Source organism: Enterobacter sp. 148H3 (assembly GCF_034107425.1).
GTDB classification, from domain to species: domain Bacteria; phylum Pseudomonadota; class Gammaproteobacteria; order Enterobacterales; family Enterobacteriaceae; genus Enterobacter; species Enterobacter vonholyi.
The window spans coordinates 402,413-484,248 of the sequence record NZ_JAWNEI010000001.1; the positions used below are offsets into that span (position 1 = coordinate 402,413).

At 55.3% G+C, this 81,836-nt stretch carries 67 protein-coding genes, 2 pseudogenes and 1 riboswitch (1 of these 70 cut by a window edge); of the genes and pseudogenes, 46 read left to right on the forward strand and 23 right to left on the reverse strand.

Features of this window, described 5'->3' with window-relative positions; genetic code table 11:
- Positions 1-725: the 5' portion of an HTH-type transcriptional regulator MlrA gene (gene mlrA, locus USH94_RS01815; protein ID WP_111965985.1), read on the reverse strand. The gene continues 16 nt to the left of window position 1, outside the view; only the first 725 of its 741 coding nucleotides appear in the window; the start codon lies at positions 723-725; the stop codon falls past the left edge of the window.
- 217 nt (positions 726-942) lie between these two features.
- On the opposite strand from mlrA, the gene USH94_RS01820 reads away from it, so the two are divergent.
- From USH94_RS01820 to USH94_RS01830, 3 genes are read left to right on the forward strand one after another with little or no spacing between them, the layout of a single operon-like run.
- Entirely contained in the window at positions 943-2,628 is a 1,686-nt protein-coding gene (locus tag USH94_RS01820; RefSeq protein ID WP_111965986.1) for a sensor histidine kinase, read from the forward strand.
- Positions 2,622-3,341 (forward strand): two-component system response regulator BtsR, encoded by a 720-nt coding sequence (btsR, locus tag USH94_RS01825; protein WP_045908659.1) that lies wholly within the window; start codon positions 2,622-2,624, stop codon positions 3,339-3,341. Before USH94_RS01820 ends, btsR begins: the two co-directional genes overlap by 7 nt.
- Positions 3,342-3,387: 46 nt before the next feature.
- Positions 3,388-3,858: a DUF1456 family protein gene (locus USH94_RS01830; RefSeq protein WP_008500891.1), complete on the forward strand. Its 471-nt coding sequence runs from the start codon at positions 3,388-3,390 to the stop codon at positions 3,856-3,858.
- 105 nt (positions 3,859-3,963) lie between these two features.
- Here USH94_RS01830 and metG read toward each other — a convergent pair whose 3' ends face one another.
- Positions 3,964-5,997 carry a methionine--tRNA ligase gene (metG, locus tag USH94_RS01835; protein WP_047652495.1) on the reverse strand — a complete coding sequence of 678 codons (2,034 nt, stop codon included), beginning with the start codon at positions 5,995-5,997 and terminating at the stop codon, positions 3,964-3,966.
- A 137-nt stretch (positions 5,998-6,134) separates the two neighbouring features.
- On the opposite strand from metG, the gene apbC reads away from it, so the two are divergent.
- A complete protein-coding gene (gene apbC / locus USH94_RS01840; protein WP_111965987.1) occupies positions 6,135-7,244 on the forward strand; it encodes an iron-sulfur cluster carrier protein ApbC in 1,110 nt (369 codons plus the stop codon).
- A gap of 92 nt (positions 7,245-7,336) precedes the next feature.
- Here the strand turns inward: apbC and USH94_RS01845 are convergent, their stop codons facing one another.
- Positions 7,337-7,816 (reverse strand): GNAT family N-acetyltransferase, encoded by a 480-nt coding sequence (locus USH94_RS01845; protein ID WP_111965988.1) that lies wholly within the window; start codon positions 7,814-7,816, stop codon positions 7,337-7,339.
- Complete coding sequence (locus USH94_RS01850; RefSeq protein WP_048992494.1) at positions 7,767-8,090, reverse strand: RcnB family protein; 324 nt, start codon at positions 8,088-8,090, stop codon at positions 7,767-7,769. The genes USH94_RS01845 and USH94_RS01850 overlap by 50 nt, the downstream gene beginning before the upstream one ends.
- Positions 8,091-8,340: 250 nt before the next feature.
- Between USH94_RS01850 and USH94_RS01855 the strand changes: the two genes are divergently transcribed.
- A complete protein-coding gene (locus USH94_RS01855; RefSeq protein WP_111965989.1) occupies positions 8,341-8,856 on the forward strand; it encodes a protein disulfide oxidoreductase in 516 nt (171 codons plus the stop codon).
- A 36-nt stretch (positions 8,857-8,892) separates the two neighbouring features.
- On the opposite strand, the gene USH94_RS01860 is transcribed toward USH94_RS01855, so the two are convergent.
- The 3 genes from USH94_RS01860 to USH94_RS01870 all read right to left on the reverse strand — a co-directional run bounded on the left by USH94_RS01860 (position 8,893) and on the right by USH94_RS01870 (position 13,094).
- Positions 8,893-10,359 carry a pyridoxal phosphate-dependent decarboxylase family protein gene (locus USH94_RS01860; RefSeq protein ID WP_069598543.1) on the reverse strand — a complete coding sequence of 489 codons (1,467 nt, stop codon included), beginning with the start codon at positions 10,357-10,359 and terminating at the stop codon, positions 8,893-8,895.
- Between the two features lie 18 nt (positions 10,360-10,377).
- Positions 10,378-11,754, reverse strand: coding sequence for a diaminobutyrate--2-oxoglutarate transaminase (locus USH94_RS01865; RefSeq protein WP_047624397.1), 1,377 nt, complete (start codon positions 11,752-11,754; stop codon positions 10,378-10,380).
- A 332-nt stretch (positions 11,755-12,086) separates the two neighbouring features.
- A complete protein-coding gene (locus tag USH94_RS01870; protein WP_111965990.1) occupies positions 12,087-13,094 on the reverse strand; it encodes a LacI family DNA-binding transcriptional regulator in 1,008 nt (335 codons plus the stop codon).
- A gap of 238 nt (positions 13,095-13,332) precedes the next feature.
- Here USH94_RS01870 and USH94_RS01875 point away from each other — a divergent pair, with 238 nt between their 5' ends.
- Both USH94_RS01875 and USH94_RS01880 read left to right on the forward strand, forming a co-directional pair.
- Complete coding sequence (locus tag USH94_RS01875; RefSeq protein ID WP_111965991.1) at positions 13,333-14,574, forward strand: MFS transporter; 1,242 nt, start codon at positions 13,333-13,335, stop codon at positions 14,572-14,574.
- A gap of 15 nt (positions 14,575-14,589) precedes the next feature.
- A complete protein-coding gene (locus USH94_RS01880) occupies positions 14,590-16,023 on the forward strand; it encodes a glycoside hydrolase family 32 protein (protein WP_111965992.1) in 1,434 nt (477 codons plus the stop codon).
- An 84-nt stretch (positions 16,024-16,107) separates the two neighbouring features.
- On the opposite strand, the gene USH94_RS01885 is transcribed toward USH94_RS01880, so the two are convergent.
- Positions 16,108-16,569 (reverse strand): hypothetical protein, encoded by a 462-nt coding sequence (locus USH94_RS01885; RefSeq protein ID WP_111965993.1) that lies wholly within the window; start codon positions 16,567-16,569, stop codon positions 16,108-16,110.
- Positions 16,570-16,782: 213 nt separating this feature from the next.
- Positions 16,783-17,856, reverse strand: coding sequence for a YadA C-terminal domain-containing protein (locus USH94_RS01890; RefSeq protein ID WP_111965994.1), 1,074 nt, complete (start codon positions 17,854-17,856; stop codon positions 16,783-16,785).
- Positions 17,857-18,471: 615 nt separating this feature from the next.
- Positions 18,472-18,569, forward strand: a riboswitch (TPP riboswitch).
- Positions 18,570-18,604: 35 nt separating this feature from the next.
- On the opposite strand from USH94_RS01890, the gene thiM reads away from it, so the two are divergent.
- Genes thiM through USH94_RS01905 form a run of 3 tightly spaced genes read left to right on the forward strand, consistent with a single transcriptional unit; the run spans position 18,605 to position 20,961 of the window.
- Positions 18,605-19,375: a hydroxyethylthiazole kinase gene (gene thiM, locus USH94_RS01895; RefSeq protein ID WP_111965804.1), complete on the forward strand. Its 771-nt coding sequence runs from the start codon at positions 18,605-18,607 to the stop codon at positions 19,373-19,375.
- Complete coding sequence (gene thiD, locus USH94_RS01900; RefSeq protein ID WP_111965803.1) at positions 19,372-20,172, forward strand: bifunctional hydroxymethylpyrimidine kinase/phosphomethylpyrimidine kinase; 801 nt, start codon at positions 19,372-19,374, stop codon at positions 20,170-20,172. The genes thiM and thiD overlap by 4 nt, the downstream gene beginning before the upstream one ends.
- A 42-nt stretch (positions 20,173-20,214) precedes the next feature.
- Positions 20,215-20,961, forward strand: a complete 747-nt coding sequence (locus USH94_RS01905) for a GntR family transcriptional regulator (RefSeq protein WP_111965802.1) — start codon at positions 20,215-20,217, stop codon at positions 20,959-20,961.
- Here the strand turns inward: USH94_RS01905 and USH94_RS01910 are convergent.
- From USH94_RS01910 to USH94_RS01920, 3 genes are read right to left on the reverse strand one after another with little or no spacing between them, the layout of a single operon-like run.
- Positions 20,935-21,888 (reverse strand): PfkB family carbohydrate kinase, encoded by a 954-nt coding sequence (locus tag USH94_RS01910; protein WP_111965801.1) that lies wholly within the window; start codon positions 21,886-21,888, stop codon positions 20,935-20,937. The genes USH94_RS01905 and USH94_RS01910 overlap by 27 nt on opposite strands.
- The gene (locus USH94_RS01915) at positions 21,885-22,889 is read right to left on the reverse strand and encodes an ADP-ribosylglycohydrolase family protein (RefSeq protein ID WP_111965800.1); all 1,005 of its coding nucleotides are present in this window, start codon (positions 22,887-22,889) and stop codon (positions 21,885-21,887) included. The genes USH94_RS01910 and USH94_RS01915 overlap by 4 nt, the downstream gene beginning before the upstream one ends.
- Positions 22,886-24,163 (reverse strand): nucleoside permease, encoded by a 1,278-nt coding sequence (locus USH94_RS01920; RefSeq protein ID WP_111965799.1) that lies wholly within the window; start codon positions 24,161-24,163, stop codon positions 22,886-22,888. Before USH94_RS01920 ends, USH94_RS01915 begins: the two co-directional genes overlap by 4 nt.
- 250 nt (positions 24,164-24,413) lie before the next feature.
- On the opposite strand from USH94_RS01920, the gene fbaB reads away from it, so the two are divergent.
- Positions 24,414-25,466 (forward strand): class I fructose-bisphosphate aldolase, encoded by a 1,053-nt coding sequence (fbaB, locus tag USH94_RS01925; RefSeq protein ID WP_008500869.1) that lies wholly within the window; start codon positions 24,414-24,416, stop codon positions 25,464-25,466.
- Positions 25,467-25,519: 53 nt separating this feature from the next.
- Here the strand turns inward: fbaB and yegS are convergent, their stop codons facing one another.
- Positions 25,520-26,419, reverse strand: coding sequence for a lipid kinase YegS (gene yegS / locus USH94_RS01930; protein WP_047174536.1), 900 nt, complete (start codon positions 26,417-26,419; stop codon positions 25,520-25,522).
- A gap of 141 nt (positions 26,420-26,560) precedes the next feature.
- Here yegS and USH94_RS01935 point away from each other — a divergent pair, with 141 nt between their 5' ends.
- On the forward strand, positions 26,561-27,061 hold the full coding sequence (locus USH94_RS01935; protein WP_111965798.1) for a DUF523 domain-containing protein: 501 nt from the start codon (positions 26,561-26,563) through the stop codon (positions 27,059-27,061).
- Between the two features lie 161 nt (positions 27,062-27,222).
- Here USH94_RS01935 and yegQ read toward each other — a convergent pair whose 3' ends face one another.
- From yegQ to yegD, 8 genes are all read right to left on the reverse strand, one after another.
- Positions 27,223-28,584 (reverse strand): tRNA 5-hydroxyuridine modification protein YegQ, encoded by a 1,362-nt coding sequence (yegQ, locus tag USH94_RS01940; RefSeq protein ID WP_111965797.1) that lies wholly within the window; start codon positions 28,582-28,584, stop codon positions 27,223-27,225.
- 168 nt (positions 28,585-28,752) lie between these two features.
- Positions 28,753-29,475 carry a two-component system response regulator BaeR gene (gene baeR, locus USH94_RS01945; protein WP_111965796.1) on the reverse strand — a complete coding sequence of 241 codons (723 nt, stop codon included), beginning with the start codon at positions 29,473-29,475 and terminating at the stop codon, positions 28,753-28,755.
- A complete protein-coding gene (baeS, locus tag USH94_RS01950) occupies positions 29,472-30,875 on the reverse strand; it encodes a two-component system sensor histidine kinase BaeS (RefSeq protein WP_111965795.1) in 1,404 nt (467 codons plus the stop codon). The genes baeR and baeS overlap by 4 nt, the downstream gene beginning before the upstream one ends.
- Positions 30,872-32,287, reverse strand: coding sequence for an MFS transporter (locus USH94_RS01955; protein WP_111965794.1), 1,416 nt, complete (start codon positions 32,285-32,287; stop codon positions 30,872-30,874). Before USH94_RS01955 ends, baeS begins: the two co-directional genes overlap by 4 nt.
- Positions 32,288-35,365, reverse strand: a complete 3,078-nt coding sequence (gene mdtC / locus USH94_RS01960) for a multidrug efflux RND transporter permease subunit MdtC (protein WP_111965793.1) — start codon at positions 35,363-35,365, stop codon at positions 32,288-32,290.
- A complete protein-coding gene (locus USH94_RS01965; protein ID WP_111965792.1) occupies positions 35,366-38,488 on the reverse strand; it encodes an MdtB/MuxB family multidrug efflux RND transporter permease subunit in 3,123 nt (1,040 codons plus the stop codon). It abuts the gene before it with no gap.
- Entirely contained in the window at positions 38,488-39,690 is a 1,203-nt protein-coding gene (locus tag USH94_RS01970; RefSeq protein WP_111965791.1) for an MdtA/MuxA family multidrug efflux RND transporter periplasmic adaptor subunit, read from the reverse strand. The genes USH94_RS01965 and USH94_RS01970 overlap by 1 nt, the downstream gene beginning before the upstream one ends.
- A 212-nt stretch (positions 39,691-39,902) precedes the next feature.
- Positions 39,903-41,255: a molecular chaperone gene (yegD, locus tag USH94_RS01975; protein WP_111965790.1), complete on the reverse strand. Its 1,353-nt coding sequence runs from the start codon at positions 41,253-41,255 to the stop codon at positions 39,903-39,905.
- A 130-nt stretch (positions 41,256-41,385) separates the two neighbouring features.
- On the opposite strand from yegD, the gene alkA reads away from it, so the two are divergent.
- Complete coding sequence (gene alkA, locus USH94_RS01980) at positions 41,386-42,252, forward strand: DNA-3-methyladenine glycosylase 2 (protein ID WP_111965789.1); 867 nt, start codon at positions 41,386-41,388, stop codon at positions 42,250-42,252.
- Here alkA and USH94_RS01985 read toward each other — a convergent pair.
- Entirely contained in the window at positions 42,223-45,552 is a 3,330-nt protein-coding gene (locus USH94_RS01985) for a diguanylate cyclase (protein WP_111965788.1), read from the reverse strand. The genes alkA and USH94_RS01985 overlap by 30 nt on opposite strands.
- A gap of 343 nt (positions 45,553-45,895) precedes the next feature.
- Here USH94_RS01985 and udk point away from each other — a divergent pair, with 343 nt between their 5' ends.
- The 3 genes from udk to asmA all read left to right on the forward strand — a co-directional run bounded on the left by udk (position 45,896) and on the right by asmA (position 49,083).
- Entirely contained in the window at positions 45,896-46,537 is a 642-nt protein-coding gene (gene udk / locus USH94_RS01990) for a uridine kinase (protein WP_008500855.1), read from the forward strand.
- A 91-nt stretch (positions 46,538-46,628) separates the two neighbouring features.
- Positions 46,629-47,210 (forward strand): dCTP deaminase, encoded by a 582-nt coding sequence (gene dcd / locus USH94_RS01995; RefSeq protein ID WP_111965787.1) that lies wholly within the window; start codon positions 46,629-46,631, stop codon positions 47,208-47,210.
- A gap of 22 nt (positions 47,211-47,232) precedes the next feature.
- Entirely contained in the window at positions 47,233-49,083 is a 1,851-nt protein-coding gene (gene asmA / locus USH94_RS02000) for an outer membrane assembly protein AsmA (RefSeq protein WP_111965786.1), read from the forward strand.
- 119 nt (positions 49,084-49,202) lie between these two features.
- On the opposite strand, the gene USH94_RS02005 is transcribed toward asmA, so the two are convergent.
- Positions 49,203-50,786, reverse strand: a complete 1,584-nt coding sequence (locus tag USH94_RS02005; RefSeq protein WP_111965785.1) for a TerC family protein — start codon at positions 50,784-50,786, stop codon at positions 49,203-49,205.
- 692 nt (positions 50,787-51,478) lie between these two features.
- Here USH94_RS02005 and USH94_RS02010 point away from each other — a divergent pair.
- From USH94_RS02010 to USH94_RS02150, 30 genes and pseudogenes are all read left to right on the forward strand, one after another.
- A complete protein-coding gene (locus tag USH94_RS02010) occupies positions 51,479-52,618 on the forward strand; it encodes a polysaccharide export protein (RefSeq protein ID WP_014170829.1) in 1,140 nt (379 codons plus the stop codon).
- Between the two features lie 6 nt (positions 52,619-52,624).
- Positions 52,625-53,068, forward strand: coding sequence for a low molecular weight protein-tyrosine-phosphatase Wzb (wzb, locus tag USH94_RS02015; RefSeq protein WP_023312405.1), 444 nt, complete (start codon positions 52,625-52,627; stop codon positions 53,066-53,068).
- Between the two features lie 2 nt (positions 53,069-53,070).
- Positions 53,071-55,233 carry a tyrosine-protein kinase Wzc gene (wzc, locus tag USH94_RS02020; RefSeq protein ID WP_111965784.1) on the forward strand — a complete coding sequence of 721 codons (2,163 nt, stop codon included), beginning with the start codon at positions 53,071-53,073 and terminating at the stop codon, positions 55,231-55,233.
- A 65-nt stretch (positions 55,234-55,298) separates the two neighbouring features.
- Positions 55,299-56,141, forward strand: a complete 843-nt coding sequence (wcaA, locus tag USH94_RS02025) for a colanic acid biosynthesis glycosyltransferase WcaA (protein WP_023312403.1) — start codon at positions 55,299-55,301, stop codon at positions 56,139-56,141.
- Positions 56,141-56,632: a colanic acid biosynthesis acetyltransferase WcaB gene (gene wcaB, locus USH94_RS02030; RefSeq protein ID WP_111965783.1), complete on the forward strand. Its 492-nt coding sequence runs from the start codon at positions 56,141-56,143 to the stop codon at positions 56,630-56,632. Before wcaA ends, wcaB begins: the two co-directional genes overlap by 1 nt.
- Positions 56,629-57,846, forward strand: coding sequence for a colanic acid biosynthesis glycosyltransferase WcaC (gene wcaC, locus USH94_RS02035; protein WP_111965782.1), 1,218 nt, complete (start codon positions 56,629-56,631; stop codon positions 57,844-57,846). The genes wcaB and wcaC overlap by 4 nt, the downstream gene beginning before the upstream one ends.
- The gene (gene wcaD / locus USH94_RS02040; RefSeq protein WP_111965781.1) at positions 57,821-59,041 is read left to right on the forward strand and encodes a colanic acid polymerase WcaD; all 1,221 of its coding nucleotides are present in this window, start codon (positions 57,821-57,823) and stop codon (positions 59,039-59,041) included. The genes wcaC and wcaD overlap by 26 nt, the downstream gene beginning before the upstream one ends.
- A gap of 16 nt (positions 59,042-59,057) precedes the next feature.
- Positions 59,058-59,804, forward strand: coding sequence for a colanic acid biosynthesis glycosyltransferase WcaE (gene wcaE / locus USH94_RS02045; RefSeq protein WP_008499420.1), 747 nt, complete (start codon positions 59,058-59,060; stop codon positions 59,802-59,804).
- 15 nt (positions 59,805-59,819) lie between these two features.
- Positions 59,820-60,368, forward strand: coding sequence for a colanic acid biosynthesis acetyltransferase WcaF (gene wcaF, locus USH94_RS02050; RefSeq protein ID WP_045908623.1), 549 nt, complete (start codon positions 59,820-59,822; stop codon positions 60,366-60,368).
- Between the two features lie 24 nt (positions 60,369-60,392).
- Complete coding sequence (gene gmd / locus USH94_RS02055; protein WP_003863514.1) at positions 60,393-61,514, forward strand: GDP-mannose 4,6-dehydratase; 1,122 nt, start codon at positions 60,393-60,395, stop codon at positions 61,512-61,514.
- Between the two features lie 2 nt (positions 61,515-61,516).
- On the forward strand, positions 61,517-62,482 hold the full coding sequence (fcl, locus tag USH94_RS02060; RefSeq protein ID WP_013097874.1) for a GDP-L-fucose synthase: 966 nt from the start codon (positions 61,517-61,519) through the stop codon (positions 62,480-62,482).
- Positions 62,483-62,484: 2 nt separating this feature from the next.
- Entirely contained in the window at positions 62,485-62,964 is a 480-nt protein-coding gene (locus USH94_RS02065; RefSeq protein WP_111965780.1) for a GDP-mannose mannosyl hydrolase, read from the forward strand.
- Positions 62,961-64,184, forward strand: a complete 1,224-nt coding sequence (wcaI, locus tag USH94_RS02070) for a colanic acid biosynthesis fucosyltransferase WcaI (RefSeq protein WP_111965779.1) — start codon at positions 62,961-62,963, stop codon at positions 64,182-64,184. Before USH94_RS02065 ends, wcaI begins: the two co-directional genes overlap by 4 nt.
- A gap of 3 nt (positions 64,185-64,187) precedes the next feature.
- Positions 64,188-65,624, forward strand: a complete 1,437-nt coding sequence (cpsB, locus tag USH94_RS02075) for a mannose-1-phosphate guanyltransferase (RefSeq protein ID WP_111965778.1) — start codon at positions 64,188-64,190, stop codon at positions 65,622-65,624.
- A gap of 111 nt (positions 65,625-65,735) precedes the next feature.
- Positions 65,736-67,106 (forward strand): colanic acid biosynthesis phosphomannomutase CpsG, encoded by a 1,371-nt coding sequence (gene cpsG / locus USH94_RS02080; RefSeq protein ID WP_047647343.1) that lies wholly within the window; start codon positions 65,736-65,738, stop codon positions 67,104-67,106.
- A gap of 46 nt (positions 67,107-67,152) precedes the next feature.
- Positions 67,153-68,547, forward strand: coding sequence for an undecaprenyl-phosphate glucose phosphotransferase (gene wcaJ, locus USH94_RS02085; protein ID WP_111965777.1), 1,395 nt, complete (start codon positions 67,153-67,155; stop codon positions 68,545-68,547).
- Position 68,548: 1 nt separating this feature from the next.
- Positions 68,549-70,027 (forward strand): colanic acid undecaprenyl disphosphate flippase WzxC, encoded by a 1,479-nt coding sequence (gene wzxC, locus USH94_RS02090; protein ID WP_039262643.1) that lies wholly within the window; start codon positions 68,549-68,551, stop codon positions 70,025-70,027.
- A gap of 17 nt (positions 70,028-70,044) precedes the next feature.
- Positions 70,045-71,325 carry a colanic acid biosynthesis pyruvyl transferase WcaK gene (wcaK, locus tag USH94_RS02095; RefSeq protein ID WP_032658813.1) on the forward strand — a complete coding sequence of 427 codons (1,281 nt, stop codon included), beginning with the start codon at positions 70,045-70,047 and terminating at the stop codon, positions 71,323-71,325.
- Entirely contained in the window at positions 71,322-72,542 is a 1,221-nt protein-coding gene (gene wcaL / locus USH94_RS02100; RefSeq protein WP_111965776.1) for a colanic acid biosynthesis glycosyltransferase WcaL, read from the forward strand. The genes wcaK and wcaL overlap by 4 nt, the downstream gene beginning before the upstream one ends.
- A 12-nt stretch (positions 72,543-72,554) precedes the next feature.
- A complete protein-coding gene (gene wcaM, locus USH94_RS02105; RefSeq protein ID WP_047741609.1) occupies positions 72,555-73,946 on the forward strand; it encodes a colanic acid biosynthesis protein WcaM in 1,392 nt (463 codons plus the stop codon).
- 176 nt (positions 73,947-74,122) lie between these two features.
- Complete coding sequence (gene galF, locus USH94_RS02110) at positions 74,123-75,019, forward strand: GalU regulator GalF (protein ID WP_017383282.1); 897 nt, start codon at positions 74,123-74,125, stop codon at positions 75,017-75,019.
- A 354-nt stretch (positions 75,020-75,373) separates the two neighbouring features.
- On the forward strand, positions 75,374-76,456 hold the full coding sequence (gene rfbB, locus USH94_RS02115; protein ID WP_111965775.1) for a dTDP-glucose 4,6-dehydratase: 1,083 nt from the start codon (positions 75,374-75,376) through the stop codon (positions 76,454-76,456).
- Positions 76,457-76,458: 2 nt separating this feature from the next.
- Positions 76,459-77,358 carry a dTDP-4-dehydrorhamnose reductase gene (gene rfbD, locus USH94_RS02120; RefSeq protein ID WP_111965774.1) on the forward strand — a complete coding sequence of 300 codons (900 nt, stop codon included), beginning with the start codon at positions 76,459-76,461 and terminating at the stop codon, positions 77,356-77,358.
- Between the two features lie 50 nt (positions 77,359-77,408).
- On the forward strand, positions 77,409-78,284 hold the full coding sequence (rfbA, locus tag USH94_RS02125; RefSeq protein WP_111965805.1) for a glucose-1-phosphate thymidylyltransferase RfbA: 876 nt from the start codon (positions 77,409-77,411) through the stop codon (positions 78,282-78,284).
- Positions 78,285-78,301: 17 nt separating this feature from the next.
- Positions 78,302-78,712, forward strand: coding sequence for a sugar 3,4-ketoisomerase (locus tag USH94_RS02130; RefSeq protein ID WP_111965773.1), 411 nt, complete (start codon positions 78,302-78,304; stop codon positions 78,710-78,712).
- Positions 78,699-78,923, forward strand: a pseudogene (locus USH94_RS22520) (DapH/DapD/GlmU-related protein); the annotation flags it as partial. The gene USH94_RS02130 and the pseudogene USH94_RS22520, both read left to right, overlap by 14 nt.
- Before the next feature lie 60 nt (positions 78,924-78,983).
- A pseudogene (locus USH94_RS22525) lies at positions 78,984-79,142 on the forward strand (DapH/DapD/GlmU-related protein); the annotation flags it as partial.
- A 16-nt stretch (positions 79,143-79,158) separates the two neighbouring features.
- Positions 79,159-80,265, forward strand: a complete 1,107-nt coding sequence (locus USH94_RS02140; RefSeq protein WP_111965771.1) for a DegT/DnrJ/EryC1/StrS family aminotransferase — start codon at positions 79,159-79,161, stop codon at positions 80,263-80,265.
- A complete protein-coding gene (locus tag USH94_RS02145) occupies positions 80,265-81,533 on the forward strand; it encodes an O-antigen translocase (RefSeq protein WP_320731314.1) in 1,269 nt (422 codons plus the stop codon). The genes USH94_RS02140 and USH94_RS02145 overlap by 1 nt, the downstream gene beginning before the upstream one ends.
- Before the next feature lie 10 nt (positions 81,534-81,543).
- Positions 81,544-81,836 (forward strand): glycosyltransferase (locus USH94_RS02150; protein WP_146749073.1); only part of this gene is annotated, 293 nt, incomplete at its 3' end.

Sequence of the window (81,836 nt, forward strand, 5' to 3'; positions counted from 1 at the left end):
CCAAGGGAATAAACCGGGTAACCATTTTCTCGCCATTCCATCAGAAGCTGCTGCTGCGTGGCGGACGGCACTTCGCCACACCAGACCAGCAGGGTCTGGCCGTCGAAAAACTCAGGCTTAAGCTGAGCCAGCGAGTGCGCCAGAACATCCACGCGCCAGCCCTTCTGGGTGGCAATCCACGCTTCCAGCCACAGGCGGGTGGTATCGTGCACGTTCCAGCCGACTACCAGCGCATCTTTTCCGGCTTTGTTCTTCGCTGAGGCAAGGCAGACGGCAATATAGTTGATCAGCACCCCGTCGAGCATGCTGAGCAGCGCCTGCAGGGTGGACTGCTGGCACTGCAGGCGTCGACGGAGCGGAATGAAAAGATGGGAGATCAGCGTCTGTGCCGGATAGTCGCGACCCTGCTCTTTTATCCATGCGCGCAGGCGCTGAAGATTGCCTGCCTGCAGGAGCCGCAGCAGGGTTTCCTGTTGTTCGCGCCAGAGGTGCTGCGTGTCCGGGTCGTCATGGCTCAGCAGGGACTTCACTTTGCCGACCTGCACCCCGTTGTCGATCCAGCTCTTAATCTCGCGGATCCGGTCTATATCGGCATCATTAAAAAGTCGATGCCCACCGTCTGTCCTTTGCGGTTTGAGCAATCCATACCGTCGCTGCCACGCCCGTAGGGTAACGGGATTGATATCACAAAGGAGTGCCACTTCACCTATCGTGTAAAACGCCATATTCGCCCCCTGGCTTACGCGTTCCCAGCTTAACTGTAGACCCACTTTTGCGAACCAGGAAGGGTTGATTGATTTTTGAACAAACAATGCGAAGCATGCACGATATTCAGAAAAAGGTGTGATAACGGACACGATTTTGTGCTTTTTTGGAATGCTTCAAAGAAAGTAACCCCGCATCAGTGTATGTTACGCGTTTTTAGCGTGTGCGGTTTTGAGTATGTACGAGTTTAATCTGGTGCTGCTGTTGCTTCAGCAGATGTGCGTGTTTCTTGTCATTGCCTGGCTGATGAGCAAAACGCGCCTGTTTATCCCGCTGATGCAGGTCACCGTTCGTCTGCCGCATAAGTTGCTCTGCTACGTCACCTTCTCTATTTTCTGCATCATGGGGACTTATTTTGGTCTCCATATCGAAGACTCTATTGCCAACACGCGCGCGATTGGCGCGGTGATGGGGGGGCTGCTGGGCGGTCCCGTCGTCGGTGGCCTTGTCGGTTTAACCGGGGGACTGCATCGCTATTCCATGGGCGGGATGACGGCGCTGAGCTGCATGATCTCCACGATCGTGGAAGGGCTGCTCGGCGGCCTGGTGCACAGCTATATGATTAAGCGCGGCCGTCCGGATAAAGTCTTCAGCCCGCTCACCGCCGGAGCCATTACCTTTGTGGCCGAAATGGCGCAGATGGCGATCATTCTGCTCATTGCCCGTCCGTTTGAAGATGCGCTGCACCTGGTCAACAGCATTGCCGCCCCGATGATGGTGACTAACACCGTGGGTGCGGCGCTGTTTATGCGCATTCTGCTCGACAAGCGCGCTATGTTTGAGAAGTACACCTCGGCGTTTTCCGCCACGGCGCTGAAGGTCGCCGCCTCGACCGAAGGGATCCTGCGGCAGGGGTTTAACGAAGAAAACAGCATGAAGGTCGCGCAGGTGCTCTACAAGGAGCTGGATATCGGCGCGGTGGCCATAACCGACCGCGAGCGGCTGCTGGCTTTTACCGGCACCGGGGACGATCACCATCTGCCGGGTAAACCGATCTCCTCAGCCTATACGCTGCGCGCCATCGAAACCGGCGAAGTGGTGTATGCCGACGGTAACGAAGTGCCTTATCGCTGTTCGCTGCATCCGCAGTGCAAGCTGGGCTCCACGCTGGTGATTCCGCTGCGCGGGGAAAATCAGCGGGTGATGGGGACTATCAAGCTGTATGAGGCAAAAAACCGTCTTTTCAGCTCGATCAACCGCACGCTGGGGGAGGGGATCGCCCAGCTGCTGTCCGCACAAATCCTCGCCGGACAGTATGAGCGGCAGAAAGCCCTGCTGACGCAGTCTGAAATTAAGCTGCTGCATGCCCAGGTCAACCCGCATTTCCTGTTTAATGCCCTCAACACGCTCAAAGCGGTGATCCGCCGCGACAGCGATCAGGCCGCGCAGCTGGTGCAGTTTCTGTCGACCTTTTTCCGCAAGAACCTGAAGCGGCCGTCTGAGATCGTGACCCTCACCGACGAGATTGAGCACGTGAACGCCTATCTGCAGATTGAGCAGGCGCGTTTCCAGTCGCGCCTGCAGGTGACGCTCTCCGTGCCGGACGAGCTGGCGTATCAGCACCTCCCGGCTTTTACCCTGCAGCCTATTGTCGAAAACGCCATTAAGCACGGCACGTCACAGCTTCTGGGTACAGGGGAGATAACCATTGCCGCCAGCCGTTTTAACCACCATCTGGTGCTGGATATTGAAGATAATGCCGGGCTTTACCAGCCTTCCGCCTCCGGCGGTTTAGGGATGAGCCTGGTGGATAAACGCCTGCGCGCCCATTTTGGCGATGACTGTGGCATTACCGTCGCCTGCGAGCCCGACCGATTTACCCGTATTACCATACGACTGCCGCTGGAGGAGAACGCATGTTAAGAGTGCTGATTGTGGATGACGAGCCGCTGGCACGGGAAAACCTGCGCGTTCTGCTGCAGGAGCAGCCGGATATTGAGATTGTGGGTGAGTGCGCCAACGCCATTGAGGCCATCGGCGCGGTGCACAAGCTGCGCCCGGACGTGCTGTTCCTTGATATTCAGATGCCCCGCATCAGCGGGCTGGAGATGGTCGGCATGCTCGACCCGGAACATCGTCCCTACATCGTGTTTCTGACGGCGTTCGACGAATATGCCGTTAAGGCCTTTGAGGAGCACGCGTTTGACTATCTGCTCAAGCCGATCGAAGAGAAGCGCCTTGAAAAAACGCTCACCCGTTTACGCCAGGAGAGGACCGCACAGGACGTCACGCTGCTGCCGGAGAACCAGCAGCCGCTGAAGTTTATCCCCTGCACCGGGCACAGCCGGATCTATCTTCTGCAGATGGATGACGTGGCGTTCGTCAGCAGCCGCCTGAGCGGGGTGTTTGTCACCAGCGCGGAAGGGAACGAAGGATTTACCGAGCTGACCCTGCGCACGCTCGAGAGCCGCACGCCGCTGATCCGCTGCCACCGCCAGTATCTGGTGAACATGGCGCACCTGAAGGAGATCCGCCTGGAAGATAACGGCCAGGCCGAACTGGTGCTGCGTGCCGGGCAAACGGTACCCGTCAGCCGCCGCTACCTGAAGAGTTTGAAAGAGGCGATTGGGCTGTAAAGCTGGTACACTGCGCGCCATTGCATCATCGACATTCGAAGGCTCTATGCTAAGTAACGATATTCTTCGTAGCCTGCGCTACACCCTGAAAGCGAACAATAACGACATGGTGCGCATTCTTGCGCTGTCCGACATGGAATCCACGTCTGCGAGTTTTGACACGTGGATGACCAAAGAAGACGAAGAGGGCTTTGTCCGCTGCCCTGATATCATTCTGTCCGGTTTCCTGAACGGCCTGATTTACGATAAGCGTGGCAAAGATCCTGCCGCGCCAGAGCTGGCGCTGGAGCGTCGCGTGAACAATAACACGGTGCTGAAAAAGCTGCGTATCGCGTTCTCGCTGAAAACGGACGATATCGTGGCGATCATGACCGAGCAAAAATTCCGCGTATCCGTGCCGGAAGTCACCGCCATGATGCGCGCGCCGGATCATAAAAACTACCGCGAGTGCGGCGACCAGTTCCTGCGTAATTTCCTGCGCGGGCTGACCCATCGGGTGCATCACCCGAAGGCGTAAAGGCGGTAGGGGCGGCCTGATGACCTCACCCCGACCCTCTCCCTCGGGGAGAGGGAGAAAACAAAATGCCATAAAAAAAGCCGGAGAGAATCTCCGGCTTTTTTGTTATTTCACCTGCTGACCCGGCTTCGCGCCTTCGTCAGGGCTTAACAGGAAGATATCTTTCCCGCCAGGGCCTGCGGCCATCACCATCCCTTCAGAGATGCCGAAGCGCATTTTGCGCGGCGCCAGGTTCGCCACCATCACGGTTTGACGGCCAATCAGCACCTGCGGGTCCGGATACGCAGAACGGATGCCGGAGAAGACGTTACGCTTCTCGCCGCCCAGATCCAGCGTCAGGCGCAGCAGCTTGTCAGAGCCTTCCACGAACTCCGCGTTCTCAATCAGCGCCACGCGCAGGTCGACTTTAGCGAAATCGTCGAAGGTAATGGTTTCCTGAATCGGATCGTCTGCCAGCGGGCCGGTGACCGGTGCCGCAGCCGCTTTAACCTCTTCTTTAGACGCTTCTACCAGGGCTTCAACCTGCTTCATCTCGATGCGGTTGTACAGCGCTTTAAAGGTGTTCACCTTGTGGCCGAGCAGCGGCTGCTGGATGGCATCCCAGGTCAGTTCGGTGTTCAGGAACGCTTCGGCACGGGCCGCCAGCTGTGGCAGAACCGGCTTCAGGTACGTCATCAGCACGCGGAACAGGTTGATGCCCATAGAGCAGATCGCCTGCAGATCGGCATCGCGACCTTCCTGTTTAGCGACAACCCACGGTGCCTGCTCGTCCACATAGCGGTTTGCCAGGTCGGCCAGCGCCATGATTTCGCGCACGGCTTTACCGAACTCACGAGTTTCCCACGCGTCGCCAATGGTAGCTGCCGCGTCGGTAAAGGTTTTGTACAGGGCTGGGTCAGCCAGTTCAGCCGCCATCACGCCGTCAAAGCGTTTGGCGATAAAGCCCGCGTTACGGGAGGCAAGGTTCACCACCTTGTTGACGATGTCCGCGTTCACGCGCTGCACGAAATCTTCCAGGTTCAGGTCGATATCGTCGATGCGGGAAGAGAGCTTCGCGGTGTAGTAGTAGCGCAGGCTGTCCGCATCGAAGTGGTTCAGCCAGGTGCTGGCTTTGATGAACGTACCGCGGGACTTGGACATCTTCGCGCCGTTCACCGTCACGTAGCCGTGTACGAACAGGTTGGTCGGCTTGCGGAAGTTGCTGCCTTCCAGCATCGCCGGCCAGAACAGGCTGTGGAAGTAAACGATGTCTTTACCAATGAAGTGGTACAGCTCGGCAGTGGAATCTTTCTTCCAGTATTCGTCGAAGCTGACGGTGTCGCCACGCTTGTCGCACAGGTTCTTGAAGGAGCCCATGTAGCCGATTGGCGCGTCCAGCCAGACGTAAAAATATTTGCCCGGCGCGTTCGGGATTTCAAAGCCGAAGTACGGCGCATCGCGGGAGATATCCCACTGCTGCAGGCCGGATTCGAACCACTCCTGCATTTTGTTCGCCACCTGCTCCTGCAGCGCGCCGCTGCGGGTCCACGCCTGCAGCATCTCGCTGAAGGATGGCAGGTCGAAGAAGAAATGCTCGGAGTCACGCATGACAGGCGTGGCGCCTGAAACCACGGATTTCGGCTCGATAAGCTCGGTCGGGCTGTAGGTTGCGCCGCACACTTCGCAGTTATCGCCGTACTGGTCCGGGGATTTACATTTCGGACAGGTGCCTTTGACGAAACGGTCCGGCAGGAACATGCCTTTTTCCGGATCGTACAGCTGAGAGATGGTGCGGTTTTTGATAAAACCATTCTCTTTCAGACGGGTGTAGATCAGCTCCGACAGCTCGCGGTTTTCGTCGCTATGCGTGGAGTGATAGTTGTCATAGCTGATGTCAAAGCCAGCAAAATCAGTCTGATGCTCCTGACTCATTTCGGCAATCATCTGCTCCGGGGAGATCCCCAGCTGCTGCGCTTTCAGCATGATCGGCGTGCCGTGGGCATCGTCCGCACAGATGAAATTAACCTCGTGGCCGCGCATTCGCTGGTAACGGACCCAGACATCAGCCTGGATATGCTCCAGCATGTGGCCGAGGTGGATTGAGCCGTTGGCGTACGGCAGTGCGCACGTTACCAGAATTTTCTTCGCGACTTGAGTCATAGTAGGCATTACTTCTTTTAACTGTGAAAAGGGTTTTCGATATTACCAAAAGGGGCATTATTAAGTAAGCACAAACCACGGCCTTTCAGGTAAACTTGTTCATCTAAGGTCTTATTCACAAGAACAAAGGAGTCGGGATGAGTTCTCAATCCCAGGCCAAATCACCGGAAGCCTTACGAGCAATGGTCGCCGGGACGCTGGCTAACTTTCAGCATCCAACCCTGAAGCACAATCTCACTACGCTGAAAGCGTTACACCACGTTGCCTGGCTGGACGATACCCTGCACATTGAACTGCAGATGCCGTTCGTCTGGACCAGCGCCTTTGACGCACTGAAAGAGCAGACCAGCTCTGAGCTGCTGCGCATTACCGGCGCGAAGGCGATTGACTGGAAGCTGAGCCACAGCATTGCCACGCTGAAGCGTGTGAAAAACCAGCCTGGCGTGAACGGCGTGAAAAATATCATTGCCGTCAGCTCGGGTAAGGGTGGGGTAGGGAAATCCTCTACCGCCGTTAACCTGGCGCTCGCGCTGGCGGCGGAAGGGGCAAAGGTCGGCATTCTGGATGCGGATATCTACGGTCCGTCTATTCCGAACATGCTGGGTGCGGAAAACCAGCGTCCAACCTCGCCGGACGGCACCCACATGGCGCCAATCATGGCTCACGGTCTGGCGACCAACTCCATCGGTTATCTGGTGACTGACGATAATGCCATGGTCTGGCGCGGCCCGATGGCCAGCAAAGCGCTGCTGCAGATGCTGCAGGAGACGATGTGGCCGGATCTGGATTATCTGGTACTGGATATGCCGCCGGGCACCGGTGACATTCAGCTGACGCTGGCGCAAAACATTCCGGTCACGGGGGCCGTTGTGGTGACGACGCCGCAGGATATCGCGCTGATCGACGCCAAAAAAGGCATCGTAATGTTCGAGAAGGTGGAAGTGCCGGTGCTCGGTATCGTTGAGAACATGAGCATGCACATCTGCAGCAACTGCGGTCACCACGAACCTATCTTCGGTACCGGTGGCGCAGAAAAACTGGCCGCGAAGTATCACACCCAACTGCTTGGGCAGATGCCGCTGCACATTACCCTGCGTGAAGATTTGGACAGCGGAAAACCGACGGTCGTCAGCCGTCCGGACAGCGAATTTGCAGATATGTATCGCCAGCTGGCGGGACGCGTTGCGGCGCAGCTTTACTGGCAGGGCGAATTGATCCCGGGCGAAATCGCGTTCCGCGCGGTGTAATACCTCTTCGCTTAGTGCCGGGTGGCGGCTTCGCCTTACTCGGCCTACGAAATACGGTTTTGTAGGTCAGGTAAGCGAAGCGCCACCTGACTTTACCCAAGCCGATAATGCATCAGATAGTACTCTCCGTCCGGAGAATCACCCGTCGCCTCAATGTGCCAGCCGTGCCGCTGGTAAAACGCAATAGCCCGCGCATTCTTCACCAGACACTTAAGTGAACCCGTACTGGTAAACGTTTTCTGCACGTGTTCAAGCAACTCATGCCCGACGCCCATGCTCTGATACTGCGGATCTACAAACAGGTTGTGCAGGAAATTATCGTTCGTCCAGACGGAAGCAAAACCCAGGCGATGGCCGTTCTGCGTGGCAACCCAAATCACTTCGTCACGCGTTACCGCGTCAAAGTCTTCAAGCTGCCAGTCTGAACCGTCCAGCCATGGCCAGGCTTCACGCCGGGCGTGGAGGAAAAGCGTGCGCAGGAAAGGGCGATCGCTTTCCTGCCAGGGGCGAATCAGGATGGTATTAGCGGTGATAGAAAATATCTCCATTGTAGGCTTTGTAGATTTTGCCATCCGCATCGCCGATCAGCACATAGTTCTCGCCCATGTAGGTCCAGTGGGTTCCGGCATCCGGAGCCGGCAGGTTACGCAGCTGGTACTGTTTGATGGTGTACTCCGGCGTTTGATACTGCGCCGGCGCCGTGTCGCCAATTTTGAATTTCGTGAAGTCAGCGATGAACTCTTGTTCTTCATAGGCCTTGATGCCGGATGCCGCTTGTGGTGCTGCATTCGCCGCGCTTGCCAGAGACATCACGACACCCAGAAGCAGCCATTTACACTTAGCCATTTTTTCTCCAGTTGAACGGTTTTTAAGTTTGATTTTGCCTGTCAACAATACGGCAACCTGCCTATTTTAAATATCAGACTATGGCTTGTTCGAAAAAAAATGTAACAAAAATGAACCTACCTGATAACCGTTTTCCGTTTGGTAAGCCTCATCGATGAAATGATCTTTACCAGCAAACAGACGCGACACTTCTTTACAGCATAGTGGTGTAATGCCCGCTAAGATGACCTCCGTTAAACACGAGGTCACAATGGACAACCGCAAAATCAATCGACTGCGCCGCTGGGCGCGGGAAGGGATAATACTCGTTCTGCTGACGCTGGCCGTAGTGTGGGGTGTGGATCAATACCGAAAACCGATGCTCCCCGCCAGTTTTAGCGCAACACCGATGCAGAGCATCGAAGGCAACATTCACGATATCGCGGCGCTCAGCCAGGAGCGCCCGCTGCTGATTTACGTCTGGGCGACCTGGTGCAGCATATGCCGTTATACGACGCCCTCGGTTAATCAACTGGCAGAAGAGGGAGGGAACGTGGTGAGTATCGCCATGCGTTCTGGTGACAATGCAAAGCTTGCGCGCTGGGTTGAAAAGAAACAGCTGAAAATGCCGGTGATTAACGATGCAAACGGTGCGCTGTCGCAGGCGTGGCAGGTGAGCGTGACGCCAACGCTGGTGGTTGTGTCGAAGGGGAACGTGGTGAGTACCACAACGGGCTGGACGAGCTACTGGGGATTGAAATTTAGGATGTGGTGGGCAGGGCTGTAAAAATAACCCCTCTCCCGGCGGAAGAGGGGTGTTGTATTACTTAGCCAGAACTTCCTGCGCAGTGCGCTCAACCAGAGACAGCAGGATTTTGATATCTTCCAACGTCACGGTTGGGTTCAGCAGCGTCAGCTTCAGGCAGGTCACGCCGTTATGCTCGGTCACACCGACGTTCGCACGGCCGGATTCCAGCAGCGCGTCACCAATTTTCTGGTTCAGCAGGGCGATGCCCGCGTCATCCGTCTGCACCTGACCGCGGAAGCGGAACAGAACGCTTGCCAGCTGCGGCTGCATAACCAGTTCCAGCGCAGGCTGCGCTTTCACGTAGGCCGCAACCTGCTGCGCCAGGGTCACGCCGTGATCGATGATCGCCGCGTATTGCTCCTGACCCAGCGCTTCCAGGCTCATCCACAGCTTCAGCGCGTCGAAACGACGGGTGGTCTGCAGAGATTTGGACACCAGGTTAGGCACGCCCGCCTCTTCGTCGAACTCGGAGTTCAGGTAAGCCGCCTGATAGCGCATCAGCTCATAGTGACGCGCTTCTTTCAGCAGGAACGCGCCGCAGCTGATGGTCTGGAAGAACTGTTTGTGGAAGTCTAGGGTCACTGAATCCACCAGCTCAATGCCGTCAAGGTAGTGACGATACTGCTCAGACATCAGCAGCGCGCCGCCCCAGGCTGCATCAACGTGTACCCAGATGTTCTGCTTCGCAGCCAGTTCTGCAATCGCGCGCAGCGGGTCGATAGCACCGGCATCGGTGGTACCTGCCGTCGCGACGATCGCCAGAATCTGCTCGCCGTTCGCATTGCACTGTTCAATTTTCGCCGCCAGATCGGTCAGATCCATGCGGGAGAATTCGTCCGTTTTCACCTGCACCACGGACTGGTAGCCCAGGCCCATCAGCGCCATGTTTTTCTGCACGGAGAAGTGCGCGTTCTCGGAGCACAGTACGCGGATCTTACGCAGATCGCCTACCAGGCCGTCCTGCTGAACGGAATGACCCTGACGCGCAAAGAACGCATCGCGCGCCAGCATCAGGCCCATCAGGTTGCTCTGGGTACCGCCGCTGGTGAAGACACCCGCGTCGCCAGCCTGATAACCCACGCGGGTACGCAGCCACTCGATCAGTTTGATCTCAATGATGGTTGCGGACGGGCTTTGATCCCAGGAGTCCATACTCTGGTTAGTGGCGTTGATCAGCACTTCCGCCGCCTGGCTTACGACCAGGCTTGGGCAGTGCAGGTGCGCCACACACTGCGGGTGATGAACGGACAGGCTGTCTTTCAGGAAGAACTCCACGGCGCGTTCAATCGCCGCTTCGTTGCCCAGCCCTTTCGGGTTGAAATCCAGCTTAATACGGTCGCGCAGTTCCGCGACCGTTTTGCCCTGGTACATCTCAGGCTGTTTCAGCCACTGCATCACAGCCTGAGTGCTTTGTTCAATCGCCTGCTGGTAAGCTTCAATGCTCTGCGCAGAGGAGAACAAAATTGGGTTTGAATCAGACATCGTAATCAACAACTCCGGTTACGCCGGGCGAACGCCCGCAGCAAGCAGTGCCTGCTCAAATTTATCCAGGAAGATCTTCAGCTCTTCATCGCTGATCAGCAGAGACGGCAGCAGACGCAGAACGATACCGTTACGACCACCGCGCTCCAGAATCAGACCGGCTTCGAAGCACTTCTTCTGAATCAGTGCAGACAGCTCGCCGTCGCCCGGGAAGCAGCCCATGTGGTCTGCGGCTTCGTGTGGCTTAACGATCTCGATACCGATCATCATGCCCAGACCGCGAACGTGGCCGATAACCGGGTAACGTTTCGCCATCTCTTTCAGCTGGCTTTTCAGCCATTCGCCTTGCGCAGCCACTTTGCCTGCGATGTTCTGGTCTTTCAGGATTTTCAGCGTCGTCAGACCGGTTGCCATCGCCAGCTGGTTGCCGCGGAAGGTACCGGTGTGGTGACCTGGGGCCCATGCGTCGAACTGCTTTTTGATGCCGAGCACGGCCAGCGGCAGACCGCCACCGACTGCTTTAGACATCACGATGATGTCTGGCTCGATGCCCGCGTGTTCGAAGGCGAAGAATTTACCGGTACGGGCAAAGCCAGCCTGAACTTCGTCGAGGATCAGCAGAATTCCGTGTTCCTGAGTCACTTTACGGATGCGCTGCAGCCACTCAGCCGGAGCCGGGTTCACGCCGCCTTCGCCCTGAACCGCTTCCAGGATCACAGCTGCAGGCTTACGCACGCCGCTTTCAACGTCGTTGATCAGGTTATCGAAGTAGTAAGTCAGCGCCTTCACGCCCGCTTCACCACCGATACCCAGCGGGCAACGGTATTCGTGCGGGTAAGGCATGAACTGGACTTCTGGCATCATACCGTCAACCGCTTCTTTCGGAGACAGGTTGCCGGTCACGGACAGTGCGCCGTGAGTCATGCCGTGGTAACCACCAGAGAAGCTGATGATACCGCTACGACCGGTCACTTTTTTCGCCAGCTTCAGCGCCGCTTCAACGGCGTCAGCACCGGATGGACCGGTGAACTGCAGGCAGTACTCTTTGCCCTGACCAGGCAGCAGAGAGAGCAGGTATTCAGAAAACGCGTCTTTCAGAGGCGTAGTCAGATCCAGGGTATGTAACGGCAAGCCGCTGGTAATGACATTTTGGATGCTTTTCAGCACATCAGGATGGTTATGGCCAAGCGCAAGGGTCCCCGCGCCTGCTAAACAGTCAAGGTATTCTTTATTATCTGCATCGGTGATCCACACGCCTTCTGCTTTAGTGATGGCTAAAGGCAGTTTGCGCGGATAACTCCTGACGTTAGATTCAAACTCGGCCTGACGGGCCAGATAGGTTTCGTTGCTTTTGTGGGCATCTACGGTGTCAATACGGACTTTATCCGTCATCATATCACTCCTACAACCGCCGCTTCGTTATGAGCCACGATTGAATAAAAAGTTAAAAAACAGATGGGGGCCTGAAAAAAACGCCGCCAATATAGAGCCTTTTGCCACGGGGCTCAATGGTTAATTTGTTTACTGTTTTGTGACACGCGGCTGTAGCGAGGAAATATCCCCATTTTTAAAAAGAAAATTGCATTTTATGCCAAATAAAAACAGCGGGTTATGGCCCGTTTACCCGGTGTGTAAAGACACGGAAAAGAGTGTGACAAAACGTGCCATCGAACGGCAAAAAAGAGGGGAACGCTCCCTGTTTTTGCGTCATGGGCAAAAAAGCAGGCTTACGTTACATGCGCAACGGAATCACGCAGTAAAAATGGACTTTCTACGCGCGTGGTTTCCAGATGCTCTTCACCGTTAATAATATGCAAGGCGCTCAGGCGACCAATTTCATAGTGCGGCAGTTGAACCGTCGTGAGTGGCGGCAGGAACAATTCTCCAATACCCACCATATTGTCATAGCCGATAACGGCGACATCTTCCGGTATGCGAAGCCCTTGCCCCAGCAGCGTCTGATACACCATAAACGCGATACGATCGTTGCCGCAGATAACCGCGTCAAACCGGGGAATGCCATTCTGGATGTGAGCCAGCAACACTGACGGAATGTCGCGGTAGTGCTCATCGCCGGGTGCCATATAGCTGTGCGCCAGGCCGTCCGGATCGAGCCCCGCTTCACGGCATGCACGCTCCAGCCCCTGACGACGACGGATTGTGGCCAGATGCCCCGCAGGCAAATGCAGGCAGAGAGGGCGTCGATAACCCTGCGCGAGTAACGCCCGCACGGCGGTATATTGCCCCTGTTCATCATCGGGAATATAGCTGGCAACCTTTTCGCCGTCACTTTCGCAGTTGGCCAGCACGCAGGGAAGGGTGAGGAGTTTAGCCGGGAGAGGAACCTGACGTAGCCCCATGGTGGTGTAGATAATTCCGTCAGGCCGATGAGAGAGAAGAAGATCGACAATGGCGTCCGGGTTGTCATCGGTAAACATATTCATCACGAAGCTGTTCCAGCCGTGCATTCTGGCCGTCTCTTCAATTGACAGCGTGATCTCCACCGAAAAAGGCGTCGTCACCGTATCGAGCGCCAGTACGCCTATGGTTTTAGGCGAGGCATGCGCGCCGCGTATTTTCTTGGCGGACAGGTCAGGAACGTAGCTGGTCTGCTCGATAGCCAGCTGAACGCGCGCCAGCGTTTCAGGTTTAAGGCGCTCCGGGCTATTCAGCGCGCGGGAGACCGTCATCAGCGATACGTTAGCCAGCTTTGCGACGTCCTTCAGGGAAGCCATTTTCTTACTCCGTTAATGCTCTGCGGGAAAGGGTATACAACTAAGTCGCTGATGTAAAAGGAAGGCTGATGCACAGGCCAGGCCACATTTAATTCAGTGATGAATATTTGATCGCGATCTCATTCTATCAATGTTAACGTTAACTTTCGTGATTAACATCTTAAATTTCCGCCAAACCGTATGAGAAAGCATAAATGTTAACGTTACCATAATGTCATTACTCCAATATGAGAATGTCATGATGAAAACGCATCACTCTCACAGCTACCCTTTATTAAGCGCATTACTGTTTTTCTTTTTTGTCACATGGTCATCTTCCGGCTCGTTGCTCTCTATCTGGCTCCATCAGGAGGTGGGGTTAAAGGCAGGGGATACGGGAGTCATCTATGCCGTGCTGTCCGTCTCCGCGCTGTGCGCGCAAATCTGCTACGGCTTCATTCAGGACAAACTTGGCCTGCGCAAAAACCTGCTCTGGTTTCTGACCAGCCTGCTCATTCTTTCTGGCCCGGCCTTCCTGCTGTTTGGTTATCTGCTGCAAATTAACGTGTTACTCGGCAGTATTTTCGGTGGGATTTATATCGGGCTGACGTTTAACGGCGGAATAGGGGTACTGGAGTCCTATACCGAGCGCGTGGCCCGCCAGAGTCAGTTTGAGTTTGGCAAGGCGAGGATGTGGGGATCGCTGGGCTGGGCGGCAGCAACCTTTTTTGCCGGGCTCCTGTTTAACATTAACCCGAAGCTGAACTTCGCGGTGGCGAGCTGCGCCGGGCTGGTGTTTTTTGTTTTGCTGGCGCGCCTAAGAGTCTCTTCGGCCCCGCACGCCATGCAGGAGGCGGTATCCGGCGGTAAGGTCACGCTGGAAGATGCCTTGCGCCTGCTGACGCTACCGCGGTTCTGGGCGCTGGTGTTTTTTGTTATCGGCACCTGTATTTATGGCGTTTATGACCAGCAGTTCCCGGTCTATTTCTCCTCCCAGTTCCCGACGCTGCAGGAAGGGAACGCCATGTACGGCTATCTCAACTCCTTCCAGGTTTTCCTGGAGGCGGCGGGTATGTTCTGCGCCCCGTGGCTTGTGAATCGCCTCGGTGCGAAAAACGGCCTGATTTTCGCCGGAATGGTGATGGCGATGCGCATGGTGGCATCGGGTCTGGTTGAGGGGCCGGTATTGATCTCCATTACCAAGCTATTGCACGCGGTTGAGCTGCCCGTTTTGCTGGTCTCCATCTTTAAATACAACAGCCTGCATTTTGATAAGCGGCTCTCTTCCACCCTCTATCTGGTGGGCTTTGCCTGTACAAGCTCGGTGATTGCCTCGGTGCTGTCGCCGCTGGCAGGTTACAGCTATGAGAAATACGGCTTTGCCCAGTCCTATCTCATCATGGGTCTACTGGTCTTCACCACCACGTTTATCTCCATCTTCCTGTTGCGCTCGGGTAAGTCCTCTTCTGACCCGCTCATGCCGCAACCTTCCACCATCTGATCAAAGAGTAGAGAAATGACGTATTCCATTACGAAAGCAGAACAGGAACTTCAGTCCAGACGCGAAGGACTTAACCTGCGCTGGTATCCCCGTTACCACCTCGCTGCGCGAGCTGGCTGGATGAACGACCCTAATGGCTTGGTGTGGTTTGACGGCTGGTATCACGCGTTTTACCAGCATCATCCGTATTCGACCCAGTGGGGGCCGATGCACTGGGGCCATGCGCGCAGCAAGGATTTAGTTCACTGGGAGCACCTCCCTGTTGCGCTGGCACCGGAAGGACCAGACGACAAGGACGGCTGTTTTTCTGGCTCGGCGGTGGTGGATGGCGACACGCTGGCGCTGATCTACACCGGCCACAAATTCCACGGCGATCCTGGCGATGAGGCTAATCTCTACCAGGTTCAGTGCCTGGCCACCAGCCGTGACGGTATTCATTTTGCCCGGCAGGGAACGATCGTTGACACGCCGCCTGGACTGCATCACTTCCGCGACCCGAAAGTGTGGCGTGAAGGGGCGTGGTGGTACATGGTCGTTGGTGCGCGCGAAGGAGATACGGGCCAGGTACGTGTTTATCGATCTGCCGATCTGCGCGAGTGGCAGGACAGGGGCGTGCTCGCGGTGGCTGAAAAAGAGATGGGCTATATGTGGGAATGCCCGGACTTTTTTACCCTCAACGGTAAACGCGTGCTGATGTTTTCGCCTCAGGGGCTGGCGGCAGAGGGATTCAAAAATCGTAATCTTTTCCAGAGCGGCTACCTGTTGGGCGAGTGGCAGCCCGGCCAACCTTTTGTGCGTGAAGGGGAATTTGTGGAGATGGATCGCGGGCATGATTTCTATGCGCCGCAAAGTTTCCTGACTCCTGACGGCCGCCGCATTGTTATCGGCTGGCTGGACATGTGGGAATCGCCCCTGCCGGAACAGCAGGATGGCTGGGCGGGTATGCTTTCTTTACCGCGCGAGCTGACGCTGAGTGCGGATAACCATCTGCAAATGCGGCCAGCCAGAGAAGTTGAAGCCCTGCGCGGGGCGTGGTTCCCCTGGCCGATAAGTACACTTAATAACCAGCAGATGACGCTGGTGGAACACTGCGATGCGATGGAGGTCATTCTGCAATGGGATTGCACGAATAGCAGCGCGGAGCAATACGGCATTCGTCTCGGCGACGGCTTACGCCTCTATGTTGATGCCCAGATGCAGCGCCTGGTGCTGGAGCGACACTATCCACAGTATTGCCTGTGCGGTACCCGAAGCGTCGCGCTTAACCTGAACGACGCGCTCAGCCTGCGCCTGTTTTTTGACTGCTCTTCGGTGGAAGTGTTTGTTAACGAAGGTGAGGCGTGCCTCAGCAGCCGTATTTATCCTGATGCCGAATGCCGCGAGCTGGCGTTATTTGCCTGGACGGGAGGAGCATCGCTTATTCATGGCGGGGCGTGGCAGTTAGAGTAAATGTGTATTTAGTCATGTGCTAAAATAAAGCCCCATACAAATGGGGCTATGTAAATCTTATCAGGAGGGAGCGTAGTGCTAAGATCACATTTTTGATAATTGTGCGTTTACAACTCTCTCTTTCTCGACAACCAGCTGCATAATATAGTTACCCTTGTGCCATAAACCCTTATTTGGCTTCCAGCCTTTCGAAAGCAGATATTCAGCAGCATCAGATATTGGCTTATTCATAACGTGATCCGCTTCACCTGAAAACTGTTTAACATCGCCGCTTGCTTTGGCAGGCCTGCTGTCACAACGACCCGCAGCATCCATAACCTGAGTGCAGCCTTCAGGAAAATGCTTATGTGCTGATTGTGCAAGTTGAGCAGCATTCTCCAAAGCCTGTTTTTCTGCAGCAGCGTTAATGGCTGATGTGCGGTTTTGCTCTGCAATATAACAAGCGTCTTTACTCACCCCCTTGCTTTGACAATCCGCCATCCGTTGCGCTGGTGAGGAACACGCAGCAAGAGATAATACTGCCGCTATCATCATTAACTTTTTCATTATTGCCTCAGTAATTACAATTATAAATATAGGTGCCTAACATCAAGCCGATCCATATCCCTAATAAAATAAAAGTGAGATACAAAACAGCGGAGATAAAAATGTACTTTGTCATTTTCTTTGCGGGCAGCAATGTATTGAGTTATAGCCAGCTGATTAAAACTCATGGGCGATTTTTTTAGCTCACTGGCATTTTGTTTTAATACTGTAACATCACCATCCGTAAGATGCGGACGCCGCAACAATTTCATTGCCGTTAGATGTACCTGATGTAGAGAGGGTAGCAGCTACATTCTCAGCGAACTTATGACGGTAGCCGATTGCATAACCTTGCGCATCTTTGAAGTTGGCAGCACCGACGGCAACCGCGTTATCTGTATCAACGTAATGCAAACCAGCAAGAGAAGCAGCGCCAGCGATACCAGCACGATATTCCTTGCGATCCTCATTCTGCTGATTCTCCAGAGAAGAGAACTTAGCGTTATTTTGACTCTCTAACGCAATAATACGTGATTCATGATTCGCTAATTGTGCGCTGTGATTCTGAATCGTCGCTTCCTGTGTTTGCTGGCGTGACTGAACGGTAGCAACAGCAGCTTTATTCGCTGCGGCTACCGTTTGTGCATCGACAGCTAAAGATTGCGCATAAGCGCCCGTATTAAATGCCTGAGTCGCTTTGCCAGAGGCATCCTGAAGTGCTTGATCTTGTCTATCCTGATCGGCGTTGAAAATGCTTTTATCTACCTTACTTGCTAGCGCTTGAGTGTTGGCGTCTGCTTTGTTGTTCGCATTGGTCGCGGTGATGTCAGTTTTATCTATTCTCGTGTTTGTATCAATGATTGCTTGAGCGTTAGTAATAACGCCTTGTAAAGCCGCGTCTGCTTTATTATTAGTGTTATCAATCAATATATTCTGTTTGTTATCAGTGATTGTCTGATCTGCTTTGTAATCGTCGACTTTCTGGTTAAGGATAGCGTTAGCTTGAGTGTTAGCATTTACGCCATCTTGAGCGGTGTTAGCTGTATCTTGTGCTTTATTAATAGCTGTATTTGCTCTGTCAATATCACCCTGAAGGTTATAGATTTGCCCGTCTTGCTTAATGTTACTCCCCTCGATGTTATCAAGGTTATAGGCGGTTTTATCGGTACCCTGAATTTGAATGTGAGCACCTGGATTGTTGACGTTATCGTCAAGGTTTATGTTTGCTTCCGCAGCATTTGCGGTATTCATTGAACCAGCGAACACAAAACCAAAAACAGCGATAGCTGTTGTATTTAAATAGTTCATTTTAAAGCTCTCATCATCACTACAAGAAAAAATAAAGTAAGGGCGCTATCCTGGCGGGAAGATACAACGTCTTGTTATATCTCTAAAAATTCGATAATAAGGTTGATAATTTTGGTTTGATAACTTATTTCGTAACGTGCAGTAACTATCTATGAATGTGTAATTTTGATTATTGATCTAAATCATAAATAGCAGGAATAGCTAAACGAGTTGTTTCAGAAAAGCTCGGCCTAATAGTCTTATAATACAATAAGATAGCGATTCATAATGGATGAGAGTCAAATTAGATATAAAACACTAATACATTAAATATATTTAAGTGTTTTGATTTAAATGGGTTAATAATACACATAACAGTTTATGTAAATTTATGGTTTTTTGCCGATTATTTATTATCGAACCTTTCGTCAGCTTCGAATGAAAATAAATTCAGCTCATTTTTGTTCCGGGATATACCAGGAGAAAATATTTATGTTGAAGATTCTAGCGAAAAAGTGTTTAGGGAGATTCATAACGCGATCGCTGCCGTGATAAATCAAAACCCCTTGCGCCTGACCTGTGGCCACGGTTACACTGATTGAGAACATTGATTTAAATAAATCATTGTTTTAAAAGTATTTTGACTCGGGGTGCCCTTCTTCGTTGAAGGCTGAGAAATACCCGTATTACCTGATCTGGATAATGCCAGCGTAGGGAAGTCAGATGCCTTCCCGGTCATCGCTTCTTCACGCAAGGCAGGAGCGAACCCATGCAGCCTGACCTGCTCGATTTACACGTTTTACATCACTTCCGCACCCGTTCTCCGCTGACCCACTGTATGACCAACGATGTCGTACAGACCTTTACGGCCAACGTTTTGCTGGCGCTTGGCGCATCCCCGGCGATGGTGATCGAGGCCGAAGAGGCTGAACAGTTTGCCGCGATCGCCGATGCGCTGCTGGTCAACGTTGGCACGCTGACCGCGCCGCGCGCCCAGTCGATGCGCCGGGCGATTGAGAGCGCGGTGGCGGCAGGCAAGCCCTGGACGCTGGACCCGGTTGCCGTGGGCGCCCTGGCGTTCCGCACCCGTTTTTGCCATCAAATTCTTGCCCTGAAACCGGCGGCCATTCGCGGCAATGCCTCTGAAATCCTTGCTCTTGCCGGGATGAGCCCGGGTGGGCGCGGCGTTGATACGACCGATACCGCCGCCAGCGCGGTGCCCGCTGCACAGGCGCTGGCCCGCCAGACCAATGCCGTTGTGGTCGTCACCGGCGAGGTGGATTACGTCACGGACGGGCAACGTACCCGAACGGTTACCGGCGGCGATCCGCTGATGACGCGCGTGGTAGGCACCGGATGCGCGCTTTCTGCCGTTGTGGCGGCGAGCTGCTCGCTGCCGGGCGACCGGATGGATAACGTCGCTGCCGCCTGCGGATGGATGAAACGAGCCGGAACGGTCGCGGTTGCGCAGTCGCGTGGCCCGGGCATTTTTGCCAGCGCGTTCCTGGATGCGCTCTATACGCTGGAGGAGCAGGCATGAAGCGGATTAACGCTCTGACCATTGCCGGCACCGATCCCAGCGGCGGCGCGGGTATCCAGGCTGACCTGAAAACATTCTCTGCCCTTGGCGCGTACGGCTGCTCGGTCATTACCGCGCTGGTGGCGCAAAACACGCGCGGCGTGCAGTCGGTCTACCGTATCGAGCCAGATTTTGTTGCCGCACAGCTGGATTCGGTATTCAGCGACGTGCGCATCGATACTACCAAGATCGGCATGCTGGCCGAGACGGATATTGTGGAAGCGGTGGCCGAGCGGCTTAAACGCTATCAGGTGCAAAACGTGGTGCTGGATACCGTCATGCTGGCAAAAAGCGGCGACCCGCTGCTTTCGGCCTCCGCCGTGGAGACGCTGCGTACAAAACTGCTGCCGCAGGTGGCGCTTATCACGCCCAATCTGCCGGAAGCCGCCGCGCTGTTAGGCACATCGCATGCGCAAACTGAACGCGAGATGAAAGCGCAGGGAAACGCGCTGCTGGCGATGGGCTGCGGCGCGGTGCTGATGAAGGGCGGTCATCTTGACGACACTGAAAGCCCGGACTGGCTCTTTACCCGCGATGGCGAAGTACGTTTTACCGCGCCGCGCGTGCAGACCAAAAACACCCACGGCACGGGCTGCACGCTCTCCGCCGCGCTGGCGGCGCTGCGTCCCCGGCATGAAGGCTGGGCCGATACGGTTAGCGAAGCGAAAGCCTGGCTCTCGGCGGCGCTGGCAAAAGCCGATACTCTGGAAGTCGGTCACGGTATTGGGCCGGTTCATCATTTTCATGCATGGTGGTAACCCAGTATACTGGCAGGAAACACCACGCCTGAGAAAACAGAGATGGAACAAGCGCATACCCGGTTAATCGCTCAACTGAATGAACGGATCGCCGCGCCGGACAACACGCCGCTGTACCTGAAATTTGCCGAAACGGTAAAAAATGCGGTGCGAAGCGGCATGCTGGAGCACGGGAATATTTTGCCCGGCGAGCGCGATCTGAGCCAGTTAACCGGCGTGTCGCGCATCACCGTGCGAAAGGCAATGCAGGCGCTGGAGGAAGAGGGCGTGGTGACGCGTTCCCGTGGATATGGCACGCAAATCAACAACATCTTTGAATATTCGCTGAAAGAGGCGCGCGGGTTCTCGCAGCAGGTGGTGCTGCGCGGCCAAAAGCCCAATACGCTGTGGGTCAACAAGCGGGTGGTGAAATGCCCGGAAGAGGTGGCTAACCACCTGTCGATCTCCCCGGACAGCGAGGTTTTTTTACTTAAGCGCATTCGCTATGTGGATGACGATGCGGTGTCGATTGAAGAGTCCTGGGTGCCGGTCGGGTTAATTCCCGATCCGGATGCAATTGGCATTTCGCTGTACGACTACTTCCGCAGTCAGAATATTTTCCCGCAGCGCACCCGCTCAAGGGTGAGCGCCCGCATGCCGGACAGCGAGTTTCAGGCGCACATTAAGATGGATGAAAAAATACCGGTGCTGGTGATCAAGCAAGTTGCGCTTGACCAGCAGCACCGTCCGATTGAGTACAGCATCAGCTACTGTCGCAGCGATCTATACGTCTTTGTGTGCGAGGAGTAATTCCTCACGAGTCGGGGCGCAATCGCCGCCGCGGTGGCTGACCACCCAGGACGCCACGGCATTCCCCAGCAGAACGGCGTCTGCCAGCGACCATCCCGCTGCCAGCCCTGCCAGCGTGCCGCCCGCGTGGCTGTCGCCAGCACCAATGGTGTCCACAACCGTCGCCGGGAACGCCGGAACAACGCCAGAGGCGTCACCGTCATACCACATAGCACCGTCTTTATCATGGCGCACGATCAGCGCGGCGCCAAAGCGCTGCTGCCATACTTCACCCAGGTTTTCAGCCTCTACGCCCAGTCTTTCAGCTGCAAGTTCCGCTTCCTGACGATTGAGCGACACGATTGGCCTGCAGGCCATAATCCGCTCCATCAGCGCGTCGGGAATATCCGCGATGCGGGGGCCGAAATCGATCAATGCCGTCACGTCCTGTAATCCCTCCAGCCAGCGTGTCAGCAGCTCGCCGCACGGCGATGCCAGCTGGTAGCCGGACAAATAAACCAGACTGTTTTGCGGAACGTAAAGCGCATCCAGCCAGCGCTGCTGCCACTGGTTCTCCACGCCGCTAAAGGACATAAAGGTACGTTCGCCGTCAGGCTCAACCAGCGCCAGGCACCAGCCGTTGTCGCCCGTATCGGCCTCCACGGCGCTGTGCAGATCCTGCTTCGCCATGGCGTTGCGGATAATATCCGCCCAGACGCCGTGACCGACGGGCAGAGCGTTTTGCGCCATAATGCCGAGCCGCTTCAGGGCGATGGCAATGTTTAGCGCGCAGCCGCCGATATTCACGCCCTGCTGCTTAAGTTCGATATCGCACCCGCGCCAGGGCAGGGCGTAGGCGTCGGCGATGACGTCTATCACCGCTGCGCCCAGCACCGTCACCGGGCGCGTGGCGTGCAGGGTGTCGAGACGTTGGGCAAATGCATTCATACGCCCTCCCTTTGCTCCCGATAGTGCAGCAGTTTCTCGCAATAGTGACCGAAATCGAGCCGGTTAACGGCGTCGAGCTCGGCCTTCAGCGCCGGGTCAATTGCCTGGACGCCGTGGAGCGCGCCGCAGATGGCCGTCGCAATGGCGCCAATGGTGTCGGTATCGCCGCCCAGGTTGGCGCATAAAATGGCGCAGCGGTTCGGATCGGTTTCCGCCAGTTCGACCATCGCAATGGCCGCCGGGACGGACTCAATGGTGCTGGTTCCTGCGCCGACAAGCTGATAAATCTGCTCGCTGGCGGAGTCGATGCCGTTGGCTTCCCGTACGGTCTTAAGCGCCAGCTCAATACGCGCCGCCAGCGACGCGCTGAAGGTGGTGGTTTTCGCCTCCTGCGCATAGCGGGCGATACCCGGCAGGGCATCGACGATGTTCTGCCAGCTTTCGCCGTCGACGGCACGGGAAACCGCCCACGCAATCACCACCGCGCCGGCAATGGCGAGGTCGGATTTATGGGTCGGGCTGGAGGCCAGCGCCACCTGCTCAACAAAGTGTTCCAGACGCGTCGCCGGAAGCAGGCAGCCCAGCGGGGAGGCGCGCATCGCCGCCCCGTTGGTCACGCCGTTGTTTTCCAGCTCGCTGACCGGCTTGCCGTCACGAATTGCGTTAAGCGCGATTTTGGAGGTCGGGCCGAGCACGTTCTTATTAAACGCATCGAAATCCAGAGCCCAGCGCAGAATATGCTTGCCGATAACGTCCGCGTTGATCTCCCCGTCGCACTCGACGATCGCATCAGCCAGGCACAGCGCCATTGAGGTATCGTCGGTAAACTCTGCCTGTTTGAAATAGCAGGCCGCATTATTCTCTGCCGGGCCGGGTAAAAAGCGGTCGATCCAGCCGAAGTGCGCCTTGACGCGCTTTCTCGGCCACAGCTCCGACGGCATGCCCATCGCATCCCCTAAAGCCTGCCCGTAAAGGGCACCGAGAACACGTTCTTGTTTCATTTAACTTCCCCTTGTGTCAGCGCGGTATCGCCATCAACCACCGCAATTGCGGCGATCTCTTTGTCCGATTCGCGGAAAAACAGCATAAACAGCACGGCAATCACGGCAATCATGATTGCACCAAACGTCCACATTCCGGCCCAGTTGAAGGTCAGCCCATTCACCGGCTCTTTGTATGCGAACAATTTTTCCATCATCACGCCGCCCAGGCGGTAACCCAGCAGGCTACCAAAGCCCTGGCAGCACAGCGTAATCAGGCCCTGTGCGGCGGTGCGCATGTGCACCGGCGCTTTTTTATCCACGTAGATATACGCGGTGACGTAGTAGAAGTCGTAGCTCACGCCGTGCAGCAGAATCCCGAGGAACAGCAGGGCGTAGGTGAAGTACTGTTCCGCACCGCCGTATACGAAGAACCCGTAGCGGATGGCGGCGGTAATCAGACCCAGCAGTAAGACCTTCTTAATACCAAAGCGTTTGGTAAAGAACGGCAGGGCGAGCATAAAGAAGATTTCGGAGAACTGGCCGAGCGTCATCCAGCCGGTGGCGTTTTTCATCCCCACTTCGGTGAGATAGCCGTTGGCGAAGATGTAGTAGAAGGCCAGCGGCATGGCGAACAGGAACGAGCAGAAGAAGAACACGAGGAAGTTTCTGTCGCGCAGCAGGATCAGCGCGTCCAGCCCGAGCATCACTTTGAAGTCCAGCTTGCCGGTACTTTTCGGCGGGGTGTTCGGCAGGAACAGGGCAAAGACGCCGAGCAGGGCGGAGCTGGCGGCCGTCATCAGCAGCGGAATATTGGTATCGGAAATATCGCTGTAGCCCAGCATCTGCGGCAGGAACCCACACGCCAGACCGGAGGCGATCCAGCCGATAGTGCCCATCACGCGGATACGCGGGAAATCGGCTTCGACGTCATCCACGTTCGCGAAGGCAATACTGTTGGTCAGCGCGATGGTGGGCATGTAGGTCAGGGAGTAAACCAGCAGCAGCGGGAAGAAGGTGCTGAACTGGGTTTGCTGTGCGGCGAAGTACATCAGAATCGCGCCGGCAAACATCAGCACCGCCAGCACTTTCTGCGCGGCGAAGAAGCGGTCCGTCAGCGAGCCGACCAGAATCGGGGAGAGGATAGCGGCAATGGCAGTACAGGCGTAAGACCACCCTATTTCCCCGGCGGTAAAACCGCTTTTGCTCAGCCACAGCCACAGCGGCACAAACCACGCGCCCCAGATAAACCATTCAACAAACATCATGAATGACAGTTGGACTTTCGTTTTCATTTTTTAATCCTGCATGTCAGAGAGGGTACGCCTTTAACATACCATTCAATAATACCTTTTAAATACCTTTGTGGCGATTGTTTGATCAATGTAACAGTTTTGTTGTACACGAATCGAGCCAGCAGATTGTGCTGAAAAAAAATGCAATGGGTGGAAAATCCGTTAAGTCGGTACCAGGCTTAGTCTGCCCATAAATAATGGGACTGGATTAACGCACACCGACATGACGTCGAACTTACGGGAGTATCACATGACTGATATTGCGCAGTTGCTTGGCAAAGACGCCGACAGCCTTTTACAGCATCGTTGTATGACCATTCCAGCCGACCAGCTTTACCTGCCTGGTCATGATTATGTTGACCGCGTGATGGTCGATAACAACCGTCCCCCTGCCGTGCTGCGAAATATGCAGACGCTCTATAACACCGGGCGGCTCGGCGGCACCGGATATCTCTCGATTCTGCCGGTAGACCAGGGCGTTGAGCACTCGGCGGGCGCCTCTTTTGCGGCGAATCCGCTCTACTTCGATCCAAAGAATATTGTTGAGCTGGCGATTGAGGCGGGCTGTAACTGTGTAGCCTCCACCTACGGCGTGCTGGCCTCCGTCTCGCGTCGCTATGCCCACCGCATTCCGTTCCTCGTGAAGCTGAACCACAACGAAACCCTGAGTTACCCTACCGAATATGACCAGACGCTCTACGCCAGCGTCGAGCAGGCGTTCAACATGGGTGCGGTTGCCGTTGGGGCGACCATCTATTTCGGCTCGGAACAGTCCCGTCGTCAGATTGAGGAGATCTCTGCGGCGTTTGAGCGCGCTCATGAGCTCGGTATGGTGACCGTGCTGTGGGCGTACCTGCGTAACTCGGCGTTCAAAAAAGACGGCGTAGATTACCACGTGTCGGCCGACCTGACCGGCCAGGCGAACCATCTGGCGGCGACCATTGGCGCTGACATCGTGAAGCAGAAAATGGCCGAGAATAACGGCGGCTATAAAGCGGTGAACTTTGGCTACACCGATGACCGCGTTTACAGCAAGCTGACCAGCGATAACCCGATCGACCTGGTGCGCTACCAGCTGGCGAACTGTTACATGGGCCGCGCGGGGCTGATCAACTCCGGCGGTGCGGCGGGCGGTGATACCGACCTGTCAGACGCGGTGCGTACGGCGGTTATCAACAAACGTGCGGGCGGCATGGGGCTGATCCTTGGCCGCAAGGCGTTTAAGAAATCGATGGCCGACGGCGTGAAGCTGATCAATGCGGTGCAGGACGTCTATCTGGACAGCAAAGTCACGATTGCCTGACCTGAGGGCGAAGTGTAGGCCGGGTAAGGCGTAGCCGCCACCCGGCAATACCATCAGCGCAAAAGCACACAGTCCGGCGGCAACCGACACTGCAGCGCGCCGGGCAACACCTCAATGCGGAACTGCGTCCCGCTCAGCGGCTCTCCGTCGAGGTTAAACGTCATCCCGTGCGGCGCATTTACCTCAAACCACGCCGATTTCCCGTCAATGATATTTGGACTCTCTTCCGGCTGCGTCAGCGTGGTAAACAGCGCGGGCAGCAGGCCGTCGCCCGTGAAAATCCTCAGCTGTAGCTGACCGTCATTGATCAGCGCCTCCGGGCACAGCTGCTGACCGCCGCCTGCCTGTCGACCATTGCCAATGCCAATTACCAGCGCGTCACCCTGCCACTGAAAATCCTCGCCGCGAATTTCGCAGCGGTCAGGCTTGAGAGTGTCCATGCGCATCAGGCCGTGGATCAGGTACGACACGCCGCCCAGCGCCGCCTTCAGCTTTTCCGGCGTTTCGCTGGTGATGCGCGTGCCAAACCCGCCGGTCGCCATATTGATAAAGCAGGTTTTATCATTCACCTGCGCAATATCTACAGCGGTGGCTTTACCGAGGATCGCCAGCTGGAGCGCCTTCTCTAACTCCTCCGGGATCCCGGCGCTGGTGGCAAAGTCATTGGCGGTGCCGAGCGGTAAAATGCCCATCACCGGGCGGTTTGCCGGGGGCAGGTCGATTAGCGCTGAGGCAATCTCATTGATAGTGCCATCGCCGCCGCCGGAAATGATGGTCTCAACGCCAAGCCCGAGGGCTTCATTGATATAGCGTGCCGCGTCGCCTTTTTCCCACGTAACCCTTACGTGAATGCGCGCGCCGTCGTCGCGCAAGCCGTGAATTGCCTGACGCAACAGATCGTTGCCCGCGCTTTTGCCGTTGAGAATCAATAAACTGTCTGGATAGGTTGCCATCCGCGCTGCTCCCTTTTTTAGCGTTAGTAAGAGTGTATAGCAGAGAGGAAAAAAGCGGGTAAGAACAGGATGAAAGGAACAAAATATGCCCGAAAGCGCGTTACACTCCAGCGATGATATGAACGTAATCACAGGAAAGTGATGATGAATAAAATTTTGGTAAGCGCGTGCCTGATGGGCTTCAGGGTTCGCTATAACGGAAGTGAGAAAGCGCGAATGGGTGAGCAACTTGCTCGCTGGCAGCAGGAACAACGTCTGGTTATCCACTGCCCTGAACTGGCTGCCGGGCTGCCTGTACCTCGTCCTCCGGCAGAGATTATGTCCGCTGATGGCAAAGACGTAATGCGCGGGCAAGCCAGAATTATTGAAAATACCGGGCAGGACGTGACCGCACATTATCAGCTTGCAGCCTGGCTTGCGCTACGCGCTGCTCAGGAGTCGGGGTGTAGCGCTGCATTGTTAACCGATGGCAGCCCAACGTGCGGCAGCGAGTTCATTTATGACGGTTCTTTTCGCGGAAGACATAAAGCGGGGAGGGGGGTTGCGGCATCGCTGCTCGCAGAGCATGGGATCGCCGTGTTCTCAGAGAAGCAAATCGACGAACTCATTGCCTGGATTGAGGAGAGAGAAGGCAAAAAATAAGCCCGCGTAAGGGAGATTACGCAGGCTAAGGAGGTGGTTCCTGGTACAGCTAGCATTTATGGGTTATGTTTTTCAGCGGGGGGATAATACCCGTATTGAACGAAGCGGTATGTGATCCGATTCTAAGAATTATCCCAGCGCGAAAAAATTTCCCTGATTGACTATTTGCCGTGTGGGTTTCGGGTGCTTTCACCGTTGAAGTTACGCATCAGCAGCGCGAACTTCAGCTCCACCTCTTCCGGAACCGGCAGCCAGACGGTATGCCCGTCGCCCGGCGCCACGTCAATCGCTTCGCCTTTGCCGTTTTCCAGATGCTCCAGCGTGAAGTTCATGTTGCCCTGCGGGGTCATCAGCTCCAGGCTGTCGCCTTTGGTGAACTTGTTTTTCACCGCGACGGCCGCCAGCGCGCCTTTACGCTCGCCGGTGAAGTCACCGACAAACTGCTGGCGCTCGGAAACGGAGTAGCCGTGCTCGTAGTTCTGGTAGTCGTCGTGGGTATGACGGCGCAGGAAGCCTTCGGTATAGCCGCGATGCGCCAGGCCTTCCAGAGTTTCCAGCAGGCTGGTATCGAACGGTTTACCGGCGACCGCATCGTCGATGGCTTTACGGTACACCTGCGCGGTACGCGCGCAGTAGTAATAGGATTTGGTGCGGCCTTCAATCTTCAGGGAGTGCACGCCCATCTGCGTCAGACGCTCGACGTGGGCGATGGCGCGCAGATCTTTTGAGTTCATGATGTAAGTGCCATGTTCGTCTTCAAAGGCGGTCATGTACTCGCCAGGACGTTTGGCTTCTTCAATCATAAACACGCTGTCGGTTGGCGCGCCGATGCCCAGCGTCGGCTCAACGTTGGTCACCGGAATAGGCTCGTGCTTGTGGACGATGTTGCCGATGTCATCCTCTTTGCCTTCCTGGACGTTATATTCCCAGCGGCAGGCGTTGGTGCAGGTGCCCTGGTTCGGGTCGCGCTTGTTGATGTAGCCGGAAAGCAGGCAGCGGCCGGAGTAGGCCATGCACAGCGCGCCGTGGACGAAGATTTCGATTTCCATATCCGGCACCTGAGTGCGGATCTCTTCGATCTCTTCCAGAGACAGTTCGCGGGACAGGATGACGCGGGTCAGCCCCATCTGCTTCCAGAACTTCACCGTTGCCCAGTTGACGGCGTTTGCCTGCACGGAGAGGTGAATATCCATCTCCGGGAAGTTCTCCCGAACCAGCATGATTAAACCCGGGTCCGACATGATCAGCGCGTCCGGCCCCATATCGACCACCGGCTTCAGGTCACGGATGAACGTTTTCAGCTTGGCGTTGTGCGGCGCGATGTTGACCACCACGTAGAATTTTTTGCCCAGGGCATGCGCTTCGTTGATGCCGAGCTGCAGGTTCTCGTGGTTGAATTCGTTGTTACGCACGCGCAGCGAGTAGCGCGGCTGGCCCGCATACACGGCGTCGGCGCCATAGGCGAAAGCGTAACGCATATTTTGCAGCGTTCCCGCCGGGGAAAGGAGTTCCGGTTTAAACATGTTTGTTCTCGTTCTGATGACAGGTCAGATCCGCGTGCACCTGGTGCAGCGGTAAGGGGAGATCCCCCACTTTAAGGGCGGGCATTGTAGCGCTGCGGGGCAGGGAGGTAAAGTTATTGTGCCGGGTGGCGGCTTCGCCTTACCCGGCCTGGATTGACCCGCGGATGACTAGGCAATCCTGCACGCATCCGCTTCCCAGCGATACCCCACGCCATACACCGCGCGAATAAACGACTGTTCGGCGTCCAGCGCTTCCAGCTTGCGGCGCAAGTTTTTGATATGGCTGTCGATGGTGCGGTCGGTCACTACGCGGTAATCGTCGTACAGGTGGTTCAGCAGCTGTTCGCGGGAAAAGACTTTCCCCGGCTCGTGGGAGAGGGTTTTCAGCAGGCGGAACTCCGCAGGGGTCAGGTCCAGCAGCTTGCCGCGCCAGCTTGCCTGGAAGCGGCTTTCATCCACAATCAGCGGGCTTTCAGCGTCCAGCACCTGAAGCTCGCGCTGCGGCCTGCAGCGGCGCAGAATGGTCTTCACGCGGGCTACCACCTCGCGCGGACTGTAGGGCTTGCAGATGTAGTCGTCCGCGCCGATTTCGAGCCCCAGCAGGCGGTCAATCTCTTCAATTTTGGCGGTGACCATGACGATCGGCACGTCGGAGAAGCGACGAATTTCCCGGCACAGGGTCAGGCCATCAACGCCTGGCAGCATTAAATCAAGCAGGATAAGATCCGGCGGAGTCTGGCGTACATACGGCAGCACCTGGTCGCCGTGGCTTATCAGAGTCGGGGCATAGCTGGCCGCGCGTAAGTAGTCGATCAGCAGCTGTCCCAGCTTGGGTTCGTCTTCGACGATCAAAATGCGCGGCGTGTTTTCGTCAATCGGTAACTCGGTCATACTTCTCTCGATAAATCCCGTTCCAGAGGTAACTCTACTGTAATGCTAACCCCGCCAAAAGGCGAATGGGCGGCGCGGATCGTGCCATTATGCGCCTCGACGATGTTAACGCAAATCGCCAGCCCCAGGCCGGAGCCGCCGCTGGCGCGGTTGCGGGAGCCTTCGGTACGGTAGAAACGTTCAAACAGTTTTTCCAGCTGCGCGTCCTGCACGCCTGGGGCGGAATCCGCGAAGGTGAGGGCAAAGCGCCCGTTTTCCTGTCTGCCGGAGATGTGCAGCCCTCCGCCGCTGTCGGTGTAGCGCAGGCTGTTTTCCAGCAGGTTATTGAACAGCTGCATCAGCCGGTCTTTGTCGCCGAACACCACCGCGCTGTCCGGCAGGGAGAGGTCGATTTTCAGGTTGCGGCTGGCAAACCGCTCGCGGAACGCGCCGCTGATCACTTCCAGAATGTTAATCACGTCCACCGGCGCTTTCTGGTAGGCCAGCGCGCCTTCGTCGGACATGGAGAGCTGGTGGAGATCGTCCACCAGCTTGGTGAGCGTACCCACCTCCGCCTGCAGGGAGGCCACCGATTCGGGCGTAAACTGGCGCACGCCGTCCTGAATGGCCTCGAGCTCGCCGCGCAGCACCGCCAGCGGGGTGCGCAGCTCGTGCGAGATATCGGCCATAAAGTCGCGGCGCATCTGCTGGTTTTTCTCCAGCGTGCTGGCGAGCTGGTTAAAGTCCTGCGCCAGCTTGCCCAGTTCGTCCTGGCTGCGGGTATCGACGCGAGTGGTGAAATCCCCGGCGGCGAGCTTGTGCGTACCCTCCACCAGCCGTTTCACCGGGGCGAGCAGACCGCGCGCCAGCGGGAAGGTGGCGAGCGCGGCGAGCAGCGTGGAGAGGGCGACAATCAGCCAGCTTGTGCGGCGCTGCTGGCGGTCAAAGTTGATGTCGGTGTTGCGCGTCAGGCGCTCCACCGGCGAGGCGATCACCCAGCCCACGGTGGCGTTATTCACTTTAATTGCCCGCCGGGTGCCGTCCGGCGGTATCGGCGCGCGCGGCCCAACCAGGGGGCGCATATCCTGGTCGATCACCCAGAACTGGGTGCGCCAGCCGTGTGGCGGCATGCCCGGGCCTGGACGATCGTCACCGGTATCGTGCTCCAGCGAGCGCAGGATCTGGAAAATAAAGCGGTCGTTATTGCGCAGAAAACGCCAGTTGCCATGTTGGGCGTACTGTTCACTCAGCGCATCGCTTAAGCCCTGTAAACGCTGTTCATTGCCATGCTTGATGTAATCAATAAAGCCGCGCTCAAAGCTCACCCGCACCGCCCAGTGCATGGTGATCAGCAGGACGATACAGGTGGCGAAGATCGCTACAAAGAGCTTGCCGGTAATACCCGGACGCCAGAATTTCATGAGCCACTCCTTTTGCCGCGCCTAATCACGACGTTCTTGCTGGTATCATCCGGCACTCTGGCGAAGATGAAAGCGGGCAGGGCGATGATGACCGCCATGCTGAGGTAGGTATACAAAAAGACCTGATGCGCCACCGGCGTGTCGACGCTGAGATGGTGCTGGCCGTACATGCCGAGCAGCAGGCCGGCAATGGTGACGCCCACGCTCATTGAGAGCTGCATGATCATCGACAGCAGGCTGTTGCCGCTGCTCGCCAGATCGTCCGGCAGGTCCTTCAGCGTCAGGGTGTTCATCGACGAGAAGCGCATGGAGTTGACAATCCCCTGGCAGAACAGCACCAGCGGTAGAGCGTAGTACCAGCCCATCAGCGCCACGGCCATAAACAGCAGGCTGACCAGCGCCAGCCCCAGCGTGGCGGCCACCAGCACGTGCCGGTAACCAAAGCGGTTGACGACCTGCACCACGATGCGCTTCATCCCCATGCTGCCGAGCACCATCGGGATCATCATCAGGCCCGCGTGGAACGGCGAAAAGCCCATGCCAATTTGCAGAAAAACGGGCGTCATAAACGGCAGCATCCCGCTGCCGACGCGCCCGGCGAAGCTGCCGAACAGGCCAAGGCGGTAGGTAGGGTTTTTAAACAGGTTCAGGCTGAACAGCGCCTTATCGTTACCTCTGGCATGCCGCAGATACCACAAAATAGCGATGACGCCGAGAGCGACCAGAATACCCAGCGTCATGGGGGAAATCCCGAGCCCTTTTTGCCCGTCCAGCGCCAGGGTAAGCGTAGCCATGCCCGCCGCCAGCAGGATAAAACCGAAGAAATCAAAGCGCCGCGTCTGCATTTTGTAGTTCGGCATCAGCGCCAGGGTGGCGATGGCACCGATGATGCCCACCGGCAGGTTGATTAAGAAGATCCAGTGCCACGAGGCGTACTCCACCAGAATGCCGCCCAGCGCCGGGCCCAGCAGCGGCCCCACCTGACCGGGCAGGGTCACAAAGGTCATCGCCGCCATGTACTGCTCGCGCGGCACAATCTTCATCACCGTTAGCCGCCCGACGGGCACCATCATCGCCCCGCCGATGCCCTGCAGCACGCGCGCCGTCACCAGCTGGTCGAGGGTATTGGCCTGGGCGCAAAACAGCGAGCCGGTGGTAAACAGCACGATGGCGGTAAAAAAGATGTTCCGCACGCCGACCTTATCGGCCAGCCAGCCGCTGGCGGGCAGCATCACGGCCACCGTCAGCACGTAGGAGACAATCACCATGTGCATATGCAGCGGGCTCTCCCCCAGGCTTTTCGCCATGGAGGGGAGGGCGGTGTTGACGATGGTCGTATCCAGCGACTGCATAAAGAAGCCGAAGGCGACTATCCATAACTGCCAGCGAACGTTGGCGGGGAGATCGGTCATTTACTCGGTCACCGTGGTTCTGTTTTTACGCGAGAAGCGCAGCCGCAGGCGGTCGAAGAACAGATAGACCACCGGCGTGGTGTACAGCGTCAGCAGCTGGCTCATCACCAGGCCGCCGACAATGGTGATCCCCAGCGGCTGGCGCAGCTCTGAGCCGTCGCCGCCCGAGATCACCAGCGGCAGCGCGCCAAACAGCGCCGCCAGGGTGGTCATCATGATCGGACGAAAACGCAGCAGGCAGGCCTGGAAGATGGCCTCTTCCGGCGAGAGGTTGCCGTTGCGCTGGGCGTCCAGGGCGAAGTCCACCATCATGATGGCGTTTTTCTTCACGATGCCGATCAATAGCATGATCCCGATGAGCGCGATAAGGCTGAACGGCGCGCCGAACAGCTCCAGGGCCAGCAGTGCCCCCACGCCCGCCGACGGTAGCGTCGAGAGAATGGTCAGCGGATGCACGTAGCTTTCGTACAGCACGCCCAGCACAATATAGACCGTGGCGATGGCGGCCAGAATCAAAATTACCTGCGAGTTCATCGTCTCCTGGAACACCTGCGCGGTCCCGGCAAAGCTGCCGCGCACGGTGGACGGCACGCCAAGCTGGGTCATCGCGCGGTTGATTGCGTCGCTGGCCTCAGAAAGCGACGAACCGGCGGGCAGGTTAAAGGAGATGGTCGACGCCGCCGATAGCCCCTGATGGTTCACCGACAGCGGCGCGTTGGCAGGCTGCCAGCTGGCGAAGTAGGAGAGTGGAATCGCCTTGCCGTCGTTGTTAATCACAAACATTTTGTCCAGGGCGCTGATGTCCTGGGTGTAGCGCGGGTCAACTTCCATTACCACCTTGTACTGGTTCATCGGCTGGTAGATGGTGGAGATCTCGCGCTGGCCGAAGGCGTTGTTCAGCAGGCTGTTGGCGGCTTCAACATTAATACCCAGCCGCGACATGGTTTCGCGGTCATAGGTCAGCGCCATCTCGGCGCCGTTGTCCTGCTGATCGGAGTTCACGTCCGCCAGCTCCGGCAGGGCAGCCAGCGCCTTGCGGATCTTCGGCTCCCACTCGCGCAGGGCGGCCAAATCGTCCGAGAGCAACGTGTACTGATAGCTGGCGTTCGCCTGTCGCCCGCCGACGCGGATATCCTGAACGGCCATCAAAAACAGGTTTGCCCCCGGCTCTTTGGCGAGCTTCACCCGCAGGCGGTCAATCACCTGCTGGGCGGTTTCGTTGCGCTCGCCGCGCGGTTTCAGGGTAATAAACATCATCCCGCTGTTGACGCGTGACCCGCCGGTAAAGCCGGTGACGTTATCCACGGCTTTGTCTTCCCGAATGATCTTCATAAAGTCCTGCAGCTTGCCGCGCATCGCCTGGAATGAAATGCTCTGGTCCGCCTGAATGCCGCCCATCAGCACGCCGGTGTCCTGTTCCGGGAAGAAAGTTTTCGGGATGGTGATATACATCCAGACGTTGAGCACGATGGTGCCCATCAGCACCAGGCCGACAAGACGCGTATGGTTCAGCACCCACTTCAGCGATTTGCCGTAGCCCTCCTGCATTGCCATCAGAACGCGGCCAAAGCCTTTGCGGCGCGGCTGCGAATGGGGTTTGCTGCGCTTGAGCATCCAGCCGCACATCATTGGCGTCAGCGTTAAGGAGATAACCAGCGAAATGCCGATAGCGACGGAGAGGGTGACGGCAAATTCGCGCAGCAGCCGGCCCGGCAGCCCGCCCATCAGCAGCAGCGGCAGGAATACCGCCACCAGCGACAGGCTCATGGAGAGCACCGTAAAGCCCACCTCGCGCGTGCCCTGCAGCGCGGCCTGCAGCGGCTTCACGCCCGCTTCCAGGTGGCGGGAAATGTTTTCCAGCACCACGATGGCGTCATCCACCACGAAGCCCGTCGCAATCGTCAGGGCCATCAGCGACAGGTTGTTGAGGCTAAACCCGCACAGATACATGGCGGCAAAGGTACCGATCAGCGAGACCGGCACTGCCACCGCCGGAATAAGCGTCGCGCGGCCGGATCGCAGGAACAGGAAGACCACCAGGATCACCAGCGCGACGGAGATCACCAGCGTTTGCTCTACCTCTTCCAGCGAGGCGCGAATGGTCGGGGAGCGATCCTGGGCAATTTGCAGATCGATCGCCGCCGGTATGGTCTCCTGCAGGTCCGGAAGACGGGCGCGAATGCTGTTCACCGTCTCGATAATGTTGGCCTCCGGCAGCTTGCGGATCATCAGCAGAATCGCCGGCTTTGCGTTAGTCATCCCGGCGTTACGCACGTCCTGCACCGAATCGGTGACGCTGGCCACGTCGCTTAATCGCACCGCCGCGCCGTTGTTATAGTGGATGATGAGCGGCTGATATTCCGCGGCGGTTTTCAGCTCGTCGTTGGTGTGGATCTGCCAGCGGTGGCTGCCGTCCTCAATCGCTCCCTGCGGTTTACGCACGTTGGCGTTGCTGATGGCGGAGCGCACGTCGTCCAGCGACACGCCCTGGTTAAACAGCGCCTGCGGGTTTAACCCCACGCGCACCGCGGGCAGGGAACTCCCGCCAACGCTCACGTCGCCGACGCCGTTAATTTGTGAGATTGTCTGCGCCAGCTGGGTGGATGCAAAGTCGTACAGCTGCCCCTGCGAGTACGTATCCGAGGTCAGCGTCAGGATCATGATCGGCGCGTCGGACGGGTTGGCCTTGCGGTAGGTTGGGCGGCTCGGCATCCCGCTCGGCAGTAGACTTTGCGCGGCGTTGATGGCCGCCTGCACGTCGCGCGCTGCGCCGTTAATATCCCGGTCGAAGCTGAACTCCAGAATGATGCGCGTGCTGCCCAGCGAGCTGCTGGAGGTCATCTCGTTGACCCCCGCAATCCGCCCTAGCGAACGCTCCAGCGGCGTGGCAACCGACGAGGCCATGGTTTCCGGTGAGGCGCCCGGCAGCGAGGCGCTGACCATGATCACCGGGAAATCCACCTGCGGCAGGGGGGCCACCGGCAGCAGCCGGAAGCCCAGCACGCCGCAGAGGGTAATGGCGAGCGAGATTAAAATCGTCGCCACAGGGCGATAAATGAAGAGGGCGAAAAACTTCACTTATGCCTCCTCTTCACGTTTCGGGAAGCGGCTTTTGGTCCACAGCGCCAGGCGGTCAAACAGCAGGTAGATCACCGGCGTGGTGAAGAGGGTCAGCACCTGGCTCACCAGCAGACCGCCTACCATGCCGATACCCAGCGGACGACGGAGCTCCGCGCCGACGCCGGTGCTCAGCATCAGCGGCAGCGCGCCCAGCAGGGCGGCCAGCGTGGTCATCAGTATGGGGCGAAAACGCAGCAGGCAGGCCTGGAAAATCGCATCGCGCGGCGACATGCCCTGCTCGCGCTCGGCGGCCAGGGCAAAGTCGATCATCATGATGGCGTTTTTCTTCACGATCCCGATAAGCAGAATAATGCCGATGATGGCAATTACGTCCAGCTCGCTGCCCGCCAGCATCAGTGCCAGCAGTGCCCCCACGCCCGCCGTCGGCAGGGTAGAGAGGATGGTGATCGGGTGGATAAAGCTTTCATACAGCACGCCGAGCACGATGTACATCGCCACGACCGCCGCCACGATCAGCCAGATGGTGTTACCCAGCGCGGCCTGAAACGCCAGGGTGCTGCCCTGGAACTGGGTCTGAATATCGGACGGGAAGCTGAGATCTTTTTCCGCCGCCTGAATGGCCTCCACCGCTTCGCCCAGAGAATAGTTGTCCGGCACGTTAAAGGAGATGGTGGTGGACGGGAACTGATCCAGATGGTTGATCGACAGCGGGGTATAGCGTTCTTCCACCGTGGCGATAGCGCTCAGCGGCACAATGCCGCCGTCTTTGCTGGTCAGGCGCACCGAGTCCAGCCCCGCCAGGCCGGGCGTGTTCTCCGTGTTGTGCTCCAGCACCACGCGGTACTGGTTCGCCTGGGTGTAGATGGTGGAGATCAGGCGCTGACCGAAGGCGTTGTACAGGGCGTTGTCCACGTCCGCCATGGTGATACCCAGACGGCTGGCGGTATCGCGGTTGACGTTAACGTACGCCGCCAGCCCTTTGTCCTGCCAGTCGCTGCTAACATCGGAGAGCTGGGGCAGGGTGTTAAGCTTGTTCACCAGCTGCGGCACCCAGGTGCTGAGGGCATCCAGCGTGGTGGCCTGCAGCGTGAACTGGTACTGCGTGCGGCTGACCTGCGTATCGATGGTCAAATCCTGAATCGGCTGCAGGTAAAGCTCAACGCCCGGCACGCGCGCGACGGCGTTTTGCAGACGCTCAATGACGGCGTTGACGCGATCGTCGCGTTCATCCAGCGGCTTGAGGTTGATCTGCAGACGTGCGCTGTTGAGCGACGGGTTGGTGCCGTCGACGCCCACGTAGGAGGTCAGGCTCTCGACCGCCGGATCCTTCATGATGATTTCAGACACCTGCTGCTGGCGCTGGGCCATATTGGCGAAGGAGACCGACTGCGGGGCCTGAAGCGTGCCCTGGATAATGCCGTTGTCCTGGATCGGGAAGAAGCCTTTCGGAATGAAAATCCACAGCATCACGCTGAGCGCCAGCGTGCCGAGCGCCACGCCGAGCGTTGCCCACGGATGGTTCAGAACTTTCGCCAGCACGCGACCATAGGCGGCAATAATGCACTCGAACATGCGCTCGGAGGCGCGCGAAAAGCGGTTTTGCTTGCGCAGGGACTCGTGGCTCAGCATGCGGGCACACATCATCGGCGTCAGAGTCAGCGACACCACGGCGGAGATCAAAATGGCGACCGCCAGCGTCACGGCAAACTCGCGGAACAGCCGCCCGACGATATCGCCCATAAACAGCAGCGGGATCAGCACCGCAATCAGCGAGAAGGTCAGCGAGATAATGGTAAAGCCGATTTCCCCTGCGCCCTTCAGCGCGGCGGCCAGCGGTTTTTCGCCTTTCTCGATATAGCGCGAGATGTTCTCGATAACGACGATGGCGTCATCCACCACGAACCCGGTGGCGATGGTGAGCGCCATCAGCGTCAGGTTATTGATCGAAAAATCGAGGAACACCATCACCGCAAAGGTGCCGACCAGCGAGAGCGGTACGGCGACGGCGGGAATAATGGTCGCCGGGACGTTACGCAGGAACAGATAGATGATCATAACCACCAGCGCAATCGCCAGCATCAGCTCAAACTGGGTGTCGGTGACCGACGCGCGAATGTTGGTGGTACGGTCGGAAAGCACCTTCACGCTGACCGATTTCGGCAGGCTTTCGATCAGCTGCGGCAGCATGGTGCGGATGCTGTCGGCGGTTTCGATGATGTTCGCGCCCGGCTGGCGCTGCACGTTCATCACGATCGCCTGCTGCCTGTTGGCCCAGGCTCCCAGCCAGCTGTTTTCCGCACCTTGTTCTACGGTCGCCACGTCGCCCAGACGCACCGGCGCGCCGTTCTGGTAGGCGATAATCAGCTGACGATATTCGTCGGCGGACTGCATCTGGTCGTTCGCCGAGAGCGTCACGGCGCGGGTTGGGCCGTCCAGCGAGCCCTTCGCCGAGTTGACGTTGGCGTTGCTAATGGCGGTGCGGATGGTTTCACTGGTGAGCCCCAGCGCGGCGATGGCCTGCGCGTTCAGCTTGACGCGCACCGCCGGGCGCTGTCCACCCGCCAGGGTGACGAGGCCGACGCCGGAAACCTGAGAAATTTTTTGCGCCACGCGCGTTTCGACCATGTCCTCTACCTGGGTCATCGGCATGGCGGAGGAGGTGACGGCCAGCGTCATGATCGGCGGATCCGCCGGGTTCACCTTGCTGTAGACAGGCGGGTTAGGCAGATCCGACGGCAGCAGGTTGGTGGCGGCGTTGATGGCGGCCTGCACCTCCTGCTCGGCGACGTCCAGCGACAGCGTCAGCTGGAACTGCAGCGTCACGACGGATGCGCCGCCGGAGCTCTGGGAGGACATCTGTTTTAGCCCCGACATCTGGCCGAACTGGCGCTCAAGCGGGGCGGTGATGGCGGACGTCACGACATCAGGGCTGGCGCCGGGATAGAGCGTCACCACCTGAATGGTTGGGTAATCCACTTCCGGCAGCGCCGATACGGGCAGGAAGCGATAGCCGATAATCCCGGCGAGCAGGATCGCCACCATCAGCAGCGTGGTGGCGACAGGACGGAGGATAAACAGGCGTGATGGCCCACCTGTAGAGCCTGGCGGCAGCACCTGCATCAGGAGGTCGCTCCCTGTTTCGCCGGTTCAACCACTTCTACTTTGGCTCCTTCGGTCAGACGGTCAATACCGTCGGTGACCACGCGGTCGCCTGCGGAAAGGCCGGCGCTGATGACCACCGTCTGGCTGTCCTGAATTCCGGTTTTTACCAGATGCTTGCTGACCTTATTGTCGCTGTTAAGCACCCAGACAAAGTTACCTTCATTACCCATCTGCAGTGCAGCGGTGGGGATCACCACCGCGTTCTCTTCGGTCGCGACCAGCATGCGCGCATTGACGAACTGGTTCGGGAAGAGGGCATCGTCCTGGTTATTAAAGCGCGCCTTCAGCTTGATGGTGCCGGTGGTGGTGTCGATCTGGTTATCCAGACTGAGCAGGGACCCTTCACTCAGTTTCTGCTTGTTGGTGCGGTCCCAGGCTTCCACCACCAGGCCTTTACCGGTTTTTTGCGCCTGCATGACGGTCGCGATATCGCTTTCCGGCAGGGTAAAGACTAAATCAATCGGCTGGGTTTGGGTGATCACCACGATGCCCGTGGTGTCGCCGCTGGAGATTTGGTTGCCGATATCGACCTGCTTCAGGCCGACGCGTCCGTCAATCGGCGCGGTGATGCGGCTCCAGTCCAGCTGCAGCTGGGCGCTGGCAACGGCGGCTTCGTCGGCTTTGATAGTGCCCTGCGTTTCGCTGACCAGCGACTGCTGGGTATCAAGCTCCTGACGAGACACGAGGTTGGTTTTCACCAGCTGCTGGTAGCGCGCTAAATCCCGGCGGGCGTTGGCGAGCGTGGCTTTGTCTTTCGCGAGCTGTCCCTGCGCCTGGGCGAGGGCAACCTTAAACTGGCTCGGGTCAATTTCGGCCAGCAGATCGCCCGCTTTGACCTGCTGACCTTCCTGGAAGTGGATCGCGACGAGCTGGCCGTCGACGCGGCTGCGCACCGTGGCGGTATTGGCGGCGGTAATGGTCCCGAGACCTGTGAGATAGCGAGGAACGGCTTTTTTCACCGCCGTCGCCGCCTGTACCGGCGCCAGGGCTCCGCCGCGCATGCCGTGACGCCCTCCGCCTGCCGGGCGCTGTGCCTGATTGCTGGCACCGGCGGGAGCTGCGGAGTTCGCGGATTGGCTGTGCCAGTACCAGGCGGCGGCAAGGGCCACCACAATGATGCCAGCGGCGATTGCCCAGCGGGGTTTGTTACTGCCTTTCATCGTTATACGTTCTCATCCTGAAGACTTCGGGGAATGATACTAGTTTAGTCAGCTAACACAGCGGAAAAATGGAGGAAATATGGAAGACTGTCAGGAATGGTCTGAATGGAGGTAAACGCAAAACGGCAACATCCGCTGCCGTTTTTGGTGTTTTATCCCTCTCCCTGTGGCAGAGGGCCGGGGTGAGGGCGCCAGGCCGCACCGCAACAACGCTAGCTAAACATCACCTGCGCCCAGCGCGCCAGCCCTGCTGTAACGGAACCAAAATCATCGCCCCCTGCAATCGGAATACCCGGCAGCTGTTCGGCCAGCGCTTTCTTAATCAGCGGTGAACGGGCGCTACCGCCGGTCAGGTAGATGACGTCCGGCTTCTCTTTGCCGTTCTCCAGCGCCAGCTGCACCTGTTCCAGAATGCGCTGCAGCGGCTGGGCAAGCGCCGTCTCCAGACCGTCCTGCGAAATGGCGGTGGCCAGTTCGTCGCTGATGAACGGCAGGGAGACCGCATGCTCGGCGCGGTCGGAAAGGGCGATTTTACTCTCTTCCGCGGTACGTACCACGCGGTAGCTCAGACGCTGGCGCCACACTTTATAGAGGAGGGCGACTTTTTCGGCGTCCTGCGCGTCGCGAACCAGATCGTTAAGGAAGCGGCCGTTCGCGGTGCTGTAAAAATCACTTTGCGCAGGTACATCGTTGATAGCAATCGCATTCCACCACGGCAGGATCGGCAGGGCGATGCCTTTTTCCGTCTGACCGCCCATGCCGAGCAGCGGCATCAGGCTTTTGAATGCCAGCGCGATATCGAGATCGTTACCGCCTACGCGGCAGCCGCTGTGCCCGAGCAGGCTGTTTTCACGATCGCGACGGTTATGCCATTCGGGGCCCATCAGCAGCAGCGAGCAGTCCGTCGTGCCCCCGCCGATATCCACGACCAATACGCGCTTCTCTTCCGTCAGCGTGGCTTCAAAGTCCAGCCCCGCGGCAACCGGTTCATACTGGAATACCACATCGCGGAAGCCTGCGCGGTGCGCCGCGCGTTCAAGGATCCCCTGCGCCTGCTGGTTGGCCTCGTCGCCGCCCAGCCCCTGGAAGTTGATCGGGCGGCCAATCACCGCCTGGGTAATCGCATCGGTGACCTGCGTCTGCGCCTGATTGCGAATATGCAGCATCATCGCGCACACCAGGTCTTCAAACAACGCGACCTGCTGCGGCTTCAGGCCGCTGGCGCCGAGGAAGGATTTTGGCGACTTAACGAAATAGACTTCTTCGGGATCTTCAATGTAGTGCCCGAGCGAAGAGAGGCCGAACTGCACGCTGGACGGCGTAACGTCGATGTCTTCCTCACGGTTAAAGCTGACCGCCCGGCGCAGCAGCGCCTGGGTCTCCGCCGCCGTGGCCGGAACCTGATGGTGGCGGAACAGCCATTCGCTCACCGCTTCACGCGTCGGCGCGCAGAGCATTGACGGCAGCAGCGTGCTCTCTTTTTCCATTTTCAGGAGCCGTGGCTGCCCATTTTGCATAATCGCAACCGAGCAGTTTGCCGTACCGTAGTCAAATCCAATAAACACGATGAATCCCCATGCCGGTGAGAAGGGGCGAGACTTTAACGAAATGTCCGCATGGCGACAACAGGAATATGAAAGCAAGGCGAAATAGGACCTTTCCGTTTATGCTGTGAAGAACCCAAAAGGAGAGACGATGTACACCCTGAACTGGCTTCCCCCTTACGACTGGCAGTGGATGTTTGGCTTTCTTGGCGCGCGTGCGGTGACGAGCATTGAAACCGTCACAAACGACTACTACGAGCGCAGTTTTGCCTGCGAAGGGCATCAGGGAATATTTCGCGTGACGCCGGATATCGCAGCCCATACGCTGACCGTGACGCTCAGTCCGGGGTTGATTCCGGTTGCGCAGGCATGCCTCGAGCGCATAGAACGCCTGTTCGATCTCTCCTGCAACCCGCAGCACATAGCGGATACGCTGGGCGATCTCGGGGCTGCAAGGCCGGGCTTACGTTTGCCGGGATCGATGGATGCGTACGAGCAGGGCGTCCGGGCGATCCTCGGGCAACTCGTGAGCGTGGCGATGGCGGCGAAGCTGGCGTCGCGCGTGGTGGCGTTATGCGGCGAACCGGTGGCGGATTGCCCGGGGTATCTCTGCTTCCCCACGCCGCAGGCGCTGGCGGCAGCGGACCCGCTGGCGCTGAAAGCGTTGGGCATGCCCGTAAAACGCGCGGAGTCGCTGATTCATCTGGCGCAGTCGGTTATCGACGGAACGTTTCCGCTTTTCCCGCCCGTGAATATAGAAGAGGGGATGAAGGCGCTACAGCAGCGGCCGGGGATAGGGCGCTGGACGGCAAATTATCTGGCCCTGCGCGGCTGGCAGGCGAAAGATGTGTTTCTGCCGGATGATTACCTGATTAAGCAACGCTTCGCAGGAATGACGCCCGCGCAAATTCGTCGTTATGCCGAACGCTGGAAACCGTGGCGCTCCTACGCGCTGCTGCACATCTGGTATATCGACGGCTGGGCACCGTCAGTTGATGGCGAAATAGCTGGTGTTTAGCAGAAGATCTAATGGCTGCGGCTCGGCGATAGTGTCGCCATAGATAAAATCAATGCCGATGCCCGAGAGCGTATCCATCATGATGGGCTGATTACACGGCCCTGCTATGGTCTTCATTCCCAGACGCTGGGCGTGGCCCTGAACAATGGTCACCATCATCTCATCCATCAGGTTGCCATAGACGTTGCTGACCACCTCTGCGTCCAGCATCAGATAGTCGGCCATGTTCGGGCTCAGGTGCGTGAAGACGTTCATGTCGCGTCCTATCTGACTGAAGATCACACGGCAGCCCGCCTGGCGAAGCTTTTGCAGACCCCGTTGCAGGTTTTTATCCGGGCTGCACACCACGTCGGCAGAGATAACCAGATGCAGGAGACGGCCCGGCATGGGGCTTTTATCCAGCAGCTCGAGAAGTTCATCGACCAGCGTTACGCTGGCTAAACCGGCCTCAGAAAGCGGCAGTGCCACGCCCATGCCTTTACTGGCCACCTGCGCGGCGGAGGCACGGAAAAATTCACTAAAGATACGTCTGTCGAGGGCGTGCAAAAGCTCAGGCTCCGCCAGGCCCGAACGGAAGGCATGCTCCTCCTGTACTTCACCCTGGCTGGTCCACAGGCGTAACGAAAGCAGCCAGAAATTACTGCTTTCCGGGATGCGCGGGGAGGCGACGCTGCGGGCGATCATCATCAGATGATTGTCTTTAATCATGTGCCACTGTTCATCAAGCGACATCATGCTGCGCGTGTTGTGATCCCGCTCTTGCTGGGGTTCGTAAACCGTCACAGTACCGCGCCCGTTGTTTTTTGAGGCGTAACAGGCAATATCCGCCTGCGACATTACCTCCGACGCCTGATGGTTATTTTCATCAATCAGCGTGATACCTGCGCTGGCGCCGATCCGGTGCAGGCGGCCTTCCCACATAAAGTGATAGTCGTTGATGGCATGAATCAGGCGACCGGCAATATAGCGCGCGCTTTCAATATTGCAGTCCGGCAATAGTAACCCAAACTCATCCCCGCCCAGACGCGCCAGCACGTCGCTGGAGCGGAGCATGGTCAGCATCAGAGAAGAGAGTTCCCGCAGCAGGGCATCGCCCGCCGCATGGCCCGCCGTATCGTTGACGGCTTTGAAGCGATCGAGATCGATAAAGACCAGGGCATGGCGCTGTCGCGTTTCGCGAACGGTCTGCAGGAGTCGTTTGAGATGATTTTCGAAGCTGACCCGGTTTGCCAGATGGGTTAGGGCATCGTGGGAGGCGCTGTAGCTCAGCTGGCGCAGCATTTTGCGCGACTCTGTCACGTCCTGAATCACTATAACCGAGCCAATATTCTGTCCATCCAGCGTGCTGAGCGGCGTAATGCTGTAATGAATATCAAAATTACCACCGGTACGGCAGTTCAGCACCACGTCCTGATCGATATCAGAACGGGACATATCGCCGCTGTGAATATTCTCCATCAGCGGCCCTTTTTCACCAAAGGTGATATGCAACACCTTCAGGATCGGCTGGCCGATAGCTTCGGTCTGCAGCCAGCCGCTCATTTTCTCAGCGACCGGGTTCATAAAGGTGACGTTCATGTTGATATCGGTGCACAGCACCGCTTCACCGATAGAGTCGAGCGTGATGTGTAGCCGCTCTTTTTCCTGGAAAAGCGCCTCGTTAAGCTGCTTAACCTCGGTCATGTCCATGTTGATACCGAGCAGCCGTTCGACTTCGCCCTGCTTATTGAGCACCCGGTTCGCCAGGGAGCGAATATGGCGCACGCCTTCCTTCACGCGGATGCGGAATTCCAGCTTAAACGGCAGACGGGATATCAGCGAGTCCCGCAGCACCTTCTCAGCGTGGGCACGATCTTCCGGCAGCATCGTATCGTGCCAGAGCTGCCAGGTAGGCTTGATGTGCGGCGGGATTTCATACAGCTCAAACATCCGCTTGTCCCAGCTGATGATGTCTGGCTCGAGATCCCACTCCCAGATGCCGATGCCGCCCGCTTCGTTAGCAAGCGTAATGCGCTCCATCAGGCGCTTATTGACCCACTCGGTCTGCTTCAGGTCGTTAATGTCTTCAATCTGGGCGATAAAGTAGAGCGGCGAGCCGTCGGCATGGCGCACGACGGAGACGGCAAGCAGCGCCCAGACCACTTCCCCGTCGCGGGTGTAATAGCGCTTCTCGAGGGTGTAAGTGTTGATGTCGCCGTTGACCAGCTGTTCGAGCTGCTCCAGGTCGGTATTCAGATCTTCCGGCCAGGTGAGCTGCTGGAAGGTCAGCGACTGGAGCTCCGTCTGGCTGTAACCGAGGAAATTGCACAGCGCCTTGTTAGCCTGAAGCCATTTACCTTCGATGCTGACCAGCGCCATACCGATGGCGGAATACTCCATCGCATTGCGGAAACGCTCCTCGCTTTCGGTAATGTGCTTGCGCTCGGCGCGGAAGGCGTACATCACCATGGTCATCACGTTGGCAGGCAGGAGCAGCATCAGAAACGGCAGCCAGGGGGCGTTCAACATCGGCCCGACGTGCTGGGTTGTCAGCGCCACAGGGTTCCGGGCAATCATCAGCGACACAACCATCACGGTGACAAGAAACACCATGAACGCTTCCATTCGCGGCAAGCGCACCGCGCTCCACATAAGCAAAACGATAACGCAGGTGAAAGGCCACGGCAGCCAGGTAATGGCTGCCCAACTGAGGGCCAGCGTCACGGCCAGGGTGGTCAGGGTTTCCAGCAGCAATCGTGGGTCACGGTGGCGCAGCAGATAATGCGGTTTAAACAACAGTCCCAGTGGTACCACCGCCAGCGCGCCAATGGCTTCAGACAACACCCAGACGAAGAAATTACGCGCTGGTTCAGGGCCGGGCGCCAGCAGAGATACCAGGACGCCGCCCACCAGGGGCGGTATCACGGCGCTGCCGATGGCCACCCGGATCCAGTCATTCAGATTCTGCAGCGGGTTGTACCACGGCAGCAATTTGCGCAGCAATAACGCACCGGTAAAGGCTTCAACCACGTTAATTGAGGTGTAGGTGAGGTTTATCGATCCCCACGAAAACAGCATCCATGTGGCCAGAATATTGCCGAACGAACAGGCCAGGGCGATTCCCGGCCACATTTTTCCTGCATGGCGGTAAAACGCCACCATCATAATGGCGGTGGGGAACCAGAGCGGGGCCAGCAGGGTGCCGAACCGGGTGAGCTCCAGCGAAAATAAGGTAAAGATAAAGGTGACCAGGCCCAGACAGACAAGTCGTATTAAAGGATGTGGGGTGGTAACCAAAACCCGCTGGTATTGTTTATTCATTACCGCTTTATCCAGAGACGCCATGCCGTCAGGGAAGATGTCCGAACGCGTGAATTTGATAATTTGGTTTATGCTAGTACAAACAATTTACAATTCATATGGTGACCGCTCAGAATTTGACACCACAGACTTATTAAATAGAAGCTCCGTGAAAAAAAACGGTTAAACGCTGAAAAAACGCTCATTTAAATTTCACTCAGGGAATAAGACGTCACTTTTAGCCCAGTCTCGCAGAACCTGTGCATTCGACTGGTATCACGCCCGCGAAATCCCTATAATTGCCGCGTTTGACGCTCCGGCGTCGTCCTTCCTTAACATCCAGGTTAATCAGGTCGCTAAATTTATGACTGATAAGTCTCATCAGTGCGTCATTATAGGCATCGCCGGCGCATCGGCTTCAGGTAAAAGTCTAATTGCCAGTACGCTTTATCGCGAACTGCGTGAACAAGTAGGTGATGAGCATATCGGCGTCATTCCCGAAGACAGCTATTACAAAGATCAATCCCATCTGTCGATGGAAGAGCGCGTTAAAACGAACTATGACCACCCAAATGCAATGGATCACAGCTTGCTGTTCCAGCATTTAGAAGCGCTCAAAAGCGGCCAGGCGATTGAACTGCCCGTTTACAGTTACGTAGAACACACCCGCACCCAGGAAACCATCCGCATCGAGCCGAAAAAGGTCATTATCCTCGAAGGCATCCTGCTTCTGACCGACGCCCGCCTGCGTGAATCCATGAACTTCTCGATTTTCGTTGATACTCCGCTGGATATCTGCCTGATGCGCCGCATCAAGCGTGACGTGAATGAGCGCGGCCGTTCGATGGACTCCGTCATGGCGCAATACCAGAAAACGGTTCGCCCGATGTTCCTGCAGTTTATTGAGCCATCCAAACAATACGCCGATATCATTGTGCCGCGCGGGGGTAAAAACCGCATTGCTATAGATATCTTAAAAGCGAAAATCAGCCAGTTTTTTGAATAAGCCGCGTGAATTGTGTACCGTTCAGAGATAACCTGGTTTTACCCTGAGCGCTTACCGCCTCAGGGTACGATGCATGAAAGGAGAAAGTGCCATGCGTCTTTGTGATCGCGATATAGAAGCCTGGCTGGATGAAGGCCGTTTGTCTATTACCCCACGTCCACCCATTGAGCGTATCAATGGTGTGACCGTTGATGTACGGTTGGGGAATAAATTCCGCACCTTTAGCGGCCATACCGCACCGTTCATTGACCTCAGCGGGCCGAAGGACGAAGTCAGCGCTGCGCTCGATCGTGTGATGAGTGACGAAATCGTTATCGACGAGGGCGAAGCTTTTTATCTGCATCCGGGTGAACTGGCCCTGGCGGTGACGTTTGAATCTGTAACCCTGCCTGCGGACCTGGTCGGCTGGCTTGATGGCCGTTCTTCGCTGGCGAGACTGGGGCTGATGGTTCACGTGACCGCGCACCGTATCGATCCCGGCTGGTCGGGGCGTATCGTTCTGGAATTCTTCAATGCCGGTAAATTACCGCTGGCGCTGCGTCCGGGAATGATGATCGGCGCGTTAAGTTTTGAACCGCTGTCAGGCCCGGCAGATCGTCCTTATAACCGTCGGCAGGACGCAAAATATCGCGACCAGCAGGGCGCGGTTGCCAGCCGCATTGATAAAGACTGATCGTTAGCCCATTGAGGATGCCATGAGAAGAGTTCTGACAACGCTGATGATTTTGCTGGTGGTGCTGGTGGCTGGCCTTTCGGCGTTGGTTCTGCTGGTTAACCCCAACGATTTCCGCACTTACATGGTGCGGCAGGTCGAGGCACGCAGTGGTTATCAACTGAATCTTGACGGGCCGCTGCGCTGGCACGTCTGGCCGCAGCTCAGCATTCTCTCTGGCCGCATGTCGCTCACCGCGCCGGGAGCGTCCCAGCCGCTGGTGTCCGCAGACAACATGCGCCTTGATGTGGCGCTGATCCCGCTCATTTCCCATCAGCTGCAGGTTAAGCAGGTGATGCTGAAAGGCGCGGTGATTCAGCTCACCCCACAAACCGAAGCCGTGCGTGATGCAAATGCGCCGGTCGCGCCGCGCGAGAATACCCTTCCTGATGAGCCGTCCGATACTGGCTGGTCTTTTGATATCGGCAAGCTGAAAGTTGCCGATAGCGTGTTAGTTTTCCAGCATGAACACCAGGAGCAGGTGACCGTTCGCGACATTAACCTACAGATGGAACAGGATGCTCACCACCTTGCGACGGTAGAGTTTAGCGGACGCGTGAATCGCGATCAGCGTGATTTGACCCTGTCGCTGAATGCGAATGTGAATGCGTCAGACTACCCGCATCAGCTCACGGCTGATATCCAGCAGCTTAACTGGCAGCTGACGGGGGCAGATCTTCCCGCCCTGGGGATCGCCGGGCAGGGAACGCTGCAGGCCGTATGGCGCGAAGAACAAAAACAGCTGGAGCTGGATAATCTCAACCTGCAGGCTAATGACAGTAGCCTGAAGGGGCAGGCGAGCGTCACGCTCGAAGAGAAGCCGAAGTGGGTGCTGAATCTGCAGTTTGACAGGCTCAACCTTGAAAACCTGTTGCCGCCTCTGCCAGCCAGCGCCACGGACAGCGATGCCACGCAGACGGGGCAAAGCCAGGCACCGGTATCACGTCCGGTCATCTCGTCTAATCTCGATCAGCCTGACTATAACGCCCTGCGTGGATTCACGGCGGATATTCTGCTGAAAGCCAATAGCCTGCGCTGGCGAGGCATGGAATTTACCGACGTGAGCAGCCAGATGTTTAACCATAACGGTTTGCTGGTGATCTCCGAACTGAGCGGTAAGATGGGCGCAGGAAACCTCTCGCTGCCCGGTACGCTGGATGTCCGTAAAGACGTTGCCAGCGCCGAATTCCAGCCGCGTCTCGACAATGTTGAGATAGGCACCATCCTGAAGGCGTTTAACTACCCGATATCCCTGACGGGGCAGTTGACGCTCGCGGGTGACTTCTCAGGTTCGCAAATTGATGCCGATGCTTTCCGCCGCGAGTGGCAGGGGCAGGCGCATCTCGATCTGAAAAATTCCCGTATGGAAGGGCTTAACTTCCAGCAGCTGGTGCAGCAGGCGGTTGAGCGCAGCAGCGATGTAAAAGCCCAGGATAACTACGACAGCGCCACCCGCCTCGAGAGCTTCACCGCGGACCTGACGCTGGACAACGGCCAGCTTACTCTCGACGGAATGCAGGGCGACTCTTCACTCTTATCTGTGACCGGTGAAGGCAAGCTGGATCTGGTGAAAGAGACGGCGGATACGCGCTTTAACGTTCGGGTACTTTCCGGCTGGCAGGGTGAAAGCAAGCTCATCGACTTCCTGAAAGAGACGCCGGTCCCGCTGACCGTATACGGCAAATGGCAGGCACTGAATTACAGCCTGCAGGTGGATCAGATCCTGCGCAAGCATCTGCAGGATGAAGCGAAACGTCGGCTTAGCGGCTGGGCGGATCGTAATAAAGATTCACAGGACGGCAAGGATGTGAAAAAGCTGCTGGATAAGCTGTGATGTCCGTTGTGCCTCGCCTTACCCGGAGGCCAGTGCGGCCTGATGCCCTCACCCCGACCCTCTCCCACGGGAGAGGGAGCAAATACTAAAACGGCAACCGGGTTGCCGTTTTTTTTTACCTAAACCTCAAAATCCAGTTCTTCTTCATCCCGCAGCGGAATGAGCTGAACCTTCTGCACGCGATGGTTTTCAATCTGCAGCGTTTTGAGCAGATAGTCTCCCACCTGAACCTCTTCTCCCGGCTGCGGGATACGCTGCAAGTACTCCATCAGCAGGCCGGCAATGGTGTGATATTCTCGTTTTTCATCCAGCGGCAGCGGCACGTATTGCACCAGGTCTTCCAGCGGCATGTGGCCGTTAGCCGTCCAGGAGCCGTCTGCGTTTTTCTGAATGTCGTGGCGCGCGTCAATCTCATCCACCTCGTTAGGCAGATTACCGGCGATCGTTTCCATCACGTCGCTGAGCGTGACCAGCCCTTCCACTGAACCAAACTCATCTACTACAAAGGCAAAGTGCGTGCGCGCGTTACGGAATTGCTCCAGGGCGGAAAGTAGCGGTAGCCCTTCCGGGAATACCAGCGGCTGGCGGACCAGGACGCGGAGATTGAGCGGCTCACCGTGAAGCTGCTGCTGGAGCAGGTCAATAACGTGCACCACGCCCAGCAGCTCATCTTCTTCTTCACCGCCGGTCACCACCACGCGGGTGTGCTGGTTTTTATCCAGCAGTGCGCGAACGTGCGCTTCCGGGGCCGTCAGGTCGATATGTTCAATGTCATGTCGCGATGTCATGATGCTGCTAACCGTCCGCTGATTGAGATTGAGCACCCGCTCAATCATCAGCCGTTCCTGCGGGTTAAAGATCTGCCCGTCGCTGTGATCGGCCAGCATGGCGGAGGATTCGGCGTCAAGCTCGGCATCCTCTTTCTTACCGCTTAACAGGCGCATAACCGTGTCGGCCGTGCGCTGACGCAGGGTCTGATTCGCGGAAAGGAAGCGGCGGCGGTTAAATATCGCCAGCTGGTTAAGCGCTTCAATCATGACGGAGAATCCGATGGCGGCATACAGGTAGCCTTTCGGAATATGGAAGCCAAAGCCGTCGGCCACCAGGCTAAAGCCAATCATCAGCAGGAAGCTCAGACAGAGGATCACGATGGTCGGGTGACTGTTCACGAAGCGGGTCAGCGCCTTGCTGGCCATTACCATCAGCGTGATGGCAATAATGACTGCGGCCATCATCACCGCAAGGTGGTCCACCATCCCGACGGCGGTGATCACCGAGTCAAGGGAGAAGACCGCATCCAGCACCACGATTTGCGCCACCACCGGCCAGAATTTCGCCCCGCGGCGCTGGGTCGGGTTCTCGCTGTCTTTGCCCTCCAGCCTCTCGTTGAGCTCCACGGTGGCTTTAAACAGCAGGAACAACCCGCCGAAGAGCATGATCAGATCGCGGGCGCTAAAGCTCAGACCGTGAATGGAGAACAGAGGCTGAGTGAGCGTCACCAGCCAGGAGATAGAGGCCAGCAGCAGTAGCCGCATCACCATAGCCAGCAGCAGACCCGTTACGCGCGCGCGGCCGCGCTGGGAAGGAGGCAGTTTTTCAGCGAGGATGGCGATAAAGACCAGATTATCAATCCCGAGCACCAGCTCGATGACGACCAGCGTAACCAGCCCGGCCCAGATTGAGGGATCGGCAATCCATTCCATAGTAATAGCAATACCTTCTGTAATATGACAAATGTCACACTTCGATCATGGATAAAGCTGGGGGAAATTGCAATGCCGGGCTGAGATTTCTCTTAATACGACGGGTAAAAAAGAGAGCATTCTCAATAATCTGTAAATAAGCGAAATACGTATATTTAATTACAGGGAAAGCATTTTAGGATATATCGCAGGCGATGATTTTTACTTTCATTTTGTCAATATAAAGAAAATCCTAAAAGGTCAAAAATTTGCTCTTAATATTAATCTTAAAAACCGATATTAGGACAGTTGTCTCCTTGCCTGCTATTAGGTTAGCTGCAACAATTCTCCCAGCATCAAATGTTAAATCTCGGTGTTGCTATTAATGTTCGGTCTTCAGGGATGGTTATTCATTATTCGTCGGGTTTCTCAAGCGACTGATATATTTCCAGAAGACCTTGCTCAAGAGGGTGTCTATCCATAACACATTGTTTAGTCAGTGGATTGGTAACTGAAAGCCAAGGGCGGTAGCGTGCCTGAAAGCGTGTGAATCAGCCTCGATTATTCTGTCAAGAGCCAATGGATGAATAAGCTTTTTTTAGGACTGATGCCAGTTATATTTCTATTTGATTAACTGCATGCTGAAACCCAATACGACTCGAGCTTATTTAAATTGCACAGGATAATTACTCTGCCAAAGTGATAAATAATCAATGATGAAATCCAAAATGAAATTGATGCCATTATTGGTGTCTGTGACCTTGATGAGTGGTTGCACGGTCTTTCCCGGCAGCAATATGTCAACAATGGGTAAGGATGTGATCAAGCAACAGGATGCCGATTTTGATCTCGACAAAATGGTGAATGTTTATCCACTTACGCCTCGTCTGGTCGAACAATTACGTCCACGTCCGAATGTTGCCCAGCCGAATATGTCGCTGGACCAGGAAATTGCGTCCTACCAGTATCGCGTGGGGCCGGGTGACGTGATCAACGTGACCGTCTGGGACCACCCTGAACTGACCACGCCTGCGGGCCAGTACCGCAGCTCAAGCGACACCGGTAACTGGGTGCAGTCAGATGGCACCATGTTCTATCCCTACATTGGTAAAGTCCATGTTGCGGGGAAAACGCTTGCCGAGATCCGTAGTGATATTACCGGCCGCTTAGCGCAGTACATCGCCGATCCGCAGGTGGACGTTAATATCGCCGCATTCCGCTCGCAAAAAGCCTATATCTCGGGCCAGGTGAACAAATCCGGCCAGCAGGCCATCACCAACGTTCCTCTGACCGTACTGGATGCCATCAACGCCGCGGGCGGGTTAACCGACGGCGCCGACTGGCGCAACGTCGTGCTCACCCACAACGGGAAGGAGCAGCGCATTTCGCTACAGGCGCTGATGCAAAACGGCGATCTGACCCAGAACCGCCTGCTTTATCCGGGCGACATTCTCTACGTGCCGCGCAATGACGATCTGAAAGTCTTCGTGATGGGTGAAGTGAAGAAACAGAGCACCCTCAAGATGGACTTCAGCGGTATGACGCTGACCGAAGCGCTGGGCAATGCTGAGGGTATCGATCTGACGACCTCTAACGCGACCGGTATCTTCGTGATCCGTCCGCTGAAAGGTGAGGGCAGCGCGAAAGGCAAGATCGCCAACATCTACCAGCTGGATATGTCCGATGCGACCTCTCTGGTGATGGCGACGGAGTTCCGTCTCCAGCCATACGATGTGGTGTATGTCACCACCGCGCCGGTTGCCCGCTGGAACCGTCTGATCAACCAGTTGCTGCCAACCATCAGTGGCGTTCGCTACATGACGGATACGGCGCGCGACATTCATACCTGGTAATCCGCGATGTTTAACAAAATTCTGGTGGTATGCGTGGGGAACATTTGCCGTTCCCCTACGGCTGAACGGTTGTTGAAACACTACCAGCCCGAACTAACCGTTGATTCGGCAGGGCTGGGTGCACTGGTCGGTAAAGGTGCCGATGAGCGCGCAACGAGCGTAGCGCGGGATCATCACCTCTCTCTTGACGGTCACGTGGCCCGCCAGGTCACTGGCCGCATGTGCCGGGAGTATGACCTGATCCTGACGATGGAAAAACGCCATATTCATGCGCTGTGCGATATCGCTCCGGAGATGCGCGGCAAGGTGATGCTGTTTGGTCACTGGGACAATGAACGTGAAATCCCCGATCCGTATCGCAAAAGCCATGAGGCCTTTGAGGCGGTTTACACCTTACTTGACCAGTCTGCCCAACAGTGGGCGCAGGCACTGAAAGTTCAGCAGGGATAACAATGACAGAAAAAACAAGACCTTCTGCCGCCCCGACTTCGGGCAGTGATGAAATTGATATTGGGCGCCTGGTCGGCACTGTTGTAGAGGCAAAGTGGTGGGTGCTTGGCATTACCGCCGTATTCGCCGCGGCGGCCGTCGTTTATACGCTGTTCGCCACCCCTATCTACAGCGCCGACGCGCTGGTGCAGATCGAGCAGAATACCGGCAACTCGCTGGTGCAGGATATCGGCTCCGCGCTGGCGAACAAGCCGCCGGCATCCGACGCTGAAATTCAGCTCATCCAGTCACGTCTGGTGCTGGGTAAAACGGTTCACGATCTCGGGCTCGATATCTCCGTCACCAAAAATACCTTCCCAGTCTTTGGTGCCGGCTGGGACCGTCTGATGGGGCGAAGCAATGACACGGTGAAAGTCACTGACTTTGTGCTGCCGAAAGGGGCTGCCGATCAGACGTTTACCCTGACGGTTCTTGGCCCGAAACAGTATCAGCTAACCAGCGACGCAGGTTTTAGCGCCCGCGGTGAAGTGGGGCAGATGCTGACCAAAGACGGCGTCAGCATGATGGTCAGCGCGATTAACGCCCAGGAGGGCGGTGAATTCACCGTCACCAAATTCTCCACGCTGGGGATGATCAACAATCTGCAAAACAACCTGACCGTCACCGAAAACGGTAAGGACACCGGCGTGCTGAGCATGACCTTTACCGGTGAAGATAAGGATCAAATCCGCGACATCCTGAACAGCATTACCCGCAACTACCTTGAGCAGAACGTCGAGCGTAAGTCGGCGGAAGCGGCGAAAAGCCTGGCGTTCCTGTCAAAACAGCTTCCGGAAGTGCGCGCCCATCTCGATGAAGCTGAGAACAAGCTGAACGCTTATCGTCAGGATAAAGACTCCGTTGACCTGCCGCTGGAGGCAAAATCGGTCCTTGATTCGATGGTCAACATTGATGCGCAGCTCAACGAGCTGACCTTCAAAGAGGCGGAAATTTCCAAGCTTTATACCAAACGCCACCCGGCCTACCGCACGCTGCTGGAGAAACGCCGTACGCTGGAAGAGGAGAAGGCGAAGCTCAATGACCGCGTGACCGCGATGCCGAAAACGCAGCAGGAGATCGTGCGTCTGACCCGCGACGTGGAGTCCGGACAGCAGGTTTACATGCAGTTGCTGAACAAGCAGCAGGAGCTGAAAATCACCGAAGCCAGTACCGTCGGTGACGTGCGTATCGTCGACCCGGCGATTACCCAGCCAGGGGTGCTGAAGCCGAAGAAAGCGCTGATTATTCTCGGCAGCATTATTCTCGGCCTGATGCTCTCCATCGTCGGTGTACTGCTGCGTTCGCTGTTCAACCGTGGAATCGAAAGCCCGCAGGTGCTGGAAGAGAGCGGTATCAACGTCTATGCCAGCATCCCGCTGTCTGAGTGGCAAAAATCCCGTGACAGCGTGAAAACTATCAAGGGCGTTAAGCGTTACAAACAGAGCCAGCTTCTGGCGGTGGGTAACCCAACCGACCTCGCTATCGAAGCGATCCGCAGCCTGCGCACCAGCCTGCACTTCGCGATGATGCAGGCCAAAAACAACGTACTGATGTTAACCGGCGTTAGCCCCTCAATCGGTAAAACCTTCGTCTGCGCCAACCTGGCGGCCGTTGTCAGCCAGACCAACAAGCGTGTGCTGCTGATCGACTGCGATATGCGTAAGGGCTACACCCACGAGCTGCTGGGTACCAACAACGTTAACGGTCTGTCGGAAATCCTGCTCGGTAAAGGTGACATCAGCCAGAGCGCGAAACCTACAACGGTGCCGAAATTCGATCTGATCCCACGCGGTCAGGTGCCGCCTAACCCGTCCGAACTGCTGATGAGCGAACGCTTCACCGAACTGGTGGAGTGGGCGAGCAAAAACTACGACCTGGTGCTGATCGATACGCCGCCAATTCTGGCCGTGACCGACGCAGCCGTTGTTGGCCGCCATGCGGGCACCACGCTGATGGTAGCGCGTTACGCGGTGAACACCCTGAAAGAGGTGGAAACCAGCCTGAGTCGCTTCGAGCAGAACGGGATTGAGGTGAAAGGGGTGATCCTGAACTCCATCTTCCGCCGCGCGACCGGGTACCAGGATTACGGGTATTACGAGTACGAATATAAGTCTGACAGCAAATAACAATCCCCCTCACCCTAACCCTCTCCCGAGGGGAGAGGGGCGGGGTGAGGGATCAGGGGAAGATCATGACCACACAACGCCCTTTAGTTTCAATCTATATGCCGACATGGAATCGTCAGCAGCTGGCGATCCGCGCAATCAAGTCGGTGTTACGTCAGGATTACGATAACTGGGAGCTGATCATCGTTGATGACTGCTCTTCCTCGTATGAACAGCTGCAAAAGTTTGTGACTGACCTCAACGACCCGCGGGTGGTCTATACCCACAACGCCATCAACTCCGGCGCCTGTGCGGTGCGTAATCAGGCGATTATGCAGGCCAAAGGGCAGTATCTCACCGGAATCGACGACGATGACGAATGGACGCCTAACCGCCTGTCTATTTTCCTGTCGCATAAAGAACAGCTGGTTACGCACGCTTTCCTGTACGCCAACGACTATGTCTGCCAGGGCGAGGTCTACTCGCAGCCCGCCAGCCTGCCGCTGTACCCGAAATCACCGTACTCACGCCGCCTGTTCTACAAGCGCAACATCATTGGTAACCAGGTATTCACCTGGGCCTGGCGTTTCAAAGAGTGCCTGTTTGATACCGAACTCAAGGCCGCGCAGGATTACGATATTTTCCTGCGCATGGTGGTGGAATACGGCGAGCCGTGGAAAGTGGAAGAGGCTACGCAAATCCTGCACATCAACCACGGGGAGATGCAAATCACTTCCTCGCCGAAGAAGTTCTCCGGCTACTTCCATTTTTACCGCAAGCACAAGGACAAGTTTGACCGTGCCAGCCGTAAATATCAGCTCTTTACCCTCTATCAGATCCGCAATAAGCGCATGAACTGGCGCACGCTGCTGACGCTGCTGTCCGTGCGTAACGGCAAGCGTCTGGCTGATGGACTTCGGGGGAAATAATGTTTCTGGAAGATTGCCGCGCTAACAGCTGGAGCCTGCGTCCGTGCTGCATGGTTCTGGCGTACCGCATCGCGCACTTTTGCTCGGTGTGGCGCAAGAAAAATGTGCTGAACAATATCTGGGCGGCACCCGTGCTGGTGCTGTACCGCATCATTACCGAATGCTTTTTTGGCTATGAAATTCAGGCCGCTGCCACCATTGGCCGCCGCTTTACCATCCATCACGGCTATGCGGTGGTGATCAACAAGTTCGTGGTTGCCGGGGATGATTTCACCATCCGCCATGGGGTGACCATGGGCAACCGCGGGCCGGACAGCCTGGCCTGCCCGGTTATCGGCAATAACGTCGAGCTGGGCGCGAACGTGGTGATCATCGGTGACATTACGATTGGTAATAACGTCACGATTGGTGCTGGCAGCGTGGTGCTGGACAGCATTCCGGATAACGCGCTGGTGGTGGGAGAAAAAGCCCGCGTGAAGGTGATTAAATGAACATTCTGCAATTTAACGTACGCCTCGCAGAAGGCGGAGCGGCAGGGGTGGCGCTGGATCTGCACCAGCGCGCGCTGCAAAAAGGACTCCAGTCTCGTTTTATTTACGGCTATGGCAAAGGCGGCAAGAAAAGCGTTAGCCACGATAATTTCCCGCAGGTGCATAAGCACACGCCGCGTTTGACCTCGATTGCTAACATTGCGCTGTTCCGTCTGTTTAACCGCGATCTGTTTGGCAACCTGAACACGTTGTACCGCACGGTAACCCGTACCACCGGCCCGGTTGTGCTGCATTTTCACGTGCTGCACAGCTACTGGCTGAATCTGGAAGAGGTGGTGGCGTTTTGCCAGAAGGTGCAGGCCCACAAGCCCGACACCCGCTTTGTCTGGACGCTGCACGATCACTGGAGCGTAACCGGGCGCTGCGCGTTTACCGACGGCTGCGAAGGCTGGAAAAACAATTGCCAGAAATGCCCGACGCTGAGCAACTATCCGCCGGTGAAGGTGGATCGCGCGCATCAGCTGGTCGCCGGAAAGCGCCAGCTTTTCCGCGACATGCTGTCGCTCGGCTGTACGTTTATCTCCCCGAGCCAGCACGTGGCCGATGCCTTCAACAGCCTGTACGGGGCAGGGCGCTGTCAGATTATTAACAACGGCATCGACGTGGCGACGGAAGCCATTCTCGCCGAGCTGACGCCGGTGGCAGAAACCGCGGGCAAACCGAAAATCGCTATCGTTGCGCATGACCTGCGCTACGACGGGAAAACCAACCAGCAGTTGGTGCGCGACATGATGGCGCTGGGTGACAAAATTGAGCTTCATACCTTCGGCAAATTTTCCCCGTTCGAAGGGGCTAACGTGGTGAACCACGGGTTTGAAACTGATAAGCGCAAGCTGATGAGCGCGCTTAATGAAATGGATGCGCTGGTATTCAGTTCACGCGTGGATAACTATCCGCTGATCCTTTGTGAAGCGCTCTCCATCGGCGTGCCGGTGATTGCCACCCACAGCGATGCGGCACGTGAAGTGCTGGAAAAATCCGGCGGCAAAACTTTTGCCGAGCAGGAGGTTCTGCCGCTGGTTCAGTTGCCGAAGGCGCAGATCGCTCAGGCCGTTTTTGGCACTGACCTGGAATCGTTCCGCAACCGCAGCCGCAAGGCCTACAGTGGACAACAGATGCTGGAGGAATATGTCTCGTTCTATCAGAATCTGTAGTTATCTGCTGCTGCCGCTGATCTACCTGCTGGTCAACGTCAAAATTGCCCAGCTCGGCGAAAGCTTCCCGATAACCATCGTCACCTTCTTGCCCGTTCTGCTTTTGCTGTATGTCGATAAAATCAACCTTAAGAAGCTGATGATTGCCTTAGGGTTGGGCACGGGCCTGACGCTGTTTAACTACATCTTTGGCCAGTCGCTGGATGCCAGTAAATACGTCACCTCGACCATGCTGTTTGTTTATATCGTTATTATTATCGGAATGGTCTGGAGTATTCGCTTCAAAACGATTTCTCCACACAATTATCGGAAAATCCTCAGGTTCTTTTATATTGCCGTTGCGTTAATTGTTATGCTTGCTGCAATGGAGATGGCGCAAATTATTCTTACCGGCGGCAGCAGCCTGATGGAGATAATTTCGAAATATCTCATTTACAGCAACAGCTATGTATTGAACTTCATCAAGTTCGGCGGGAAGCGTACCACGGCCCTCTATTTTGAACCGGCGTTTTTCGCTCTGGCGTTAATCTCAATTTGGCTCAGCATCAAACAGTTTGGTATCAAAACGCCTAAGACCGATGCTATGATTCTTGCAGGAATTGTTCTCTCTGGATCGTTCTCAGGGGTAATGACATTTATCCTGTTTTACCTGCTGGAATGGGCGTTTCAGTACCTGAACAAAGATGCGATTAAGAAAAAATTGCCGCTGGCGATTATCTCCCTGACGGTATTTATGGTGGGCGTGATATTTGCCTTCCCGTACATCTCAGAACGTCTGGGTGATTTGGGAACGGAAGGGTCTTCGTCCTATTATCGCATCATTGGACCGCTGGTGATGGTGGGTTATTCCTTAACCCATATTGATGGTGTAGTAAGATTCGGCTCACTTTACGAATATGTTGCATCATTCGGAATCTTTAACGGTGCGGATGTCGGTAAAACCATAGACAATGGTCTGTATCTGTTAATTATTTATTTTTCATGGTTCGCCATACTGTTGACGCTGTGGTATCTGTTTAAAGTTTTCAAAATGATGATTAACGCGTTTGGTGATAACCAGAACTTTCGCGTGCAACTTTATCTGTTTACGCCGGTGTCGCTGTTTTTTACCGGGTCAATATTTAGCCCGGAATATGCTTTCTTGATTGTCTGTCCGTTTATTCTGCGCAAAGCGCTTAATATTACGCACGTATGACGAAATGAGGTGATTTATGTTTCTTAGCGTCATTACTGTCGCTTTTCGTAATTACGAAGGGGTGGTAAAAACCTGGCGCTCGCTGCGCAACCTGGCGCGCGATCCAAGCCTCACCTTTGAGTGGATTGTGGTCGACGGCGGCTCGAACGATGGCACGGCGGAGTTTCTGGAAAAACTCAACGGTGAGTTCAACTTACGCTACATCAGCGAGAAAGATAAAGGCATCTACGATGCGATGAACAAAGGCATCAATATGGCGCAAGGCCGTTATGCCATCTTCCTGAATTCGGGTGATATTTTCCATGACGACGTGGCGCTGTTTGCCCGTCAGCTGGCGCGCCAGAAAGAGGACGCCATGTATATTGGCGATGCGCTGCTTGATTTTGGCGACGGACATAAAGTGTGCCGCAGCGCGAAGCCGGGCTGGTATATCTACCATAGTTTGCCCGCCAGCCATCAGGCCATTTTCTTTCCGGTAAAAGGTCTGAAAAAACAGCCTTATGATTTGCAGTATAAAGTGTCATCCGATTATGCGCTGGCAGCCAGTCTGTATAAGTCAGGTTACCCGTTCCGCCGAATTAAAGGGCTGGTATCTGAATTTTCGATGGGTGGCGTGTCAACCTCGAATAATCTGGAGTTGTGCCAGGATGCCAAAAACGTACAGCGTAAAATATTACGCGTGCCGGGGTTCTGGGCGGAGTTGTCTTATTTTTTACGCGTGCGCACCACGAGTAAAACGAAAGCCTTATATAACAAAGCCTGAATATAAGGAAACGTAATGCAGGATCTGAACGGTTTCTCCGTACCGAAAGGTTTTCGGGGGGCGGGCGGTATTAAAGTGCAGCTATGGTGGGCCGTTCAGGCCACCTTATTTGCCTGGTCACCGCAAATACTGTACCGCTGGCGAGCATTTTTATTGCGCCTGTTTGGCGCAAAAATAGGAAAAAACGTAGTCATTCGGCCTTCGGTGAAAATTACCTATCCGTGGAAATTAACGCTCGGGGATTATGCCTGGGTAGGGGATGACGCGGTGTTATATACCCTTGGCGAGATTACGATTGGCGCAAATTCGGTGGTTTCACAGAAATGTTATTTGTGTACCGGAAGCCATGACTTTATGAGTCAGCATTTTGATATTACCGCCTCGCCTATTGTGATTGGCGAAAAATGCTGGCTGGCAACGGATGTTTTTGTTGCACCGGGTGTATCTGTTGGCGATGGCACGGTAGTCGGTGCCCGCAGCAGCGTTTTTAAATCGCTACCGGCAAATAAAGTTTGCCGTGGCAACCCCGCAGTGGTGATACGCGAACGCGTTGAAACTGATTAAATTCATAAGTAGAGGAATATAAACATGTCTAAAGTCGCTCTCATCACCGGCGTTACCGGGCAGGATGGTTCTTACCTGGCAGAATTACTGCTGGAAAAAGGTTATGAAGTACACGGTATTAAGCGTCGTGCGTCTTCTTTCAACACCGAACGTGTGGATCACATCTATCAGGATCCGCACGCGGCGAACCCGAAATTCCACCTGCACTACGGCGACCTGACCGATACCTCCAACCTGACCCGTATCCTGCAGGAAGTGCAGCCGGATGAAGTCTACAACCTGGGCGCGATGAGCCACGTTGCGGTCTCCTTCGAATCCCCGGAGTACACCGCTGACGTTGACGCCATGGGCACGCTGCGTCTGCTGGAAGCGATTCGCTTCCTGGGCCTCGAGAAGAAAACCCGTTTCTATCAGGCATCCACCTCTGAGCTGTACGGTCTGGTGCAGGAAATCCCGCAGAAAGAGACCACGCCATTCTACCCGCGCTCTCCGTACGCGGTAGCGAAACTGTACGCTTACTGGATCACCGTGAACTACCGTGAATCCTACGGCATGTACGCCTGTAACGGCATTCTGTTCAACCACGAATCCCCACGTCGCGGCGAAACCTTCGTGACCCGCAAAATCACCCGCGCTATCGCCAACATCGCGCAGGGTCTGGAGTCTTGCCTGCACCTTGGCAACATGGATTCCCTGCGTGACTGGGGCCATGCCAAAGACTACGTGAAAATGCAGTGGATGATGCTGCAGCAGGAACAGCCAGAAGACTTCGTGATCGCGACCGGCGTGCAGTACTCCGTTCGTCAGTTCGTTGAAATGGCTGCCGCACAGCTGGGCATCAAGCTGCGCTTCGAAGGCACCGGCGTGGAAGAGAAGGGCATCGTGGTTTCCGTGACCGGCCATGACGCACCGGGCGTGAAGCCTGGCGACGTGATTGTGCAGGTTGACCCGCGCTACTTCCGTCCTGCTGAAGTAGAAACCCTGCTGGGCGACCCAACCAAAGCGCACGAGAAGCTGGGCTGGAAACCAGAAACCACTCTGCAGGAGATGGTTTCCGAGATGGTAGCCAAAGATCTTGAAGCAGCGAAAAAACACTCCCTGCTCAAGTCTCATGGCTACGAGGTTGCCATCGCGCTGGAGTCCTGAGAATGACAAAACAACGTATTTTTGTCGCCGGTCATCGCGGAATGGTAGGTTCCGCGATTGTTCGCCAGCTCGAACAGCGCGGTGACGTCGAAGTGGTTGTACGCACGCGCGACGAGCTGAACCTGCTCGACAGCCGTGCGGTACAGGACTTCTTTGCTAACGAACGCATTGACCAGGTGTATCTGGCGGCGGCTAAGGTGGGTGGCATTGTTGCCAACAACACCTATCCGGCGGATTTCATCTACGAAAACATGATGATTGAGAGCAACATTATTCACGCGGCGCATCTGCACAACGTGAACAAGCTGCTGTTCCTCGGTTCATCCTGTATTTACCCGAAAATGGCGAAACAGCCGATCGCCGAAAGCGAGCTGCTGCAGGGCACGCTGGAAGCCACCAACGAGCCGTACGCGATTGCCAAGATTGCCGGGATCAAGCTGTGCGAGTCCTACAACCGTCAGTACAACCGCGACTATCGTTCGGTGATGCCGACCAACCTGTACGGACCGCACGACAACTTCCACCCGAGCAACTCGCACGTGATCCCGGCGCTGCTGCGTCGCTTCCACGAGGCGACCGCCGAGAACGCCCCGGACGTGGTGGTGTGGGGCAGCGGTACGCCGATGCGTGAATTCCTGCACGTGGACGACATGGCTGCGGCCAGCATTCACGTTATGGAGCTGGATCGCGAGGTGTGGCAAGAGAACACCGAGCCGATGCTGTCGCACATCAACGTCGGTACCGGCGTGGACTGCACCATTCGCGAGCTGGCGCAGACCATCGCGCAGGTGGTGGGCTATAAAGGCCGCGTGGTGTTTGACGCCACGAAACCGGACGGCACGCCGCGCAAGCTGCTGGACGTGACCCGTCTGCATCAGCTGGGCTGGTATCACGAGGTGTCACTGGAGCAGGGGCTGGCCAGTACCTACCAGTGGTTCCTGGAAAACCAGCACCGCTTCCGGGGGTAACGATGTTTTTAAGTCAGGAAGATTTTGCCACGGTAGTGCGTTCCACTCCGCTCATCTCAATTGATTTGATCGTGGAGAACGAACGCGGCGAGTTCTTGCTGGGGAAACGAACCAACCGTCCTGCACAGGGCTTCTGGTTCGTGCCCGGCGGGCGCGTGCAGAAGGATGAGACGCTTGCCGATGCGTTTGAGCGTCTTACTCTGGCGGAACTGGGCCTGCAGCTGCCGATGGCAGCGGGCCAGTTTTACGGGGTCTGGCAGCACTTCTATGACGATAACTTTTCAGGCACCGGGTTCACCACGCACTACATCGTGCTGGGGTTCCGCCTGAAGGTGAGTGAGGCAGACCTGCGTCTGCCTGATTCTCAGCATGACGACTACCGCTGGCAAACGCCAGATGCGCTGCTGGCGAGCGACAATGTGCATGACAACAGTCGCGCCTATTTCCTGGCAGATCGTCAGTCTGAGGTGCCGGGACTATGAAGATCCTCGTATACGGAATCAACTACTCGCCGGAATTAACCGGCATCGGTAAATACACCGGCGAGATGGTCGAGTGGATGGCGAGCCAGGGACATGACGTGCGGGTCATTACCGCGCCGCCGTACTACCCGGAATGGAAAGTGGGGGAGCGCTACTCAAGCTGGCGCTACCGTCGCGAAGAGGGCGCAGCGACCGTCTGGCGCTGCCCGCTGTATGTGCCTAAGCAGCCCTCGACGCTGAAGCGGTTGATTCATCTCGGCAGCTTTGCTCTGAGCAGCTTCTTCCCGCTGATGGCGCAGCGTCGCTGGAAGCCGGATCGCATTATCGGCGTGGTGCCGACGCTGTTTTGCACGCCGGGCATGCGCCTGCTGGGCAAACTCTCCGGCGCGCGCACCCTGCTGCACATTCAGGATTATGAAGTGGACGCCATGCTGGGCCTGGGGATGGCAGGCAAAAGCAAAGGTGGAAAGGTGGCGAAGCTCGCCAGCGCCTTTGAGCGCAGTGGCTTACACAACGTGGATTACGTCTCAACTATCTCGCGCTCGATGATGAACAAGGCGCAGGAGAAAGGCGTCCCGGCGGAGAAGGTGATCTTCTTCCCGAACTGGTCCGAAGTGGCGCGTTTTCGCGACGTGACTGAGCAAGACGCTCAGGCGCTGCGCGCGCAGCTCGGTTTGCCTGAAGATCAAAAAATCATTCTTTACTCAGGCAACATCGGCGAAAAGCAGGGGCTTGAGAGCGTGATTGAAGCGGCTCAACAGCTGAACGAACATCCATGGACGTTTGTGATAGTCGGGCAGGGCGGTGGGAAAGCGCGTCTGGAAAAAATGGTCAGCGAACGCGGCCTAACCAACGTGAAATTCTTCCCGCTTCAGTCTTACGAGGCATTGCCTGCGCTGCTGAAGATGGGCGACTGCCATCTGGTAGTGCAAAAACGCGGCGCGGCTGACGCGGTGCTGCCGTCCAAGCTGACCAACATTCTGGCAGTGGGCGGCAACGCGGTGATTACGGCCGAAGCCGAAACTGAATTAGGCCAGCTGTGCGACAGCTATCCGGGGATTGCCGTGTGCGTGGAGCCGGAATCGGTTCCGGCGCTGGTCACCGGAATTGAGCAAGCACTTGCCATGCCAAAAGTGAACACGGTGGCACGTGAATATGCCGAACGCACGCTCGAGAAAGAGAACGTGCTGAGCCAATTTATTGCAGATATACGGGGATAAATCATGAGTCAAACCACTTTGTATCCGGTTGTGATGGCTGGTGGCTCTGGTAGCCGGTTGTGGCCGCTGTCCCGCGTGCTCTATCCAAAACAGTTCCTCTGCCTGAAAGGGGATCTCACCATGCTGCAGACGACGGTGAACCGTCTCCACGGCGTGGAGTGTGAAAGCCCGGTGGTGATTTGTAACGAACAGCACCGCTTTATTGTTGCCGAGCAGCTGCGTCAGCTGAACAAACTAACAGAAAACATCATTCTGGAGCCTGCCGGACGCAATACCGCGCCTGCGATCGCCCTGGCGGCGCTGGCGGCAAAACGCAGCAGCCCGAACTGTGACCCGCTGATGCTGGTGCTGGCGGCAGACCATGTCATCCAGCAGGAAGAGGCCTTCCGCGACGCGGTGCGTGCGGCCATTCCTTACGCTGAAAACGGCAAGCTGGTGACCTTCGGCATCGTGCCGGATCTGCCGGAAACCGGCTATGGATACATCCGTCGCGGCAACGTGACGCCGGGTGAAGGCGACAGCGTGGCGTTTGACGTGGCGCAGTTCGTTGAAAAACCGAATCTGGAAACCGCGCAGGCGTATGTCGCCAGCGGTGAGTATTACTGGAACAGCGGGATGTTCCTGTTCCGCGCCGGACGCTATCTGGAAGAGCTGAGCAAATATCGCCCGGATATTCTGCACGCCTGCGAGAAAGCGATGGCGGTGGTGGACCCGGATCTCGACTTCATCCGCGTGGATGAAGAGGCGTTCCTCGCCTGCCCGGAAGAGTCGATTGACTACGCGGTGATGGAACGCACGGCGGACGCCGTTGTGGTACCGATGGATGCGGGCTGGAGTGACGTGGGCTCCTGGTCCTCCCTGTGGGAGATCAGCGCCCATACCCCGGAGGGTAACGTCCACCACGGCGATGTCATTAGCCACAAAACGGAAAACAGCTACGTCTACGCCGAGTCCGGCCTGGTCACCACGGTTGGGGTTAAGGATCTGGTGGTGGTCCAGACCAAAGACGCGGTGCTGATTGCTGACCGTAACGCCGTGCAGGACGTTAAAAAAGTGGTGGAGAAGATCAAGGCGGATGGACGCCACGAGCACCACATTCACCGTGAAGTCTACCGTCCCTGGGGTAAATATGATTCCATCGACGCAGGCGACCGCTATCAGGTGAAACGCATCACCGTGAAGCCGGGCGAGGGGCTGTCGGTGCAGATGCACCATCACCGCGCCGAGCACTGGGTGGTGGTTGCGGGTACCGCTAAAGTCACTATCGACGGTGAAGTCAAACTGCTGGGCGAAAACGAGTCCATTTATATTCCGCTGGGGGCGACGCACTGTCTGGAGAACCCGGGGAAAATTCCTCTCGACTTAATTGAGGTGCGCTCCGGCTCGTATCTGGAAGAGGACGATATCGTGCGCTTCCAGGACCGCTACGGGCGGGTGTAGCACTCTGCATTATGCCCGGTAGCGTTACGCTTACCGGGCCTACGAATGACAAAAAAATCAATTTGGCCATTTAGTGGTCAGGGCCGACTGTTGCCTGAAAAAGGGGTCATCATGGAAAAATTAACCTGTTTTAAAGCCTACGATATTCGCGGCAAGCTGGGCGAAGAGCTGAATGAAGATATCGCGTGGCGCATTGGCCGCGCGTACGGCGAATACTTAAAACCGCAGACCATCGTGCTGGGCGGTGACGTGCGTCTGACCAGTGAATCCCTGAAGCTGGCCCTGGCGAAAGGGCTGCAGGATGCAGGCGTGGACGTGCTGGATATCGGCCTTTCCGGAACCGAAGAGATTTACTTTGCCACGTTCCACCTGGGCGTGGACGGCGGTATCGAAGTGACGGCCAGCCACAACCCGATGGACTACAACGGGATGAAGCTGGTGCGCAAGGGCGCCCGTCCTATCAGCGGCGACACCGGCCTGCGCGACGTGCAGCGCCTGGCGGAAGCCAACGATTTCCCGCCGGTGAACGAGGCGAAGCGCGGCAGCTACAAAAAAATCAACCTGCAGAAAGAGTACATCGACCACCTGCTGGGCTACATCAACGTGGCAAACCTGAAGCCGCTGAAGCTGGTGATTAACTCCGGCAACGGCGCGGCCGGCCCGGTTGTCGATGCCCTGGAGGCGCGCTTTAAGGCCCTGAACGTGCCGGTGACCTTCGTGAAAGTGCACAACACCCCGGACGGCAACTTCCCGAACGGTATTCCTAACCCGCTGCTGCCGGAGTGCCGCGACGACACCCGCAACGCGGTGATTGAGCACGGTGCGGACATGGGCATCGCCTTTGACGGTGACTTCGACCGCTGCTTCCTGTTCGACGAGAAAGGGCAGTTCATCGAGGGCTACTACATTGTCGGCCTGCTGGCGGAAGCGTTCCTTGAGAAAAACCCGGGCGCGAAAATCATTCATGACCCGCGTCTTTCCTGGAATACCGTCGACGTGGTGTCAGCGGCGGGCGGCACGCCGGTTATGTCCAAAACCGGTCACGCCTTCATCAAAGAGCGCATGCGCGAAGAAGACGCCATCTACGGCGGCGAGATGAGCGCCCACCACTACTTCCGTGACTTTGCCTACTGCGACAGCGGGATGATCCCGTGGCTGCTGGTGACCGAGCTGCTGTGCCTGAAGGGACAGACGCTGGGCGAGCTGGTACGCGACCGTATGGCGGCGTTCCCGGCGAGCGGGGAGATCAACAGCAAGCTGGCGGAGCCGGCCGAGGCGATTGCCCGCGTGGAGCAGCACTTTGCGATTCACGCGCTGGAAATTGACCGTACGGACGGCATCAGCATGGCGTTCCCGCAGTGGCGCTTCAACCTGCGCTCGTCCAATACCGAGCCGGTGGTGCGCCTGAACGTGGAGTCCCGTGCTGACACCGCGCTGATGGAAGCCCGAACGAAGGACATTCTGGCGCTGTTGAATCAGTAATACTTGCCCCTCCCGGTGGGAGGGGGAACCGAATACAGGAACAACGATGACGAATCTAAAAAAACGCGAACGAGCGAGAACGAATGCATCGTTAATCTCTATGGTGCAGCGTTTTTCTGATATCACCATCATGGTCGGTGGATTGTGGGCGGTGTGTCGGATCGGCGGGCTGCCGTTCTTATACATGCATCTGCTGATGGCCCTGATTGCGCTGGTCGTGTTTCAGATGATCGGCGGAATGACCGATTTCTACCGCTCGTGGCGCGGCGTGAAAATGACCACCGAACTGATGCTGCTGCTGCAGAACTGGACCCTCAGCCTGATCTTCAGCGCAGGCCTGGTGGCGTTCAGCCATGATTTTGATAATCGCCTCGTCACCTATCTCTGCTGGTATTTAATAACCAGCGTCGGCATGGTGGTGTGCCGTTCGCTGATCCGCTTCGGTGCGGGCTGGCTGCGTAACCGTGGCTATAACCGTCGCTTTGTTGCCGTAGCAGGCGATCTGCCGGTTGGTAAGGTTCTGCTCGACAGCTTCCGCAAAGAGCCGTGGTTAGGGTTTGAAGTGGTCGGGATTTACCACGACGCGAAGCCGGGCGGCGTGCCGTCGGACTGGGCGGGCAATTACGAACAGCTTATTGAAGACGCGAAAGCCGGTAAAATTCACAACGTCTACATCGCCATGCAGATGAGAGACGAATCCCGCATTAAGCAACTGATGCGCGAGCTGGCGGACACTACCTGTTCGGTGATCCTCATCCCGGACGTCTTTACCTTCAACATCCTTCATTCACGCATTGAAGAGGTGAACGGCGTGCCGGTGGTACCGCTGTACGACACCCCGCTGTCGGGCATTAACCGCGTGCTCAAGCGCGTGGAAGATATCGTGCTCTCGTCGCTGATTTTACTGCTCATCTCCCCGGTGCTGTGCTGCATTGCCCTGGCGGTGAAGCTGAGCTCTCCCGGCCCGGTTATTTTCCGCCAGACCCGCTACGGTATGGACGGTAAGCCGATTATGGTGTGGAAATTCCGCTCCATGAAGGTGATGGAAAATGACAAGGTGGTGACCCAGGCGACGCAGAACGATCCGCGCGTCACCCGCGTGGGGAACTTCCTGCGCCGTACCTCACTGGATGAACTGCCGCAGTTTATCAACGTCTTTACCGGCGGCATGTCGATTGTTGGCCCGCGTCCGCACGCGGTGGCGCATAACGAGCAGTACCGCTCGCTGATTGAAGGCTACATGCTGCGCCATAAAGTGAAGCCTGGCATTACCGGTTGGGCGCAGATCAACGGCTGGCGCGGCGAAACCGACACGCTGGAAAAAATGGAAAAACGCATCGAATTCGATCTGGAGTACATCCGTGAATGGAGTATCTGGTTCGATATCAAGATTGTTTTTCTGACCATCTTCAAAGGTTTCGTGAACAAAGCGGCGTACTAAGATGAGCTTACGTGAAAAAACCATCAGCGGGGCGAAGTGGTCAGCGATGGCGACCATCGTCATCATTGGCCTCGGCCTGGTGCAGATGACCGTACTGGCGCGCATTATTGATAACCACCAGTTTGGCCTGCTGACCGTCTCGCTGGTGATTATCGCGCTGGCCGATACGCTGTCTGATTTTGGTATCGCCAACTCGATTATCCAGCGCAAAGAGATCAGCCATCTTGAGCTGACCACGCTCTACTGGCTGAACGTGGGGCTGGGGATTTTCGTGTTTGTGCTGGTGTTCCTGCTGAGCGACACCATCGCCAGCGTGCTGCACAACCCGGATCTCGCTCCGCTGATGCGCACGCTGTCGTTTGCGTTCGTGGTGATCCCCCACGGGCAGCAGTTCCGCGCGCTGATGCAGAAAGAGCTGGAGTTCAACAAGATCGGCATGATCGAGACCAGCGCCGTGCTGGCGGGCTTTACCTTTACCGTCGTGAGCGCCCATTTCTGGCCGCTGGCGATGACCGCAATTCTGGGATACCTGGTTAACTCTGCCGTGCGTACGCTGCTGTTTGGCTACTTTGGCCGCAAAATTTACCGTCCCGGGCTTCATTTCTCTCTTGCGTCCGTCTCGTCCAACCTGCGCTTTGGCGCGTGGCTGACGGCGGACAGTATCATCAACTATGTGAATACCAACCTGTCGACGCTGGTGCTGGCGCGTATTCTTGGTGCGAGCGTGGCGGGGGGCTACAACCTGGCCTACAACGTCGCGGTGGTGCCGCCGATGAAGCTGAACCCGATAATCACCCGCGTCCTTTTCCCGGCGTTTGCCAAGATTCAGGACGACACCGAGAAGCTGCGCGTCAACTTCTACAAACTGCTTTCCGTGGTGGGGATTATTAACTTCCCGGTGCTGCTGGGGCTGATGGTGGTTTCCAGCAACTTCGTGCCGCTGGTGTTTGGTGAGAAGTGGAACGGCATCATCCCGATCCTTCAGCTGCTGTGCGTGGTGGGGCTCCTGCGCTCCGTGGGGAATCCGATTGGTTCCCTGCTGATGGCAAAAGCACGCGTGGATATCAGCTTTAAGTTCAACGTGTTCAAAACCTTCCTGTTTATTCCGGCAATTATCGTCGGCGGGCATATGGCGGGCGCCATCGGCGTCACGCTGGGCTTCCTGCTGGTGCAGATAATCAATACCGTTCTGAGCTACTTCATCATGATCAAGCCGGTGCTGGGCTCCAGCTACCGTCAGTACATCCTGAGCCTGTGGCTGCCGTTCTATCTCTCGTTGCCGACCCTGGCGGTGAGCTACGGCCTGGGCATCATCCTCAGCGGTCACCTGCCGCTGGCCGCGCTGCTAGCGGTGCAGGTTGCCGCGGGCGCGCTGGCATTTGGCGTGATGATTGTGCTGTCACGCAATGCGCTGGTGGTAGAGATGAAGCGCCAGTTTTGCCGTAACGAAAAAATGAAAACGCTGCTTCGCGCAGGCTAGTTATTTAAGAGGCCATTATGAAATTATTAATTCTTGGCAACCATACCTGCGGCAACCGTGGCGACAGCGCCATTCTGCGCGGTTTACTGGATGCAATTAACACCCTTAAGCCTGAGACCGAAGTGGACGTGATGAGCCGTTATCCGGTTAGCTCATCCTGGTTACTGAACCGCCCCGTGATGGGCGATCCGCTCTATAGCCAGATGAAACAGCACAATAACGCCGCGGGCGTGATGGGCCGCGTGAAGAAAGTGCTGCGTCGTCGCTACCAGCACCAGGTGCTGCTTTCCCGCGTGACCGATACCGGCAAGCTGCGCAACATCGCGATCGCGCAGGGCTTCACCGACTTTGTTCGTCTGCTGTCCGGCTATGACGCTATTATCCAGGTTGGCGGTTCGTTCTTCGTCGATCTCTACGGCGTGCCGCAGTTTGAGCATGCGCTTTGCACCTTTATGGCAAAAAAGCCGCTGTTTATGATTGGCCACAGCGTGGGGCCATTCCAGGATCCGCAGTTTAACCAGCTGGCAAACTATGTCTTCGGCCACTGCGACGCGCTGATCCTGCGCGAGTCGGTCAGCCTCGACATGATGAAGCGCAGCGAAATTGACACCTCTAAAGTTGAACACGGCGTGGACACCGCCTGGCTGGTGGATCACCAGGACGACAGCTTCCAGCCGAGCTACGCGGTGCAGCACTGGCTCGACGTGGCGGCGAAACAGAAAACCGTCGCGATTACCCTGCGCGAGCTGGCACCCTTCGATAAGCGTTTAGGCACGACGCAGGCGGCGTATGAGAAAGCCTTCGCCGACGTGGTGAACCGCGTGCTGGACAGCGGTTATCAGGTGCTGGCGCTTTCTACCTGCACCGGTATCGACAGCTACAACAAAGACGATCGTATGGTGGCGCTGAACTTGCGCAACCTGGTGAACGATCCGTCCCGCTATCACGTGGTGATGGACGAGCTGAACGACCTGGAGATGGGCAAGCTGCTCTCCGCCTGCGACCTGACCGTGGGCACGCGCCTGCACTCGGCGATTATCTCCATGAACTTTGGAACGCCGGCCATAGCCATCAACTACGAGCACAAGTCTGCCGGCATCATGCAGCAGCTTGGAATGCCTGAAATGGCCGTGGATATCCGTCATCTGCTGGATGGTTCGCTTGGCGCGATGGTGGGGGATACGCTCGGCCAACTGCCTGCGATCAACGAGCGTCTGGCCGTTGCGGTGAAAGCCGAGCGCGAAAAAGGCATTGGAATGGTGAAATCGGTACTTGACCGCGTACGGGAGGGGAAATGAAGGTTGGTTTCTTCTTACTGAAATTTCCGCTGTCGTCTGAAACGTTTGTCCTGAATCAAATCACCGCGTTTATCGATATGGGATATGACGTGGAGATTATCGCCCTGCAAAAGGGCGATACCCAAAATACCCATGCGGCGTATACCCAGTATGGGCTGGAGGCGAAAACCCGCTGGCTGCAGGATGAACCGTCCGGGAAGCTGAGCAAGCTACGCCACCGTGCCAGCCAGACGTTGCGCGGGATCCACCGCGCGTCGACGTGGCGGGCGCTGAATATTTCCCGCTATGGTTCGGAATCTCGCAATCTGATCCTGTCGGCCATCTGCGGGCAAACGGCGCAGCCGTATCGTGCTGATGTATTTATTGCCCACTTTGGCCCGGCTGGCGTCACCGCAGCGAAGCTGCGCGAACTGGGCGTGATTGACGGTAAAATTGCGACCATCTTCCACGGTATCGACATCTCCAGCCGCGAAGTGCTGAACCACTACACGCCGGAATACCAGCAGCTTTTCCGGCGTGGCGACATGATGCTGCCCATCAGCGAACTGTGGGCCGGACGCCTGAAAAACATGGGCTGCCCGGGTGAGAAAATTGCCGTTTCGCGCATGGGCGTCGATTTAACGCGCTTTACCCGCCGTCCGGTGAAGGTGCCGGGCAAACCGCTGCAGATCATCTCCGTAGCCCGTCTGACCGAGAAGAAAGGCCTGCATGTGGCCATTGAAGCCTGCCGCCAGCTTAAAGCGCGCGGGGTGGATTTCCACTACCGCATTCTCGGCATTGGGCCGTGGGAGCGCCGCCTGCGGACTCTTATCGAACAGTATCAGCTGGAAGATGTCGTAGAGATGCCGGGCTTCAAGCCGAGCCACGAGGTCAAGGCCATGCTCGATGAGGCAGATGTATTTCTGCTGCCTTCCGTAACGGGTGCCGATGGCGACATGGAAGGCGTTCCGGTGGCGCTGATGGAGGCGATGGCTGTAGGTATTCCGGTGGTATCGACTCTGCACAGCGGGATCCCTGAGCTGATTAAGTCTGACCATTCCGGCTGGCTGGTGCCGGAGAATAACGCGATGGCCCTTGCGGACCGTTTAGCCGCCTTTAGCGACATCGACCAGCAGTCGCTGGAGCCCGTGCTCCATAACGCCCGACAAAAAGTTGAAGCCGATTTTAACCAGCAGGTGATTAACCGCCAGCTAGCGAGCCTGCTGCAAACGCTGTAACGCCGAGGATGTATGCTGAAAAAGATTACCCGACGCACCTTTGTCTCTTCTCTGTCCGTTCTGGCGGCCACGCCCCTGCTGTCGTCCCGCATTGCGCGGGCGGCAAGCGGCAGAACGGTCTCTGTCAATCAGTACAATAACAACGACTGGATCGCCGCTTTTAAGCAGGCGTTTAATGACGGTGACACCGTCGTGGTCCCGGCCGGGCTCACCTGCGAAAACATCAATACGGGTATTTTCATTCCCGACGGTAAAACCTTGTTGATCCGCGGGGCGTTAACCGGCAACGGGCGCGGCCGCTTTGTTCTGCAGGAAGGCAGCAAAGTGATTGGCGAAGGTGCTGGCCGCACGGAGAACATTACGCTCGACGTTCGCGGCTCTGACTGCGTTATCAAAGGGCTGGCCATGAGCGGTTTTGGCCCGGTGACGCAGATCTACATCGGCGGCAAGAAACCCAGCGTGATGCGCAATCTGCTGATTGATAACATTAGCGTGAGCCAGGCCAACTACGCCATTCTGCGCCAGGGTTTCCATAACCAGGTGGACGGCGCTCGCATCACCAACAGCAAATTTAGCCATCTGCAGGGCGATGCGATCGAGTGGAACGTCGCCATCAACGATCGCAATATTCTGATCTCCGACCATGTTATCGACAACATCAACTGCACCAACGGCAAAATAAACTGGGGCATCGGTATTGGCCTCGCCGGCAGCACCTACGACAACGACTACCCGGAAAAACAAACCGTTAAGAACTTCGTGGTGGCAAACATCACCGGCAGCAACTGTCGCCAGCTGGTGCACGTTGAAAACGGCAAGCATTTTGTTATTCGTAATATCAAAGCCAAAAATATTACTCCCGACTTCAGTAAAAAAGCGGGGATAGACAACGCCACTGTGGCCATTTATGGCTGTGATAATTTCATTATTGATAATGTCGACATGGTTAACAGTGCAGGAATGTTAATCGGCTATGGGGTAATAAAAGGCGATTATTTGTCCATCCCGCAGAACTTCAAGCTCAACAATATTCACCTCGATAACCGCCAGCTTGCATATAAATTGCGCGGAATACAGATTTCATCCGGTAACGCCACGTCGTTTGTGGCGATAACCAATGTGGAAATGCAGCGTGCAACGCTGGAACTGCACAACAAGCCACAGCATCTTTTCTTACGCAATATCAATGTGATGCAGGAAGCCGCTGTGGGGCCCGCCCTGAAGATTAACTTCGACCTGCGCAAGGATGTGCGGGGCAAGTTTATGGCGAAAGACGAGACGTTGCTGTCACTGGCGAACATAAAAGCTGTGAATGAGAAGGGGCAGAGTTCGGTGGATATTGACCGGGTCGACCAGCAGGTAGTGAATGTGGAAAGGCTGAACTTTGCGCTTCCGCACAGATAATCGACAAACATCAGTTTTGAGACTATTCCTGGCATAAAAGCGCGATCTAATCAGATTACAACTACAGAAATTTGTGATGCTGAGGCGTAAGATTGCCTAAGGATTACGGCAAATCATGCTGGCGAAAACATGTTTAAGAGCTATAATTCGTCAACCATTTTAAGGTGGAAGAAATAATGATTAATTTGAAAGCAGTCATTCCGGTAGCAGGCCTGGGCATGCATATGCTGCCAGCCACAAAAGCCATTCCAAAAGAGATGCTGCCGATCGTCGACAAGCCAATGATTCAGTACATTGTCGACGAGATTGTTGCTGCAGGGATCAAAGAAATCGTCCTGGTTACGCACTCGTCCAAGAATGCGGTAGAAAACCACTTCGACACCTCTTACGAACTCGAGGCGCTGCTTGAGCAGCGCGTTAAGCGCCAACTGCTGGCGGAAGTGCAATCTATTTGTCCGCCGGGCGTGACCATCATGAACGTCCGTCAGGCGCAGCCGCTGGGGCTGGGTCACTCTATTCTGTGTGCCCGTCCGGTTGTGGGTGATAACCCATTCATTGTCGTGCTGCCGGATATCATCATCGATACCGCTTCTGCCGATCCGCTGCGATACAACCTGGCGGCAATGGTGGCACGTTTCAATGAAACCGGCCGCAGCCAGGTGCTGGCGAAACGCATGAAGGGCGATCTCTCCGAGTACTCCGTCATCCAGACCAAAGAACCGCTGGAAACGGAAGGGCAGGTGAGCCGCATCGTTGAGTTTATCGAGAAGCCGGATCAGCCGCAGACGCTGGACTCAGACCTGATGGCGGTTGGCCGTTACGTTCTGAACGCTGATATCTGGGCAGAGCTGGAAAAAACTGAGCCAGGTGCCTGGGATCGTATTCAGCTGACCGACGCGATTGCCGAACTGGCGAAAAAACAGTCCGTTGACGCCATGTTGATGACCGGCGACAGCTACGACTGCGGTAAGAAAATGGGCTATATGCAGGCGTTTGTGAACTATGGACTGCGCAACCTGAAGGAAGGGGCGAAGTTCAGAAGCCGCATCGAGAAGCTGCTGGCTAACGACTGATATTTCTGTCTCCGACCTGGCAAGCGGCAGTCATTATTTTGGTGTGTTAATATCCAACCAAAATGATGACTGCCGTTTTTTTTTATAAATTAAATAGTTACATGCAGTTATCCAGTCTACTCCTGGACCGCTTTGTAGCGATTTGTGCTTGTTTCTGAGGTCGTTTAGGACGACAATTACCGGCAGTTTTTTGTCTGAAACCAGACAAGAAAAATCATTTAATCAGACATCGCTCAGTGCACTGGTAGCTGTTAAGCCAGGGGCGGTAGCGTGCTCAATTTCTGAAACCGTTAATAAAAGCTCAGGTTTCAGAACGCCAATATCCAGACATATACACTAGACGGAACAGATAACGTGAAAATTCTTGTGACGGGTGGGGCCGGCTTTATCGGCTCAGCGGTTGTACGACATATTATTAAAAATACTCAGGACGATGTCATCAACGTGGACAAGCTGACCTATGCAGGCAACCTTGAATCGCTTAGTGAAGTCAGCGACAGCGACCGATATGCCTTTGAGCATGCGGATATTTGCGATAAAGACGCCATGGATCGCATTTTCGCAAAGCATAAGCCTGAAGCGGTGATGCACCTGGCCGCTGAAAGTCACGTCGATCGTTCTATTACCGGCCCGGCAGCGTTTATCGAAACCAATATCGTCGGCACGTATGTGCTTCTGGAAGCCGCTCGTGCGTATTGGTCAACGCTGGAGGAACAGGCGAAGAAAGCGTTTCGTTTCCATCATATCTCTACTGACGAAGTGTATGGTGATTTGCCGCATCCTGATGAGCATCCGGCATCAACTAAGCTGCCGCTCTTCACCGAAACCACGGCTTATGCGCCCAGCAGCCCGTATTCAGCATCAAAAGCCTCAAGCGACCATCTTGTTCGTGCCTGGCTGCGTACCTATGGTTTCCCAACTATTGTCACCAACTGTTCGAATAACTACGGTCCGTACCACTTCCCGGAAAAGTTGATCCCGCTGGTAATTCTCAATGCGCTGGATGGTAAAGCGCTGCCGATTTACGGCAAAGGCGACCAAATCCGTGACTGGCTGTATGTAGAAGATCATGCGCGTGCACTCTATACCGTTGTCACTCAGGGGAAACCGGGTGAAACGTACAACATTGGCGGTCATAACGAGAAGCAGAACCTGGACGTAGTACATACGATTTGCGATCTGTTAGATGAGATTGTGCCGAAAGAGGGGTCATATCGCGATCAGATTACTTATGTGGCTGACCGACCAGGTCATGACCGTCGCTATGCGATTGATGCGCATAAAATTGGCGTTGAACTGGGCTGGAAGCCTGAGGAGACGTTCGAAAGCGGAATTCGTAAGACGGTGGAATGGTATTTGAGCAATCAGAATTGGGTTAGCAACGTTAAAAGTGGTGCTTATAAAAGTTGGATCGAGCAGAACTACGGGGAACGTTAATAATGAATATTCTTCTGTTCGGTAAAACAGGGCAGGTGGGGTGGGAACTCCAGCGTGCGCTTGCTCCATTAGGTAATTTGATAGCGGTCGATGTGCATTCTAAGGAGTATTGCGGGGACTTTAGCAATCCGGAAGGGATCGCTGAAACCGTTCGTGCCATTAAACCCGATGTCATTGTTAATGCGGCGGCACATACAGCTGTCGATAAGGCTGAATCTGAGCCGGATTTTGCCAGACTCCTCAATGCAACAAGCGTTGAAGCGATAGCCAAAGAAGCCGCTAAAATAGATGCATGGGTTGTTCACTATTCTACCGACTACGTTTTTCCTGGTGATGGCGAAACGGCATGGCGTGAAACGGATTCGACTGCACCGTTGAATGTATACGGTGAGACAAAGCTTGAAGGTGAAAAGGCATTGCAGGCGCATTGTCCTAAGCATCTTATTTTCCGCACCAGTTGGGTATATGCGGGGAAGGGCAATAATTTCGCTAAGACGATGTTGCGGCTCGCAAAAGAGCGTCAGGAACTCTCCGTAATCAACGATCAATTTGGTGCCCCAACGGGCGCTGAGTTGTTAGCAGACTGTACAGCGCATGCAATTCGTGTCGCAATGATTAAGCCTGAAGTTGCTGGTCTCTACCATCTGGTCGCGTCAAATACGACCACCTGGTATGACTATGCGGCACTGGTATTTGATGAGGCCAGAAAAGCGGGTGTTGAGTTGGCTATTGAAAAACTCAATGCAGTTCCAACATCGGCTTACCCGACTCCTGCCCGTCGACCGCATAATTCACGCTTGAACACAGAGAAATTTCAGGCGAATTTTGGTCTTGTACTGCCTTCTTGGGATATTGGCGTAAAACGGATGCTCACTGAGCTTTTTACGACTCAATCAATTTAATGATTAAATGAATGCTTGAACAAAGGCATTTAAATTATAGAGAAATTATAATGGCTAAGCGTAAAGGTATTATTCTGGCTGGGGGTTCTGGCACTCGTCTTTATCCTGTAACTATGGCGGTAAGTAAGCAGCTGCTTCCCATTTATGACAAGCCAATGATCTATTATCCACTCTCCACGCTGATGTTGGCAGGGATCAGAGACATTCTCATTATCAGTACACCACAAGATACGCCGCGTTTTGAACAATTACTGGGTGACGGTAGCCAGTGGGGACTGAATCTACAATATAAAGTACAACCAAGTCCAGATGGCCTTGCACAGGCATTCATCATCGGAGAAGAGTTTATCGGCGATGACAACTGCGCTTTAGTGTTGGGAGACAATATTTTCTACGGACATGATCTGCCGAAGCAACTTGAAGCTGCAGTAAATAAAGAAGATGGTGCTACGGTGTTTGCTTACCATGTTAACGACCCCGAGCGTTATGGTGTTGTAGAGTTTGATAAAACAGGTACTGCTATTAGTCTGGAAGAGAAACCACTCCAGCCAAAAAGTAATTATGCTGTGACGGGGCTTTACTTTTATGATAACTCCGTTGTAGACATGGCAAAAAAACTAAAACCATCAGCACGTGGCGAGTTGGAAATTACCGACATTAACCGACTTTATATGGAACAGGGGCGCATGTCCGTTGCTATGATGGGGCGTGGCTATGCCTGGCTGGATACTGGAACTCACCAGAGTCTTATCGAAGCCAGTAATTTTATCGCCACTATCGAAGAGCGACAGGGGCTGAAAGTATCTTGCCCTGAAGAAATTGCATATCGCAAAGGCTTTATTACTGCTGAGCAAGTTAAGAAATTAGCTGCGCCACTTGCTAAAAATCAATATGGTCAATACTTGCTGAAAATGATTAGCGAATAGCATCTGGGGGCTCAGTAATGGATATTCAATTAATCCCTTTGCAAAAACATGGGGATGAACGTGGCGCACTTTTTGCTCTTGAAGAACAAAGGAATATACCGTTCGAAGTCAAGCGTATTTATTATATTCTCGATACACTCACGGGCGTGAGACGAGGCTTTCATGCACATAAGGCAACGCGCCAGTTAGCCGTTGTAGCAAGAGGTTCTTGCAAATTCCATATGGATGACGGCAAGGAAACGAAGCAGGTTGAACTTAACGACCCTGCAACAGCTTTGTTGATAGAACCTTATATCTGGCATGAAATGTATGATTTTAGCGATGATTGTGTACTGATTGTTATTGCTGATGATTACTATAAAGAATCTGATTATATCCGCAAATACGATGATTTTATCAGAAGAGTAAACTCCGGTGAAAATTCATAGATTAAGTGATGTCCAGACAACCTCGATTGGCGACGGTACAACTATATGGCAATTTGTCGTTATACTCAGAAATGCGGCAATTGGTAGTAATTGTAATATTTGTGCAAGTTCTCTAATAGAAAATGATGTTGTCATTGGAAATAATGTAACCATTAAAAGTGGTGTCTATATTTGGGATGGTGTCCGAATAGAGGATGACGTCTTTATAGGCCCTTGTGTAGCATTTACGAATGACAAATATCCTCGCTCAAAAGAATATCCAGAAGAATTTTTGCAAACAACTATACGCAAGGGGGCATCGATAGGTGCTAATGCAACAATCCTTCCCGGTGTTGAGATTGGTGAAAGAGCAATTATTGGTGCAGGTAGTGTCGTGACCAAAGATGTTCCGCCTTACGCAGTCGTAGTAGGTAACCCGGCGCAATTCATTAAATGGGTAGAGAAAAATGAAAAAAATTAGCTTTCTGGATCTTAATGCAATTAACCAGCGCCAACATAATGAATTGGTCTCTGCTTTTAGTAGAGTGCTAGATTCTGGCTGGTACATTATGGGAAAAGAGCTTGAACAATTCGAGCGTGAATTTGCAGAATATTGTGAAGTAGAACATTGTATTGGTGTGGCAAATGGTCTTGATGCATTGATACTCGTGTTGCGTGCATGGAAAGAACTGGGCTATCTGCAAGATGGAGATGAAGTATTGGTGCCATCAAATACTTATATTGCTTCTATTCTTGCCATAACAGAAAATAATCTTGTCCCTATCCTAGTTGAACCCGATATTGATACTTACAATATCAATCCAGCAGAACTTGAACGTCATATTACGGAAAAGACTAAAGCAATTTTACCCGTTCATTTGTACGGCTTACTTTGCAACATGCCTGAAATTTGTGCAATTGCGAAAAAATACAGTTTATTAGTTCTTGAGGATTGTGCTCAGGCACATGGCGCAATGCGTGATGGCCGGAAAGCGGGAGCATGGGGTGATGCAGCCGGATTTAGTTTCTATCCAGGGAAAAATTTGGGCGCTTTGGGTGATGCGGGGGCGATTACTACAAATAATACAGAGCTAGCTAATACTTTAAAAGCTCTACGTAATTATGGGTCACATAAAAAATATGAAAACCTTTATCAGGGATTAAATAGCCGCCTGGATGAATTACAGGCGGCTTTATTACGTGTTAAAATGTCCACATTGGCAGAAGATACTGCGATTCGTCAAAATATAGCGGAACAGTATATTCATGGAATTAAAAATCCAGCAATCACATTACCAGTAGTTGATAATAAAGAAGAACACGTCTGGCACTTGTTTGTGATCAGAACGACTAATCGTGAAAAGCTTCAGGCATATTTATTAGAGAACGGTATTCAAACTTTAATTCATTACCCACTGCCACCTCATAAGCAACAAGCATATCAGGAAATGTCAGGGCTTAATCTACCGATTTCAGAGAAAATTCATGCTGAAGTACTTTCTTTACCAATGAGTCCAGTGATGAGTGAAGAAGAAGTGAATTATGTAATTGATATAGTTAATAATTACAAATAATGAAACGATTTTTCCAGGTAACAATATTATCTGCAATTTATACATTCATCAAAATGATTGCAGGTTTTATCATCGGTAAGGTAGTAGCCATCTATACTGGCCCTACGGGAGTTGCGATGCTTGGACAGGTGCAAAGCCTGATGACCATCGTTACTGGTGTAACCACTGCTCCTGTAAGTACCGGCCTTGTTCGATATACTGCGGAAAATTGGCAAGAAGGAAAAGAGGCTTGTGCGCCATGGTGGCGTGCATGCCTCAAGATTACCTTGTTATTGTTCTTGCTGATTGTTCCTGTTTTCATACTGTTTTCCAAAAGTTTAAGTGGTTTACTCTTCAACGATAACCAGTATGCATGGTTAATTATTTTTGCATGCTGTGTATTGCCATTTACAGTTTTAAATACATTGATTGCTTCGGTTTTAAACGGTCAACAAAACTATAAGCAATATATATTGCTCGGAATGTTATCTGTATTTGTCTCCACCATATTCATGGCTTTTCTGGTTATTTCATTTGATCTTAAAGGTGCATTAATCGCTACGGCATTAAACAGTGCTATTGCAGGCGCTGTATTAATTCTGTTTTGCATCAATAAATCCTGTTTTAGGTTAAAATATTGGTGGGGTGAAACAGATAGAGACAAAGTTAGAAGTATTTTTAAATATACACTTATGGCTTTGGTTTCTGTTGCTTCAATGCCCGTTGCTTTATTGTGTGTTAGAAAAGTATTGATTGCAAATACCGGCTGGGAAGATGCTGGTCAATGGCAGGCAGTCTGGAAAATATCAGAGGTTTATCTTGGTGTAGTAACAATTGCTTTATCAACATATTTTTTACCAAGGTTAGCAATTTTAAAGTCAAGTTTACTCATAAAAAAAGAAGTAAACAGTACTATATTATATGTACTGTCAATAACGATATTCATGGCATTGAGTATCTATTTATTCCGTGACCTTATTATAACTATTTTGTTTACTGATGAATTTAGGTCTGCCCGTGAATTATTTTTTTTCCAACTAATGGGAGATGTAATAAAAATTGCCGGATTCCTTTATGCATATACACTTCAGGCTCAGGGGCATACTAAAGTTTTCATTACCTCTGAAGTGCTTTTTTCGGCCTTATTTGTCATTGCTTCTTCTTTCTTTGTCGTAATTTATGGGGTACAGGGAGCAAACATAAGTTATGTCTTAACATATGGCTTATACTTCGTCTTTGCTTTTGTTTTTACAAACTATATTAATGTACGAAAAGATAATCAAAATTAGAGGCTAAAGTTTGAAAATAATTATTCCTGTTCTAGGATTTGGAAGAGCTGGTGGTGAGAGGGTTCTTTCTAAGTTGGCAACAGAACTGATGAGTTGTGGTCATGATGTAAGTTTTATTGCTCCCGATAATAAAAACGAACCATATTATGAGACTACAGCAAGTATTATTAGAAGTGAAGTTAGGAAAAGTCGCTTTAAACTTATTAGAATCATTAGTCTATATTATAATCTTTGGCGTAAATGTATAGAATCAAAACCCGATGTGGCAATTGCAAGCTTTCATTTAATTGCTTACCTCGTGGC

Bases quoted from the DNA above. Each gene is read 5' to 3' on its own strand.
- galF (WP_017383282.1), top strand. From the start codon at position 74,123: ATGATTAATTTGAAAGCAGTCATTCCGGTAGCAGGCCTGGGCATGCAT.
- metG (WP_047652495.1), bottom strand. From the start codon at position 5,997: ATGACTCAAGTCGCGAAGAAAATTCTGGTAACGTGCGCACTGCCGTAC.
- cpsG (WP_047647343.1), top strand. From the start codon at position 65,736: ATGGAAAAATTAACCTGTTTTAAAGCCTACGATATTCGCGGCAAGCTG.
- USH94_RS02130 (WP_111965773.1), top strand. From the start codon at position 78,302: ATGGATATTCAATTAATCCCTTTGCAAAAACATGGGGATGAACGTGGC.
- USH94_RS01870 (WP_111965990.1), bottom strand. From the start codon at position 13,094: ATGGCTTCCCTGAAGGACGTCGCAAAGCTGGCTAACGTATCGCTGATG.
- USH94_RS01880 (WP_111965992.1), top strand. From the start codon at position 14,590: ATGACGTATTCCATTACGAAAGCAGAACAGGAACTTCAGTCCAGACGC.
- USH94_RS01885 (WP_111965993.1), bottom strand. From the start codon at position 16,569: ATGAAAAAGTTAATGATGATAGCGGCAGTATTATCTCTTGCTGCGTGT.
- USH94_RS01910 (WP_111965801.1), bottom strand. From the start codon at position 21,888: ATGAATGCATTTGCCCAACGTCTCGACACCCTGCACGCCACGCGCCCG.
- wcaA (WP_023312403.1), top strand. From the start codon at position 55,299: ATGACCACACAACGCCCTTTAGTTTCAATCTATATGCCGACATGGAAT.
- USH94_RS01920 (WP_111965799.1), bottom strand. From the start codon at position 24,163: ATGAAAACGAAAGTCCAACTGTCATTCATGATGTTTGTTGAATGGTTT.
- USH94_RS01905 (WP_111965802.1), top strand. From the start codon at position 20,215: ATGGAACAAGCGCATACCCGGTTAATCGCTCAACTGAATGAACGGATC.
- wcaL (WP_111965776.1), top strand. From the start codon at position 71,322: ATGAAGGTTGGTTTCTTCTTACTGAAATTTCCGCTGTCGTCTGAAACG.
- wcaC (WP_111965782.1), top strand. From the start codon at position 56,629: ATGAACATTCTGCAATTTAACGTACGCCTCGCAGAAGGCGGAGCGGCA.
- dcd (WP_111965787.1), top strand. From the start codon at position 46,629: ATGCGTCTTTGTGATCGCGATATAGAAGCCTGGCTGGATGAAGGCCGT.
- yegQ (WP_111965797.1), bottom strand. From the start codon at position 28,584: ATGTTTAAACCGGAACTCCTTTCCCCGGCGGGAACGCTGCAAAATATG.
- yegS (WP_047174536.1), bottom strand. From the start codon at position 26,419: ATGGCAACCTATCCAGACAGTTTATTGATTCTCAACGGCAAAAGCGCG.
- udk (WP_008500855.1), top strand. From the start codon at position 45,896: ATGACTGATAAGTCTCATCAGTGCGTCATTATAGGCATCGCCGGCGCA.
- USH94_RS01855 (WP_111965989.1), top strand. From the start codon at position 8,341: ATGGACAACCGCAAAATCAATCGACTGCGCCGCTGGGCGCGGGAAGGG.
- USH94_RS02010 (WP_014170829.1), top strand. From the start codon at position 51,479: ATGATGAAATCCAAAATGAAATTGATGCCATTATTGGTGTCTGTGACC.
- wzb (WP_023312405.1), top strand. From the start codon at position 52,625: ATGTTTAACAAAATTCTGGTGGTATGCGTGGGGAACATTTGCCGTTCC.
- thiD (WP_111965803.1), top strand. From the start codon at position 19,372: ATGAAGCGGATTAACGCTCTGACCATTGCCGGCACCGATCCCAGCGGC.
- USH94_RS01830 (WP_008500891.1), top strand. From the start codon at position 3,388: ATGCTAAGTAACGATATTCTTCGTAGCCTGCGCTACACCCTGAAAGCG.
- alkA (WP_111965789.1), top strand. From the start codon at position 41,386: ATGTACACCCTGAACTGGCTTCCCCCTTACGACTGGCAGTGGATGTTT.
- USH94_RS01935 (WP_111965798.1), top strand. From the start codon at position 26,561: ATGATGAATAAAATTTTGGTAAGCGCGTGCCTGATGGGCTTCAGGGTT.
- asmA (WP_111965786.1), top strand. From the start codon at position 47,233: ATGAGAAGAGTTCTGACAACGCTGATGATTTTGCTGGTGGTGCTGGTG.
- wcaM (WP_047741609.1), top strand. From the start codon at position 72,555: ATGCTGAAAAAGATTACCCGACGCACCTTTGTCTCTTCTCTGTCCGTT.
- USH94_RS01875 (WP_111965991.1), top strand. From the start codon at position 13,333: ATGATGAAAACGCATCACTCTCACAGCTACCCTTTATTAAGCGCATTA.
- USH94_RS01820 (WP_111965986.1), top strand. From the start codon at position 943: ATGTACGAGTTTAATCTGGTGCTGCTGTTGCTTCAGCAGATGTGCGTG.
- wcaD (WP_111965781.1), top strand. From the start codon at position 57,821: ATGTCTCGTTCTATCAGAATCTGTAGTTATCTGCTGCTGCCGCTGATC.
- fcl (WP_013097874.1), top strand. From the start codon at position 61,517: ATGACAAAACAACGTATTTTTGTCGCCGGTCATCGCGGAATGGTAGGT.
- USH94_RS01965 (WP_111965792.1), bottom strand. From the start codon at position 38,488: ATGCAGGTGCTGCCGCCAGGCTCTACAGGTGGGCCATCACGCCTGTTT.
- USH94_RS02145 (WP_320731314.1), top strand. From the start codon at position 80,265: ATGAAACGATTTTTCCAGGTAACAATATTATCTGCAATTTATACATTC.
- rfbA (WP_111965805.1), top strand. From the start codon at position 77,409: ATGGCTAAGCGTAAAGGTATTATTCTGGCTGGGGGTTCTGGCACTCGT.
- USH94_RS02065 (WP_111965780.1), top strand. From the start codon at position 62,485: ATGTTTTTAAGTCAGGAAGATTTTGCCACGGTAGTGCGTTCCACTCCG.
- apbC (WP_111965987.1), top strand. From the start codon at position 6,135: ATGAGTTCTCAATCCCAGGCCAAATCACCGGAAGCCTTACGAGCAATG.
- wcaK (WP_032658813.1), top strand. From the start codon at position 70,045: ATGAAATTATTAATTCTTGGCAACCATACCTGCGGCAACCGTGGCGAC.
- btsR (WP_045908659.1), top strand. From the start codon at position 2,622: ATGTTAAGAGTGCTGATTGTGGATGACGAGCCGCTGGCACGGGAAAAC.
- wcaI (WP_111965779.1), top strand. From the start codon at position 62,961: ATGAAGATCCTCGTATACGGAATCAACTACTCGCCGGAATTAACCGGC.
- USH94_RS01890 (WP_111965994.1), bottom strand. From the start codon at position 17,856: ATGAACTATTTAAATACAACAGCTATCGCTGTTTTTGGTTTTGTGTTC.
- baeR (WP_111965796.1), bottom strand. From the start codon at position 29,475: ATGACCGAGTTACCGATTGACGAAAACACGCCGCGCATTTTGATCGTC.
- USH94_RS02005 (WP_111965785.1), bottom strand. From the start codon at position 50,786: ATGGAATGGATTGCCGATCCCTCAATCTGGGCCGGGCTGGTTACGCTG.
- wcaB (WP_111965783.1), top strand. From the start codon at position 56,141: ATGTTTCTGGAAGATTGCCGCGCTAACAGCTGGAGCCTGCGTCCGTGC.
- USH94_RS01845 (WP_111965988.1), bottom strand. From the start codon at position 7,816: ATGGCAAAATCTACAAAGCCTACAATGGAGATATTTTCTATCACCGCT.
- USH94_RS01865 (WP_047624397.1), bottom strand. From the start codon at position 11,754: ATGATGACGGATAAAGTCCGTATTGACACCGTAGATGCCCACAAAAGC.
- wzc (WP_111965784.1), top strand. From the start codon at position 53,071: ATGACAGAAAAAACAAGACCTTCTGCCGCCCCGACTTCGGGCAGTGAT.
- wcaF (WP_045908623.1), top strand. From the start codon at position 59,820: ATGCAGGATCTGAACGGTTTCTCCGTACCGAAAGGTTTTCGGGGGGCG.
- wcaE (WP_008499420.1), top strand. From the start codon at position 59,058: ATGTTTCTTAGCGTCATTACTGTCGCTTTTCGTAATTACGAAGGGGTG.
- fbaB (WP_008500869.1), top strand. From the start codon at position 24,414: ATGACTGATATTGCGCAGTTGCTTGGCAAAGACGCCGACAGCCTTTTA.
- cpsB (WP_111965778.1), top strand. From the start codon at position 64,188: ATGAGTCAAACCACTTTGTATCCGGTTGTGATGGCTGGTGGCTCTGGT.
- thiM (WP_111965804.1), top strand. From the start codon at position 18,605: ATGCAGCCTGACCTGCTCGATTTACACGTTTTACATCACTTCCGCACC.
- USH94_RS01850 (WP_048992494.1), bottom strand. From the start codon at position 8,090: ATGGCTAAGTGTAAATGGCTGCTTCTGGGTGTCGTGATGTCTCTGGCA.
- wcaJ (WP_111965777.1), top strand. From the start codon at position 67,153: ATGACGAATCTAAAAAAACGCGAACGAGCGAGAACGAATGCATCGTTA.
- USH94_RS01955 (WP_111965794.1), bottom strand. From the start codon at position 32,287: ATGACCGATCTCCCCGCCAACGTTCGCTGGCAGTTATGGATAGTCGCC.
- USH94_RS01860 (WP_069598543.1), bottom strand. From the start codon at position 10,359: ATGTCTGATTCAAACCCAATTTTGTTCTCCTCTGCGCAGAGCATTGAA.
- baeS (WP_111965795.1), bottom strand. From the start codon at position 30,875: ATGAAATTCTGGCGTCCGGGTATTACCGGCAAGCTCTTTGTAGCGATC.
- rfbD (WP_111965774.1), top strand. From the start codon at position 76,459: ATGAATATTCTTCTGTTCGGTAAAACAGGGCAGGTGGGGTGGGAACTC.
- USH94_RS01915 (WP_111965800.1), bottom strand. From the start codon at position 22,889: ATGAAACAAGAACGTGTTCTCGGTGCCCTTTACGGGCAGGCTTTAGGG.
- gmd (WP_003863514.1), top strand. From the start codon at position 60,393: ATGTCTAAAGTCGCTCTCATCACCGGCGTTACCGGGCAGGATGGTTCT.
- USH94_RS01985 (WP_111965788.1), bottom strand. From the start codon at position 45,552: ATGAATAAACAATACCAGCGGGTTTTGGTTACCACCCCACATCCTTTA.
- USH94_RS01970 (WP_111965791.1), bottom strand. From the start codon at position 39,690: ATGAAAGGCAGTAACAAACCCCGCTGGGCAATCGCCGCTGGCATCATT.
- USH94_RS02140 (WP_111965771.1), top strand. From the start codon at position 79,159: ATGAAAAAAATTAGCTTTCTGGATCTTAATGCAATTAACCAGCGCCAA.
- wzxC (WP_039262643.1), top strand. From the start codon at position 68,549: ATGAGCTTACGTGAAAAAACCATCAGCGGGGCGAAGTGGTCAGCGATG.